The 115,343-nt window shown below is 56.8% G+C and carries 77 protein-coding genes and 1 tRNA gene (2 of these 78 cut by a window edge); 37 read left to right on the forward strand and 41 right to left on the reverse strand.

What is annotated here, in order from left to right; all coding sequences use genetic code 11:
• The 3 genes from KQI65_07720 to KQI65_07730 form a co-directional block, all read right to left on the reverse strand.
• Positions 1–369: the 5' end (the start) of a tetratricopeptide repeat protein gene (locus KQI65_07720; GenBank protein ID MCB2204621.1), read on the reverse strand. Its footprint begins 1,920 nt before the window's first position; only the first 369 of its 2,289 coding nucleotides appear in the window; the start codon lies at positions 367–369; its stop codon lies off the left edge, out of view.
• Positions 366–1,682 (reverse strand): hypothetical protein, encoded by a 1,317-nt coding sequence (locus KQI65_07725; GenBank protein MCB2204622.1) that lies wholly within the window; start codon positions 1,680–1,682, stop codon positions 366–368. The genes KQI65_07720 and KQI65_07725 overlap by 4 nt, the downstream gene beginning before the upstream one ends.
• Before the next feature lie 132 nt (positions 1,683–1,814).
• Positions 1,815–2,462 (reverse strand): response regulator transcription factor, encoded by a 648-nt coding sequence (locus KQI65_07730; GenBank protein MCB2204623.1) that lies wholly within the window; start codon positions 2,460–2,462, stop codon positions 1,815–1,817.
• Between the two features lie 295 nt (positions 2,463–2,757).
• On the opposite strand from KQI65_07730, the gene KQI65_07735 reads away from it, so the two are divergent.
• From KQI65_07735 to KQI65_07745, 3 genes are all read left to right on the forward strand, one after another.
• Positions 2,758–3,108: a response regulator gene (locus KQI65_07735; protein MCB2204624.1), complete on the forward strand. Its 351-nt coding sequence runs from the start codon at positions 2,758–2,760 to the stop codon at positions 3,106–3,108.
• A gap of 175 nt (positions 3,109–3,283) precedes the next feature.
• On the forward strand, positions 3,284–9,364 hold the full coding sequence (locus KQI65_07740) for a fibronectin type III domain-containing protein (GenBank protein MCB2204625.1): 6,081 nt from the start codon (positions 3,284–3,286) through the stop codon (positions 9,362–9,364).
• 348 nt (positions 9,365–9,712) lie between these two features.
• Complete coding sequence (locus KQI65_07745; GenBank protein ID MCB2204626.1) at positions 9,713–11,833, forward strand: T9SS type A sorting domain-containing protein; 2,121 nt, start codon at positions 9,713–9,715, stop codon at positions 11,831–11,833.
• 243 nt (positions 11,834–12,076) lie between these two features.
• Here KQI65_07745 and KQI65_07750 read toward each other — a convergent pair whose 3' ends face one another.
• The 3 genes from KQI65_07750 to KQI65_07760 all read right to left on the reverse strand — a co-directional run bounded on the left by KQI65_07750 (position 12,077) and on the right by KQI65_07760 (position 16,401).
• Complete coding sequence (locus KQI65_07750) at positions 12,077–13,036, reverse strand: glycosidase (protein MCB2204627.1); 960 nt, start codon at positions 13,034–13,036, stop codon at positions 12,077–12,079.
• Positions 13,033–15,315 carry a glycosyltransferase family 4 protein gene (locus KQI65_07755; GenBank protein MCB2204628.1) on the reverse strand — a complete coding sequence of 761 codons (2,283 nt, stop codon included), beginning with the start codon at positions 15,313–15,315 and terminating at the stop codon, positions 13,033–13,035. Before KQI65_07755 ends, KQI65_07750 begins: the two co-directional genes overlap by 4 nt.
• Before the next feature lie 441 nt (positions 15,316–15,756).
• On the reverse strand, positions 15,757–16,401 hold the full coding sequence (locus tag KQI65_07760; GenBank protein ID MCB2204629.1) for a DUF2959 family protein: 645 nt from the start codon (positions 16,399–16,401) through the stop codon (positions 15,757–15,759).
• A 409-nt stretch (positions 16,402–16,810) separates the two neighbouring features.
• On the opposite strand from KQI65_07760, the gene KQI65_07765 reads away from it, so the two are divergent.
• The 3 genes from KQI65_07765 (at position 16,811) to KQI65_07775 (ending at position 19,986) form a co-directional block, all read left to right on the forward strand.
• Positions 16,811–17,371, forward strand: coding sequence for an AraC family transcriptional regulator (locus KQI65_07765; GenBank protein MCB2204630.1), 561 nt, complete (start codon positions 16,811–16,813; stop codon positions 17,369–17,371).
• A gap of 355 nt (positions 17,372–17,726) precedes the next feature.
• Positions 17,727–18,026 carry a cupin domain-containing protein gene (locus tag KQI65_07770; GenBank protein MCB2204631.1) on the forward strand — a complete coding sequence of 100 codons (300 nt, stop codon included), beginning with the start codon at positions 17,727–17,729 and terminating at the stop codon, positions 18,024–18,026.
• A gap of 64 nt (positions 18,027–18,090) precedes the next feature.
• Complete coding sequence (locus KQI65_07775) at positions 18,091–19,986, forward strand: OmpA family protein (protein MCB2204632.1); 1,896 nt, start codon at positions 18,091–18,093, stop codon at positions 19,984–19,986.
• A 528-nt stretch (positions 19,987–20,514) separates the two neighbouring features.
• Here the strand turns inward: KQI65_07775 and KQI65_07780 are convergent.
• Positions 20,515–20,754 (reverse strand): GIY-YIG nuclease family protein, encoded by a 240-nt coding sequence (locus tag KQI65_07780; GenBank protein ID MCB2204633.1) that lies wholly within the window; start codon positions 20,752–20,754, stop codon positions 20,515–20,517.
• A 56-nt stretch (positions 20,755–20,810) separates the two neighbouring features.
• Positions 20,811–20,884 (reverse strand) — tRNA-Asp (locus KQI65_07785).
• A 610-nt stretch (positions 20,885–21,494) separates the two neighbouring features.
• On the opposite strand from KQI65_07785, the gene KQI65_07790 reads away from it, so the two are divergent.
• Positions 21,495–22,982: a DEAD/DEAH box helicase gene (locus tag KQI65_07790; protein MCB2204634.1), complete on the forward strand. Its 1,488-nt coding sequence runs from the start codon at positions 21,495–21,497 to the stop codon at positions 22,980–22,982.
• Positions 22,983–23,061: 79 nt separating this feature from the next.
• On the opposite strand, the gene prmC is transcribed toward KQI65_07790, so the two are convergent.
• The 4 genes from prmC to KQI65_07810 form a co-directional block, all read right to left on the reverse strand.
• Entirely contained in the window at positions 23,062–23,934 is an 873-nt protein-coding gene (prmC, locus tag KQI65_07795) for a peptide chain release factor N(5)-glutamine methyltransferase (protein ID MCB2204635.1), read from the reverse strand.
• 6 nt (positions 23,935–23,940) lie between these two features.
• Complete coding sequence (gene lon, locus KQI65_07800) at positions 23,941–26,337, reverse strand: endopeptidase La (protein ID MCB2204636.1); 2,397 nt, start codon at positions 26,335–26,337, stop codon at positions 23,941–23,943.
• Positions 26,338–26,495: 158 nt separating this feature from the next.
• On the reverse strand, positions 26,496–27,035 hold the full coding sequence (locus tag KQI65_07805; protein MCB2204637.1) for a HEAT repeat domain-containing protein: 540 nt from the start codon (positions 27,033–27,035) through the stop codon (positions 26,496–26,498).
• Between the two features lie 10 nt (positions 27,036–27,045).
• Entirely contained in the window at positions 27,046–29,625 is a 2,580-nt protein-coding gene (locus KQI65_07810) for a plasma-membrane proton-efflux P-type ATPase (protein MCB2204638.1), read from the reverse strand.
• A 424-nt stretch (positions 29,626–30,049) separates the two neighbouring features.
• On the opposite strand from KQI65_07810, the gene KQI65_07815 reads away from it, so the two are divergent.
• Complete coding sequence (locus tag KQI65_07815) at positions 30,050–30,409, forward strand: DsrE family protein (protein MCB2204639.1); 360 nt, start codon at positions 30,050–30,052, stop codon at positions 30,407–30,409.
• A gap of 78 nt (positions 30,410–30,487) precedes the next feature.
• On the opposite strand, the gene KQI65_07820 is transcribed toward KQI65_07815, so the two are convergent.
• The gene (locus KQI65_07820) at positions 30,488–33,403 is read right to left on the reverse strand and encodes a choice-of-anchor D domain-containing protein (protein ID MCB2204640.1); all 2,916 of its coding nucleotides are present in this window, start codon (positions 33,401–33,403) and stop codon (positions 30,488–30,490) included.
• Positions 33,404–33,743: 340 nt separating this feature from the next.
• Positions 33,744–36,656: a choice-of-anchor D domain-containing protein gene (locus KQI65_07825; GenBank protein ID MCB2204641.1), complete on the reverse strand. Its 2,913-nt coding sequence runs from the start codon at positions 36,654–36,656 to the stop codon at positions 33,744–33,746.
• Positions 36,657–37,087: 431 nt separating this feature from the next.
• Here KQI65_07825 and KQI65_07830 point away from each other — a divergent pair, with 431 nt between their 5' ends.
• A complete protein-coding gene (locus KQI65_07830) occupies positions 37,088–41,455 on the forward strand; it encodes a right-handed parallel beta-helix repeat-containing protein (GenBank protein ID MCB2204642.1) in 4,368 nt (1,455 codons plus the stop codon).
• Positions 41,456–41,572: 117 nt separating this feature from the next.
• On the opposite strand, the gene KQI65_07835 is transcribed toward KQI65_07830, so the two are convergent.
• From KQI65_07835 to KQI65_07875, 9 genes are all read right to left on the reverse strand, one after another.
• Positions 41,573–42,031, reverse strand: a complete 459-nt coding sequence (locus KQI65_07835) for a hypothetical protein (GenBank protein MCB2204643.1) — start codon at positions 42,029–42,031, stop codon at positions 41,573–41,575.
• A gap of 99 nt (positions 42,032–42,130) precedes the next feature.
• Positions 42,131–42,925, reverse strand: coding sequence for a T9SS type A sorting domain-containing protein (locus tag KQI65_07840; protein ID MCB2204644.1), 795 nt, complete (start codon positions 42,923–42,925; stop codon positions 42,131–42,133).
• Between the two features lie 60 nt (positions 42,926–42,985).
• The gene (locus tag KQI65_07845; protein ID MCB2204645.1) at positions 42,986–44,260 is read right to left on the reverse strand and encodes a hypothetical protein; all 1,275 of its coding nucleotides are present in this window, start codon (positions 44,258–44,260) and stop codon (positions 42,986–42,988) included.
• A 417-nt stretch (positions 44,261–44,677) separates the two neighbouring features.
• Positions 44,678–46,048, reverse strand: a complete 1,371-nt coding sequence (gene glnA, locus KQI65_07850) for a type I glutamate--ammonia ligase (protein ID MCB2204646.1) — start codon at positions 46,046–46,048, stop codon at positions 44,678–44,680.
• A gap of 225 nt (positions 46,049–46,273) precedes the next feature.
• Entirely contained in the window at positions 46,274–47,422 is a 1,149-nt protein-coding gene (locus KQI65_07855; GenBank protein ID MCB2204647.1) for a hypothetical protein, read from the reverse strand.
• Positions 47,423–47,630: 208 nt separating this feature from the next.
• Positions 47,631–51,116 (reverse strand): hypothetical protein, encoded by a 3,486-nt coding sequence (locus tag KQI65_07860; protein ID MCB2204648.1) that lies wholly within the window; start codon positions 51,114–51,116, stop codon positions 47,631–47,633.
• A 129-nt stretch (positions 51,117–51,245) separates the two neighbouring features.
• A complete protein-coding gene (locus KQI65_07865) occupies positions 51,246–52,007 on the reverse strand; it encodes a 1-acyl-sn-glycerol-3-phosphate acyltransferase (protein MCB2204649.1) in 762 nt (253 codons plus the stop codon).
• A gap of 270 nt (positions 52,008–52,277) precedes the next feature.
• The gene (locus tag KQI65_07870; GenBank protein ID MCB2204650.1) at positions 52,278–53,429 is read right to left on the reverse strand and encodes an acyl-CoA dehydrogenase family protein; all 1,152 of its coding nucleotides are present in this window, start codon (positions 53,427–53,429) and stop codon (positions 52,278–52,280) included.
• Between the two features lie 42 nt (positions 53,430–53,471).
• Positions 53,472–54,353 carry an SDR family oxidoreductase gene (locus KQI65_07875; protein MCB2204651.1) on the reverse strand — a complete coding sequence of 294 codons (882 nt, stop codon included), beginning with the start codon at positions 54,351–54,353 and terminating at the stop codon, positions 53,472–53,474.
• Between the two features lie 345 nt (positions 54,354–54,698).
• Here KQI65_07875 and KQI65_07880 point away from each other — a divergent pair, with 345 nt between their 5' ends.
• The 6 genes from KQI65_07880 (at position 54,699) to KQI65_07905 (ending at position 59,578) form a co-directional block, all read left to right on the forward strand.
• The gene (locus tag KQI65_07880) at positions 54,699–55,865 is read left to right on the forward strand and encodes a glycosyltransferase family 9 protein (protein ID MCB2204652.1); all 1,167 of its coding nucleotides are present in this window, start codon (positions 54,699–54,701) and stop codon (positions 55,863–55,865) included.
• Positions 55,862–56,281: a hypothetical protein gene (locus KQI65_07885; protein ID MCB2204653.1), complete on the forward strand. Its 420-nt coding sequence runs from the start codon at positions 55,862–55,864 to the stop codon at positions 56,279–56,281. Before KQI65_07880 ends, KQI65_07885 begins: the two co-directional genes overlap by 4 nt.
• Positions 56,278–56,949 carry a ribulose-phosphate 3-epimerase gene (locus KQI65_07890; GenBank protein ID MCB2204654.1) on the forward strand — a complete coding sequence of 224 codons (672 nt, stop codon included), beginning with the start codon at positions 56,278–56,280 and terminating at the stop codon, positions 56,947–56,949. Before KQI65_07885 ends, KQI65_07890 begins: the two co-directional genes overlap by 4 nt.
• Positions 56,946–57,302 carry a hypothetical protein gene (locus KQI65_07895; GenBank protein MCB2204655.1) on the forward strand — a complete coding sequence of 119 codons (357 nt, stop codon included), beginning with the start codon at positions 56,946–56,948 and terminating at the stop codon, positions 57,300–57,302. Before KQI65_07890 ends, KQI65_07895 begins: the two co-directional genes overlap by 4 nt.
• A gap of 186 nt (positions 57,303–57,488) precedes the next feature.
• Positions 57,489–58,748, forward strand: a complete 1,260-nt coding sequence (locus KQI65_07900; protein ID MCB2204656.1) for a DUF2851 family protein — start codon at positions 57,489–57,491, stop codon at positions 58,746–58,748.
• 200 nt (positions 58,749–58,948) lie between these two features.
• A complete protein-coding gene (locus tag KQI65_07905) occupies positions 58,949–59,578 on the forward strand; it encodes a redox-sensing transcriptional repressor Rex (GenBank protein MCB2204657.1) in 630 nt (209 codons plus the stop codon).
• 175 nt (positions 59,579–59,753) lie between these two features.
• Here the strand turns inward: KQI65_07905 and rseP are convergent, their stop codons facing one another.
• Both rseP and KQI65_07915 read right to left on the reverse strand, forming a co-directional pair.
• Complete coding sequence (rseP, locus tag KQI65_07910) at positions 59,754–61,076, reverse strand: RIP metalloprotease RseP (GenBank protein ID MCB2204658.1); 1,323 nt, start codon at positions 61,074–61,076, stop codon at positions 59,754–59,756.
• 22 nt (positions 61,077–61,098) lie between these two features.
• The gene (locus tag KQI65_07915) at positions 61,099–62,274 is read right to left on the reverse strand and encodes a 1-deoxy-D-xylulose-5-phosphate reductoisomerase (GenBank protein MCB2204659.1); all 1,176 of its coding nucleotides are present in this window, start codon (positions 62,272–62,274) and stop codon (positions 61,099–61,101) included.
• 292 nt (positions 62,275–62,566) lie between these two features.
• Here KQI65_07915 and KQI65_07920 point away from each other — a divergent pair, with 292 nt between their 5' ends.
• From KQI65_07920 to KQI65_07935, 4 genes are all read left to right on the forward strand, one after another.
• Positions 62,567–64,426, forward strand: a complete 1,860-nt coding sequence (locus tag KQI65_07920) for a tetratricopeptide repeat protein (GenBank protein ID MCB2204660.1) — start codon at positions 62,567–62,569, stop codon at positions 64,424–64,426.
• Positions 64,426–65,688 carry an asparagine synthetase B gene (locus tag KQI65_07925; protein ID MCB2204661.1) on the forward strand — a complete coding sequence of 421 codons (1,263 nt, stop codon included), beginning with the start codon at positions 64,426–64,428 and terminating at the stop codon, positions 65,686–65,688. Before KQI65_07920 ends, KQI65_07925 begins: the two co-directional genes overlap by 1 nt.
• A gap of 5 nt (positions 65,689–65,693) precedes the next feature.
• Positions 65,694–66,269 carry a tRNA-(ms[2]io[6]A)-hydroxylase gene (locus tag KQI65_07930; GenBank protein MCB2204662.1) on the forward strand — a complete coding sequence of 192 codons (576 nt, stop codon included), beginning with the start codon at positions 65,694–65,696 and terminating at the stop codon, positions 66,267–66,269.
• An 81-nt stretch (positions 66,270–66,350) separates the two neighbouring features.
• Positions 66,351–66,965: a hypothetical protein gene (locus tag KQI65_07935; GenBank protein ID MCB2204663.1), complete on the forward strand. Its 615-nt coding sequence runs from the start codon at positions 66,351–66,353 to the stop codon at positions 66,963–66,965.
• Between the two features lie 29 nt (positions 66,966–66,994).
• Here KQI65_07935 and KQI65_07940 read toward each other — a convergent pair whose 3' ends face one another.
• Positions 66,995–67,447 carry an iron-sulfur cluster assembly scaffold protein gene (locus KQI65_07940; GenBank protein ID MCB2204664.1) on the reverse strand — a complete coding sequence of 151 codons (453 nt, stop codon included), beginning with the start codon at positions 67,445–67,447 and terminating at the stop codon, positions 66,995–66,997.
• Between the two features lie 161 nt (positions 67,448–67,608).
• Here KQI65_07940 and sucD point away from each other — a divergent pair, with 161 nt between their 5' ends.
• Complete coding sequence (gene sucD, locus KQI65_07945; protein ID MCB2204665.1) at positions 67,609–68,541, forward strand: succinate--CoA ligase subunit alpha; 933 nt, start codon at positions 67,609–67,611, stop codon at positions 68,539–68,541.
• A gap of 224 nt (positions 68,542–68,765) precedes the next feature.
• On the opposite strand, the gene KQI65_07950 is transcribed toward sucD, so the two are convergent.
• The 7 genes from KQI65_07950 to KQI65_07980 all read right to left on the reverse strand — a co-directional run bounded on the left by KQI65_07950 (position 68,766) and on the right by KQI65_07980 (position 77,750).
• Positions 68,766–69,146: a CAP domain-containing protein gene (locus tag KQI65_07950; GenBank protein MCB2204666.1), complete on the reverse strand. Its 381-nt coding sequence runs from the start codon at positions 69,144–69,146 to the stop codon at positions 68,766–68,768.
• A 407-nt stretch (positions 69,147–69,553) separates the two neighbouring features.
• Positions 69,554–69,871: an acetyl-CoA carboxylase biotin carboxyl carrier protein subunit gene (locus KQI65_07955; protein ID MCB2204667.1), complete on the reverse strand. Its 318-nt coding sequence runs from the start codon at positions 69,869–69,871 to the stop codon at positions 69,554–69,556.
• A gap of 2 nt (positions 69,872–69,873) precedes the next feature.
• Positions 69,874–71,418: an acyl-CoA carboxylase subunit beta gene (locus tag KQI65_07960; protein MCB2204668.1), complete on the reverse strand. Its 1,545-nt coding sequence runs from the start codon at positions 71,416–71,418 to the stop codon at positions 69,874–69,876.
• Between the two features lie 191 nt (positions 71,419–71,609).
• Positions 71,610–73,115, reverse strand: a complete 1,506-nt coding sequence (locus tag KQI65_07965; GenBank protein MCB2204669.1) for a choice-of-anchor D domain-containing protein — start codon at positions 73,113–73,115, stop codon at positions 71,610–71,612.
• A 14-nt stretch (positions 73,116–73,129) separates the two neighbouring features.
• Positions 73,130–74,554 (reverse strand): pyruvate kinase, encoded by a 1,425-nt coding sequence (gene pyk, locus KQI65_07970; GenBank protein ID MCB2204670.1) that lies wholly within the window; start codon positions 74,552–74,554, stop codon positions 73,130–73,132.
• A gap of 11 nt (positions 74,555–74,565) precedes the next feature.
• A complete protein-coding gene (locus tag KQI65_07975) occupies positions 74,566–75,309 on the reverse strand; it encodes an NAD-dependent deacylase (GenBank protein MCB2204671.1) in 744 nt (247 codons plus the stop codon).
• Positions 75,306–77,750 carry a penicillin acylase family protein gene (locus KQI65_07980; GenBank protein ID MCB2204672.1) on the reverse strand — a complete coding sequence of 815 codons (2,445 nt, stop codon included), beginning with the start codon at positions 77,748–77,750 and terminating at the stop codon, positions 75,306–75,308. Before KQI65_07980 ends, KQI65_07975 begins: the two co-directional genes overlap by 4 nt.
• 164 nt (positions 77,751–77,914) lie before the next feature.
• On the opposite strand from KQI65_07980, the gene KQI65_07985 reads away from it, so the two are divergent.
• From KQI65_07985 to lpxK, 7 genes are all read left to right on the forward strand, one after another.
• Complete coding sequence (locus KQI65_07985; GenBank protein ID MCB2204673.1) at positions 77,915–79,441, forward strand: OmpA family protein; 1,527 nt, start codon at positions 77,915–77,917, stop codon at positions 79,439–79,441.
• 25 nt (positions 79,442–79,466) lie between these two features.
• Positions 79,467–79,808 (forward strand): DUF4234 domain-containing protein, encoded by a 342-nt coding sequence (locus tag KQI65_07990; protein MCB2204674.1) that lies wholly within the window; start codon positions 79,467–79,469, stop codon positions 79,806–79,808.
• 41 nt (positions 79,809–79,849) lie between these two features.
• Complete coding sequence (locus KQI65_07995) at positions 79,850–80,068, forward strand: hypothetical protein (GenBank protein ID MCB2204675.1); 219 nt, start codon at positions 79,850–79,852, stop codon at positions 80,066–80,068.
• Positions 80,065–80,328 carry a hypothetical protein gene (locus tag KQI65_08000; protein ID MCB2204676.1) on the forward strand — a complete coding sequence of 88 codons (264 nt, stop codon included), beginning with the start codon at positions 80,065–80,067 and terminating at the stop codon, positions 80,326–80,328. Before KQI65_07995 ends, KQI65_08000 begins: the two co-directional genes overlap by 4 nt.
• Before the next feature lie 108 nt (positions 80,329–80,436).
• On the forward strand, positions 80,437–81,240 hold the full coding sequence (locus tag KQI65_08005; GenBank protein MCB2204677.1) for a hypothetical protein: 804 nt from the start codon (positions 80,437–80,439) through the stop codon (positions 81,238–81,240).
• Positions 81,241–81,243: 3 nt separating this feature from the next.
• On the forward strand, positions 81,244–81,867 hold the full coding sequence (locus tag KQI65_08010) for a lysophospholipid acyltransferase family protein (protein ID MCB2204678.1): 624 nt from the start codon (positions 81,244–81,246) through the stop codon (positions 81,865–81,867).
• Positions 81,868–81,882: 15 nt separating this feature from the next.
• Complete coding sequence (gene lpxK / locus KQI65_08015; protein MCB2204679.1) at positions 81,883–82,914, forward strand: tetraacyldisaccharide 4'-kinase; 1,032 nt, start codon at positions 81,883–81,885, stop codon at positions 82,912–82,914.
• A gap of 3 nt (positions 82,915–82,917) precedes the next feature.
• Here lpxK and KQI65_08020 read toward each other — a convergent pair whose 3' ends face one another.
• The 4 genes from KQI65_08020 to KQI65_08035 all read right to left on the reverse strand — a co-directional run bounded on the left by KQI65_08020 (position 82,918) and on the right by KQI65_08035 (position 89,062).
• Positions 82,918–83,214, reverse strand: coding sequence for a hypothetical protein (locus tag KQI65_08020; protein ID MCB2204680.1), 297 nt, complete (start codon positions 83,212–83,214; stop codon positions 82,918–82,920).
• Positions 83,215–83,362: 148 nt separating this feature from the next.
• Positions 83,363–85,234: a tRNA uridine-5-carboxymethylaminomethyl(34) synthesis enzyme MnmG gene (gene mnmG / locus KQI65_08025; GenBank protein ID MCB2204681.1), complete on the reverse strand. Its 1,872-nt coding sequence runs from the start codon at positions 85,232–85,234 to the stop codon at positions 83,363–83,365.
• 323 nt (positions 85,235–85,557) lie between these two features.
• A complete protein-coding gene (locus KQI65_08030) occupies positions 85,558–86,955 on the reverse strand; it encodes an MBL fold metallo-hydrolase (GenBank protein MCB2204682.1) in 1,398 nt (465 codons plus the stop codon).
• Between the two features lie 34 nt (positions 86,956–86,989).
• Positions 86,990–89,062, reverse strand: a complete 2,073-nt coding sequence (locus tag KQI65_08035; protein ID MCB2204683.1) for a 2-oxoisovalerate dehydrogenase — start codon at positions 89,060–89,062, stop codon at positions 86,990–86,992.
• A 310-nt stretch (positions 89,063–89,372) separates the two neighbouring features.
• On the opposite strand from KQI65_08035, the gene KQI65_08040 reads away from it, so the two are divergent.
• Both KQI65_08040 and KQI65_08045 read left to right on the forward strand, forming a co-directional pair.
• Positions 89,373–89,672: an HU family DNA-binding protein gene (locus KQI65_08040; protein MCB2204684.1), complete on the forward strand. Its 300-nt coding sequence runs from the start codon at positions 89,373–89,375 to the stop codon at positions 89,670–89,672.
• 129 nt (positions 89,673–89,801) lie between these two features.
• Positions 89,802–91,340 carry a YifB family Mg chelatase-like AAA ATPase gene (locus tag KQI65_08045; protein MCB2204685.1) on the forward strand — a complete coding sequence of 513 codons (1,539 nt, stop codon included), beginning with the start codon at positions 89,802–89,804 and terminating at the stop codon, positions 91,338–91,340.
• On the opposite strand, the gene KQI65_08050 is transcribed toward KQI65_08045, so the two are convergent.
• The 4 genes from KQI65_08050 to KQI65_08065 all read right to left on the reverse strand — a co-directional run bounded on the left by KQI65_08050 (position 91,335) and on the right by KQI65_08065 (position 94,646).
• Positions 91,335–92,093, reverse strand: a complete 759-nt coding sequence (locus tag KQI65_08050; GenBank protein MCB2204686.1) for a WecB/TagA/CpsF family glycosyltransferase — start codon at positions 92,091–92,093, stop codon at positions 91,335–91,337. The genes KQI65_08045 and KQI65_08050 overlap by 6 nt on opposite strands.
• 93 nt (positions 92,094–92,186) lie before the next feature.
• Positions 92,187–92,732 carry a hypothetical protein gene (locus KQI65_08055; GenBank protein ID MCB2204687.1) on the reverse strand — a complete coding sequence of 182 codons (546 nt, stop codon included), beginning with the start codon at positions 92,730–92,732 and terminating at the stop codon, positions 92,187–92,189.
• Positions 92,733–92,809: 77 nt separating this feature from the next.
• A complete protein-coding gene (locus KQI65_08060; protein ID MCB2204688.1) occupies positions 92,810–94,216 on the reverse strand; it encodes a HAMP domain-containing histidine kinase in 1,407 nt (468 codons plus the stop codon).
• 40 nt (positions 94,217–94,256) lie between these two features.
• Positions 94,257–94,646, reverse strand: a complete 390-nt coding sequence (locus KQI65_08065) for a response regulator (protein MCB2204689.1) — start codon at positions 94,644–94,646, stop codon at positions 94,257–94,259.
• Positions 94,647–94,887: 241 nt separating this feature from the next.
• Here KQI65_08065 and KQI65_08070 point away from each other — a divergent pair, with 241 nt between their 5' ends.
• From KQI65_08070 to KQI65_08105, 8 genes are all read left to right on the forward strand, one after another.
• The gene (locus KQI65_08070; protein MCB2204690.1) at positions 94,888–96,954 is read left to right on the forward strand and encodes a histidine kinase; all 2,067 of its coding nucleotides are present in this window, start codon (positions 94,888–94,890) and stop codon (positions 96,952–96,954) included.
• 1 nt (position 96,955) lies between these two features.
• Positions 96,956–98,449 carry a response regulator gene (locus KQI65_08075; protein ID MCB2204691.1) on the forward strand — a complete coding sequence of 498 codons (1,494 nt, stop codon included), beginning with the start codon at positions 96,956–96,958 and terminating at the stop codon, positions 98,447–98,449.
• 211 nt (positions 98,450–98,660) lie between these two features.
• Positions 98,661–101,300 carry a T9SS type A sorting domain-containing protein gene (locus KQI65_08080; GenBank protein ID MCB2204692.1) on the forward strand — a complete coding sequence of 880 codons (2,640 nt, stop codon included), beginning with the start codon at positions 98,661–98,663 and terminating at the stop codon, positions 101,298–101,300.
• A 125-nt stretch (positions 101,301–101,425) separates the two neighbouring features.
• Positions 101,426–103,762, forward strand: coding sequence for an IgGFc-binding protein (locus KQI65_08085; protein MCB2204693.1), 2,337 nt, complete (start codon positions 101,426–101,428; stop codon positions 103,760–103,762).
• Between the two features lie 189 nt (positions 103,763–103,951).
• Positions 103,952–107,230 carry a SpoIIE family protein phosphatase gene (locus KQI65_08090; protein ID MCB2204694.1) on the forward strand — a complete coding sequence of 1,093 codons (3,279 nt, stop codon included), beginning with the start codon at positions 103,952–103,954 and terminating at the stop codon, positions 107,228–107,230.
• Positions 107,231–107,433: 203 nt separating this feature from the next.
• Positions 107,434–109,065: a hypothetical protein gene (locus KQI65_08095; GenBank protein MCB2204695.1), complete on the forward strand. Its 1,632-nt coding sequence runs from the start codon at positions 107,434–107,436 to the stop codon at positions 109,063–109,065.
• The gene (locus KQI65_08100; protein MCB2204696.1) at positions 109,049–115,039 is read left to right on the forward strand and encodes a hypothetical protein; all 5,991 of its coding nucleotides are present in this window, start codon (positions 109,049–109,051) and stop codon (positions 115,037–115,039) included. Before KQI65_08095 ends, KQI65_08100 begins: the two co-directional genes overlap by 17 nt.
• A gap of 72 nt (positions 115,040–115,111) precedes the next feature.
• On the forward strand, positions 115,112–115,343 hold the 5' portion of the coding sequence (locus KQI65_08105) for a hypothetical protein (protein MCB2204697.1). 1,835 nt of this gene lie beyond the right edge of the window; the window shows 232 of its 2,067 coding nt (coding positions 1–232); the start codon lies at positions 115,112–115,114; its stop codon lies off the right edge, out of view.

Raw genomic sequence — 115,343 nt, forward strand, 5'->3', positions numbered from 1 at the left:
GTTGATCTCCTCATAGAGGCGCAGACTGCGGTCGTAATGCTCCATCGCCCGGATGCGGTTGTCCATCAGCATCCACCATTGTCCTCCGAGTACGCGCATGGTGTGCGCTGCTTTTTTCTTCTGCCCGGATGCAAGTTCGAATTCCGCACGGCGCTCGTTCCAGGAGATGGTTTCCATGTTCCTGTGATCCGCCTGGTATGCCTGCGAAATGAGGCTGCACAGTGCGGCGCGGGTGCTGTCGGTTTCAGCCTCGGCGAATTTCTGCTTAAGACTGTCGATGAGGGACTGGGCATTGACGGGCAAAGTCCCGCCAAGAAACAGCGCCAGAATGACCGGAAGGAGGATTCTCTGTGTCGTGCGCCGCCTCACGTCGCATCTCCCGCAGGAATGGACTTCAGGGGAAATTCCCCGTGCAATGTCGTGCCCGCGCTCGGCGCACTCTCCGTGCGCAGCGCGCCGCCCAGCATGTAGGCGCGCTCCTGCATGCCGTGCAGGCCGAGTCCCACGCCTGCACGTTTCTTCGGATCAAAGCCGGCACCGTCGTCGCGGATCAGCAGTCGCAGCAGATCATCGTCTTTCTGTAGCCGCACCTCCACGCGCTGCGCCCCTGCGTGCTTGAGTATGTTGTTTATCGCTTCCTGCACGATGCGGTACAGCCCGATTTCCTCATCTGGGGAGAACAGTCCGTCCACAGCGGCAATCTCGGACTCGACGTGCAGGGCCGTACTATCGCGAACTTTGTCGAGCATTGCTTGGAGTGTTGACGTGAGTCCGACGCGCTCAATCTGCGCGGGACGCAGATCGCGCGACATGCGGCGGACTTCCTCGATGCTTTCAGTAGCGGCGTCGGCAATCTCTTCGAGATGTTCCTGAGCGTTGTCGTCGTCCTCCTGCGCCATCGCGGCACGGAACTTCATGATGATGAGATCCTGCGATACCCCGTCGTGCAGGGCCCCGGCAATGCGTTTTCTTTCCTCTTCCTGCATTACGATGAAGCCCGCGGTGAATTCCTGTTGCGCCGCTTTCTGCCGCTGTTCCGCTGCGGCCGCGTCTGCGAAAGCCTGTGCCTCTATCTTGTTGGCTCGGCTCGCAGCTGCCTCTTCACGTAGATGCGCTGCTGTACGACGGTTGCGGAAATTCCAGTATCCGCCGCCCAGAAAAAGCAGTACCGCGAATATTCCCGCTCCCGTGATTCCGCGCAGTATTGACTCGCGTTCGATGCGCAACTCCTGCATGCGCAGTGTGTCCTGTTGCCTGAGGCGTTCTTCACTCTGGCGCAGCATTAACACCTGCTGTCGGCGAAGTTCCGCTTCGTTTTTTTCCAGTTCGAGCTTTCGGATGTCTTTCTCTCGTGCGAGAAGGAGCAGATTGCGCTCCTGTTCCTCCCGTTGCAGGTTTTGGCGCTTCAACTCTTCGTTCTGTTGTGCCAGTTGAAGTTCCCGCTGACGCTTTTCCTGTTCGAGCAGCGTGATCATCTGCTCCTTGCGTTCCGCTTCATAGCGTTCGGTCAGCTCCCTGACCTGTTCGCGATTCAGTGCCGAGAGCAGGGAGTCTTTTCTCCCGAATTCCTGCACCAACCTTTGGTATTCCTGCGCCAGGGTGTCCCTGGCGCTGTCTGTTTGCGCTGCACATGGCAACGCAATCAGCATGAAGAACAGCATGGAGGGCACAAGCTTCATCATTCTCAGGGTCCGTGGGTAAGAAGAAAACCGCACTGCGGCCTGGCTGAAACGGCTATATATAATCTATTATTACGGTGAGTTTCTCTCAATCACGGGAACCGTGAATTCGTCCTGTGAAATCCGTGAGAGACCTCAGATCTGCGTTAGCCCCATGCGAATAGCGTGTTTTGTCAAATCGGCGACGGAGTGGGTTTCAAGCTTGCCCATGAGATGCCGGCGGTGGGTTTCCACTGTGCCTACGGAGACGGACAGGATATCGGCAATCTCTTTGGTCGAATATCCCTCCGAGATAAGCTGTAGCACCTGGCGTTCCTTCGCCGTGAGACTGTCGCCCGGGGTCTGCGTGTCGGAGGCGAGATGCCGCACATAGTCGTCAATGACCACATTGGTGATCTCTCTGCTGACATATCGACGGCCGGTGACGACCGTCCTGATCGCGCTTTCCAGTTCCTCGAGGGCCGCATGTTTGATGACGTACCCGTGAGCTCCCTCGCGGAACATCTTCCCTATGTAGCTGCTGTCGTTGGACATCGAAAGGGCGATGATGTGCGTGTCAGGCGAGGTAGCCGCGATTTCACGTGTTGCGTCGATGCCGTTCAGTACGGGCATGTGCACGTCCATCACCACAACGTCCGGTGCCAGCTGCCCGGTCATGTCCACCGCCTCACGTCCGTTTCCCGCTAGACCGACGACCTGGATGTACGGTTTCTTCTCGAGCACGCTTTGCAGCGCCTCGCGCATCAAGCGATGATCGTCAGCAAGCAGTACACGTATACTCATGCGCTCTCCTGAGCAAGCGGCTGATATCCCGTACCTTCCTTTAGCATCAACCGACCCATGCCGGATGACGGAAGAGCAGGACAAATGGATAGGGGAGAGAATACTCCTATGATGATATGATGAATAGTACATTCCCCCCGGGACAGAAGCAAGGACTCACAGCCATCGCGATACGTCGATATTCCACGCGAATATCCGGTCCTTCAAAATAGGTAGGTCTACTGATGTGCTTCTCTAAAAAATTGCTGTTGTTGTATTCAGGCTGTATTTCACAGTATGCACGAATGAGTCCGTCATGCGCCTGCTCTTTGTTGACGATAATGCCCGAATGCGTCGTTTCCTGATGTCGCTGGTTGGGAACCTGCTGACTGACGCCCGGGAGGCGGCAAACGGTCTGGAGGCGGTGGAAGAGTACAAGAGTTTTCATCCCGATGCGGTACTTATGGACATCCGCATGCCGCTGCTCGACGGCTTCGAAGCGACGACACGCATCATGCACGAAAATCCAGATGCGCGGATTCTCATTGTCACGGACTTCGACACGCCGGAATACCGCCTACTGGCGAAACGGGCCGGAGCATCCGGGTACATCGTGAAAGACCATCTCTTTGACCTGCCTTCCGCGTTGAAGGCGCTGGCATCGTAGATTTTTTTACGTCCCGGATTTTGAGGTATTGGTTTTCATTCCTGTGGTGACTAATGATTATCAGATATTTAGTTCGTACACTCTTGATACACGATTCCCATGTCGCTGATCACCCGAGCTTGACGTCTCATCCCGATTGCTTATTCCATGAAGTTCCGTTCTGGAGGAGAATCCCATGCTATCCAACCCTTCTACCCGTGACATCAGCTGTACCACAATCACGACCTGTCTCGTTTTTATCGGAATGTTCTGTCTGTTGCCCCTGACCGCTGTTCAGGCCGGATCCCCGCTGCCCGATGGTCCTGATGAAACATCGTCTCTCACGGACCGGCATGCTGACCGCTTACCGGTCTGTTTTACTGAAAACCGCGGACAGATCGTGGATACCGATGGAAGGCTCCGCCCCGAAATTCTGTACAGCGCTGATGCGGGCACGGCTCGATTGTATTTCACGTCCGCAGGTGTGAGTTACGTGTTTCAGGAATCGGCAACGGAAGCTGAAGGGCAGTTCGGACCTGTCGTTAACGCCGTGTCCGCTCTGAATCGACCCACTGTACCGCATGCGCCCGAACTCTCCGCTTACCGTATGGACATGAAGCTCGTCGGGAGCAACCCCCTTGTGCGTATTCGTGCGGAACAGGCGCTTCCCGCGTATAGCAATTACTATTATCCTCATTGTCCGCAGGGCATCACGCATGTGCGCAGTTTCGCGCGCATTGTGTACGAAAACGTGTATGACAATATCGACATGGTGTTCGCTGCGGCGCAGGGAAAGACGAAGTATGAATTCATTGTTCGGCCCGGGGGCGATCCCGCACAGATCCGTCTCCGCTACGATGGTGCTGTGTCGATGCGTCATGCCGAGAACGGCCGGCTTTCCATCGCCACCCCGGTCGGCGAGATCGACGAGCAGTCCCCGTATTCCTATCAGCTCACGGGAAAGGACGTCCCCACGGCATTCGTTCTCCGCGGGGAAGAGGTGACGTTCGACGTTGGAGCATATGACGCCTCGAAGACCCTGGTCATCGATCCGTGGGCGACGTATTACGGGGGACATGGCACAGACCAAGCAAGCGGCGTCGCTATCGATGCGTCCGGGAACGTCATCGTGTGCGGCACTACCGCCAGTACGGATTTCCCGGTTATCGGAGCTGCCCAGGGCACACACGCCGGATCAAACGATATCGCCATCGTGAAATTCAGCGATGCGGGGACGCCCGTCTGGGCGACATATTACGGGGGGACCCAGGACGACTGGGGACTCGATGTCGCCGTGGATGCGAGCGGAAATATCGCCGTCACCGGATCGGTAACGAGCTGGGATTTTCCCGTGAAGAATGCGATGCAGCAGACGATCGGCTCACAGGGCACCGACGACGCTTTTGTCCTCTTACTCGACGGTGGCGGTTCCTGCCAGTGGGCGACGTATCACGGTGGGGCACTCAGCGATTACAGCCAAGGCATCGCATTCGACGGAAGCGGGAATGTCGTGCTTACCGGCACCACGGAGAGCGACAATTTCCCCGTGCAGAACGCGTGGCAGTCGACAAAACAGCAGATGGAAGAGGCCTTCCTCTCCAAGCTCAGCTTCAATGGTACGCTGCTCTGGTCCACTTTCGTCGGCGGGGAACGGGACGACAGGGGGAGGGATGTGACCGTCGATGCCTCCGGGAATATCTATCTCGTCGGCGCGACCGGGAGCCAGTATTTCCCTGTCCTCAATCCGTTCCAGTCTGCCATAGGCGGCGTGGGAGCGGACGACGCATTCATCGCCAGATTCAGCGGGGCGGGAGTTCCGGACTGGTTGACGTATTACGGCGGCACCAGCGGGGACGGAGCTTTCACGGTGACCTCGGACGGAAGCGGAAACGTGATCGTGGCCGGCCTGACCACCAGCTCCGATTTCCCTGTGAGCGGTGCCGAGCAGCCGTATATCAGCGGGGGAGGGGATGTGTTCATTCTGAAACTCACGTCGGGAGGCAGCAGGACGTGGGCGACGTACTTTGGCGGCAGCGGTGCCGAAGGCATCGGCGGCATCGCAACGGATGGGAACGACAACATCCTTTTCACGGGCTTTACACTCAGCGGGAATCTACCGGTTGCCAATCCGTGGCAGTCCAACTACGGCGGCTCTGGCGACGGATTCGTCGTCAAGTTCGATGCGCTCGGGCGGAAGCAGTGGGCGACGTATCTCGGGGGGGACCGCTACGACATGGGCAAGAGCATCGACACTGACGGAAGCGGGAACGTCATCCTCTGCGGTCAGACAGCAAGCCTGGATTTCCCCGTGTACAAGGCGCATCAGCCGGCGCTGAGTGCCGTGCAGTCGGGCGACGACTGGACGGGCTACGACATGTTCATCGCCTCGATGTCGCCGGACGGCATCATCATCCCGCTATACAAACCCGCGACACCGACGAGTCTGACGGCCTCCACCCTGTCGCCGACGAAAGTCATGCTGCGCTGGACGGACAATGCCGACAACGAATCGGAGTACATCATCGAACGGCAGAAGGACGCGAGTCCCTGGGAGGAAGCCGCGGCCGACACGATGAACGCCACACAGCACACACTCATCGGGCTGCAGCCGGAGGCGCTGTACACGTTCCGGGTCAAGGCGGTCAACTGGGTGTTTGAATCCGACTATTCCGATGAGGTACAGATCACGATGCCGGAATTCAAGGCCCCCACGGAACTGAAAGTGGCGGATATCTCTTCCAGCGAAATCGGCCTTGTATGGGTGGATCACGCCGACAACGAAACCGATTATGTCGTGGAATTGAAAAACGGAGGAGACTGGCGTCCTGTGGACACCCTGCGGGAAAATACCACGGCAGCGACGGTGACAGAGCTGACACCGCAAACTCCGTATTCCTTCCGGGTGCTGGCGATGGACGGCGCGATCGCATCAGCGTACTCGAACGAGGTGCAGGCGACAACGCTTCGCTTCCTTGATGCTCCGGCGGCACTCACCGCCTCGCTCCTGACCGAGAATTCCGCTCATCTCGAGTGGACGGATCATTCCACCGAAGAAACAGGCTATGAAGTTGAACAGCGCATCAAATATGGTAGCTGGACTCTCATAACCACCACCGCAGCGGACGTAACGACGTTTGACGTAGTGGGGTTGATCGCGGACACGACATACGCGTTTCGTGTCAGGGCCGTTGGCCAGGACGCCACATCATCCTATTCAAACGAGGTGTCCATTTTCACCAGCCTTGCGCCCGCTACGCCCATTAATCTCATCGCGGATGCACGGGACCTCTTCACCGTGCAGGTGACCTGGGAGCGTGCTTCGACGAACGAAGACTACTTTGAAATTGAACGCAGCGAGGACGGCGCGACGTGGACACCCGTTCATACGACCACCGCCGGCATTACCGTGCTGAACGACGAGCACTTGGAGCCGAGTACAGTGTACTGGTACCGCGTTCGCGCAGTAAATGCTACCGGAGTATCGGGCTGGTCCGCTGCCGACAGCGCCCGAACGTACGCGCGTCCCGCTCCCGGCCGACCGTTTTTCCCTGCCGCCACAACGCTGGATGCGCACGCCATCGAAATCACCTGGGTACTGCCGCATCCCTCGTACGAGGACGGGTGCGAGATCCAGGAATCGACCACTGGCGATGACGCGGATTTTACGACCATCGAACCGGCGATCGCACCTGGCAAGCGCAGTTACGAGCGCACGGGGTTGAATCCGCTGACGACGTATTATTACCGCATCCGTGCTTACAACGGCAGCGGGACATCCGAGTGGTCGGATGTCGTCAGTGCGATGACGCTCGAGGAGAATCTTGATCTTCCTCCGGTCCCAACGAATGTGCATGCACGTACCCTGGGCACGAGCGAGATCCGGATTACCTGGGAGATGCCGTCACCATCGAACGAGGACAGCTTCGAGATCGAGCGTTCAGAGACCGCGGACGTCGCTGACTTCCATTTGCTTACATCGAATCTCGCGGCAGGCGACAGCAGTTATACCGACAGCGGTCTTCCGTCGGAGAGCGAGTACTGGTATCGCGTTCGCGCGCGCAACGTTGACGGGACATCCCGCTGGTCCACCGTCGTGAGCGCAAAAACCGATCGTGCGCCGATGGGGCAGGAACTGAGGGATGCCATTGCCGCCAAGGAGGCGATGTTCCCCGCTTGCGAAGAACTTATCTCGAACGGGAGTCCAGAACTGGCGATCCTGCGGCAGGTGTTCACGGACTATCAGCGAGGATACGATGAGGCCGCGGCGCGCAGCCTGATTGCGAAATGGCAGACCGGTTATCCCGCGGACCAGAGTGCTGCGGCAGAAGCGTTTACGCGGTTTGCCTTCCTCGAGCGTGTGCTGTCTGGCGGCTTTGAGGATCTGAGTTATTCGCCCCCCATCGAAGGGGCGGTGGCGACGGCGAAACAGGCGGCAACGCCGATCGGGATGATGCTGAAGAACGTCTGCGCACTCGGTTTTGCATGGCAGGATCAGCGCACCTACCTCGGCGCCGAAGACCAGGTTGTGGATGCCGTTCTTGTCGACATGATCAACCCCGTTTACGACGGCGCCTTTCTGATGATGCAGCTCATGGGTATGACCCCCGACGCCGCAGTGCCGGAGTTCTACACAACACTGCTTCGGGAGCGCGGAGAAATCCCGGATCTCACGAAGCCGGCGCTGACGTCGATGGTGGATTACTGGGGGGAATGCATACTCGGGTCGTGCTATCTCCCTGTTACACAGCCATTCATCCCGCTGTTCGCGGACAGAACGGAGCAGCTGGATTTTACCGGAAACACGCAGTCGGCCATTGCGAAACGCGACATCGCTTTGCAGTCCGTTCGCACTGAGACGGAGTCGCTGCAAACAGATTTCACATCCTACGGCAGTGTCTGTACCGGAATGGATGCCGCATACGCACTCGGTCAGGCGTCCGGGACACCCCTCGAGGCATTCTTCCTCAAGCTGCGGGATCTGCGTCCCCGGATGGTGGACAGGCTGTATGATGCGATCGCGGCAGCCGCCACGCCCGTGGCGCGCATGTTGTATCTCGCTTCCACGGAGAAGGTCCCAGGGCTGGGTTCCCTTCCTTCACTAATACGCGAGGCAGGGAACGCAATTTTCGATCCTGTGAACAACAGCGTTCAAAGCGCGAACGGATCCGTCCCAGGCGGAAGGAGCAGGAATGATGTCGGCTTCCCGCTGTCTGCTCACGGCATCTCCAAGACAGGCAGGTTGTTGATGAGCGGGGCAGTCTCGTCGGACCGTGCTTCGCTCAGCGAATTACGCGGCAGGGTGGCGGACGAAGACACGGCGTTCATCAACGAGCATTTCGATGCCCTGCGGCACAGCGGGATGGACATGATAGCGGAGACATCGTTGCTGCAGCGGCCGCTGCTCGGAATCGCTCCCGCGGATCTGTACGTCCAGCAAGATCTCCGTGACGATTATTACGTCGTCCTTGCACGCATGCAGCTGCTCGCGATGCGGCGCGCCGTCCTGTCGGTTTCCCTGATGGATTATTTTCATTCTCCCACTGCGGATCGGAAGGCCAATCTTCTTGCGGAAATCGATTCCATTCTCATTCCGCTCGAGGGCTCCGTGGATGCGATCACTGATTTGACCACCGATGTCGGGAGTCTGATCACATTGCCCGCGCTCGGGGTGGTGGAAACGGAGATCGTTCGCGCGCCGTCGAGCGGTGAGAACAGCTGTAATCTCCGTCTCACAACGGAGAACATGGGTGGGGCGGCTGCTCAGGATGTCGCGGCAACTGTCGCGATTCTCAGCAGCGGTGTCACCATGAAGACAGGGAACATCCTTCCACTTGGGTTGCTACCGCCTGACGGCTCCGCTCAGGGCAGCCTGGAAATCGATGTTCTTCCTACGACGAAGCATGTGACCATTTTTGTTGTCCTCGAGGCGGGGAAGCGACGATTCATCGACCGGCGTACACTGCCGGTACCAGCGTCCACCACGGCAGTGGAGGAACCTGCTGCAATGCCAACTTCGCACCAGCTGCATCAGAACTACCCAAATCCATTCAATCCGACAACTACGATCAGCTACACGTTGTCGCGTCCGGTGGAAGTGTCGCTGATCGTGACGGATGCGCTTGGACGGGAGGTTACGCGATTGATTGATGAGGAAAAACGGCGGAGCGGATTGCATACCACGCGATTTAACGCACGGGATCTTCCGTCAGGGGTGTATTTCTACCGTCTCGAGACGCCTGATGGGGTGTTTGTCCGGAAAATGCAGTTTGTGAGATGACGATAGGAACGTGGAACACGAATGAAGGGCGAGTTGATCTCGCCCTTTTGATTTTCACAAAGTCAATTATCTCAGCCAACAACAAAGCCCCTCATCTGAGCGGCTTTGTTTTGCGGGACTTCATAGCCTCATTCCGCAACTTGTGTTTCGATCCGCCTGCGGAGATGCGGCAGATTTTCAATGAGCTGGAGCAGCTTCGGTTGCTTCTGCTCGCGGGTTGATATTCAACCAACGAATTCTCGACTCTCAGGGGGACTTGATTTTGGTACTGATCTCGTTAGTTTGGTGCAATTGATGCAAGACAAGATTATCCTTTACCTCGCCACGTTTTGAAGACGCGGAGGAGTGATGAAATTCCCGTACCTGATTCTGTTTCTCGTTACTGCGTGCCTGCCTCTGGTCGTACGCGGGCAGTCTGCGACGTTTGAACTGGTGGCACAGAATGACGATTTCGGCTTTGCCGAAGCGATCGCAGAGCTGCCGGATTCGTCCATCTGTCTCGCCACAGACAGAGGTCTTCATATCTATGCGCTCACGGACAGCGGCTTTGTTCTGCGTCACCTCCAGAGGAGTGGGAGCGCGTACGGCCTTGCGGTTACACTGGATGGGATGGTGTTTGCTGCTCGGGGCGGGGATGGTTTATATGCGTATAGCTACGATGGGAGCACCCTTCAACCGGCAGACTCTTTACAGAGCGGAAACAACTACGTGAATGTGGCGGTCGCCGGGTCAGATACGCTCGTTGCGACAGGGACAAGAGCCCTGTACGCGCTTCACTGGGACGGGAATTCCATCGCCGTACTCGACAGTGTCTCATTTCCACGACCCATCGACGGATTGGCGATCGCACCGGGAGGCGATGTCATCCTGGCGGGCGCATATCTCGATACAGTACGCGCTTTCCGTGTGCTCGCTGGCCTCTTGATTGAAACGGCATCTCTGTATCTCGGGAAAGGTGTTGTCGCTGTCACAGCCGATGCAGCGGGGAATGTCTATTTCGGGGACAGGACGGAAGGTTTCCGTGTTTGTCGCTATGACGGTGCTTCCTTCATCCCCGGAAAGCAGGTATCGCATGGATTCATACGTTGCCTGGCCGCGAAGGACAGCCTGCTGTTTGTTGGTGGCGACGGTAGGCTTGGTGCGTATCGCGTTCGTGGTGATACCTGCGAAGCGGTCGCGTCCGCGCTGCAATTCAGTGGACGCGGACCGGGCCGAATATTTGTTGGCTCAGGAAATCGGGTGTATACCTCCTGGTATCATAGTGGCATGGAGGCGCACGGTATTTCACATGACAGCCTGGTCTTCGTGGACCGTGTCAACGATGGTGGATATGCTTCGGCGGTCGTCGAAGGGGAAGGAGGGGTGTTCTTTCTGGCGAACGGCGGTGGCGGACTGCGCGCATATAGGCGAAATGGCAGCAAACTCACATCTGTCGCACACATCAATGACGGCGGCAGCGGGAACGACCTCGCGGTCGGCGATGACGGGACCCTGTATCTCGCAAATGACCGGGATGGCATCCGCGCCTATACGTTTGACGCGAACGGTTTCTCCTGCACAGGGCATTATCGTGATTCGATCGGTTCATGCGACCATATCCTGTGGGAGCCGGGTGGGACAATATTCACATGCGATGCCATGCAGGGGTTTCGCGCGTTCGCACGTGCTGGGGAGCAGTTTATTCAACGTGCCGCTGCCCATTCACTGGATATAGGAGTAGAAGACATGGCAGTATCGGGAGGCGGTACCATTTTTCTCGCGGACGGTGGGCGCGGTTTGCTAGCGTATGACTTCGAAGGCGACAGCCTGGTCAACCAGGCAACTGAGGCGGTCCAGTATGCGATGGGCGTGGCAGTAGGTCTTGAGAACACCTCGTATGCGGATGTGACTGTGTTCGCAGCAGACCGGATGGGCCTTTCCGCATATGATTACGACGGGAAGGGATTCACCCTTCTGGCGCATGACGAAGACATCCACGCGTCCAAGGTGCGCGTCGACACGCAGGGAACTGTGTTCGTCTCTGCAGACGGACAGGTGCGTGCATACGGTTTTGATGGAAATACCTTTCGCCTGCTTGCCGCGTACGATTTGCCGTGCTGGAATATCGCACTGGGCGATTCCGGCATCGTGTACGCGATGCATACGCAGTTGACCGTTCTCAGGTACCGCCAATCTACGACTGGTACCTATAACGCGATTCCTGAACGTGCATATCTGCTGAAGAATTATCCCAATCCGTTCAGTACATCGACGAGCATCAGCTTTACTCTTGCGAAAGCGCAGCGTGTCACACTCGTGGTAAACGACCTTTACGGTCGTGAAGTCCGGCGTCTGCTGGATGGCTGCGTTCAGGAAGCAGGCCATCATCAGGTTCCGTTCCGTGCAATGGACTTACCCGCAGGATTCTATTTCTACAGACTGACAAGCGAAGGGCGGGATTACCTGGGCAGAATGGTACTACTGAGGTAGAAGCAAAATGGAAAATCCCCTCAGATGAGGGGCTTTGGAAAGCCTGGCCCGCCTTCGTTTCGCTTCGCTCAACTTCGGCGTGGCGCAAAAAGAGAGTCCCGCATTGCGGGACTCTCTTTTTGCGGGGCTTCATAGCCTCATTCCGCAACTTGTGCTTCGATCCGCCTATCGACATGATTATCATCTTCAATGAACTGGTTCAGCTGAAAAGACTGGTGGCGGCTGTTTGAAAGCGTAGTACTCTCACCGATCATCGTTTTGCTGTTGATGCTGCTCCAGCCACTGCAAAATAGCCTGGATACTGCCGGTGGCGAGGGCGATACTCGTATCCGCAGCGCCATAATAGAGGTTGATCGTATCGCCGTCTGGAGCGACCGTATAGCCGCATGGAAACACTACGTTTTCTACATCGCCGAATTGTTCATAGGATTCATCCGGACCGAACACCCACTCGTCGCTGCGCTGCATACAAAGCTCAGGCGATTGGAGATCAAACAGTGCCAGACCGAGTCGATATATCGCACCGCTCGCCGTTTGCCGCACGCCGTGGTAAATCACAAGCCAGCCGTCAGGAGTCTCGATCGGCGGTGCCGTAAGGCCGATTTTATTGGCATCCCACCAACTGCCTCTTCGGGCCGCCAGCATCAGCTTGTGGCTTCCCCAGTGCCGCAGGTCGGGGGAGTACGACATCCACATATGTGCACCGGTCGCGCTGACAGGGCGGTGAATCATCGCCCAGTGTCCGCCGATTCTGTGGGGAAAAAGCGCTGCGTCTTTATCCTCCGGGGGCATGATCATTCCCAGGCGCTCGAAGGCATGGAAATCCTCCGTCAGCGCCAGCGCCACCCCGGGACCGCTGCTGGAAAAAGCGGTGTACACGACCGCATATTTTTGCAGTTCGGGAACATAGGTGATGCGGGGATCTTCAATTCCCCAGAGCTCTTCAGGGAAATTCTCCGGATCGGCAGGGAGAGTAGGTTGGGGATCAATGTTCCACCCATCCACACCATTTACAGAGCGAGCCACAGTGAGATGGGAGTGTCCACGCCGATCTTCTACGCGGCATAACAGCAGTGTCGTGCCGTCACGCAGTATTGTTGCGCCCGGATTGAACACGGTGTGCACCGGATATGGCCAGTCGGTGCCAGTGAGGATGGGGTTGTGTCGATGTCGGAGAAATAACTGAGGATGCTGATTGTTCATTGCTTTCGATCTTCGATGGAGAGGGGGGTGTTTTCTGCCAGTCGCAGTTCCAGCAGGGCCTGGAGGAATGCTAGTGTTGATTCAGCTCCCTGGTTTTCATTCGGGCGGTCCGGGTGGAGGCCGTCGCGACAACCGCCGGTCGTCGGATCGTAAACAGGCATATTCAGGTCGTTGCGTCCCAGGAACCAGTCGAAGGCGCGACGGGCTTCCTTGGGCCAGCGCTTTTCGTGCGTGATGCGGTACGCTTCCAGGCAGGCAGAGACTGTCACCTGCGCTTCGACCGGCTGCTGATCGAACCGTGCCCGCTCACCACCTTGCCGATAGAATCCATTGGATCCTATGGGAACGAAATGCCCCGCGTCGCTGCGCTGCATTTGCGTCAGCCATGTGAGGGATTCCAGTCCGGCGTCAGTCATCTTGGCATTTGAGATCGCTGCACCGCAGAGCAGCAGGGCATGCGGCAGCGCGGCGTTGCAGTAGGTCAGACGGTTTTCGAACCAGCGCCAATCATCAGAACGATGGGTTTGATACAGTGTCAGCAGTCTTTCAGACAATTCCTCGCGGACCTGATTGGCCCGGCGGTCACCACCGAATCGTTGCAGGTATTCCTGAATACCCATGATAGAGAAGGCCCAGGCGCGGGGGCTGGTTGTATCGAGGATTGCGGGAAGCGCCTGCTCGAACACCCATCCTGCCATACTGTGTATCGCCGATGTGTGTGAGCGGCCCAAAACGGTGCCCAGCGCCCTCAGCGTGCGGCCGTGGCTGTCGTCGGAGCCGCTTTCTTCCATCCAGCGGCGTTGATAATCCATGAAGTTTCGAAAACGCCCGGTTTCAGTGTTAAAGGCATACCAGATAAAGGCAAGATACCGTGAGCCAAGTTCCATGGCGCGCTCGTTGCCGAGGGCTTCCAGGAGAGCACTTACCATGAGCGCGCGGGCATTGTCGTCGACGCAATAGCCCTCGTTATAGTTGGGTACGGTGAAAATGGCATGCTGCAGCATGCCGGTCTCATCCGTCATGGTTTTCAGGTGGTCCAGTTTGAGAGGAGGTAATTCTCCCGGACGTCGGTCCAGGGGTTTCACCGCGAACTCTGCGTGAGCAAAATGGCGATGTTCCGACCGCGCGCTGAGGAAACTTTCCATATAGCGGTCGGCCACGCGGGGCCAGGTCATTTCTCTACCGAAGATATAGGCTTTCTTGCGCATGGCATGACGCTCGGAATCCTTTTCCAGGAGGTGATTCACTTGCTCCGCAATCGCTGCCGGATCCCGGAACGGAACCAGCACGCCGCGTCCCTGGGCGAGCATCTCTTCCGCATACCAGTACGGGGTCGAAATCACTGCCTTGCCAGCGCCGAGCGTATATGCAAGCGTACCGGAAGTGATTTGTGCTTCATTCAGATATGGTGTGATGTAAATGTCGGCCACACTGATGAACTCGACGAGCTCTTCCAGGCTTACGAAGCGGTTGTAGAAAATCACCTGACCTTCCACGCCGTGTTCCTGCGCAAGCCACTGCAGGGATATCCGGTACGCTTCGCCTTCATGTTTCATGACATGCGGGTGGGTGGCACCGAGCACGATATACACTACGTTCGGGTGCCGGGCGAGAATTGCGGGGAGGGCGGAGATGACATTCTCGATGCCCTTGCTGGCTGAAAGCAGGCCAAAGCTGAGCAGTACTATTTTCCCTTCGACGCCAAACACATCTTTGTTGAAACTCGGATCCACAAACGATACGTCCGGGATGCCGTGGGGGATCAGATCGATCTTTTCCGGTGATACGCCATAGATTTCCCGCAGGAAGTCCACGCCGCGTGTGCTCATGACAACGAGTCGGTCGGAGAGGGCGGCGATTTCTTCCAGTACGCGTTTCTGGTCGGGATTCGGATCGCGTAAAATGGTGTGGAGTGTTGTGACAACGGGCATCCTCAGTTCGCGCAATAGCGTCAGAATATGGCTCCCCGCGCGTCCGCCGAAAATGCCGTACTCGTGCTGCAGCGATACGAGGTCGACGTTGTTGATATTCAGAAAGTCCGCAGCGCGGCGATACGATTCAATATCCTTTTCTGCGAGTTCAAATCGCACGCGTGAAGGATACGGGTAACCGATCTCGACGTCGTTGACAGGTAGCGCGATACACGTGGTCTCGCGATACCTGTCAGCAACAGCTTCACACAGATCGGTCATGAAGGTGGCGATACCGCAGAGACGCGGCAGGTAATTTCCGATAAAGGCCAGACGGTTGACTGATGGATCGATGGGGGGCTGGTTCATGTTTATGACCTTGGCGACGGTGTAATCGGAAACTGCGTGCATGCATACGTGGATCGGGAGCCATGCGGCGTATCAGGGCCCTGTGTTGCCGGACCGTTTTTCGATCTGCGCGTTGATTTTCTTGTCTCTTTTGGATGCCTTCTTCTCTTTCATCGTCTTTGCTGCTTCCTTCTTCACCTTTTTTTTCGAACTCTGACTTTTACTCATGGCGATACCTCGCAATTAGTTGTGTTGCTAGCCTCTGCGCATATTTTCCGGATTTCCACGGAGGCCTTCTACCCACACGGTCAGTCGATGACCGGGTGGTACAGATTACAGAACAGGGTGTGGTGCTAAACTTGCACGATGTCGCGGGTGCATCTTTGCACGCATGGTCCCCTCCACTCATGGCAGGATGCATACCTCTACTTCTTCCCCGGCGGGAGATGATCGTCCTGTGATTCAACGCTTCTGTGCCATTTCATTTTTTGCTGTTTCGATCGCTGACTGGACAGTTTTGATTGCACTCTTGAGCTCGGAACCGTCGCGAACGACCGCTCTGGAGACCTCTGCGATTGCGTCGATGCCTTTCGACGTCAGATCAGTTGAGAGGTACGTGCGGATCTCCTGTACGTCGGAGACGTAAGTTTTAAACGCTTTCTTCACGCCGATGCTGTTGTGAGCGATGTGTCCATACACCGTACCGAGTTCGCTGCGACGCTGGTCACTCAGCGCCTGTATTTCAGGATTGCTGTAGGTCTGGCCTTCCTTCTTCCACTCCGCGAAATAGTCCTTGCCCCGTGCCTTCATCTCGTCCGCGTGTGCAGAGAACGAATTCTCCATTTTTTCGATTTTCTCGACATTGACGGTAAACGCGTCAAACGCCTTTTTGACATCTGATTGTCCGGGGGCGATCAGGTCGTCGAGCGATATTCCAGTAGCGTCGAGTTGCGCGGCAATATGCTGAATGTCGTTTTCAACGGTTTGCATGGTCGTCGTTGCTTCATCGGAGCGTTCCATGCCGGTGGAAGTGCAACCTGCCAGGATGACGAACATCGTCAGAAGTAAAACAGAACTCCGTACGTTCCATCTTGTAATCGGTTTCATGATCAATCCTATCTATTTGTTTATGTAAAGGGGGGCTTTCGCCACAGTAGCAATATCGCCGTTTGACAGTGCGTACGCATTACAGAATACCGGGAATTTGTTACATCATTCACGTTTTCCCGCGTACTTCCGTTGAGGGGTATTGTGGCTTTTTCGGGGATATTCTGAATTCGGGTCCAGGTACCTTCGGCTGCGGGGCCTGCGAATTTCCATGTTTCGGGCGCTGGATGAGGTATACCCCGAAGCTGCGAAGACGAGGAAACGGTGGATTTTCATTCGTGCGCCGAGGATTTGCATATCCGTTTCTTTCACCTATATTCGTGAAGAATCACTACTCCACAGGGCATTAAGAGGTGCATACGGACAGTAGATCCCGATAATCTCGGGTCGTTCTGTCAAAAAGGGAACGATGAAGCTTTACATCAAATATATGGTAAGTCTCCGCTGTAAGATGGTGGTGAAGGCGGAACTCGATAAGCTTGGGCTCCACTACGGTGTGGTGGATCTCGGAGAAGTGAACATCAGGGGAAACATCACTGCGGCACAGCGCGACCAATTGAAAATCGAGCTGGCGAAATCCGGACTCGAGCTGATGGAGGACAGGAAGGCGATGCTGATTGAAAAAATCAAAAATGTCATCATCGAAATGGTGCACTATCGCGAAGAACTTCCAAGGATTAAAAACTCCGAGTACATCAGCAGCAAACTTGACTACGACTACACCTATCTCGCCAACATGTTCTCGGAGGCTACAGGGACGACGATCGAGCACTTCATCATCGCTCATAAAATTGAACGTGTCAAGGAACTGCTCCTGTACGATGAACTCAATCTGACGGAGATTTCGTACAAATTGAATTACAGCAGCGTCGCGCATTTGTCGACCCAGTTCAAGAGGGTCACGGGTTTGACACCGACGTTCTACAAACAACTCAAACACAAACGACGGCGGCCGCTGGAAGATCTTTGAGGGAGCCATCGACGGCGTGACAATAGTGGAGACGGGGAATGGGGATTCCAGGGATGTCAGCGCTGCACCGCACACAACAACCGAAGATCGACGAAGGGAGTCCGCGTTGAGGGATGCGTAACGTGACTCCGGGAGATGTGTGAATACTGCAACGTAATCTCAATGTTATGTAATGCTATTCCCCTTCCGATTCGCCACCTTGCTATCGTCAATAATCCCATGTCGACTTCACCGCTGATCAGACCGTGATCCGCGAACGTGATGTGCCATCAGAAACGATCTTCTCAATGCACATAGCTGTACGGAGGTACGCGTTGTGAGTACCAGTGAAATAGACAAAGCAAAGCCCGTCATTATGGTGGAAATAATTGAATATGAGCCGCATGCAGTGGTGAGCAAAACCATTATCAACAAGAACACCGGACACGTGAGCGTCATGTCCTTCGATCACGGTGAGGCGCTGGTCGAGAAGACCGTGCCGTTCGAATCGTTCGCACAGATCATCGACGGTCGGGCGGAAATCGTCATCGACGGCATCTCGCACCTGCTCGAAACGGGACAGTCCATCATCATCCCGGCGCACGCGTCGAACATCGTACGAGCGAACGAGAGGTTCAAAATGGTTCTCACCGTCATCAAAAGCGGGTATGAATAGCAGAGCCGCATACGAGCAGTACATACAAACCATCCGCTGTTACAGATATCAACAAGGTGCTATTATGACATTACGTTCGTTACTCTTTTTTCTTCTGCTGTGTCTTTCCGTCCCATTCACGCAGGCGCACGCCCAGTCGACAGGAAATCAGCTTTCCTTCGGCTTCGACGCGGGCGGTGTGAAATACTGGGGGGAATTCACGGATAATCAGTTCTGGCTCGCAGGCGACGCCTTCGCGCGATACAATATCATTCCGTATGTGTCCATCCATGCGATGGTGTCCTTCGGACAGGCACGATACAAAGTCGACCAAATGATCATCGATAATTTCCCGGAGTACTTCGGAGCAGACAGCCGTATCGGTGATTTTTATCCGGGATCGGGAACACGGATCGAGGAAAAAAACGCGGTGCGATTCTCCGCGTACGACCTGGTGGTCTCGGTGAATTTCTTCCCGGATCAACGCGTCGTCCCCTTCCTGTTTGCCGGTGTGGGACTCCTGGAATGGAATCCCGCAGTACTCACGAAAAATGAAGCGCTGCCCAACAAGGGAAAGAACGTGTACGATGGAACCCAGGTGACCGTCCCGTTCGGCCTGGGATTTGAATCGTACATCACCTCGAACCTTGTCATCAACGGCAGAGCGACCATGCGCGTCGCGGGAACAGATTACTTCGACGACCTGAAAGTGGAAGGGAGCGGCGATGACGCGCTGCTGACATTCGGACTCGGGCTCTCCTACTATCTCTTCGGTGCACGCGATACCGACGGCGATGGCCTTACCGACGACGAGGAGGAGGAGCAATTCAAGACCGACCCGAAGAATCCGGACACGGACGGCGACGGCCTGAATGATTATGAAGAAGTCCGCGTATACTCGACGGATCCGCTGGAATCCGATTCGGACGGCGACAACCTCACGGATTATGATGAAATATTCAAGCACGGAACCGCCCCGAATAAAACGGACACCGACAGCGACGGATTGGATGACGGGAAGGAAATTGCCCGGAGCACGAATCCGATGGTCCCCGATACGGACGGCGACGGCTTGATAGACGGAGACGAAGTCACGCAATTCAAAACCGATCCCGGCAAGGCGGATACCGATGCAGACGGTCTCAGCGATGGCGAGGAAATCCAGAAGTACACAACCGACCCGTTGGCCAACGACACGGATGCCGACGGCCTGCTCGACGGAGATGAGCTCAATACGTACAAGACGAAACCGACGGTCGCGGATTCCGACGATGACGGCCTTACCGATGGTGATGAGGTGCATCGATATAAAACGAATCCGCTCAAAAGCGATACGGACGACGATCGACTCAATGACGGCGAGGAAGTGCAGAAGCATAACACCAACCCGCTCATCGCAGATACGGACAGTGACCTTCTGATGGACGGTGAGGAAATCAGCGACCGCTACCGGACAGACCCGCTCGATCCGGACACGGACAGCGACACGATTATCGACGGCAAGGACGATTGTCCGCTGCTGCCGGGTGTCGCAAGCGCAGTCAAAGGACGCAACGGCTGCCCGGAGGCACCGAAAGTCGGTACCCGTCTGGATTTCCCTGATATCTTTTTCGTCGTGAACACCGATCGCTTCAACTACGAATTCCCGCAAACCCTGTCGAATCTCGATACCCTGCTCGCCTTCGTCAAGCAATGCGAGGGACTGCGGATTCGCATCGAGGGACACGCCTCGAAGGAAGGCTCTGACGAACGAAACCAGGAGCTCTCCGAAATGCGGGCCAAGCGCGTGAAGGACTGGCTGATCGAACGCGGCGTCTCCCGGGAAAAAATCGAGAGTACGCAGGGCTACGGTTCACGACAGCAAAAGGTCGCCGAACCCACGGGTCGTGCGCTCAAGAAGATGTCCGCCAGCCAGCTCGAGTCCATTCGAAGACTCAATCGACGCATCACCATCGAAGTCACACACACCTGCGACCAGTGATGAACAGTGAATCGTAACACACTTGCATGACTGCTTGGGCGATGGCAGGGTAAGAAACAGAGGAAAAACACATCTCATGTGAGATGTGTTTTTTTTTGTTCTTGACCCGAAGATGGGTGGAATGGTCCCGAGGAAACGGACACGTGGTTAACCAAAACAATCGTCACGCGACCTCCGCCTGATCAGCAGGACATCCGTCGCAAGATAGAGCGGCATGAGGCTGCCGATCGCAATTACATGCTCGAAAGCATCCAACTCCTCGAACTTCTGCAAAACGTTGTGAATGCTTACGTTAGGGCGGATATGCACACGGAATGTCGCATCCTCGATTTCGTGACATCGAACTCGATCCGGAAAGACGGATAGATTTATCCGAATTACCGGGAACCCCTTTGACATCATTGCACTTATGCGGGTGGAGGCGAAAACGAAACAAGCTGTTTCCGGTGAAGAAAACGGCTTGCGACTCGTTGGGCGGAGCGGACGAGACTCGAACTCGCGACCTTCCCGCTGTGCGGGACAGGCATTCTAGTCGCGAAGGGAGGAGATGTACGAGCGCGATTTGTGCCTCTTGATCTCGTATTCTCGGCGCAACGCGTCTCCACGCGATAGAAATTCCTCTTGATGAACCAGCCTCCAGGGCCGGTATGCTTTTGTTGCAACTGAGTGCCCGGCATTGTGCTTGCGGAGACGATGTTCAATATCCTTCGTCGAACCGATATAATATCGGCCTGTAGGCACACTCTCCAGGATGTAGACATAGTACATCACGATTCTCCCTATTGTGATGAAATGTAAAAGCCCCTCTTTTGAGGGGCTTTTTGCGGAGCGGACGAGACTCGAACTCGCGACCTCCTGCGTGACAGGCAGGCATTCTAACCAACTGAACTACCGCTCCGTATATTTTCTTCTTTTGGGGCCTCGGCTGGCTTCGCGACCTTCCCGCTGTGCGGGACAGGCATTCTAACCAACTGAACTACCGCTCCGTATATTTTCTTCTTTTGGGGCCTCGGCTGGCTTCGCGACCTTCCCGCTGTGCGGGACAGGCATTCTAACCAACTGAACTACCGCTCCGTATATTTTCTTCTTTTGGGGCCTCGGCTGGCTTCGCGACCTTCCCGCTGTGCGGGACAGGCATTCTAACCAACTGAATTACCGCTCCAATAGATCGCCTTCATTTGAGGCGTTAACAAATCTACAATGGATCGGGGATGAATGCAAGAGGTTGCGAAATATTTTTTGATTTTTTTATAGGAATTGGGAAAATATGGGTGTAGATTAGAATCTGCTGCAAGTAGCAGCGCCCGCCTCTGATTCACCCCATGTTTTCGGAAGCGGACCATATAAGAGATTCGCTCTCCGATGTTCGGCACTTCCGGGGGAACACTAAACACCACATGCCGACCCTGTGCGCCCTTCTGCGGCGGCAGCTCCGATCGTTGAGACGCAGCGCGTCTTGAACTTACCAGATAAGGATACATAACTGTATGCAATTCAATAAATTAGGATTGTCTCAACCTCTCCTCCGCGCAATTGAAGCCGTAGGATACGAGACACCTACTGAAATTCAGGCACGTGCCATTCCTCCCGCACTCGCTGGCGATGATCTCATCGGTCGAGCGAAAACAGGATCGGGAAAAACCGCTGCCTTTATCCTCCCTACGCTCGACCGTATCGTAAATGGCAAGCGTCCGGGACGCGGCGTCGTGCGCGCACTGGTGCTGACACCGACGCGTGAACTCGCACAGCAGGTCGCTGACTCTGCAAAACTTTACGGCCGTTACACCAAACTGAGCAGCGACGCCATGTACGGCGGCGTCTCCATCGAACCACAGCTCAAACGTATGCATCGCGGAATTGATGTTCTCGCAGCGACGCCCGGTCGACTTCTCGACCACATCGAGCGCGGCAGCGTAGACCTCTCGCAATGCGAGGTGCTCATCGTCGATGAGGCTGATCGCATGTTCGATATGGGCTTCATCAAGGATGTCAAGCGCATTATCGCGAAAATTCCGAAGAACAGGCAGACACTGCTGTTCTCTGCCACGATGTCAAAGGAAGTGCGCCAGCTTTCGACGCAGATCATGCGTGATCCTGTCAGCCTCGAGGTCGGCGTGGAAGACAAACCGGCAGAATCCGTCCGGCAGTCTTTCTACGCTGTCGAGAAGCCGAGCAAACTCGGACTTCTTCATCATCTGATAACCTCGCACAAGATGGAAAGCGTGCTCGTGTTTTCGAGAACAAAACACGGTGCGAATAAAATCGCACGTAAACTGGAGCGCAGTGGTATCGAAACCGGAGTGATTCATTCGAACCGTTCGCAATCCCAACGCCTCAGCGCACTCTCCGCCTTCAAGGACGGGCGGCATCGCGTCCTGGTCGCAACCGACATTGCTGCGCGTGGAATCGACGTGGTCGGTATTTCGCACGTAATCAACTACGATACCCCGACGTTTGCGGAAGATTATATCCACCGCATCGGCAGAACCGGACGCGCCGACGCCAAGGGCGATGCCATCACATTCGTTTCTCGTGACGAACGCGACAGTCTTCGTAAGATTGAGCGTTTCGTGGGGAAGGAGTATGAAGTCAGTCCCGCACCGAAAACAGGTGAGGTCCCTGATGTCGCCCCCGAGCGCATGGCTCCGGACGCAGGGAACAAGGCTCCTTCGCGGACGAAGTCAGGATCTCGTGCGAAGTCCCAGAAGCGCAGCAGTTCACGTGGAGACTTCAGGAAAGCGGGGAAGAAGCCGCACCAGGATCATGCCAGACCTGGAAAGCCAGGGAAGAAACGCCCGGTCGGCAATGCGCGGCGTGGTGGGGACAAGCGCCAGGAGTACCCGGACTTTGTTTTTCCCGCCGAAATGAGCACAGATCGAAAATCACGACCTGCCGGCAAGAAACGCGAGTCGGGAAACCCCGGAAGTTCATCGAAAAAGCGCAACACGGCCGCCAGTCCTGCAAAGAACCGGCGACGTGATCCCCGTTTCATGTAACAGAAATTATGCACTTTCTGCATAAAAAAACGTCCCTCATCGTGGGGGACGTTCTTTTTTTTGCAAAATTGACCGTTTTTCAGCCTTTCCAGGCGCTGACGACGCGTTCTATGCCCCCGTAGTCTTCGCGAATATGCACTTTCTGCATATTTGCATCCGTCAGCATGGCGGCTACGGTTTGCGCCTGACCGGCACCGACCTCGAGCAGGAGGAGTCCGCCGGTTTTCAGAAAACCCGGTGCGATCTTTACTATGCGCCGGTAAAAACGAAGGCCGTCTCCACCATCGGTGGCGGCGATCATGGGTTCAAAATCGCGGACTTCAGGCTGGAGGGTGGCGATATCGGCTTCGGGGATGTACGGGGGATTGGAGGCGACGATATCGAACTGTTCTCCACCACCGGGTAAGTTGTCCGTGAAGATATCATGTTCTACGAAGTCAATGCGATCGGCGACCTTGTTGCGTTCGGCATTGGCGGACGCGATGGCCAGCGCAGCTGCGCTGATGTCCGTGGCAACGACACGGATGGAGGGTAACTGCGCTGCGAGCGCGATGGCAATGGCGCCGCTGCCGGTACCGATATCCAGAATCTGCATATCGTCCGCGAGCTGCCCCGCCTTGTGGAAATCCAGAACGGTGTCGATCAGGTGCTCGGTGTCGGGACGCGGAATGAGTACGTCGGGTGTCACCTTGAACTCGAGTCCGTAAAACTCCGTGCTGCCTACGATGTACTGCACGGGCTCATGTTTGAGCCTCCGACGAACGAGTTCACGGAAAACGGTCAGCTCTTCCTCTTTCACCGGTTGATCGAAACGCAGATACATCTGCAGACGTTTTTGTCCAAGCACGTGCGCCAGCAGATGCTCGGCTGAAAGCTTGGCCTCGTCAATGCCTTTCTCGGCGAAAAATGTAGTCGACTTCTGTATAAGGGAAAGAACGGTTTCCTGCGGCATCGCGAGTTATTTGCGTTTTCCGAAAATGTGCGGGATAGCCTGGTCGATGGTGGACACAGGGATGATTTTCAGTCCCCGGCGAATCTTGATGGGGACTTCGGGAAGATCCTTCTTGTTGTCCTGCGGTATGAGCACGCGCTTGATGCCGTACCTGCGTGCGGCAAGCAGTTTCTCATTGAGCCCGCCAATGGCAAGCACATCACCATGCAGGGTGATTTCTCCTGTCATGGCGATATCCGGTTCCGGTTCCTTGCCAAGCAGCAACGACAGCATCGCGAGTGTCATGGTGATACCCGCCGAGGGACCATCTTTCGGAATCGCGCCCTCAGGGAGATGGATATGGATTTCCTTCTTCTCGAATGCATCGGTTGCGATGCCGAGCCGTTCTGCATTGGAACGCAGGTAGCTGAGTGCGGCCTGAGCGGATTCTTTCATCACGTCACCGAGCTGTCCGGTAAGCGTGAGCTTTTCCTGACCTTTCATCATGCTCACGTCCACATGGAGGATATCTCCACCGACGCTGGTCCATGCGAGCCCGATCATCGATCCAACTTTGCCTTTCCGGGCCAGCTCTTTCGCGCGATGCTTCGGCACTCCCAGGAATTTTTCCACACGTTTTTCGTCGACTACGAATGCCCTGGGGTCTTTTTTCGCGGCAGTGGCTTTACCCGCAAATTTGAAGACGATCTCTCGCGCGAGTTTGCGGCACAGGGTCGCGATGTTACGCTCGAGGTTGCGCACACCGGCTTCCTGTGTGTATTCCCGGATGATCTTCATCAATGCGTCGTCTTCGAACTTCACACCGAAATCGGCGAGCCCGTGCTCCTGAACCTGCTTGGCGATGAGGTGGCGCTTCGCGATTTCGAGTTTCTCATGCTCAAGGTAGCCCGGCAATTCAATGATTTCCATACGATCCTGCAGAGGCAGGGGAATCTGGTACTGCACATTGGCCGTTGTGATGAACATGACTTTCGAGAGGTCGTACTCGACGTCGAGGTAGTGGTCGTTGAACGTATTGTTCTGTTCGGGATCAAGCACTTCGAGCATGGCCGAGGTCGGATCGCCGTGGAAATCATGGCTCATCTTGTCAATTTCATCGAGCAGGATGACAGGGTTGGATGTCCCCGCCTTGCGTATGGCCTGAATGATTTTTCCCGGCATGGATCCGATGTATGTCCTGCGATGTCCACGAATCTCGGCCTCATCGTGTACACCGCCGAGTGAGATGCGTGCGAATTCACGATTCAGTGCGCGGGAAATGGATTTACCGAGAGAAGTCTTTCCGACACCCGGGGGACCCACGAAACACAGAATCTGTCCTTTCATTTCCTTGACGAGATTCAGTACTGCGATGTGTTCGACGATACGGTCTTTGGGTTTTTCGAGACCGTAATGGTCCTTGTTCAGCACACGGCGGGCATTACGGACGCTCAGGTTATCGTCTGAGAATGTTTCCCAGGGCATGGCCAGCAGCCAGTCGATATAATTGCGGCTGACCGTCGCTTCGGGCGACATCATCGGCGTTTTTTTCAGCTTGTCGAGTTCCTCGATTGCTTTGGCCATCACCTCCTCGGGCATACCCGATTCCATGATGCGCTCCTGCAATTCTTCAAACTCGCCTGACTCTACCTCGTCATCGTCGCCAAGCTCACGCTGCAGAATGCGGATCTGCTCCTGGATGAAGAACTTTCGCTGTGAACGCTGGATGTTGTCGTTCACTTTTTCGTCGATCTCATGTTCGACCTTCAGGATAGCGAGTTCATCATGAATGATGCGCATGATATGGTAGTACTGCTTCACCACATCCTGGATTTCCAGGATGGACTGCCGGGTTTCAATATCCACGAGCAGGTTGGCACTGACATAGTAGAGCTTTCGCAGCGGCTCGTCGATGTTTTCATAGCCGAAGAGTGATTCGTTCGGGATATCGCGATGCGTGCGTACGTAGTCTTCAAATGCAGTGTCGAGCTGGCGCATCAGCGCTTTCAGTTCCGTGTTCAGGCGTACCGGGGGGGTGATGACCTCAATGTCGGCACGGTAAAATCCTTCTTTCGCCTTGTCGATCTTATCGGCGCGGGCCTGAAAGAGCCCGTCAACAAGCACCTTCATCAATCCGTTCGGGAGTTTGAGTACCTGGAGGATACGCGCTACGGTTCCATTCGGATGCAATCCATTCACATCGGGCTCCTCTTCCTCCGGATCACGCTGCGCGCAGACGAAAAGGAATTTATCCTTCTCGATGGATTCCGTGACGGCGGCGATTGATGAATCGCGTCCCACAAGTACGGGAAATATCATGAAAGGAAAGATGACCACGTCCCTGAGCGGGATCAGGGGGAGTGTGGAAGGAATCTGATCCGGTGTGGGATCCTGTTCCAGATCTTGCTGTTTTTCGTCCTGCATATCAGCCTGTTGTTGTACGAAATAAAGGTCCGGGACCGCAGCTGCAGCGCGGGGAAGCTCCCTTCGTCCACGGACAATACAGCAAAATAGACCCGCCTGCGCCGAATGTCAATGCAATTGATGTTCTCGATGCAGGCGGGTCATTTCGAGTGGAGAGATCAGGTTGCTGACAGTTCCTGTATGCGATTGAGGAAATCGAAGGCACGGTTGCTGATGTTGCCGGCGGACTCTTTATGCCAGAGGGCGGAAATCAATTCATCGAGTTCTTCCTTCGCTTTGGACCTCCGCCGCAGGGCCTTGAGAACGTGATGCGCACCGTTGCGGACGACCTCTTTCTTGACGTTTGCCATGAGGTATTCCACAACTGGTATGACAGACTTTTGTCCGAGTTTGATCAATCCTTCGGCGGCAAGCCAGCGTACATCGAAATCTTCATCTTCGAGCGCGAGAAGAAAAAGTTCGAGCGCGTCAGGATCGGCGATCTGCACCAGTGCCTTGACGCATTCCCACCGGTATACATGTTTGGGGTGTTCAATCAGTTCGGCCAGGAAATCCACTGCCGGTGCTCCTATATCGGCAAGTGCCAGACGTGCCTGTTGCCGTTTGAGTCCTTCCCGGCTCCCCAGCTGTTCTATCAATGCAGGAATATGTGCGTATTCATCCTGCTTCAGCTTCTGTTCTTTATTTACGGTAGGCATGACGTACTCCTTAATGTGTGGATGGATGTCTGGCGAAGAGCCATGAACCGGAATGTTCGAATATACGGTAGGCGATGATCTTGATACGATCATTTACGAAGAACCACGCCAGCGCGTATCCCCAGATGAGGAGAGAGAGCTGCCAGCCGATCGGGGTCATGAAGAAGCCGTAGACTGCCGCTAGTGTAGCGAGGATTTTCGTGATGACGGCGGACCAGAACAGAACGGGGGAAGGCTTGCTCGACCAGAATGCCCCGCGCGTACGCGTTACGAAAATGGTCAGATGTCCCGCCACGGCCAGCTTCAGGAACATGAAGGTCTGAATGACGCTGGGATCGAGATGCATGACACGCTCGGCGATGAAGAAGAGTCCAAAGGAGGCAATGACGCCCGCAGTACCGAGGACGCTTGAGATGGACAGCACGAGGGGCAGATTCCACCGCTCCGGTTTCTCGCCTCCTCGCACATTGTCATAGGCGATCGCGAGTATGGGACCGTCATTGAGCAGCGCGAGGAATACGATCATGATCGCGGTGACGGGGTAGAAATTGAAAACGAGGATGGAAAGCGTCATGAACAGCAGCACACGCAGCGTTTCGGCGATGCGGTAAATCGCGTAGCTATTCATGCGCTGGAAGATTTTACGGCTTTCCCTGATGGCGTCAATGATGACGGAGAGTCCGGGAGTGACGAGCACGATGTCTGCGGCGGTCCGCGCCGCATCCGTAGCGCCGGATACTGCGATCCCGGCATCCGCCCGTTTCAGCGCCGGAGCATCGTTGACGCCGTCGCCGGTCATCGCCACCAGGTGCCCACGTTTCTGCAGCGATTCAATGATGTGATATTTGTGCTCGGGGAAGACCTGGGCGAAGCCGTCGATCGCTTCAATCCGTTTTTCCATTTCCCCGGATTCATGCGATTTCGTTTCCTCGAGAACACGTGCATCCATGATGTTCTTTTTCATGCCGAGCTGTCCGGCAATCTCTTTGGCGATAGCTACCTGATCACCGGTGACCATTTTCACATCGATGCCCATTGATGCCGCAGTGGCTACAGTATCGCGTGAATCATCGCGTGGAGGATCGTAAAGGGGAAGGACGGCGAGATAGTGAAACTTATCGTTGCCGTCGGTTCGCGCTACGCCAAGCGAGCGGTATCCACGGGACGCGAAATCATCAACAATGCCCTCGACTTCCTCGCGGATGTCGTCTGCCTCAGCAACAAGTTCAAGAATCATCTGCGGGGCACCCTTGCTGACACGAAAACGGTTCCCGTCAGCGTCTTCCACTTCAGCTTCGGTGCGCTTGTGCACAGGATCAAACGGGGTAAAGTGCAGCACCTTGTACGTGCTGAGTTTCTTTTCATCTTTCACTGCGCCGATCACCGCCGTGTCGATGGCATCCTGATTCTCCTCACGTGATGCGAGCGCACCTGCCAGCACGGCTTCCTCAACCGTTGCATCGCCAAGACATGCCGGATCTCCAAGCGTGAGTTCGTTTTTCGTCAGTGTGCCTGTTTTGTCGGAGCAGAGGACGTCGGTTCCCGCCAGTTCTTCAATAGAAGAGAGACGGCTCACCAGGGCATCCTTGTGCGAGAGCAGGCGCGCACCCACAGCCATGGTGACGGACATCACCGCCGGCAGTGCGACCGGTACGGCCGCAATGGTCAGGATGAGCGCAAACTGAAGCGTATCGAGAATGGATTCGCCGCGAAACAGGGCGACGGCAAAAATCAGCACAACCAGGGCAATCGCGATGACGATGAGATAATCACCGATTTTCAGCACCGCCTTCTGGAAATGACTCTGCGTATGCGTCTCCTCGACCAGGCTGGCGGTTTTTCCGAAGAACGTGTGTGCGCCGATCGCGCTGACGACAGCCTGCGCCTCACCACTGCGGATGATGGAACCGGAATACACGGTTTCTCCCAGTTCATGCGTGACGGGGAGTGATTCACCGGTGAGCGCCGACTGGTCGACTTCGATCTCATCTCCATCAATCACGACGGCATCCGCGGGAATAATATCACCGAGGCGCAGTTTTATTACATCACCGCGGACAAGCTCACGTGATGGAATGCTGCTCCATTTCCCTCCACGCCGAACGCGCGCATGAAGCGCAAGTTTGGCCTTCAGGGCGTCGATGGCATTTCCTGCCTGGAATTCCTCCCAGAAACCAACGATACCATTCATGAACAGCAGTACGAGAATGATGACGAAATCCGCCCAGTGTCCCACTACCGCCGAAAGCACCGTCGCGATTTCGATCATCCAGGGAATGGGGCCCCAGAAATACCGCAGGAAGACGAGTATGGGATTCTGCTTCTCTTCATGCAGTTCGTTGTAGCCATCCGCCTCCAGACGGTGTCCGGCTTCTTCTTCCGTCAGTCCCTCGCGGCTGCTGTTCAATTCCTTCAGCACCGCATCGGGATTCTTCTTCTCGTCTCGTGGTGTAGGTGATCCCTCATCGTCATCCCCGGAACCCCTGTCGCCGTTTCCTGAATCCGCTGATGAACGCGACGGTTCTTCAGGTTCATCCGTGTCTTCGTTGATGAGTGTGGACTCGTCCACAGAGTGCGTTGATTTATTCATTGTAATCTCCCGTGACGTGTAACTGGGATGCGAAGTGGGCCATCCGTGCAGCATCCGGGCCGCGCCGGAACTACCGATGCGGGGTGGACCAGAATCTGCTCCGCGTTTGATTTAATACTATGATCTGAGAGGGAATGACGTTTTTCGGGGAATCGGCATGTCATGCCGATGGGGAAGGAGGAATCGAAGGCCGTGTGTTGAATGCGTTGTGCCATGTTTTTGACTCGGGATGTTGCGCGCTCGTTGCAGAGCAGCATGGACAGACCCGACATCATCAGAACAGTTGACATTCCGGCTTCGTTCCGAATCGGATATATTGTAACCAGATTCAGCTTCCGACCGGAAGCATGTCCATCGATGAGCCGGTGACGAACCAGCTCAACATTCTGAAATCGGCATATTCATCATCGAATCCGGAGAATACATGCAGAGAATTCTGATCATCATCAATGATGCCCCATACGGCACGGAGAAGGCATACAATGCGCTGCGCATGGCCATGACCCTGCAGAAAGAACATGGCGACGCTGTCGAGGTGCGCGTTTTTCTGCTCGCCGATGCTGTGTTTTGCGGACTCCCAGGTCAAAACACGCCGGAAGGATACTACAACATCGAACGGATGCTTGCATCCGTCCTTCGCAAAGGCGGTGAAGTGAAGAGCTGCGGCGGATGCTCGCAGGCCCGCGGCATCGCAAACATGTCCTTCATCGACGGTGTGCAGCTGAGTAATATGAAGGAATTTGCACAATGGACTGTCGAGTGTGAGAAGGTGCTCACGTTTTAGTGTAACCCATATACAAGGGGCGCATCCAATTACGTCTTGGATGCGCCCCTGGTCAGGTTCAGGATTTACGGAATGATGTTACCGCGTCAGGATCATCCGGCCGTACGCCTGTCTCGAGCCGACACGAAGGACGTAGAAATACAGTCCCGGCGTGTTGCCCGCAGGCGTCCACTGCACAGAGTGCATGCCCGGACGCTGTGCTTCGTCGACCAGCGTGGCAGCGACTTCGCCAAGCGTGTTGTACACGGTGACGCGTACCGGCGCCGAGGTCTTCAGGTCGTACCGGATGGTGGTCGAGGGATTAAAGGGGTTGGGGTAATTCTGGTACAGCGTGAAGGCGCCGGGGAAGGCCTGCAGTTCCTGCACAGCTGACGCCTCGGTGCCTGTTCCATCAAGAAGCACGGTGTCGGGTGAGGAAATGGCATTGCTCTCGATAATGAGCATACCACTTATCATACCCATACTTGCCGGTGTGAAGCGGATGGAGTCTGTGTAGGATGCGCCCCCCTGCACGTCGAACTGCGTTTCGTCTACGGTGAAATCCGCGCTGGTTGATGTGACGGATGTGATCATCAATGTGAGTGAACCGGGATTGCTGATCGTCAGGGCGAGACTTTTTTCCGAGCCCATCTCCACGCTGCCGAAGGAAAGTTGTGCCGGAGCGAAGGTGATGGCCGGATCGATGGTGCCGTTGCCGTCGACGGCAATGGTGTTCGGGGAGGATGCAGCATTGCTCTCGATGGTGAATTCCCCGCTGACCTGTCCCTCTGCCATCGGCGTAAAGCGCAGGGTGAGTGTGGCCGTTCCTGCCGGAGGAATGTCAGCCGTTGCGCTTTCGAGGGTGAAGCTCGCATCGTCGGCCGTGAACGAGGAAATCGTGAGCGTTTCGTTCCCGTTGTTGGTGAGGACAACCGTCGTGTCCTTGTACGAGCCCATGGGGACATCGCCGAAGGAGATGGCGGCGGGATCGATACCAAGGCTGACCTCAGTGACGCCCGTTCCGGAGAGCGGGAGGTTGGTCGGAGAAGTGGGAGCATTGCTTGTAATCGTCAGCTGTCCGGAGAACGATCCCTTGGTGGCCGGGGTGAAGCGAACGGAATCGACGAGGTCTTCGCCCGGGGGAAGAATGGCGGAGGCGACGTCAACCACGAAGTCGTTTGATGACGATTTGATTTCCGTGATCGTGAGCGTATCCGTGCCAGGATTGGAGATGGTGAGTCCGATGACTTTGGTTGTACCGACGCTCACACTGCCAAACGCGATGGCAGGACGATCAGTTTCAATTGCAGGGAAGGCGATGCCAGTACCGGAAACCGTGACGACGTCGGGACTGGTGACGGAACTGCTTTCCACAGTGATCTCCGCGTTGAAGCTGCCTTTCATGGTTGGTGTGAAGGCGACTTCGGCGCTGATCTGTTCGTTGGGGTCGATGGTGTTCTTTTCTGCCATCAGGCTGAACTGTGGATCATTGGAGGTGACCGAAGAGATGGTCACCGTTTCACCGCCGATGTTCGTCAGCGTGATGGTTTTTTTCGATGTCTTGTTCAGGACCACATTCCCGAAGGAAGCGGATTTCTCCGAGAAGCTCAGGATCGGCGGCTCCGTCGGGAAACTGCCGTCCGCGAGAATTCTCGACGCATAGATTTCCGCGTTGGAGAATGATGGACGATAATCTTCCCAGGTAACGAGTGCACCATTCGCTCCGTCGGGTATCATCTGCGGGAACTGCTTGCCATTATCAGCGGTGCATACCGGGGCCCCGGCATCGGTCCACTGCACATCGCCCGCTGCCGAAACCCGCTGCGCGTAAATATCGCTGTTGAGCGTTCCGCGCGTTTTGTCTTCCCAGGATACAATGATACCGCCGTTCTCATCGGGAATGACAAAGGTTGCGACCTGCTCGCCGGAGCGATTGGAGAGACGTACGCCATCCGCCGACCAGGATTTCGTGCCGTTGATATCAAAGATCTGCGCATACGCAGCTCCCTTGCCGCCACGCGTATCCGACCAGGCAAGCGCGAACATTCCATTGCCGAGTGCGGCGGGATGCTGATATGATTGTCCACCTGTGGTCGAAACAACCTTCTGCGAACTTCTGGAACCGCTGGTGTCGAGCGTCACGGCGTACAGGATGGGAGTCGAACCGGAGCCCCAGTCCGTATAGGCCAGCAGCGCATTTCCGTCAGCATCGGATGCGAGGAATGGAGTGTCCTGGCTCCCGCTGCCATTTGCGATCGCCAGTCCATTACTCGCCCAGAGTACCGTGCCGTTTCCATTAATATGCTGTGCATACACATCGTACTCGGGACGAGGGAAATACGCGTAGGCGATATAGGCACCGCCGTGACCATCGCTCGCAATGCTCGGGGCATTGGAAAAACGCAGCTTTCCGGAGATGAGGGATGCAGTACCCCAGACAAATGCACCATCCTTGTCGAGACGCTGTGCATATATCTTGCTGGTCGGAGGCCACCCGCCTGTTGCGCCGTTCCAGGTGACGATCATGCCGCCCATGCCATCCGTCGTCACCTTGGGATCGGACTGATTCGTCGTGTCGAACGTGATCTGAACACCATCCTTATCCCACAGCACATTGCCGGAGGAATCGATGCGCTGTGCGTAAATGTCGTTGTTGCCGTTACGTGTATCCGTCCAAGCGATCAGCGCGCCATTTTCGCCATCGGATACCATATCCGGTTTGGACTGTGAAAGCCAGGACTTATTGACAACGTTACCGTTGACTGTCCAGCGCACATATCCGTCCTTGTCAATACGCTGCGCATAGATGTCGAAATCGCTGCCAGTACGCTGGTCATGCCAGCAGATGATGGCGCCGCCGCGTCCGTCGCTGATGATACGAGGAGCATTCTGATTGCTTCCTTCCTGGCAGATCACATTGTTCAGCGATGGATCCGATTTCCACTGCGCCTGCGCAAACATGAAAGGAAGGAGTAAGAGGAGGGGAACAACATGTCGCAACTTCAGTGATATCATGGCTTCTCCAGTGAGTTCAACTGTCGTGGATGGAATCCCTCGCGTGAACAACCGTGCGGCGTGCCTGACCAGTTATCACTGCCGGGCCCGGGTGCGTGCCGCCCGGAACCGGTGTTATGGTTGATACTGAATCTTATCGAACCATCTGATCTTGACGGAGAAGCTACGGAACTAGCACAACAGAGTCAAGCATCCGAAAAGATCATTGCATGATCGGAATTGAGCATGCCAGGCGGAAGATCCAATCATACCATATCGGAAGCAAGTCCCATAAAACTGGGAAGATAGACAGTGGGACGATGGCTCTCTCCTGCGTTCCATTTTCCTCAGAGTTCTCGCGTTATTTCATCAGCAGCATTCTGCCGAACGCTTCATGACTGCCGACACGCAGGACGTAGAAATAGACGCCGGGCTTGCTGCCGCTGGTGGTCCATCGTACGGTGTGCAGGCCACGCTGCTGCGGGGCGTCGACCAGCGTGACGACCGCCTGTCCGATGACATTGTATATAGTTAGGCGCACAGGTGCCGAAGCTTCGAGGTTGTAACGTATCGTCGTCGATGGACTGAAGGGGTTCGGGTAGTTCTGATACAGCGTGAAGACGCCGGGGAAGGCACGCAATTCATTTACGGCTGAAGCTTCCGTGCCGGTACCGTCGATCAGGATGGTATCAGGCGAGGTGATGGCATTGCTCTCGACAATGAGGAAGCCGCTGACTGGACCAATTGCACTTGGTGCGAAACGAATGGAATCGGTGTACGATGCGCCACTCGGAACTTCAAACTGTTCTTCGTCGGCAGTAAATTCGCCGCTGGTCGAGGTGACGGAGACCACCATCAGGGTCTGCGCGCCGGGATTGCTGATGGTCAGCGCGAGACTTTTTTCCACACCCACTTCCACACTTCCGAAAGAAAGCTGTGCTGGGACGAAGGTGATCTCGGCTCCCATCACACCGTTGCCATCGACAGGGATCGCGTCGGGCGATGACGAAGCGTTGCTCTCGATACTGAATGCAGCACTCACCGGTCCTTCCGCCATCGGAGAAAAGCGCAGTATGAAATCGGCGGATCCCGCCGGCGGGATGTCGCTGATCTGACTTTCCAGAGTGAAGCTCGGATCGCCGGCGGTGAAGGAGGTAATGGTCAGCGTCTCATTCCCGTTGTTCGTGAGTGTTACCGTTGTATCCCTGTATGAACCCACGGGGACGTTGCCGAACGAAATTGCCGCGAGATCGATGCCCAGGCCGCCGGCCGAGACGCCGGTGCCTGAAAGTGGGAGCGTCGTGGGCGAAGTCGGTGCGTTACTCGTAATGGTCAGCTGCCCGGAGAAGGAGCCTTCATTCGGAGGACTGAAGCGCACCGAGTCGACGAAGGACGCACCCGGCGGCAGTATCTGCGAAGCGATGTCCACCGTGAAATCGCTCGAGGAAGGTGAAATGTCGGTAATGCTGAGCGTATCGGAGCCGGGGTTGGAGATGGTCAGTGCAATTACCTTTGTGCTGCCCACGTTCACCTGGCCGAAAGCGAGCGCTGGATGATCCGTTTCGATTCCGGGGAAAGCCAGCGCCTCGCCTGTGAGGGTGATGACATCGGGACTGGTGACGGAATTGCTTTCAATGGTAATCCGTGCGTTGAAGCTCCCCTTGGCCGTCGGTTCAAAGCGGAGTTCGGCAGAGACATCCGCGCCCGGAGCAATGGTGCTGCTGGCTGCTGCCATGCTGAACTGCGGGTCGTCGGAGGTGACGGACGCAATGCTTACATCTTCTCCGCCGATGTTCGACAGGGTGATGGTTTTCGTCGCGGACTTGTTTACCACGACACTTCCAAAACTGATGGTATTGTCTGAGAGACGGAGTATGGGCGGTTCTTCCGGGAACGAGCCATCTGCCAGGATACGCGAGGCATAGATTTCCGAATTCGAGAAGGAGGGACGGTAATCCTCCCACGCTGCGATCGCGCCGTTCGCACCATCGCTGATCATTTGCGGGAACTGCTTCCCGTTGTCTGCGATGCAGACGGGCGCACCCGCATCCTCCCACTGCTGCAGGCCGTCGGGCGACAGGCGCTGTGCGTAGATGTCGCTGTTCAGCGCACCGCGGGTTTTGTCTTCCCACGCGACAATCATGCCTCCGTCCCCATCCGGGATGACGAACGGGGTCACCTGGGCGCCGGAGCGACCGGAGAGTCGCACGCCGTCCGCAGTCCAGATTTTGTTGCCATCCCTGTCGATCATCTGTGCATACACTGCTTCCGTGGCGCCTCTCCCGTCTGACCAAGTGAGACCGAACATATCGTCTCCGAGCGCCGCTGCGTGCTGGTACGATTGTCCGCCCGACGTCGATACGACGCGCTGAGAGCTGGTCGGTCCATTGGCATCGAGGGTGACAGCGTAGAGGACGGGTGTGGAACCACCTCCCCAGTCCGTATACGCCAGCAGGGCGTTCCCGTCGGCATCAGAGGTGAGAAAAGGAGAATCCTGATTCCCGCTTCCGTTCGCGATGGCTTCGCCGTTGCCGGCCCAGAGCAGTGCGCCGTTTTCGTCCACATGCTGCGCGTACACGTCATATTCGGGACGCGGGAAATACGCCCAGGCGACATACGCGCCGCCATTGCCGTCGCTCGCGATGCATGGAGCGTTGGAGAAACGTAGGCTGCCGGACAGCAGGGCATCAGAGTTCCAGAGGATGTTGCCATCGGCATCAAGTCGCTGCGCATAAATCCTGCTCGTCGGAGGCCAGCCACCGGTCGCGCCGTTCCATGTGATGATAATTCCGCCACTGCCGTCGGAGGCGATTTTCGGGTCGGATTGATTTGTCGTGTCGAAGGTGATCCGCACGCCGTCTTTCGTCCACAGCATATTCCCGGAGGAATCGACGCGCTGGGCATAAATGTCGTTATCCCCATTACGGGTGTCGGTCCATGCGATAATCGCACCACCCTCACCGTCCGACACCATATCCGGTTTCGACTGGGAATGCAATGCCGTACTGACACCATTCCCGTTCACGGTCCATCGCACGTAGCCGTCCGCATCAATGCGCTGGGCGTAAATATCGAACTCGCTGCCTGAGCGCTGATCATGCCAGCAGATGATGGCACCATTGCGTCCGTCGGAAATGATGCGCGGAGCATTCTGATTACTCCCTTCCTGGCAGATCACGTTGTTCAGCGAAGGATCGGATTTCCACTGTGCCTGCGTGGACATGAAAGGGAGGAGCAGGAGGAGGAACAGCAGTTGTGACTTCCTGGATATCATGGCATCTCCTGAGAATGGGACTATCGTGGATGGAACTCCTCGTATGACGGCCAATGCGGCGTGCCCGGCCATGTGACGTTTATCGGATCAGGGTGATCAGACCCGATGCCGTACTCATAGCCGTGATCAGTCTGAGAGAATCTTGATGTTCAGGCAGGAAAACTACGGAAGAACGACACAAGAGTCAAACATCCGAATACTTTGGGAAATTGCCAGCCACCTCCTGGCTGCAGAATCGCCAAAATCCAATTTGCAGTTGCATTATTCCGTAAAGTGTGTATACTGTACAATATTACATTAATTCTGAGCATAAAATGTGGACAAACAGCTCCAGTTTGTCCATTACAGTCTGTCCGTACGCACAGTTGACATAACGTCAACTTTTCGGATATATCAAATACTCATCTACCACTCATCCACGAGGTGGCAATATGATCAGAATTCCTACCGGGGCAAGAGGACTGTCAGCAGCTGTCTTTCTGACAGCGGCACTCCTGTTCACGCTCTTATTCACCCCGCAGATAGCACGGGCACAGGGAACGTATTCTCTGTCTACCGTCAGCAGCAACAATGGACAGCAGATGATCTCTTTCGAGGTCACGGCGTACAAATCGGTGCGGTTGTACCGCTTCTGGTGCGAGTTCGACGTCGGCACCGGTACCGCGGAAATATGGGCGCATCCCAACGGTGTGTCTACCACCAACACAGGATGGATTTACCTCGGAGCCGGGAACTACACGTCGACGAATGCGACCAGTCCGACGGAAATTCCGGTCACCCTGGATTTCCCCATGAATGCGAATGAAACCTGGGGCTTCCTGATTTTCCGCCAGGGAAGCACAGGCATCAACTATCGCAGTGGTGCCACGCCCTACGTCTTCAGCAACTCGGATATCTCCATCGATACGGAGTTCTACGGCGGATCCGGAACGACGAATCCAACAGCGGGAACGACGAATCTGAGTTTCAGCTTCTATCCCCGGCAGTACTGCGGAACGGTGTATTATGACCTCGCTTCGTCGGTTCCGTACGATGCGGGTATTACCGCGGTGCTTTCGCCCAGCAGTTTCTGCGGGGGCGTGGAGCCGGTACGGTTCGAACTGTCGAACTTCGGTACCCAGCAGCTCACTTCGGCGACGATAAACTGGACGGTGAACAACGTTCCGCAGACACCGTTCAGCTGGACGGGACTGCTTGATACGGCTGGCGGTGCTGGTGCGACCTCAGCAGCCGTCACTGTTGGGACATACAATTTCGCGGCAAACACCCCGTACACGATCCGGGCCTGGCCGACAAGCCCCAATTCCCAACCAGACACGATCAACTATAATGACACCACCGAGGTGACAGTGCAGTCCGGCATGTCCGGCACCTATACCATCGGTGGTGCGTCACCCGACTTCGCAACGTTTACCGATGCCGTCGACGCTCTGAAGACAGCCGGACTCTGTGGAGCAGTCGTCTTCAACGTTGCGGCAGGGACATACACGGAGGAAATAGAGATACCTGAAATTGCGGGGGCAAGCCCGACATGGACGGTGACGTTCGACGGAGGGACCGGGAACGCGTCCACCAGGATCATAGAATACTCTCATACCGCGGACGGTGCTGTCATCATGCTCAACGGGGCGGATTATCTTCGCTTCAAAAACCTGACAATGAAAGCCACCGGGTCACAGGATGGGACGGCGCTGTGGTTCACCGATGACGCCGATTACAACATCGTCGAAGATTGTATTCTCGAGGCATCGACGAGCGCGACCTCAAGCGACGCCATACCCCTGGTAGGCAGCGGCTCAACGACCTCCAGTACATCGAGCGGAAATACCGGCAGCTTCAATCTCATTCAGAACAACCAGATCCGCGGCGGCTACTATGGTATCTACTGGCGCGGGTCCGGCAGCACAGACACGACGGACAACAAGGCAAACGTTTTCCTCAACAACGTTGTCAGCGACTGGTATTACTACGGCTTCTACAACTACTACTCGAGCTATCTCGATGTAGAGGGCAATGAGTTCTGGCACCGCTCCGGCGGGACGACCAGCGCCTACGGCATGTATGTGTACTATGCGAACATGGGTCCCCGCATCATCGGAAACCAGGTGCAGGGCATGGCCTATGGCTTCCGGCTGTATTACTGTAATTATGCGCACGGGACCTACTCCCTGACGGAGCCGAGAGCGAAGGTGTACAACAACATGTTCATCCAGGGGGATCAGGGTTCGAGCACACGCTACGGCGCGTACATCTACAACCCGCGCTATCTCGATTTCTGGCACAACAATATCATGCTCAACAGTACCAGCTCGAGTACGCGGGGCATTTATCTCAGTACCTCGACGTCGTATCCCGATGTCGACATTCGCAACAACATGATCGCTTCTGCGAATGCGTCCTCTTCGGCGTATATGCTGTATATCACCGAGATGGGCGTGATTACGGGGTTGGACTACAACCTGTACTATTCGCCCGCAGGCGAGACGTCGACGATGTTCTACCTGGACGGATCTACCTACGACTGGAACACGCTTCCCAAAACCACGTGGGACGCGCATTCAGTCTGGGGCAACCCGTATTTCGAAGACGACCTGACGAACCTGCACAGCCGTTCCCCGTCAGGGTATCTCAAGGGTATTGGCATTCCTGAGGTCGGCATTGATTACGACGGGGATGCTCGCAATCTCGCAACCCCCTGCATCGGCGCAGACGAGTACCAGCAGCCACCGGACGAGTACGACGCGGCGGTGCTGAAAACGTGGGTTTCGTATGCCCCGAACGTATGGACGCGCCACGAGGGCAGTGCGACGCATACGATCAGTGCATTGATCGAGAACGTCGGACTGGTGGATGATCCCGCCACAATACAGATCGGCATTTCCGACGCGCCGATGAACAACATCGGCGATGCGCAGCTCGTGGAGACCTTCTCGCCGAACTGGGATGCGACCCACCGCGCGGTGGTGCAGTTCAGTAATCCGCTTACCGGACTGACGGCCACGCCGAACGGTATGCTCTATACAAGGATTTTCCTCCCGAACGAGCAGAATCCCTCAAACGACCAGTACCTCGAACAGCATCCCGTGCACACGACAAAGGTCTACGGGTATGAGGACTTCTATGGTTTCGAGGACGGCACGAAGTTCACCCTGGCGGACGGTTACCTTGACATTCCGGGATGGACGACGGTAGACAACAATGGCGGCGATGCGCCCGAGTTCATGAGCGAAATGTACATGATGACGGGCAGTAGCAATGCTGCGGACGAGTGGCTGATTACACCGGGAGCGCCGATACTCGGTGCGTACAGTTACCGTGTCGGTTTCAGTTTCGACAACTACACGAACGTACCGGTGACAATCGAAGTAGCCTATGGCATGTCGCCGTCGCCCAATGCAATGACGACATTCGCCACGTTCTCAAATGTCGGAATGGGCAGCTTCACCGCGAAGCAGCTCTGGCAGATGACCGGACAGGCTGGCGACCCGTACTTCAACACGCAGGCAGGTCAGGATGGCGTGTACTACATCGGTATCCACGTCATGACGTCCGCGACCGGCTATCAGTGGTCCCTCGACAACATCAAGTTCGACGACAATCCGACGCCGCCGCCCAGGATCGCCTACGGTCTGCCCGGCGACCCGATACTCGACTTCATCGATACCGAGGATCCGCCGATCGAGATCATGGCGAACTACAAGCAGCCGGGTCTGATCAACCGCATCTACCAGGTGGCTTCGAGCACGAACATTTACGGCCCGAACGGAGACTTCCTCTGGGCGGTGGAAACGAAAGACCCGTGGATGACCGTGACGACGGAGCAGCCGGATCCGACCCTGCAGGGTTATAACTTCCTGCCACCCCGGCCGCGTCAGTTCCAGAACTTCACGCTGACCATCGATCCATCAGGACTCGCGCCGGGGGTCCACAAGGGAACGCTCGTGTTCTACGGCATCCTGTTCAATGACGACTTCCCGCCGCCGAGCCAGGGACTCGTTGCGCTCAACGAGCCACTGCGGGTACCTGTGGAGCTGCGGATCATAGACACGGGAACAAAGGGCACGAAGTCGGTGCTGTCTCAGACGGTCTGTCCGATGAGTGTTGCCGGCAGTCCCTACAGGTTCCGCGATCCCCAGACCAACGATCCCATCGCGACTGTCTGGGTCCGCAGCGGCAGCCTGAAATGCATGACGATACGTGCCTACCCGGCGCAGCTCCCGCAGAACCTCGAGCGGAAGCGTTACGTACGCCGGTACTGGCAGGTGGATTATGACGGCACGGGCTGGAAGGTGGACATCGACTTCCCGTATGCGGATTCCGAAGCCTGGATGATTCTCGACCGCAATCAGCTGCGCGGCATACGTCAGCCCGCACCGCTGAGCGCGTGGGAGGATCCGATCTTCGGCACCACGTCCGTATCGGATCCAATGCTGGCAACGGTTCGGGTCCACGGCCTGACAGAGCTGAACATCGGAGGAAACCTCGCATTGGCACATCCCTACGTGCTGGACCGTTCGTCCGAAGGACCTCTCCCCACGGCCTTCGGTCTGCTGGAGAACTACCCGAATCCATTCAATCCCTCGACACGCATCACGTATGCGATGAAAGAGGATCGTCACGTGCGCATCACGGTGTACAACCAGCTCGGTATCGAAGTGGCACAGCTGGTGGACGGCGTCATGCCCGCGGGTCGTCATGAAGTGGACTTCGACGCCTCCGGCCTGGCCACCGGCACATACATCTGCCGCATGATCACCGGCGACTTCGTTCAGACGATGCGAATGACGCTGACAAAGTAATCGCGATCACACATATTCAATCCTGACATTCAAAAACGCCCCGTTCACATACCGTGAGCGGGGCGTTTTGATAATACCTTCGTCCGCCCTTCATCGACTTCAAAACCATGAAAAATCCTAGAGCTTACTGCCTTTGACCAGGAATGTCCCAACAGCATTGTTCTCCTGATCACGCTGGATGTACTCATCTGAATGAAATGAGGTACGGGATGAATTAAAGTGGAACATGGTCGCGTTTGTCCGATCCGACCCGAATGCTTTCTGAACAAGTTGGATAGTGCCTGAGAATAGGGTGTCATTTACGGCGTCACCAGTGATGACCATCTCAAAATACACGTTGTGATCGCTGACCACCCAGGTCGTATCTGTTTGAATGATGAATGAGGACTGCTGAAATATTGCATTACCTGTGCTGGTCGCTGCCCATGACGTTGGAGACGTTCCGATTTGTACGAAGGTAATCGACCAGGCTCCGCTAAGATCTGGAGATATGGGATCGTCATCTTTGTCGCAGCCGATCCCCAGTACCAGCAAGGCAACGAATGTAAAAAACAGTTGGTGTGAGTAAATCGTCACTGGTTTTCCTGCTCCTGATGAGACCCAACATCGCATTGACGCATAACATCAGATACAAAGTGACACTTTTAATGGGAGAATCTCCGTATTGCGTTCAGCTTAAAAGCTGTTCGGATTGTTTATCACCAGCATCTTCCTTGTCTCAACACCAGTAGTCGTCCTGAGTACAGAGAAGTATATCCCAGTTCTCAGTCCAGCAGCATTGAATGGAACCGATTGCAACCCGGTTGCCCGGATGCCATCCACCAGCACAGCAACCTCACGTCCCAACACGTCACAGACGCTCAGCCGAACGTGATCATTCCGTGACAACGTGAAAGGGATGGTCGTGCTTGCGGTCACGGGATTGGGGTAGTTCTGGGCGAGGTGGAAGAGGGTGGGGGAGGTGTGTGTGTCCTCGATCCATGTCACACCGCCGGTTGTTGTTCTGAGGATTGTGCCGTTTTCACCAACCACAGTTCCGGTAAAATCGTTTGAAAAGATGACTCTGTTGAGTGTGTGCGAAGTCCAACTTCTCTGTTTTTCCCATGTGGAACCACCGTCTGTTGTCCGCACTATGGTGCCGTGCGTTCCGACCGCTGTTGCGGAGTGGTCGTTCGAATACGCAATGTCCAATAACGATTCTGACGTTCCGCTTGATCGCTCCTCCCAATGATACCCTCCATCGGTCGTCAGCAGTACCATACCATCCGTCCCAGTAATAATTCCAGTGGTTGGGTTGAAGAAATCGACACCCGCAAGCGAGGATGTCGTAGGGCTTTCAAGCTTTTCCCATGTTACCCCAGCATCGGAGGTATGCATTATGAGACCATCGTGCCCAACCGCGATTCCATTTACGTTGTTGCTGAAGTCCACGTCAACCAGTGAGACATTGTAGCCATCATGTGCGAGCACCCAATTCACCCCTCCGTCTGTCGTTCGCAGTATCTGTCCGGGATAAGCTTTTGCGATTACTCATGTTGAGGAATCGAGAAAAGCTACTCGGTCATAAAATCCCGTTTCCACACCACACTCGCGACGTGCCCAGTTCTTTCCACCGTCACTCGTTTGCAGGATTGTACCTCCAGTTCCCACGATGATTGCATAGCTGGAGCTGAAAGCACACACATTCCCAAGTAAATACCCAGTACCGCTCGTGCCTGTTTGCCAGACTTGTCCACCGTTGCTGGTGTACAGCGAGGTCCCATGAGAGCCCACGGCGATGCCATGTTGAGGATCCCAGAAGTCCACATCATAGAGTGTGTTTGTCGTCCCTCCGGCATGCGCTGTCCATGTTTTCCCGCCATCATCTGTGCGATGCGTGGCACCGCCTGCGCCTACCAAGATTCCAATTGAATCCGAGATGGTCGCAATATTGAGCAGGGAAGCACCAGTTTGCAGTTGCTGAGGAGACCAGTTCCTACCTGCGTCTGTCGTCATTGCTACAATGCCTCCAGTGCCGATAGCCGTTCCCATGTTATTGTTGAAATATTGCACGTCGAGCAAATAGCATGACGAAGGGAGATCATTGTCGACAGACACCCAACTCGTTCCTCCATCGGTCGAACGATAAATATTGCGAAAGGCACCAACAATAGTTCCCGTGTCGGCATCTGCAAAATCGATTCCGTAGAATGGAACACTGGGCGAAGCTTCCGATTCAATTCTTTGCCAGTCGCCTCCACCATTCGTCGTCCTGAGGATAGTACCTCCGAATCCCACGGCTACACCAATTTTTGGGTCGATGAAGCAGACATCCGTGAGGCGAGCATCTGTGCCACTGTCCTGCTCCCGCCAGTTAACTCCGCCGTCAGTCGTCGAAAAAATCACACCGCTGTCCCCGACGGCAGTACCGACCATCTGGTTGACGAAGTAAATGGATCGGAGTGTGTTCTGGATACCAATGTTCTGGTAATTCCACGAATTCCCACCGTCCGAAGAGTGGAAGATTGTTCCCTTCTCGCCGACGATCATAGCATGATTATTATCAACGGTGCAGATGTCGTTAAGTTGGAGTGAGCTACCACTTGACAAGAATTCCCAATGCTCACCACCATCGGTCGTTCTTAAAATTGATCCACTTTCGCCAACCGCAAACACGTAGTCCTCGTTGACAAACGAAACCGCATGGAGTGTATTTCCCTGTGGAAGCGGATTCTGCCAGAACCAACCCGACTGAGCTTGGCAGAGAATGGGGGAGAGGAGTAGAAGCAGAAACGGAAGTGCGGTTCGAAGTGCGTGTGTTCTCAAGATGTTGCCTCCTCCTTCAGGTGCGCTGGTGATCTGCAGAATCTGTTCCATCTCCATCAACAAGAACACCGCATCTTACGAATGGTTACGACCACGTTCAAGTGATCAAACATCCATCTCGATCATGTCCAGCCAATCCGTGGCGGCGTAGAGTCCCGTCAAGTTGATGTCCGGATGCCGGAGGGTGGACTGAAGCTCAGAGAGGGGGAGAGTGCGCTTCAGAGCAGTGCAGGGGAGAGTGCCTCCAGAAACGAACGAGACCAGACGTTTCCATCTGGTCTCGTGATAATCTTTACTCAGAAAACGGTAGAAAAACGGTAAACTAAAGGCTGTTTCTGAGATTCTGTTGATTTTTTGAATGCCTGTAAGTGACAGTAGATGTTTGTGTTACAGCATATCAAGTGCGCCTTTTAGACCTTACCGATGAAAATACATTTTGTACTCGAACGGGTGCGGCATGGTTGAGATGGCGTGGACTTCCTCGCGCTTGGTTTTGAGCCACTGGCTGATGAGGGAGGCGGGGAAGACGCCGTCGCGCTGCAGGAAGTCGTTGTCGGCTTCGAGGGCGTCGAGGGCTTCGGCCAGGTTGCGGGGGAGGAAGTGCAGGTCTTTGGCGTCAAAGACGTTTTCGTCGTAGGGACCGAAGCCTTCCTTGCGGGGATCGATTTTGTTGACGATGCCGTCGATGCCGGCCATGAGCATGGCGGCCAGCATGAGGTAAGGGTTGGCGGTGGCGTCGGAGGGACGGTATTCCAGCCGCGTTTCCTGCTCGTCATAAACATATCGCGGGATTCGCACGCAGCTCGAGCGGTTCGCCTGGCTGTAGGTCAGCGCGACAGGGGCTTCGAAACCCGGCACGAGGCGCTTGAAGCTGTTGGTGCTCGGATTGGTGAAGGCTGCGAGTGCAGGGGCATGTTTGAGCAGTCCGCCGATGTAGTACAATCCCAGCTCGCCGAAGTTGGCGTACTGACCTTTCTCAAAGAAGATGTTCTGTCCACCCTTCGTCAGGTACTGGTGCACATGCAGTCCGCTGCCCGCCTGCTGATACATGGGCTTGGGCATGAAGGTGACTTCGAGTCCCTGCTCGTCAGCCTGGCTGAAGAGTATGTACTTCGCCAGCATGATGCTGTCTGCAGTTTGCAGCAGCGGCTGGAACAGCATCTCGATTTCCTGCTGTCCGCGCTCGCCGACTTCATGATGATGATACTTGATGGGAATGCCAGCCTGCTCGAGCAGTCGGCAGCTCTCGTCACGATAGTCGTCGTAGAGGTCGAAGGGACTGCACGCGTGATAGGCGTTCTGGAAAAACTCTTCCTCATGATCGACCTTGTAGTAGGAGGCCGAAGTACGCGTGTCGAATTCGACGTTGGAAAAGATGTAGTACTCGAGTTCGGGACCCCAGTGCGTTTCGTCGGCGATGTCCAGCTTTCGCAGCAGCTCCTCAGCCTGACGCGCAACCCAGCGCACGTCCTGCGGGAAACGCGAGCGCTGCTCGTCGGTCAGGTATACGTTGGTGAAGCAGGTGAGGGTGGGACGATCCCTGAACAGGTCGATCTGCACGGTGCTCAGATCGGGTTTCTGCACCATGTCGCTGCTTTCGACTTTCGCGAAGCCGAAGCTGGAGCCGTCGAAGCCGACTCCCTGCGTCATCAGCTTGTCAATGGTATTCTCACGCACCGGAAGGGTGATGTGATGCAGGCGGCCTACAAGATCAAGGGTCTTGAGGTCGATGAATTCAATGTGATGCTCTTTGATGAGATCCTGTACGCGTTTGATGTCTTCAGTCATGCACGCTCCGCTCTTCATATTGCAAAACAGCGTTCGGCCCGTTGCGGCCAAAGGGATATTAAACTACGCAATAGAAGGTTGATTCCCAAGCCCGGGAGGGGAAATGCGAACGCCCGTCGCGAGGGACGGGCGTCGGCGAAAGGAGTTATCGGGACTGTGAGAAATGCGTGAGTACCTGCGAGAGCTGCGTGAGTGCCTGGGAGAGCTGCGTGAGTGCTTGGGCGGTTACACGACCCATGCACCGTCACGCATGATGACTTCCTCGCGTCCGTCAGGATAGTACAGACGCACCTCGCGGGCAACGATATCCGGCTGCAGGGAATCGACGTACACGCGGTCGATGTGCACGACTTTCTTCGGGTCGTTGAAGGATTTCGGGGAAATGATACCGCCGAAATGCTCGCTGCGTCCAAACGCCACGTGCATGCCCAGCTTCTCGTCCATCAGCAGACTACCCACGGCCGTGCAACCGAAATCCGCCAGAACGCCATGCCCGAGTTCCGCGATGTTGCCGTATGCCGGCTCGTCCGCGAGATAGGCTTTTTCCTTTTCGCTGGCTTCGCCTTCGGTGAGAATCTCGATGGCGCGGTTTTCCACAACTTTGTACACGACGATTTCATCGCCGAACTGCACGGGGATTTCTCCGTTCGTACCGCTCTTATCTCCGTCGATTTCACCCTCGTACGGTACGATATAGGTTTCGCCGGAGGGAAGGTTGCCGACGATCTTGTCGTCGTGGAACATGCCCGAACTGGGGGTCGCCGTACGGTGCCGGAGGTCACAGTCCAGCACATATTCCTTCCCGCGTGCATCGAAGGTGATCGTTTCGCGCACGGCCTCGTCGAGCCGATTCTTGATGCTCATGATGCGCTCATGCACCTTCCCGTAATCGAGACTGAGTGCCGGCAGCATTTCAAGGATGAAGCCCGGCATCGTAGTGCCACGGAAGTCATACTGCTTCGCCAGCATCTTGCACGGAGCGGTAGCGGAAAATTCCGTCGGCGCGATAATGAGATCCGTTTCCGTCATCACATCCGCCAGGGGTACCGCCATCCCGTCTTTCGTGAGCTCGGCAGCAGTCAGATCGCCCGGATTGCCACCCCAGTGGTACAGCGTGTCCGGCAGATCGTTGTTGTTGCTCCCCACATTGGGATAGTAGTAAATCTCGAGGCGTTCGAGTCCGAGGTCATGCTTGAATGCGATCGAACGCATCCACCAGTTGTACGCCATCACGCGGCGATCACGCCACTGCGTATGATCCGGCACGTCGTCGTCCGGCACATCCACGATAATCGTCATCACCTTGTCGCTCTCGCGCGGTTTGAACACGGTGAGGAATAGCTGTTTCAGTTCTTCAGTGGAAAGCTCTTTCATGACGCTGCCATAATCAGTTGTGGAACATGCTCCAGAAACAGAAAGATGCGAGAATAAGCGCAAATCTCAAAAGAATATCGATTGAGCTCCACCGCGTCGAGGGCGGGACACGCGCGCCGCAGGCGCACTCGCGCGCCGCAGGTGCTCCCGCGTCACTCCGCGAAGCGGAGGGACGCCCGCCTCCAGCACTGCCGGACTCAGTCGCTTGCTAGAAAAACGCCTTCACCTCCGCTCGTGCTATGTGAATCGTATCGCGATCTCCCTCGGCGCGGCCGAGATAGGAGAGGGTGGCCTGCATGAACTCGGTGAGACGGTAGTCGAAGTTGATGCGCCATATCCAGCTCTGTCCCTCCACACGTCCATCAGTCAGTTCGAAAGGTACACGATCGACTTCAGTGTCGAAGGTGACGGTGCTGCGTTCGAGTTCTGCACGCAGGCGTCCCGGACCCTCGAAGCTTGCGATTGACCGGAGGGTGAGGGACGTGATATCGGCCTGCACCGGGGTATCGGGATAGCTGTCCGTCGCCGTCTTGCTGTCGAGCACGAAGCCGATTTCAAGCGCGTTCCAGGGACGATAGGAAAGATCAACCACGATGTTCGAGGAAACGATATCCCGCGCCCTGCTGCTGTATGCCGTCGCCAGCACTTCATCATCGAGGAAAATGACATCCGTCTGCAGTCCGATTTCCCGCACGAGCTGCGTCTTGACTCGCAGCGACCGCTCCCGCTTGTAGCTGCGTTCGCTCGCAAGTGCATATTGACTGAAGCCCAGACGCTCGTCAAAACGCAGGCGCACCGAGAAATCCTGCTCTCTCTCGAACAGGAAAAAATCCTGACGAAAGTTCTGGAAGCCCCTGATTGTGGTCGAATCGCTGAGAAAGCGGGAAAGACGGAGAAGGTAGATGTCGGAGGTATTGCTCGACTCACTTTTCTCATCAATGCGCACGAAGGATTCCGTGGAAAGTGACTTCAGCACATTTTTCCACCATGCCGGGGACCCGCCCCGCAGCATGCGCTCGGGACGCAGTCGCAGACGCAGACTGCTGCGCAGATCGATAACGGGGAACAGTTCATCCGTCGGCAGCGTGAGTAATACGTAGTCTCCTTCATACCGCGTGAGTTCGAACTCTTCTTCATCCTGCACGCCGTTTTCGTTCAGATCTCCGAGATACTCATAGTTGCCATGACCGTAAGGGACGTTCAGGAAGACGCGCTGCAGACGGGATGTGCGTTCTGTGGAGACTTCATACAACAGATCGGTCTGCACGCCGCCGTTGAAGGGAGACCAGCGGGTCTGCGATCGCGTAAGAATCGTCTGCAGGTCGGTGTTGCCGCGGGACTGAAAGGCTTCGCTGTACTGCCGGTCGCGAATCGTCACGCTGATCTCGGAACTGAGGCTGTGCCAGGGACGCAGCTGCCAGCCATACTGCTGCAGGATATCGGTGGATTGCTGCTGCAGCTGACCCGCGAGAGGAACTTCCTCAATGCGCACACCGATGTCTGCGGAAAATGTCATAATCCAGATGGAAGGGAAGACGATGCCGGGACGCACATCGACAAAGCTCAGGCTCTCGAGCCGCAGGGTATCGTTCGCGCCACCACGGGAATCGCGGTATTCCTGTTCGACACGCAATCGGGGAGTGAATAAACCTGCCTCGTAATATGCTGTTCCGAGCTGTCGCAGCCAGCTGCCGCGGATATCTGATTGTCCGTCATCACTGTCGATGTATTCAATCGTATAGTCAAGCGTCGGGAGTGCACTGTCTCCCTCCGCAGGTGTCACGGCGATGCCGCCGTCGAGGCGAAGGCTGGAGAAATCGCCGCGATTGATACCGCCCGCTCCTGCCGCGACACGCGTATGCTTCCATGGGTGCCAGGCCGCGCGTCCCTCGGTGATGCGCTCGCGTGCGACCGTGGGACTACTGATATCCCATTTCCGGTTGAACTCGATGTCGTTGATGCGGTCGATCGGCTGGAAACGCGCGTCCACATCCCGGTAATGCAGCGAGAGGTCGAACTCTCCGAAACGCCGGGTCTTTGGTTTCCATCCCGCCATGAGGTTGAATGCGGCACCGCTGTTGTCTTCGTCGTCGAGATCGGAAATGCGGTTGCGATCGAGGGAGCTGATTCCCACTTCGCCCTCAAGCTGAAGGTTGTCGGTGGGACGTGCGGCGAGTCGGAGATCCAGCAGCTGATGCAGCCGTGGGAGTGGAAGAAGGCGGCGGGGCGCGTAATCCCCGTTTCCAATCCCGGCGAAAACGAAGGTGCCGACCGTCTGCCTGCGGTAATCACCCTGTCCCTGTCCCACGAAAGAAAAAGACAGCGCATACGTCGCACTGTCCGTCCCGGGCGCATAGCGGTAGAACACATACGGAGCGCTGTTGATCGTGGTATCAATGCGCATATACACACCCGCACCTGTGCCACGCGAGGTGTCATATCCCACATACACCACACCGCTGCGGGAAGCCGACTGCGCATCGTCCCCGGCACCGGCGATGATGGCGCGATCCTCATCAGTGAAGTCCAGATCGATCGGAGCGTTCTCATCATCGGCCTCGCGGATGTAGCGTGCCCCCACAATCAGCCTGTCGTCGAGCAGTCCCGCTTCAACATCAGCGGTGAGCATGCTGCGAACGTATTCACGTTCCGCATATTCATAGTCCACCGTGATGCGCGAATAGCTGGTGACCAGACGATTGGGCGTAAACGTGATTTCCCCGTTGGCATACTCAATCACATAGTCGTTGCGTTCGCCGCGCGTCATGAGCACGCCGTCGATGTATACATGTTCCGTTCCCGCGAGCACGAGTATGGGCTGTTCCCCGTTGCGTCCCGTCAGCCGATACGGCCCCTGCACACCGTCCACACCGTTGAACTGCATGCTGTGATAGGTGCCGTTGAGCGAAGCGTAGGAAACAGCCGCGCGCGTGCTTCCGGAGGAGGCTTCACCGAGAACGCCCGAGAGTTTGCGGCTGTAGCGTCCGAACTCCGTGTTGGAATAGGTGAGAGGGAAATCGCCGAGCGTGGCGGACATCCCCTTGCCCGCGATGTTGATGTAGACGCGGTCGAGTTCCTGTATCGTACGTGTGTTGCCTTCGGGTTGAATAGGGGTGTTCTCATCCGTCAGCGCACCCGTCACGGTGATATCCTCCGTCAGTTTCCCTGCGAGCTGCAGGCGGAAGCCGCTGTTGATGCTCAGATCGCGATTGCTTCCCACCGTGAATCCCCTGCCAATGTAACCGCTTTTCTGCAGCTCGGAGCCGAAAATACTTTCCATGTTCAGGGGCTGGGATGGAGCAGCCACCTGTATTGATCCCTTACTGGTGCTGTCGTAGCGCCGGGTGAGGGTGCGCAGGCGGTACTCGAGTGGCATCTGGAGGGGAAGGGCATTATACCGCGCTGCAAAACGCAGCTCGGTACTGTCAGGAAACCCAAGGGAAGGGAGAATGATGCGTCCCGCGGGACCATCAATCTCTGCAATGTCACTGAGGTCCCTGAAAGACGGAGAAAGCAGCTGGAGCGAGAAATCCCGCTTCTGCACGAAGCCATGAGGAAGCTGCAGGGTGTCGCCTTCGAAAATGGCGAGTGTATCGCGATGCACGATCCATGCGGGATTCGCGTCCTGCGCATGCAGTGTAATCCCGGTGAGGGAAAATAGAATCGCGATGAGAGCTGTGAAGCGGACTGTCACAGGGGACGTCTGGCCTGACTGTGGAAACAGGGCAAAATAGACGCGAGAGGAGGGAAAAGCAATGAAATCAGGAGTGCCGTATTCTCCGCTTCCTTACAGCACGCCTGCATACGGCTCTGCTGTGCGGGGTCAGGCTTCTTCTCTGCGCCAGCGATCGAGATGCTCGGTGATGAAGGCGACGATGGCTTCATGCTGTTCGCGTCCATTCCCCGTTATTTCCATCGGTGCGCCGAAGGTGAAATGAATGGTTTTGGATGGATCAATCGGACCGAATTCCTTCAACCTCTTGCCGTTGGCCCAGGCATCAGTTTTCAGCGCGACGGGCACAACGGGTACGCCCGCTTTCTTCGCGAGTTTTACGCCGAGCGTGTTGAACTGCGAAGGATCGAAGTTGACGGTGCGCGTGGTTTGAGGAAACAGCACAATGGAAATTCCCTCGGCAATTCTCTTTGCCCCTTCCTCGAGAACGGTAACGAGGTCCTGGCGTGGGTTGTCACGGCTGACCACGATGGGATTGCGGCTGCGCATGACATGGCGGAAGACCGGGTATTCCATCAGGCTGGGTTTGATCACGAAGGTGCAGGGACGCACCGGATTGATCAGTCCGGGAAGAATCACCGTCTCCAGGGTACTCATGTGATTCCCGGCGAACACCACGGGTCCATCGAGCGCGCTGACATGCTCCATCCCCGTGATCTCGAAACGGCAACCACCACGCTCGAGTCCGTTAAAAATATCCAGGCTACTATTCCCCCAGCGGCGGGCATCGTACTTCCCGCGCTTCGCATAATGCGCACTGCTGAACACTACTCTGACAACATTTAAATACACCGCCAGCGTACTCGGCAGCACCGACGTCTTCGTATCCGCCGGTGTAGAGTAGCTGGGCATTTCCGCAATTTTCGTATCGGGCGCTATCATGGGAGGAAAATACCATTCTCGGTGGTTTGTACGCAATGTCCGTTGGCTTCCATCCCGGACGTTTGTTCTCTGCGTGAATCCCGCTACGTCCCCGATTGCATCGGGTCCTGCGCGGGATGCGGGAGTCCCCGATTGCATCGGGGACGCAGGAGCCTCCGCCTGCAGCGGAGTCGCGTGAATAAAACGGCCCTCCCTGCAAAGGGAGGGCCTCAAGCGGCGAAGCCTCAAGCGGCGAAGCCTCTACAGTACCGCCCAGAGTCCGTTGCGTTTGAGGACGTCGTGGGAGATGACGAGCTTCTGGATTTCGTTGGTGCCTTCGAAGATGCGGTTGATGCGGCTGTCGCGGTACATGCGCTCGACGGGCAGTTCACGCGAGTAGCCCATACCGCCGTGGATCTGCACGGCCATGTCGACCACCTTGTCGAGTCCTTCACTGCAGAGCAGTTTGACGGCTGCCGACTGCGTGGAGATTTTCTTTCCGGCGTCGTAATCGGCTGCGGTGCGGTACACAATGCTCTCCATCGCATAAGTGTAGGCCCACATTTCGGCCAGCATGAACTGCACGGCTTCGAAGTTGGCGATGGGGGAATCGAACTGCTTGCGTTCTTTCGCATAGCGGGCGGAAAGTTCAATCAGCTCTTTTGCGGCACCGACGCAGCAGGCACCGAGTCCGAGGCGTCCCGCATCCAGTGTTTTCATCGCGATCAGGAAGCCGCGGCCGTCGGAACCGATCAGATTCTTTCCAGGCACGCGCACATTGTTGAAGGTGATGGCATTCGTGGCGCTGCCGCGGATACCCATTTTCTTTTCCTTGGGACCGGCCTGATACCCTTCCCAGGCGGTTTCCACCGCGAATGCGGTGACACCGCGCTCGGTACGTGCGAACACGGAAACGACATCGGCGGTACCGCCATTGGTGATCCAGAGCTTCTCGCCGTTGAGAATCCAGTCGTCACCATCTTTCGTCGCGCGGGTGCGGACGTTGAAGGAATCGGAACCGGCTGTCGCTTCCGTCAGTCCGAACGCGCCGAGATATTCGCCGGAGCAGAGTTTGGGCAGATATTTCTGCTTCAGCTCTTCGGTGCCGCCGAGGAAGATGGCATTGGTACCGATGGACATATGTGCACCAATCATGGTCGCAGTGGAGAGGCAGCCGCGCGCCATTTCTTCCTGCGCGATGCAGTATCCGACTTCGCCGAAGCCGCCGCCGCCATACTCTTCCGGAAACACGGTTCCCATCAGTCCCACTTCGCCGATCTTCTTGACGAGATCCTTTGGAATCTCTTCGTTCTCGTCAATGTCTCCGGCTATGGGTTTCACTTCCTCGTTGACAAACTCGCGCACCATGTCGCGGAGCATGTTCTGTTCTTCGGTGAATTGGAAAAGGTTCATATGGTTGAGCAGTTAGTGGTGGGATAGTGTATATGGTTTGCGTCACGAGACGTCAGTGGGATCCCAGGAACTTTCATTGAGCAGGTTGAGGTCGGCGTACTGATACGGCGACTTCTGACCGACATAACTGATTTTACTTTCTCCGCCGTCCACGCCGATGGTGTTGCCGTTGATGAACTCCGTGCCGTTCTGCAGCAGGGCGATCATGGCTTTTCCCACATCCTCAGGCACGGTTGCGCGGGCAAAGGGATTCTTGGCGACGGCGGCGTACAGCATATTCCGTGCACCGGGAATCTTGCTCAGCGCGGGCGTGTCGGTGACACCGGCGAGCAGCGCGTTGACGGTGATGCCCCGCGGACCGAGTTCGATGGCCAGCTGACGCACATACGATTCCAGTGCTGCTTTCGCGGCAGAGACGGCTCCGTAGAACGGGAGATTGAGGTTGGCCCCATCGCTGGTCATCGCAAAAATGCGGGCACCGTGCCCCAGCAGTCCCCTCCGCACCGTATCCTGCGTCCAGTACACGAGCGAATTGGCCATGACGTCGAGCGTCATCTCGAGCTGCGCCTTCTTCATCATCTCGGCTTCGTTGCGTCCCACGAGCGGACGCAGTGTGCCAAAGGCGAGCGAGTGCATCAGCACCTTGATCTCCGCGCGTCCATCGTGATGATACGTCTCGATGAAATTGTCGAGCATCGCATGCCGTTTGTGCTCATCCGCCGCGTTCATGTTGTGGAATACCGCCTTCTGTCCGCAACTCTCGATATCCGAGATCAGTTGCTTCACCGCGGGCATGGTTGCCTGCCGATCGAGATGCACGCCAAGGATATGATATCCGTGACGCGCCAGTTCCCGTGCGGCCGCTGCTCCGAAACCGGAACTCACTCCCAGTATCAGGGCCCATTGTGTCGTTTTTCTCGTCATGATTCTATGCGCATGGATTTCTTTGACATATCACAATCTTTAAATATAAGAAGAAATTCAGGTAATTGCTCCCCTCCGCTTGCGCGGAGGGGAGCGTTCTTTTCCCCACGCTGTCGCGCGGGGAAGGATTTTCTCCGCTTCGCGGAGAGGTGTTTGCTCCCCGCGGAGCGGGGACCAGGTATTTCTCCCTGTCGGGAGAGCAAAGAACTCCACCGCGCCAGCGGTGGAGAATCCTCTCCCCGCGCAGCGGGGAGAAACGCCTCTCCGCGCCAGCGGAGAAACGACGTTCTATAAAAGCCGCGAGGGTTGTACATTAGTACATGAGATCACAAATCAGCTGAGAGCATGCGGATAGACAAAAGCGGCGTCGATTGTAAACATTTTAACGGGTACAAACCCTGCTTCCAGGGCGTGGATTGCAGTGAGGAGTGCCAGAAACGCGATCCGATCGGGATGCGCGTGCTGATCGTGAATCTGGATGCCATGGGCGATGTGGTGATGAGCACGGCACAGCTGGCGGGGATCAAGCGCACCTGGCCGGAGAGCCAGGTATTCTGGATTACACGTGGCAACGCCGTACGGTTGCTCGATGACAATCAGCTCATCGACCGGGTGTTCGTATGGGACGATGTCAGTCGCATGATCCTGCAGCAGCAGCATTTCGACCTCGTACTCAACGCCGATAAAAGCCTGGATGCATGCGCATTCACCGCTTCGCTCGATGCCGGGGAACTGCGTGGTTTTACGATATCGGAAAAGGGACAGATCGTACCGGCGAATCCGGAGGCGGAGTACAATTTCCGCATGGGAATTGACGATGAACTGAAATTCCGTAAAAATCGGCGTACTGGACAGGATATTCTCGCAGAGAGCTGGGGGCTGCCGTACGAAGGTGATGAGTATATCCTCACGCTGAGTGAGGAGGAAAAAGCCTTCTGCCAGAAACAGCGGGAGGCCTTGAAGCTTGAGGGACGCGTGGTGGTCGGCTTCAACACCGGTTGTTCGGAGCTTTTTCCCAACAAAAAAATGACCGTCGGGCAGCATGTGGCACTCATCCGGAAGCTTTCGGAGGACGAGCGGCTGACCTTCCTGCTGCTCGGGGGACCACAGGATACCGGCAGGAATGCAGAAATCGCCGCACAGCTGTCCCATCTGCGCGACGAGGGACGCCTCGTGTCTACTCCCACGGAAGAGGGATTGCGCCGGGGCATCTGTTACGAAAACCTGGCCGATGTCGTGGTTACGGGCGACAGTTTCGGCATGCACCTGGCGATCGCCCTCCGCAAGCATGTGCTGGTCTGGTTTGGTCTGTCCTGCTGGGAGGAAATCGATCTTTACGGGAGAGGAGAGAAGTTTATTCCTGAAGGACTCTTCTGCGCACCCTGCTGGAAGCGCAGTTGTCCCTACAATCTCGAATGCATCGACATGATTGACCTCGACGGTATCGCAGGCGCGGTCACTGCATTTGCCGATGCGCATCCTCCCAAAGCCGTCAAGGAGATAGCGTCATGACGCACACACGCATTTTCGCTGCAGCAGCACTGCTGCTCTCGCTCTGTATTCTCCCGGCGTGCGGGGGACCCTCGGTGGAAGATTCGCTGAGGGGAAATTGGAAAAACGGCGATGGGAATCTGCTGCGCTTTGCGGAGGAGGACAAGGCCTTCATTGGACAGGAAGGACTCTCGGGCGAGGGCGAATGCCGCTTTGAAGTCAATGGCGACAGCGTGCGTGTACGCACGCTGCCGGGAGATGGAGGCAGTGTAAATACATACATGCTGCATCTGGCCGGAGATACACTGTATCTCGATGCCATCAGTCTCGAACGGCCCGGGCAGAAACAGACCATCCGCAGCGAGGAATTCGCTGAGCGGTCGGGCAAACCCGCGTACAAACTGCATTTCACACGCATCGCAGAGGAGAAGCAATGAGATATATCCCTGATGAAAAACCCCTGATTGCTCCGTCCCTCCTTTCCTGCGACTTCGCGCGCATCGCCGAAGAAGTGCATGCCATCGAGGAAGCGGGAGCGGACCTCCTGCATGTGGATGTGATGGACGGCCATTTCGTGCCGAATATTACCATTGGTCCCCTCATCGTCGACGCCATTCATCGCCATGCGAAGAAACCGCTTGACGTCCACCTCATGATCACCGATCCCGACCGCTACCTCGAGTCCTTCCGCAAGGCAGGTGCAGACATCCTCACCGTGCACTGGGAAGCCTGTCCCCACCTCCATCGCACCGTCCAGGCCATCCACGCGCTGGATGCCGATGCCGGTGTGAGCATCAATCCCGCCACACCCGTCGCGCTGCTCAAGGATATTCTCGACGACATCGAACTCGTGCTCATCATGAGTGTGAATCCCGGTTTCGGGGGACAGCAGTTCATTCCGCAGGCACTCGAGAAAATCAATGAACTGCGCCTCATGGCCAACGAACGTGGACTCACGGACCTCCGCATCGAAGTCGACGGCGGTGTCACCCGCGACAACACCCAGGCACTTCAGCAGTCCGGCGCGGATATCCTGGTGTCCGGCTCAGCCGTGTTCAAGTCGGGGGATTACTCCGAGTATATAGCCGCTTTGCGCGGCGCTTGAGTGGCTTCGCCACGCGTGAGCTCGTCCCGCTTCGCGTGGACTCGCGCTTGAGTGGCTTCGCCACGCGTGAGCTCGTCCCACTTCGCGTGGACTCGCGCTTGAGTGGCTTCGCCACGCGTGAGCTCGTCCCGCTTCGCGTGGACTCGCGCCTGAGTGGCTTCGCCACGCGTGAGCTCGTCCCGCTTCGCGTGGACTCGCGCTTGAGTGGCTTCGCCACGCTTGAGTTCCGCTTCGCGGAACGCGTGAGCGCCTGTCGGCGCGCTGGAGTGGCTTCGCCACGCTGGAGTTCCGCTTCGCGGAACGCTGGAGCTCATCCCCAATTGCATCGGGGATTCGCGTGCCGAACGAAGTGAAGGCACTGCCGCTGTCAGCGAAACGCTGACATTTAGCAGGAACCGGTCTGATAGTCTTGACGTTGTATTTCCACAGACAAAAGCGTAGGGAGCGCTCAGATGTTGGATTATTCTGCGTTTATGATGTCCCTGAGACGGGGTGAACTGCGTTTTATGCACATTCTGCATAAAAATGGCGGTGTTTTTATGCAGTTTCTGCATAATTCGGAGCGCGGCGTGGTGCGGGAGAGGCAGCCGCATGTTCCGGAGGAGCAGGTGATTGCACTGTGGCTGCGGGAGCTGCAGCCGGAAAGGCGCTTTCGGTTGCGGGACGGAAGGACGCTGCGCGTCATCGATGCGGGGAAGCGGAACCGGTATGACGGACCCGACTTTCTCGATGCAACAGTCGTTATTGACGACAGGCTCATCAGGGGCGCGATCGAGGTGCACACGCGGGAAGGGGACTGGAAGCGGCACGGACACACGGATGACATCCGCTACCGGCAGGTGGTGCTGCATGTGTGCATGTATGCGGAAACACCCGGACAGCGCGCGAGTGGAATGCCGCCGCTGCTGATTCTGGCCAGGGAAATGGGAGAGCCCCTCAGATCGGCCTGGTCCGACCTACGAAGGCGAATGCATCCGTTCCCCTGCGCCGCATCCACACATACACCGCATCCTTCGCTTGCGGCGGCGATGCTCACGCTCACGGCAGCGGAGCGTTTCGCGCGCAAATGTCTCCGTCTCGAGGAGCGCCTGCTCGAACTCGCAGACGAAGCGCAGCAGGTGGACGAAGCTGAAGGGAAACGGGTGTGGCGTCAACTGCTCTATGAAGCCGTGGCGCGGGCGACCGGGTATGGTGGGAATGAGGAAGAGACGGCGATGCTTGCACACAGGCTGCCGCTTGAGGAAGCGGTGCTGCTCGGGGACGACGAACGCTTCAACCGCTTTGCACAGATCGCAGGGTTGCAGGAAGGGGAAGTGGATGCCATGATCGCCCCGCACATCTGGCGCAATTCACGTGTGCGTCCCAACAACCGTATCCACAGCCGCCTGCGCTGGTTCTCCGCATGGTGCGTTCAGGTCGATCAACGCGACTGGTGGCGCCGCTGCCTGACGCTGCTGAAGGAAAGGAAACTGCGGTCCTTTGAATGGCAGCCGCTGTTCACCGTGCAAGCCACAGGCGAGCGTCCCGGTCGCGACCGCTGCTTTGAGCATATGGTTAATGTTCTTGCTCCAATACTGCACCTGTATGGACGGTGGATGGGGGATGAAGAAATGGAGCACCGAGCAATGGAACTCTATTTTAACGCCGCACCCGCAGCGCCGAACCGCCATACCCTCGCGCTTGAAAAGGCGTTTGATCGCCGGTGCGCAGACGCCACGGATCAGCAGGGCATGATTGAACTGCATACGCAGTACTGCCTCAAATGCGCATGCGCATCCTGCCTGTGCGCGAGCGAATGACCACCGTGGGATGTGAGGGAATTCCACGTTTGCGGCATGGAAAACTTGTATTCCATCCGGCTACGGACTATTTTTTTCGTGAAATTGTTGTCATATGCAATTCGCTCTGGGATGATAAGTCACCGTCTGCGCCCGGTATGAGACGCGACAGCTGATTGGTCGTCTGAATTTCTTTTCCCCATCGAATTACAGGTGCCGGTATGGATAGCATTTCCAAAGCCGCCTTTCGCCGACTGCCCCGATACCACCAGATACTGTCTGCGTATGAGGGACTCGGCAGAGAATACATCTCCTCCCGCGAACTCAGTGAGATTCTCGAGATCAACGAAACCCTTGTCCGCAAGGATATGGCGGATCTGCAGATTCGTGGAAAACAGAATCAGGGATACAGCATCTCGGCGCTGCGCCTGCGGATTGAGGAATTCCTCGGACTGCAGGAGGTCACCGAAGCCCTCGTCGTTGGAGCGGGACATCTCGGAACCGCACTCGCGACCTACGTGGGATTTGAACAGTATGGACTCAAAATTGTCGGTGTGCTCGACAACGATCCCGATCGCATCGGTTCGATGATCGGCTCCCATGAGGTCGTTTCGATTTTCCGTCTCGCTTCAATGATTCAGAAACACAAAATCAAGCTGGTCATTCTCACCGTGCCCAAGACGGCGGCGCAGGAGCTGACGGATATCGCCGTCAAGGCCGGGGTGATTGCCATCTGGAACTTCACGCCGCAGGAACTCAACGTGCCCGACGGTGTGCGGGTGCGCAATGAGCAGATTGTGGGCGGATTCATGGCCCTGTCGCATTACCTGAAAAATTACGGAGAGAAGTAGCGCTTCCGCTGAATGGCGCTTCTGCTGCGTAGAGCTTCTGCTGCGTAGCCGCACATAGTGCGTACACTTCCATCTCGTACGCTCCCACCACAAGGGCTCCCACCATACGGAAAATGGCCGCACAAGGCGGCCATTTTCATTTCCTCTGCAAAGCGGAAATCGAGTTGTTCCCGACTCAGAAAATGTCGTTGTAGATCACGAACACCATCAGCGCCAGCAGCAGCACCATTCCCGCCTGCTGCAGCGCGATCTTGATCTTGTTCGGTACTTCGCGGCGGAAGAGTCCTTCAAAAATCAGGAAGATGAGGTGCCCGCCGTCCAGTGCCGGGATAGGGAAGATGTTGATGATCGCGAGACTGATACTCAGCAGTGCCATCAGACTGAGGAAGCTGTAAATGCCTGCCTCGGCCGACTGCGCGGCCATCTCGGCAATCTTGACGGGACCTCCGATGCTCTGCTTGAAGCTCGCCTCGCCGATAATGATGTGCCAGATGTTGGTGAGGAAAATGTCCGTCACCCGTACCAGTCCCTTCACACCAACCGCAAGCGCTTCAAACACCCCGTAGCGCACTGTTTCCACTTCACCGGGAATACGCGCGACGGGCATGATGCCGATCTTGCCGTTCTCGGTGGGAGTGACCATGGCCTGCATGCGTTTGCCGTCACGCAGCCAGACGACACGAATGGCCTCCTCGGGACTCGCACTGACCATGCGGATCACGTCGTTCGGGGTGTGGATGGGGACGTCATTGATGGAGGCGAAGATGTCGCCTTCCTGCAATCCCTCACGCGAGGCAGGGAGTCCGGGTTCGACGGCGCCGATGAATGTCTCTGCACCTTCGGGACTGAAACCGAAATCACCGCTGCCCACACCTTCAAGTTTTTTCTTTGGGATGAACAGGTCGATGGTCTGCGGTCCGCGCTGCACCGTGATGGTGAGATCGCCGGACAGCTGCGAATACAGCACGCCCTCACGAATGGCTTCCCAGGTCTCGACGTCCTCGCCGTTGATGCGCAGGATGTGATCTTCGGGCTGCAGTCCGTATTCCGCCGCCACGCTGCCTTCCTGCACGTAGCCGACTGTGGTCACGAGATGATGCTGCACGCCCTGCGCGAGGTTCAATCCCCAGAAAATGGCGATGGCGAGCAGGATGTTCATGATCACACCTGCGGTGATGACGATGATGCGCTGCCACACGGGTTTCGCACGGAATTCCCAGGGTTCGGGTGGCTGGTCGAGATGTTCGGTGTCCATGCTCTCGTCGATCATCCCGGAAATCTTGACGTAGCCGCCAATGGGCAGCCACGACACGCAGTAGTCGGTTTCACCGATCTGCTTGCCGAACGCACGCGGGGGAAAGCCGATGGAGAAGCGCTCGACGCGCATCCCGAAGGCCTTGGCCGCGAGAAAGTGACCGAGTTCGTGAATCAGCACCAGCACGCCGATGATGATGATGAAGTAAAAAATCTGGCTGAAAATGCTACCGAGTGCGTCCATGTAACGTTGCTGTCCGGATCGTTTATGTCAGGCTTTCAGAGAGAGTGAGCAATTGCTGCGCCACACGGCGCGTCTCGCGGTCGACTTCGACGACGGTTTCGACGTCACGCACCGCGCGTGTTTCCACCTGCTGGAGGCTTTCCTCGATCACCCGGGCGATGCCCGGGAACGAAAGCTCTTCACGCAGGAAGGCCGCGACGGCCACTTCGTTTGCGGCGTTCAGGCAGGCCGGGGCCGTGCCACCTTCGCGCAATGCGGCGTAAGCGAGGCGCAGACAGGAGAAGGTCTCCAGGTCCGGCTCCTCAAAGGTCAGTGTTCCGACCTGCGTGATATCGAGGCGCTCGTAATCGGCAGCCAGTCGATCAGGCCAGGTCAGGGCATAGTGAATGGGGATTTTCATGTCTGGGACGCCAAGCTGTGCCTTGACCGATCCGTCGCTGAATTCCACCATCGAATGAATAATGCTCTGCGGATGTACGACGACATCAATGTGCTCGGGATCCACGCCGAACAGCCAGTGCGCCTCGATGACTTCCAATCCTTTATTCATCATCGTGGCGGAGTCAATGGTGATCTTGCTGCCCATGCTCCAGTTCGGATGCTTCAGCGCGGCAGCGGGAGTGACGTCCGCAAGTTCTTCAAGACGCTTGCCCCGGAAGGGTCCCCCACTGGCCGTGAGCAGGATGCGTGCGACGCCATGTGCGGGCTCACCGGTGATGCACTGCAGGATGGCGCTGTGCTCGCTGTCGATGGGGAGCAGTGCGACGTCATGCTGCTTTTGCAGCGATGTAATCAGTTCGCCGGCAACCACCAGCGTTTCCTTGTTCGCCAGCGCAATGTTCTTCCCGCTGCGCATGGCCGCCACGGTGGGGAGCAGTCCGGCAAACCCCACCAGGCTGCTTACCATGGTGTCGTAGTCATCACGCGCAGCAAGCTCCGTCAGGGCGTTCTCTCCACCGAGGACTTCAGTGATGTCTCCGACCTGCTGGCGAACGAGCGCTTCCGCTGCCGGATCCGTGACTACCACGGCAGAGGGACGAAATTCTTTCACCTGGGCGATGAGCAGTTCCGCGTTACTGTTGGCCGTAAGGTAACGCAACTGGAAGTGGTCGGGATGACGACGCAGCACCTCGAGCGTATTACACCCGATGGAGCCCGTGGACCCGAATACTGCCAGTATGTTTTTTCCGTTACGCATATACAAACCAACAAGTTAAGCACTGCCTGCACCCTGCGCAACAGCGTTGCGCGTGCCCTGGCTTCCCTATGGAACACCGCGGAGGGGTCCGGGGTGCCGCGAAAGGTGTAAAAAATGCGTTTTTCCGCTGTGAATGGAATGGACTGACTGACCGGATACCTGACAGCGTGTACAGGAAACAGGATGGAAGCGAAAACAAGTCAGGTGAATTCGAGAGTACTCATTGTGTCGACTCTGCTTTTCTTCCTATAATTAACAGATACGTTGACGTATACGAGAGCATGGCCATACCATGATGAAATACATAGTTCTTTTCCTTTTCCTCTGTCCCCTCGCACAGCAGGTCGCGCATGCGCAGGCAGCTGATGAGCGCAACACGCTGCGGCTAGCGCAGACCTATGAGCAGGCGGGACGCTACGAGGACGCCCTTCGATATTACCAGGACCTTTCGCGGAGCAACCCGCAGAACAGCACGTATTTTGAAGGACTCCGCCGCACCCTCACCGCACTCAAGCGCCTTGAGGACGTGCGGCAGCTCCTCACCGAGCGCATGCAGCTGCAGCCGAAGGAATTCCAGCTCTGGGTATACCGGGGCGGCATTTTCATGCAGCGCGGTGAAAGCGACAGCGCGGAAGCCGACTGGGAATACGCTATCAGTCTGAATACGAAGAACGGACAGGTGTATTCGCTGGTCGCTGACCAGTGTCTGAACGCGCGGGAGTACGAGAAGGGTATCAGTTATCTGAAGCGCGGCAGGGAAGCCCTGGGATCACCGCAGCTGTTCGCCTTTGAAATCGCCCGCGCCAGTGCGATGGCGATGGACTTCGACGGTGCGATGGATGAGTACCTCGGCTATCTGCGCGCAGTGCCACAGTCGCTTTTCCAGATTCAGCAGCAGCTCTCGATGTACTCCGAAATCCCGGAAGCACTGGACGCTGCCGTGCGACGCGCGCGCGAGCAAGCCGATGAATATCCTTCAAGCGAGTCGCTCCGCTATCTCCTCGCCTGGCTGTACATGGAACGCAAAGACTACGCTTCGGCCTATCAGGTGTATCGTGATCTTGACCGCATCAAGCACGCGGGAGGAATGGAGATTCTGAAATTCGCGTCGCGTGCTTTTAACGACAAGGCTTATCGTGAAGCCGCGCGCGCATTCAAGGACGTTGTCAACGAACATCCCGATGCAACCTATCTGCCGCAGGCGGAATTTCAGCACGCACGGAGCATTGAGGAATTGTACGCAACAGAGGGAATGCCGGACGCCCTCACTCCTTCAACAACAAATTATCCGAGCACCGAATCGGTGTCTTCATATCAGGGTGCCATCACGCTATATGAGGATGTCGCGGAGAAGTATCCCGGACAGCCTATGGCGAGCGAAGCGTTGTATCGTATCGGACTGATCAAGTTCGAGCGCTTTGGCGATACCGACGGTGCACTCGAAATACTCAAGGATATCTCGGAATCCCGCCGTAATCATTTCGGGAAGGCCGATGCGGATATTCTGATCGGAGACATCCAACTGGCACGCGGTGACATCGACGCGGCACTCGAACAGTACAACGCCGTGCTGCCTTCCCGTCAGATAGAAGAAGCTACGCGGCGGAAATTGCAGTACAAGATTGCCGAAGCGTATTTCTTCGCGGGGCGCTTCGACACGGTGACCGTGCTGCTTGGTCCGTTAATGGAAGAAGTCGACACCGACATTGCGAATGATGCGCTCGATCTCACCGCGCTCATCGCGCAGTACAGCGATCCAGGCGAATTGCCGCTGCAGCGTTACGCACGCGTTCTTTTCCTCGAACGGCAGAAAAAGTATTCCGAAGCCGCTGCGCAGGCCGCTGACCTGATTGCAGAGTTTCCGACACATGACATTGTGGACTTGGCCTGGCTCAAAAAAGCCGAACTGGAAGAAAGGACGGGTGATACCGCAGGTGCCGCGGAGAGTTATGGGAATTTCCTCGCGACACGAACGGAGAGCTTTCTGCGTGACCGTGGTATCATCGGTCTTGCGCGTCTCAATGAGGAGAAACTCGGCAACAACGCCCGTGCTCTCGAGTTATATGAACAATTGCTCAATGACTATCCTTACTCGCAGTTTGTCCCGCAGGCGCGGGAACGCATTCTAGAATTACGGAAGGTACAATCCTGATGAAACGACTGGTTCTGATCCTTCTCTTCGCTGCCGCTGCCGCTTCGCCATTGCGCGCACAGCAGAATATTCTCATCGAGATGGATCTGCATCAAACCGATCACCTGAAAGCGTATGGCATCGTCTACTGGGTCCTCACGCGCGGCGTGGAAGTAGACTGGCTGCTCAACTATAAAAGCGGCAGTTTCCTGATGCCGTACTACCCCTTCATCGAATCGGAATGCCGCATTCGCGGGGTGTCGTTCAAAACCATCAGCGGCAGCACCGCTTCTTCGATAATCGCGGAAGTGGAGAGTCCCGATGCCAACATGGAAGTGATGCGCCTCGAAAAGGCACCGAAAATTGCGGTGTACGTGCCGCCCAATTTCCAGCCATGGGATGACGCCGTGACGCTCGCGCTCGAATATGCAGAGGTGCCGTATGACAAGCTATGGGATGAAGAAGTCATCGCCGGCAAGCTGGATGAGTACGACTGGCTGCATCTACATCATGAAGATTTCTCGGGACAGTACGGAAAGTTCTATGGCCAGTTCAGCACCTATCCATGGTACATCCAGCAGGTGGCGATCAACGAGGCCATGGCCAAACGTCTCGGGTTCAAGAAGGTGTCAGAACTGAAGAAAGCCGTTGCCCGTACGATCAAGAAGTACGTGGGCGGCGGGGGATTCATGTTCGCGATGTGCTCGGCGACGGACACCTTTGATATTGCCCTGGCGGCGGAACATACGGACATCTGTGACGTCATGTTCGACGGCGATGCTCCCGATCCAGACTGCCAGGAAAAACTGGAGTTCGACCGCACCTTCGCATTTGAGAATTTTACGCTGGTGAAAAACCCGTACGAGTACGAGTACAGCGACATCGATATGACGCCTGCGTTCGGGGGACGTCCCGACAACGATTATTTCACCCTCTTCGATTTCTCTGCGAAATACGATCCCGTGCCCACCATGCTGACGCAGGACCATGTGAACGTGATCGCGGGTTTCCTCGGACAAACGACGGCCTTCAACAAGAAGCTGATCAAGAAGTCCATCACCATCCTCGCCCAGAAAGATGGGACCAACGAAGTGAAATACCTGCACGGCAATTACGGACGTGGTACGTTTACCTGGTACGGGGGACATGACCCGGAGGATTACCAGCATCGCGTGGGTGATCCGCCGACAGACCTGAAGCTGCATAAGAATTCGCCGGGCTACCGGTTGATCCTCAATAACATTCTCTTTCCCGCCGCCAAGAAAAAACAGCTGAAGACCTGATTGCCATGCTGAACCTGCGCTGCGAAAGTAATGATGCCTGGGCCCCTGCGGCCGTCGCCGACCTCACCACGCTGCTCAGCGATCATGTGCATTGCGAAAAGAAAGCTGCCGTGACCGCGCTGAGTTTCGTCAACCGCTATCCCGACCGCACGGAAATGGTCGATCACATGATAGCCCATGCGCAGGAAGAACTCGAGCACTTCGCACAGGTGATGGAGCTGGTCAAGGCGCGCGGGGAAATCCTGCAGCGCGACACTCCCGATCCCTACGTAAATGCGCTGCTCGCACACGCGCGAGGTGAGGAACCAGCCCGTCTGCTCGACGCCCTCATCGTTGCCGCACTCATTGAAGCACGATCCTGCGAACGATTCCAATTGTTGATAGATGCCCTTCCCGAGGGTAATGTGCGTACCCTGTTCGAGGAGCTGATGCCCTCGGAAGCACGCCACTACGCCATGTTCATGAACCTCGCCCGTGAATATTTCTCTCCTGATGAAGTGGATGCGCGTTTCGACGCCTTCCTCGACCATGAGGCGGAAATCATCCGCGGACTCCCCAACGAGGCACGCATGCATGGCTGAGTGCCGTTTCGTATGTATCGCATTCCCGAGGCGCGGATAGCGTCTGTCTTCACAAACCACATGTTCACAGCGAGTGTGCCGATGCGCGTAGGTTACGTTTTTCCGCTGCTGTTCCTGTTTCTGATGCATCCCATGGCGGCACAGTACCGCCTGACTCCAAACCCTGGATCCATTCCCGGCGCCAGTCTGAAGACGCCAACCGAGCATGGCGATGCTGCCACCGACAGTCTCACCGCGCAGCTTCAACCCACGGCAGGGGAGAAGCTCCTGTACCTCGCCGGTGCGGCTCTCGGCATGGGCCTGTTCGACTACGTGGGATTCAACCTTGTACGTGACAACGACGTGACCACACCGATTTACAGGGTGGTTCAGGGACTGACACAGATCGGGGTGAGCTGGCTGTTGTACGAGAAGGTCGGGCTCCCTACTGCCATCGCATTCAATCTCGTGTGGTGGACCTGGGGACTCGATGCCCTGTTCTACGGCTATACGGAACTCTTCAATGTCGGGGGAAGCTGGCGAACCCGCGGTACTTTCAATCGCGAGGTGAATGCCAATCATGTCAAGTGGGCGAGCTGGACACCCGTGGGCATCGCGCAGGGCATGGATCCCGACAAAGCGATTGCCGGGGATGCGCTGATCGCACAGGTTCTCGTCGGTGCCGCACTCGCCGTGACTATCACCATCAGTTTGTAACGAAAACCATCAGTTCGTAACGGTTGGCCTCAGTTTGCCGCCGCCGGCTGTTCCGCTGGAGACCCCGGCTGTCCCGCCGGAGATCCTTGCTGTGTCCGCCAGAGGTCCAGCGCCTTGTGCAGGGTGATGCTTGCGGATTCGGCGCACTCGTACTTGTTTTCCGGAATCCCTTCGAGCCATTCGACGATATCCTGCATCTGCAGGTGCTCGATCTCGCTGACAGGTCTGCCGATAATCATTTCCGTCAGTCCCGAAGCCGATGCCTGCAGGCCTGAACACCCCACGAAACGAAATGCCGCATCGCGAATACGGTCTTCCTCGATTTCCAGATCGAGGAAAAGGATGTCGCCGCAGCCCGCCTGATGTTTGACATGAACTGTTGGATTCTTCAGCTCACCGTAATGCAATTCCTCGTCGAGCATCCGAATCGCCTTGTTGGAATACCCGAGGGCAGCCAGTAATTCCTTCCGCATGTCGTCCATATCTTGCTCCAGCACTCGCGTGAACATTACCGTCAGGTGAAACATACACAATACTCCGGAATCTTCCGCTGTTTGTTTCATCTGCCTGAAATCACTAGCTTTGTAAATCTTGCAGATTAGCAGAAAATCGTTCCCTTTATCTGAGTGCGTGGAGAAAGAGCATGAGTGTTTTGATTGACAAGAAAAGCCGCGTTATCGTTCAGGGTCTGACGGGCTCGGAAGGCAGTTTTCATGCCCAGCAGATGATTGATTACGGTACGAAGGTTGTGGGCGGCGTGACTCCCGGGAAGGGTGGCACCGAACATCTGGGCGTGCCCGTATTCAACACTGTCAAGGACGCGGTGGCGAAAACAAAGGCAGACGTCTCGGTGATCTTCGTCCCGCCGTTCGCTGCAGCAGATGCCATTATGGAAGCTGCGGATGCCGGTGTGGCACTGATTGTCTGTATTACCGAGGGCATTCCGACCCGCGACATGGTGCAGGCTTATGACTTCGTCCAGCAGCGCGGTGTGCGTCTTGTCGGTCCGAACTGTCCTGGTGTCATCTCACCGGGAAAGGCCAAAGTCGGTATCATGCCTGGTTTCATTCACAAGAAAGGGCATGTCGGCGTGATTTCCCGCAGTGGTACACTCACCTACGAGGCGGTCAATCAGCTGACCATGCTCGGAATCGGACAGTCGACCTGTATCGGCATCGGGGGCGATCCGGTGATCGGCACGCAGTTCGTCGACGCGCTTGCATTGTTCAATGAGGATCCCGACACCGACGCCGTGGTCATGATCGGCGAAATCGGTGGCACCGCTGAAGAAGAAGCCGCCGCATGGGTCAAGAAGAATATGACAAAGCCCGTCGTCGGCTTTATTGCGGGACGCACAGCTCCTCCGGGCCGTCGCATGGGACACGCAGGCGCCATCATCGCCGGTGGCAAGGGTACGGCCGCCGATAAAATGAAGGCGATGAAAAAAGCCGGCATCCACGTTGTGGAAAACCCCGCCGTCATCGGCATCACGGTAGCCAAGGCACTCGGCCTCGAAAACCAGGGCCAGAAGCGTCCGACAGCAAAGACAACGTCAGCAGCCAAGGCGAAAAAGTAATTTCGCAACTGCTCGTTGCACGTGCCGCACGCTCATACGGATGACGAAGCAGCGAGCGGCTACGTGATGACCAGATAAGATCACAGCAACGCCGGGATAAGAACACAGCTACGGATGTTGCTGCGCAGAAATGACTGAGCCGTCATGATTTGCCTCCGCAGAAGCGGGGCGCAGGCATGACGGCTCTTTTTTTTACTTCGTCCCGTGAAGGGACGGTTGGGAGATCAGCGGCTTTTGGCGAACATCTGCGTCAGGTAGTACGCTCCGCTGGATGACTGCGAAACGCCTATCCCTGTCAGATCGTAATCTCCTTCAATATTCGTTCTGTGTCCATCGCTCTTGATCCAGCCGTCGAATGAGATCTTGGCAGGATCGCTGTACCCGGAGTTCATTGCCACGTTCTCAGCCGCAGAGCTGATGTTGATTTGCGCCTTGATTGCGGTGACGCGTGCATCGAACCCGTCGTGACTGAACGGCACCGTGCCGTCGGCCATGTCGCGGCTGTGGTTGCGCGCCTGTGTGGTGAGGACGTTGTGCAGCGTCAGTGGACTGAGCCCCTTCTCCTGCCGGTATTCGTTGATCAACGTATGCACACGCTGCTCGATTTCGGGGATGCCGGGAGGCGTGACGATCGGATCCACACCATCATCATCGGAACAGGCCGCGAGTACGAGAAGTGCGGCGATGAGCAGATGACGGGTATGCAAGCGGCGGAAAAATGAAGAGAACAATTGATACATGGAAGATGGACGAGATTGAACAGGTGAACTGCCAGTAAAATTGCAGAAAGTGATGAAAAAAGCAACATATCTTTCTCTGTATGTCCCCTGCGTATCATTATTGCACAGCAGAGAACCGAGGTGGGCGGAATCGTGTAAGTTGTTGCCATGAAATGGTATAGAAGTATTTCTCTTGTGCTTTGACGTTTTTTCACAGGGAGGAGCAAAAAAAATGGGCCGCCCGCGAAAAATGCGGACAGCCCATGGGGGGAGGGAGGGAGATCAAATATACATCATTCGAACTCGATTAGCAACTGATTTTTCATCACACGGTCGCCTTTTTTTACGTGTACGCTTTTCACGATGGCGTCCTCCGCGGCAGTGACATCATTTCTCATCTTCATCGCCTCGAGCACGAGCAGGCTGTCGCCCCAGCGCACTTGTTGTCCCACACGTACCTGGATGTCGACAATGGTGCCGGGAATGAAAGCGAGTACAAGCCGGGGATTGGCCGGCTGCCAGGGTTTACGCTGCTCGAATTTCCGCGTAAAGCGGGTTTCGTAGGGCGTGTCGTCGATGACGAGACGCTGTGTTTTTTTCTCTTCGCTCATGGCTAAAACGGCGGAATGCCGTGCTTTCGTTCTGGACGAATTTCCGTCTTCGACCGGGAAATTTCAATCGCGTGGATCAGGAATTCGCGTGTCTCTTCCGGTCCGATGACGGCATCCACGTGTCCGTTGGCGGCCGCGATATACGGATTTGCGAATTTCTCGGTGTATTCGAGCACTTTCTGCTGCCGCATGGCGTCGGGATCGTCAGCCTTGGCGATTTCATTGCGGAAAATGATGTTCGCCGCGCCTTCGGGACCCATGACCGCAATTTCAGCGCTCGGCCAGGCGAAGACGAAATCCGCGCCCAGATGACGTGAACACATGGCGATGTATCCGCCGCCATACGCCTTGCGAAGGATGACGGTGACCTTGGGCACGGTGGCTTCGCTGTAGGCGTACAGGATCTTCGCTCCGTGCCGGATGACGCCGGCATGCTCCTGGTCAGCGCCGGGCAGATATCCCGGGAGATCGACGAAGGTAATGAGCGGGATGTTGAACGCATCGCAGAAGCGGATGAAGCGTGCGGCCTTGTCGGAGGAATCCACATCCAGCACGCCGGCCAGCACCAGTGGCTGATTGCCGACAATACCGACGGTTTCGCCATTCAAACGCGCGAAACCGATCACGATGTTTGCTGCCCAGTGCTCCTGGATTTCAAAGAAATCGGAGTCGTCACAGGCGGCGCGAATAATGTCACGCACATCGTAGGGCTGGCGGGGATTGACCGGGATGATGTTCGTGATGTCGAATTCCGCTTTCGGCGGTTTCGGCGGGAAGGTATCCGGACGTTTGCGGTTGTTCCAGGGAATGAAGGTGACGAGCTTTTTGATCTGCTCGAAACACTCTTCCTCGGTGCGTGCAAAGAAGTGCGCGTTACCGGAAACTTCCGTCTGTACGCGGGCGCCACCGAGATCTTCCATGGAAATCTCTTCACCGAGAACGGTCTTGATGACTTCCGGACCGGTGATGAACATCTTGGAAATATTGTCGACGACGAAGACGAAATCGGTGAGTGCCGGACTGTAGACCGCACCACCGGCGCAGGGGCCGAGGATGACAGAAATCTGTGGGATGACGCCGGAGGCCTGCGTGTTGCGGAAGAAAATTTCGCCGTATCCGGCCAGCGAGTTGACGCCTTCCTGGATGCGGGCGCCGCCACTGTCATTGATGCCGATCAGCGGCAGTCCCAGCTTCATCGCGTGGTCCATGATTTTGGTGATTTTCCGCGCGTGCATCAGGCCCAGGGAGCCTCCTGCCACGGTAAAATCCTGCGCATATACGCAGATCGGGAAGCCGGAAATCTTCCCTGTGCCGGTGATCACACCATCGGCGGGAAGCTGCTTCTTGTCCATGTTGAAATCGTTGCACTTGTGCTCGACGAAAAGATCGTATTCATGGAAAGACGTGTCGTCAAGCAGGGTAGTGATGCGGTCGCGGGCGGTCAGTTTCCCCAGGGCGACCTGCTTCTCAATGGCTTTCTCCCCGCCGCCGAGAACGGCCTTCGACTTCCGCCGAAAGTACTCGAGCATTTGGGATGCAATTGACATGAGTCAGGGATCTCCGTTGTGGAATGATTAGCTGGTGTGCGTGTGAACCTGTTTCGGTTCTGCCGAACTGCTTCGGTTTTGCCGAATTTCCGGCTACGCCGAAGTCAGACACAAAGATACGAATATCCCGAACATATAGCGACAAATTTCACGTACTGTGAAATCATTTGAAAACTAAGCTTTAGTGCCTGTCAGCGCAGCAAAAGCATTCGGTGAATGCGCGTCGCCGATGCAGTGGTCATGCGCACGAAATAGCTTCCTGACGGCAGATCGCGGGCATGGAAGGTCGACGTGTGTTCTCCTTGCGACTGCATGCCACTGACGAGGAGGGCGACTTCGCGGCCCATGGCGTCATGGACGCTCAGGCGCACATGCTGGGCAGAAGGAAGGGACCACGCGATGGAGGTGGAAGGGTTGAAAGGGTTTGGTGTGTTGCTGCTGATCTGCGGCGTCCCGATGGCATGCACACTCTTCAGGTACTGATTGCAGAGACTGTCGATCTCCACCTGTCCATCCACGATGCGTGATCGGGGATTCCCGGCATTGAAAACAAGGTTCTCGATGTCGAGCGGACTCACGGGGGGTTCGCTCCAGACCCCGAAAATACGAAGATTGAAGAGCGTGCCCGTGCCGCGCAACGTATCGCCGCCCGTGGCCGTGATGCGCAGGTGTCCGGGCTGCACGACAGTCATGTCGACCTGCCAGCCTGCGCTCAGCGTGCCGGCAGTCTCGATACGATCGGGAATGAACAGCCTCCGGTCATACATCAGATCGAACGCGTATGACGTGGTACGCGAGCCTTCCCGATTGGCGAAGAGCGTGACGGGGATGAGGCTGTAGCGCTGCGATGGTGCGGTGAGCGTACTCATGCAGCCGGCTTCCAGCGTGGTAACACCGATACCGAGGAGGGGAATGGTCACCACCGGTGAATCATAATCGTTGGTGTTGAACATCAGGAAGCCGCTTTTCGGGAAAACGCTGCCCGGGTGGAAGCTGACGACGACGGAATCGCGTTCGCCCGGTTGAAGCGTGTAGCGGTCGGCGCCCGTGTAGGAGAACTCCGCGGCGTCCGTGCCCCCGATCAGGAAATCGTTGATGACGAGGGGACCGTACCCTTCGTTCTCGAATACGATGACAGTGTCACGGCGGTCGCCGAGTTCGACTTCCCCGAAATCGATGGCGGACGAATCGACCACGATCTCAGGCGATACGTTGTAAATGCGTACGCGAATGGCACCTGAATTGTCGGAATGCCTGTCGATGGAGAAAGGCGGATGATCCTCGATGAACAGCTCCGCTCCGCGACCCTGTCCCGTGTACGGCAGGGTGTAGGTGTAGGTGGGACTCGTACCCGAAGGCACAATGCGCGGGGCGATGGGGTTGCGGTCGACCAGGAAGCCGTTCGTGCCGGAAGTCGCGAGTCCCGGGAAACCGAATTCTCCGGGCGGGATATCACGATAATACGCCGCGTCAACGAGTCCGATGCTATCTCCCTGGAGGGTGGTCCAGAAACTGTAGGTGCCCGAACAATCCATGCGGTACGATTTCCCGAGCTGCAGAACCTGCGAAACCTGCGGAACGGTATCGATCGCGAAAATGACGCGTTCCTCGAGAAAGAGCTGCGCCTTGAGCGGCAGGGTGCTCAGGAGAAGGAATGTGGCGAGGGCTGTCGTGCGGAGAAAATTGCTTGACTTCATATGGCGTACTTTCATCATGACAGGCGATGTACCTCTAACATATTCGTCGAGCCCCTTTTCTGCAAGGGACTTCCGGCACTGTATACGACATACTCACCACGCTTCGCGAGACCGGACTCCAGTACCTGCGATTTGAGGGCGGACAACTGGTAATCGATTTCACTCAGCGGCGGGATGCGCACGGGGGTGACGCCCCAGGTGAACGCGAGCTGGCGATGCGTATCCGCATTGTCGGTCAGGGCGAGAATAGGCACTCTGGGACGGTATTTCGCAATAACCCGGGCCGTGCCGCCTGAAGTCGTCAGTGTCACGATCGCGGCGGCATTGATCTGGCCGGCGATCACGCAGCTGGCGCGGCCGATGGCATCGGACACGTTCAGCTGCATGTCCTCTGGAATCTCTTTCTGCGCCGGCGGGGAGGGAGGTTGCTCTTTCTCAATGGCGCGGACGATACGGTCCATGTATGATACCGCCTCGACAGGGTAGTCCCCGATACTGGTTTCCGCGCTGAGCATGACGCAGTCGGTGCCGTCGAGCACCGCATTCGCCACATCACTGGCTTCAGCGCGTGTGGGACGAGGATGCTGTATCATGGATTCGAGCATTTGCGTCGCGGTGATGACTGGTTTCCCGTAAAAGTTGCAGCGCTGGATGATGTGCTTCTGCAGCACGGGCACTTCCTCCGCGGGCATTTCCACACCCATGTCGCCGCGTGCCACCATGATACCGTCAGCTTCGTTGACGATATCCTCAATATCGTCGATGCCTTCGTAACGTTCGATTTTCGCAATGATCGGAACGCAACGGCCAAACACCTTCATGGTGCTGCGGAGTTCAATGACGTCGCGTTCGGAGCGGACGAAGGACAGGGCAACGGCATCGACCCCGGCTTCCAGGCCGAATCGCAGATCGTCGACGTCTTTCTCACTCAGGGGAGGAGCACTGATCGATGCGCCAGGGACGATGATGCCCTTGTTGCTCCGCAGCGTTCCGCCTTTGACGACGCGGGTGTGCACGTCGCTGCCATCGATGCGCTCGACTTCGAGCGACAGGTAGCCGTCGTCGAGCAGGATACGGTGTCCTTCCTCGACATCGTCAGGGAGTCCGGCATACGTCGTGCTGACACGCGCGGCGCTGCCTTCCTCGATTTCGTTCGTCGTGATAATGAACTCCGCACCGTCCTTCAGCTCAACGCCACCTTCGGGTACCCTGCCGGTGCGGATCTTCGGTCCCTGCAAATCCTGCAGAATGGCGACGGACGTCCCGGTACTCTCGGAGACCTCGCGAATGCGGCGAATGGTTTCCGCATGTTCTTCATGTGAGGCATGCGAGAAATTAAGCCGCGCGATATCCATGCCGGCTTCGATCAGTTTCCGAAGGACTTCGATTTCACGCGATGCCGGTCCGATGGTGCAGATGATTTTTGCGCGTCGTTGCATACGGCGTCTCCTCAGGCGCTGCCACGCAGGCGGCGCAGGGTTTCAAGAATGATGGGAAGAACGGTGCCCGAGCTGCCCTGCAGGCATTCGTGCATGTCATGGGCCAGGGCGGAAGGTGCGGTGTTGATTTCCACGACGTAGGCGCCCGACTGTTTTGCAATCCCCGGCAGCATGGCCGCGGGATAGACAACTGCCGAAGTACCCACACAGAGGAAAAGATCGCTGTCGCTCGCTGCATCCTGTGCCGCGTACAGTGCATCGGAGGGGAGGGACTCCCCGAACCAGACGACTCCGGGACGAATGGCCCCGCCGCAACTGCAGTACTGCACCTCCTCGGTCGGTGGCGCCTTGTCGCCATGATACGGGGCGTCGCAGACGCTGCAGCGGCAATGCTCGATGTTGCCGTGCAGTTCAAGCACTCCGCGGCTGCCTGCACGCTCATGCAGGTTGTCGACGTTCTGTGTCACGAGCGTGAAGCGGGGAAAAAGCGTCGCCATCTCCGCGAGGGCATAGTGTCCCGCATTGGGCTGTACGCTGCGCACGGTGTTGCGGCGCCACGAATACCAGCTCCATACCAGCTGCGCATCGGCTGCAAAGGCTTCCGGGGTCGCAAGCTGCTGCGGGTCATGATTGCGCCAGTGTCCCCCCGGCGCACGAAATGTTGGTACGCCACTTTCGGCAGACACGCCCGCGCCGGTGAGCACGGTGCAGTGCCGGGCCTCAGCGAGCAGCTGTTCGAGTCGCGTGCTTATCATGGCAGTTTCTCCCCGGGTTGGAGAATGAGGCATTTCCATGGAGACCGCCGGACGGTGGCGGCGTCCAGCACCAGCCGGTGCATGGCGCCGCTTTGCCAGAGCACTGCCTGGTCTGCGTAGTGATCACTGAACGGCTGTCCCGACTGTCCCGAGGTGATAATGATATAGCTGGAATCGGGGGCGTGCATATCGGTGACGAAACGCATGGAGGGACCCACAACGGCATTGTACGGATGCGCGAAGCTGTATTCTCCATTGTTCACCGTGGTATTATTGCCGCCGACGGACATCGGTCCGATATTGAAAATCCTGTCGAGCGGGGCGACTTCCCCGAGGGGATGCCTGAGCGTTACCGTGTGCATTTCGCCCCATCGCCAGCTGTCCATTCGTGGACCGAAGCGCTGCCGCAGTGCGGTCACCGCCTCGGTGACACTGCGAATCAGCATATGCTGCCGCGTCTCGCGCCTCGGCGTCCGCATGTCGTCGAATACCGTTGTCGCTGTGTCATGCAGAAGCCGCGGGAGCACCCGTGTCGGAATATTGCTCAGGAACACGTAGTTGTCGAACAGTGTGCTGTCGAGGTCATCATCGAGCGTATTATGCAGAAGCCGCATATACGTGCTGTTGAAAATGGAAGCCTCGATAGAGGAGGTGTGCATGCGGCAATCCCAGGCTGCGAGCCGGTTCATGACGCGTGTCAGCAGCACGGGACGCGTATCCCACTGCTGCAGCGCCTCGACCATTGCGTCGCGCAGGGTATCAGCCGCAACGGATTGCACGTCCATCTGCATCAGCATGAAGTCTTCGGTGCTGAACTGTTTTTGCTGTGAGAGCAATTGCCGAATGCGGGTGACACGCGCGTCGCTTTCCCACAGTCGTGAAATGTACCAGGGGAAATCATCAACGATTTTGTTGTTGGCCGTGGCGAACATCCCGCCTTCGGGATTGTATGCCCGGGGCAGCCGGTCGTAAGGGACATAGCCCGTCCACGGATCCATGTGGGCCGTACCGTCATTCGGCAGCTGCGGCGAAACGTCGTCACGCCGTATCGGGATGCGTCCCGTGGCCGTATAGCCGATATTGCCTTCACGGTCACCGTACACCAGGTTCTGTCCCGGCACGGCAAAGGTGGTGAGCGATTGCAGCACCTCCTCCCACGACCCCGCATGATTGAGGCGATAAAACGCCAGCACCTCGTCACTCATTTCCTGTCCCGCCCAGCGCATGCTCACGGCGGGAAGCTCCGCGAAACGGGAGGGACGGCGAATGACGCCCTTTTGGGGATACACGTCGCTGATGATGGGACCATGAATGGTCGTGGCTACCTGCAGAACGACAGGCAGACTGTCACGCACGATGATGGAATCGGTGCGCACATGCAGTGGCAGCTGTTTCCCTTCGACGACGTAGGTGGAATCCCGCATGTTCACGTTTTCGACGAAGAAATCCACATCGTCGGTCATCATGTTGGTCAGTCCCCAGGCAATGTCGTCGTTGCGTCCGATTACCACCGCGGGAACACCGGGCAGTGTCACGCCGGCAACATTGAGTCCGGGCGCGCTGAGATGCATGACATACCAGCGTGCTGGCTGCATGTACATCAGATGCGGATCGTTGGCAAGCAGGACGCCGCCGGTGCTGCTGTGGCTGCCGTTCACCACCCAGCTGTTGCTGCCGATCGCCGAGCCTTCGAGGCCGAACAGTCGCTGAGCCTCCCTGCGCGCGTCCCTGAGACTGCCCGCCTGCGCGATGGCGGCGGGGAAGTCGGGCGGCAGAATGCGCGCGGCATCGTCGGGGTAGGTAGGGAACAGCTCCTGGGCACGTTCCTCCCCGAGCCGGTCACGCAATTCACCCATGGTGAGGTCCACCCACCAGGACAGGGCCAGTTCCCATCCCATCAGTCTTGCGAGGAGGAGGGAATGGCGTGGCGTCCATCGCTCCGGTGTGTACTGCAGCAGATCAAATTCTATCGGGTAACTGCCGTCGTTTTCTTCTATATATGCGTTGACACCGCGTGCATAGGCTTCGAGGATGCGCATGGTCTGCGGGGAGACATGCGCTGCGAGGCTATCTGCGAGCAGATGGATACCTACCGTTCTCATGAGGCGGTCGACCGGCACGAGGCGCGGACCAAGGACTTCAGCCAGGCGTCCCTCTCCATAGCGCCGGAGCAGATCCATCTGCCAGAGACGGTCCTGCGCGTGCACATATCCCGCCGTGAAATACGCATCGTATTCCGACGAGGCGAGAATATGCGGCACGCCGAGTTCATCTCGCCAGACTTCGACCTCGCCGGCAAGCCCGGCCACTTCCTGTGTCCCCTCCGTTTCCGGCAGGGACTTGGTGATGAGAAAGCCGAGGAGGACGGCGCCGATAATCAGCAGGCTGAGCACTGTCCCCGCGAGGCCAAACAGCAATATGCGTTTCCGTGAAGGCTCCATGGCAGCATCAAACTAGCAACGGCATGATCCAAATCCAATGCTGCTTCGGGGAGTTACATTTCATCAAAAAAATGTGTAACATTCAGCAATTCACAATGAATACGACGGTTGAGATGCAGTTCCGATCCAGAGGAAGATTCCCGGAATTCACATTGGAGGGTGCGATGAGGCGAGCACTGCTTCACGTATTGCTGATTGTAGCGGTTTTTCCGCTGTCACTGTTGGCGCAGCAGGACTATCCGGAACGAGAGAATCTCGGTCCGATGATCAATTCGGAATACGATGAGGTGCTGCCCGTTATCGCTCCTGATGCAAAAACCCTGTATTTCGTGAGAAAAGGACATCCCGAGAACGCCGGTCCCGAACATCTTGACGATATCTGGTACAGCGAACTGCAGGCGGACGGCAGCTGGGGTCCCGCACGCAACATCGGTGCGCCGCTGAATACGGAAGGCTACAACTTCGTCTGTTCCGTCATGCCCGACAACAACGCGCTGATGCTCGGCAATCAGTATCTGCCGGATGGGGGACAGGATGAAGGGGTTTCGATGACCTATCGTGACAGCAGCGGCTGGTCGGCCCCGCGCAATCTGAAAATCCTCAACCTCGGCAATACCTCGGAATGGTCGGAGTACACACTCTCGCCCGATGGACAGGTGCTGATCATGTCCATCAAACGCGCCGACAGTCTCGGGGGACGCGATCTGTACATCAGTTTTCTGCAGGAAGACAACACGTGGACGGAACCGAAGAACCTCGGCGAGGGCGTCAACTCGGTGGAGCAGGATATCACGCCGTTCCTCGCGGCCGATGGTGTGACGCTGTATTTCTCCAGTAATCGTCCGGGTGGCTATGGAAACAACGACGTGTACGTCACGCGACGTCAGGACGAAAGCTGGCTGAACTGGTCCAAACCCAAGAATCTCGGATATCCCATCAATACACCGGGCTGGGATGCGTACTATACGGTCCCGGCGAACGGGGAATACGCGTATTTCGTCTCCACGAGCAAAGGATACGGCAAAAGCGACATTTTCCGCATCGTGCTGCCTGAAGATGCGCGTCCTATTCCCGTCATGCTGGTCAGTGGCAAGGTCACCGATCTCGATGGGAATATCGTGCCTGCCACGATCTCGTATGAACGCCTCTCTGACGGAGAAGAGATAGGAAAGGCGACGGTGGACCCGGAAACCGGCCGCTATAAAATCGCACTTCCCATGGGATACGACTATGGTTTCCACGCAGACGCCGACGGCTATTATCCCCTCAGCGAACATCTCGATCTGACCGACATGGGTGGATACGACGAAGTGCAGCGCGATCTCGTGCTGGCGCCGCTGCTGCATGGAACGTCCATTCGCCTCAATAACATATTCTTCGACTTCGACATGGACGTCCTGCGTCCCGAATCGTTTGCTGAGCTCGACCGCCTGGTCAAGCTGCTGAAGAAGTATCCCAGCATGATGATTCAGATCGACGGCCACACCGATGATTACGGTGGATACGATTACAACATGAAGCTCTCCCGCCGCCGTGCTGCCGCCGTCGTGAACTATCTAATTTCCAAGGGAATTTCTTCGATCCGGTTGATCTCACGCGGATTCGGCAAAACACGTCCCGTCGCCACCAATGACACCGACGAGGGCAGGCAGCTGAACCGGCGTGTCGAATACACCATTCTGCAGAACTGATCACCATCCGAACCGAGGACGTTGTATGCCTTCGATGATGCCGCGGATCAAATTCCGTTCACTTCCCATTCAAATCCTTCTCTGTATCGTAACCTTCGGGATTTATGCGCTCTACTGGTTCTATGTGACCGCCGTGGAGATGCATGACGCCGTGGGTGACGGGGAGGGCTCGCCCGGTCTCTGGCTGGTGCTGATGTTTATTCCTTTCGGCTCACTGTTCGCAACGTATTTTTATTCCACCCTGTACGAAAAATGGAGCGAAGAGTCATTTAATCGTTGGCTCCTTTGGGTAATTTGGATTATTTTTTCGCCTGCGGTGTGGTTTATCGTTCAGAGTGAACTCAATAAGCGCTCGACATACCACTGACCGGCCCATTCTCAACCACACGACCGACGAAGGCGACTTCAATGAGCAAATTCGAAACTTCGCTGTCGGATAATTCCGGCTGCCACATTACGCTGTTTCATGACCCCGAAGATCCCCTGAGCTGGGTGATCCGAAAATGGAAAAAATCTTTCTTCGGCAAGAAGGTTGAACTGTCGCGCTGGTTCAACAGCCGCGAACAGGCCGAAGCCTTTGCCGAATCCCTTCTCGAAGAGCATCGGCGCGCGGGGAGGACGAATTGAGCGAATCCGGTGATACCAGCCTGTACTGCTACGCTGTCGAGAATATCCTGCGCCAGGTGGACGGCCGCGAAGCTGACCTCGGACGGTATACGGTGCGATTCTACGTCAGGGATGGCCGTCCTTCCCGCGAAGCGACGGACGACATCGAGGAATTTTTCTACTATCCATCCGGTGGCACCATACGGGATGGTGACCTGAACATTCTGTTCTACGAACCCAAGCTCGACACCTATCACCCTTCAAACCGCGAACGCAAATAACACGTATCGCGCAAACATCCCGTTTCGCGCAGACATCCCGTTTCGCGCAGTCAACACTTGTTGCGCAACGAACCCGCACAGCGAACCAAAGCAACGGCGCCCATTACCATGATATTTTCCGCCCTCCAGTTCTGTCCCGCATTTCTCGATGTCAATGCAAATCGAACCCGGCTGACGGCCTACCTGCGTACCTGTGACGCCGATGTGGCCGTGCTTCCGGAGCTTTGCACTACCGGTTACTTCTTCCATGACGGCGCCCAGCTCGATGCCGTAGCGGAAGACGCCGGAGGTCCCACCGTTCAGTGGCTGCGCGAGATGGCGGCGGAACGGGACATGGTGATTGTGGCAGGCTTCGCGGAGCGGGATGGCGAGGATATCTATAACTCCGCCGCGACCGTGTTCCCTGATGGCAGTACGCGCATCTATCGCAAAGTGCACCTGTTCGCGGAAGAGAAGAAGCACTTCACTCCGGGAGACAAAGGATTCGAGGTGTATACGTGGGACCGCGAACTGCGTTTCGGTGTCATGATCTGTTATGACTGGCGTTTCCCCGAAGCCGCGCGCAGCCTGGCCCTGCAGGGCGCGCAGGTGATTCTGCATCCTTCCAACCTCGTGGCTCCGCCGCGGCTCTGGAAGCCCGTCATGCGTACGCGGAGTTTCGAGAACAAGGTCTATACGGTGACCGCGAACAGAAACGGGGAAGAGCGTCGGGGTGAGATGGGACTGGTGTTCCATGGCTGCAGTCAGATTATCGCGCCGAACGGCAGCACACTCGGAGAAGTGGATGAGCTGTACGAGGGCTGGCTCACGGCGGACTTCGATCCTACACGTGCCGATGAAAAAGCGTTTTCTTCCTGGAATAATATTTTTACTGACAGGCGGCCCGAACTTTACGGGCCCGGGACGTCCTGATCCATGCAACACTGGCTGCTTCGCACGCTGATTGAACTGCTCATGCGCACGGTGACCTTCACCGTGGAAAATGAGGAGGCCATGCTCGCGCTTCTCGACGAAGGGAAACCGTTTGTCCTCGTGTTCTGGCACGGCTCGATGACGTATCCCTGGTGGCACATGCGCTTCAAAAAAGCGGCTGCCCTGGTCAGTCACAGTAAGGACGGACAAATCCTTGCAAACCTGCTTTCCAGCTGGGGGTATCACGTGCTGCGCGGCAGCAGCAGCCGCGGAAGCAAGGAAGCCATGCAGACCATGCGCGCCGCCGTGCGTGAAGGACATGTGCTCTGCGTGACACCCGATGGTCCCCGCGGACCGTATCATGAGATGAAAATGGGTGCCGTGCGTGTGGCGCAGACTACCGGGGTCCCTCTCATCTCGGTGAGTGTCGGCTACCGCCGCTACCGCCGTCTCAAGAGCTGGGACCGCTTTGAAATTCCCTTCCCCTTCACACGGGCACGTGTGGTGTACAGTGACCCTGTGATGATCGACCCGTCCATCACCGGCGAACCGCTCGACGAGCTGCGGCACGATCTCGAAAAAGCCATGCTCGCCCAGTATCGCACCGCCGTTCTCGAAGTGTCCTGACACCGGCGGCCTCCCATGCTTTCTTCTCTTTACGGACTCGGAATGCAACTGCGGAATACGGCGTATGACCGCGGCTGGCTTCGTTCGCATTCCTGCGCAGTGCCCGTGATATCGGTAGGAAATCTCACCGCGGGTGGTACGGGCAAGACGCCGGTGGTCGAAGCCCTGCTGCGCGCCATGCTCCCCGATTGGCGTGTCGCCATGGTTACCCGCGGCTATCGTCGGAAGAGCAGCGGACTGCTTGTCGTCTCCGACGGGGCAGGGAAACGCAGCGGTGTGGAAGAAAGCGGCGATGAGGCTGCACAGGTGGCGGCAAAATTTCCGTCGGCCGTGGTGATCGCTGACGAACAGCGAGTGCGCGGCGCCCGCTACGCGGCAGACAACTTCGGGGTGCAGCGTATCGTCCTCGATGACGCCTACCAGCATCGCGCCCTGGCGAGGGACTGCAACATCCTCGTGCTCGATGCACGCTATCCACTCGCGTCGCTGCGACTGCTCCCCGCGGGACGACTGCGTGAGCCTCTCCGCGGCATCGACCGGGCGGATATCGTGCTGCTCAGTCGCTGCGAGGACGCCATGCAGGTGGAAGCCTTGCGGCAAGAGGTCTCACGTCGCACATCGGTACCCGTATTCGCAACCCGCTTCACTCCTGTAGCACTGTACCCCGTCGTTCCAGGCCGCACCGATGCGGCGTCGCATCCAGTTGATGCGCTTGCGGGGAAGCGCGTGCTGGCTTTTTGTGGTATCGCCTCGCCCGCATCATTCACACAGACGCTCGAGGGAATGGGAATGGAGGTCGCCGATACCATGCAGTTCCCGGATCATCACTGGTATAACAGTGACGATATGCAGAAACTGCATAATCGCGCGGAAGCACTGGGAACGGAACTCCTCGTGACAACGGAGAAAGATGCCGTACGTCTGCAGAAGCATGCCGGCGCGCTGTCCATGTTTGAAGTGCGCTACCCGCAGCTTGAACTGGAGTTCATTGATGGGGATGATGCGAAGTTCTTTGAAGAGGTGGAGCGGCTGCTCGCGCAGCACTGACGCTCAGGAGTGTCGCTGCTGAAGGCGTGTGCGAAGCGTGCGGGAACAGGGTTCACAGAAATGGGAGGTGGGATCGCCGCGCAGCACGTCAGTGGGAATATCCTCCTTGCAGAAAATGCAGCGCCCGTAGTCCCCACGCCGGATGCGTTCGAGCGCGAGCCGCAGCTCGTTCAGATGCGGATCGCCCTTGAAGGCGAGGCAGGCCGTAAGATATTCCTCCGACAGCTCCTGCAATGTTTCGTCGTATCTGTCCTGCAGGATCGATGCGATACGATGGAGGATAATTTCGCGTATTTCCATAGTCTGCGTGTCCAGAGACCGCTACCTCCTTTCAGGCAAAAGGGAGTAAAACTGTCTTAGAGGCGAGGGAAAACAATACCCTATATTTATCGGATTTCCGCTGAATGTCAAGGGGGATTTTTTTACAGTGGTACCCTGCGTACGCGGATTACCTGCCGAGATATACCATCAGGATGGAAATATCGGAACTGCTGACGCCGGAAATGCGTGAGGCCTGTCCGACCGAGGCGGGACGCACACGCATGAGTTTTTCCCGTCCTTCGCTCGAGAGGGAGTGCACCCGCGAATAATCAAAATTGTCTGGAATACGAAATTCTTCAGCGCGACGGAATTTTTCGATCTCGCGTCCCTGCCGCTCGATATAGCCCAAGTATTTCGTCTCGATTTCCACCTGCTCGATGACGCGGTCATCGCCGAGTCCCTGCCGTACGGAAGCTTCGGAAGAGAGTCCGTCAAGCCGCAGGGCATCGGCGGCGCGGACTTCCTCGCGGCGGATGATTTTTCCAACGAACTCGTGCTGGGTGACAGGAGGCGATTGCCGATCGGTGAGGAAGGGATTGAGCGTCTCCGGGGGAAGTGTACGCGATTCCACGATGTCGCGCAGCGAGACGATGAGATGCTCCCGTTGCTGCATGGCGGCATGCACCTCGTCGGGTATGAGTCCGAAACGGTGTCCGTAGCGCATCAGGCGGCGGTCGGCATTGTCCTGTCTGAGCAGCAGCCGGTACTCCGCCCGCGAGGTGAACATGCGATAGGGCTCGAGTGTACTCTTGTTCACCAGGTCATCGATGAGCACGCCAACGTAGGCTTCATCCCTGCGAAGGACGAATTCCTTTTCCCCTCGCAACTTGAGTACCGCGTTAATGCCGGCCATGAGTCCCTGCGCCGCAGCCTCCTCGTACCCGGACGTTCCGTTCACCTGTCCGGCAAGAAAGAGCCCGCTGATCGCTTTCGTCTCCAGGCTGAGTTTGAGCTGATGGGGCGGAAAAAAGTCGTATTCGACGGCGTATCCGGGACGCAGCATTTCGACATGTTCGAGTCCGGGCACCGTCCGCAGCGCGCGCAGCTGAATGTCTTCAGGCAGACTGGAGGAAAAGCCGTTGACGTACACCACGTCCGTATCGCGTCCCTCGGGTTCGAGGAAGAGATGGTGGCTGTCCTTGTCGGCGAAGCGCACGATTTTGTCTTCGATGCTGGGACAGTAGCGGGGCCCCGCGGCCTGGATACGCCCGGTGAACATGGGCGACTGCTCGAAGCCCTCACGCATGACATCGTGCGTCCCTTCATGCGTCCGGGTGACATAGCAGGGCACCTGTTCGAAGTCCGGGATGGGGGATTGGTAGGAAAACGGCTGCGGATTCTCATCTCCCGGCGCAAGGCTGGTCTGATCGAGGTCGATGCTTGTAAGGGATACCCGGGGGGGCGTCCCGGTTTTGAGCCTTCCGGTTTCAAAGCCATAGCGCAGCAGTGTTTCAGTGATGCCCGTCGCGGGCTGTTCCCCAAAACGTCCGCCGATACTTTTCTGCAATCCTGTATACATCGCACCGTTGAGGAAGGTGCCAGCGCAGACAATCAGCGCTGTGCAGCTGATTTCCTGTCCGTCGGATGTGGTGACGCCTCGCACGGTGTCGTTTTCCACATGCAGCAGCTCGACCGAGCCCTCGATGACATCGAGTCCCTCAGTGCTTTCGATCACCGACCGCGCCACGGCGCTGTACAGCTCACGATCGTTCTGGCTGCGGGGGGACCACACGGCGGGACCCTTCGAGCGGTTCAGCATTTTGTACTGAATCGCTGAAGCGTCGGCGATCTGTCCCATGACACCGCCGAGCGCATCGATTTCACGCACCAGGTGTCCCTTGGCCGTACCGCCGATGGCGGGATTGCACGACATGCGTCCCGTTGCTGCGGGATCCATGGTCACCAGCGCCGAACGTGCACCCATACGCGCCGCTGCTGATGCCGCTTCGATGCCGGCGTGTCCGCCGCCAACAACCACTATGTCGTATCGTGTCGCCATATCCTTTAAAACTACGAAAGCCGCGATTGAATTCCAGTGCAGTTCGGAATCAGCCGTACGAGTTTCACACGGGTTGCATACGAATGGGGAAAAATTTATCCCCATGTCCGAAGTGCAACCTTTTTGTACACCCCCCGTATTGACCGTAGGCTAAAGACTAGGGACACCAAATCCTACCTCATCACACCCTCCGTCAATCAGTAGTGGCAGGTTTGCGAGATCACCTGCCATTTTTTTTTGTAGCAGAAGAAGACCGCCCGTCCCTCACAGCGAGAGACGGGCGGTATTATTTGCATCGGTTGGACGGTCCGGCTGCAGGAAGATCAGAGCGTGAAACTGTCTCCCGGAGAGGGGATATGGACGTTATCAAGCCCGAGTTCGTCTTCCATCGAGAGGCCGAGCTTCTGCGCCTGATCGAGGTCACCGTGCACCAGGAAGCTCATGGCGAGACGTTTCGGATCGAACCGGCGGTGATATGCCAGAAGTTCGTTGCGGTCGGCATGTGCACTCAGGCTGTTGAGCACGAATACTTCGGCATTGAGTTTGAATTCCTCGCCGAAGATGCGCACGACGGGCTCTTTCTCGACGATTCTCTTTCCCAGCGTGTGCTCGGCGTTATATCCGGTCACGAGGATGGTGTTGCGCTCGTCTTCAATATTATTACGCAGGTGGTGCAGAATGCGTCCCCCCTCGCACATGCCCGAGCTTGAAATGATCATCATCGGTTCCTGCCTGCCATTGAGCGCCTTGCTCTCATTGACATGCATGATGTAGCGGAGGTTCTCGAAACTGAAGGGATTCTGATGTGTCAGGATGGCCTTGCGCGCTTCCGCATCCATGCATTCCGGGTGCAGGCGGAAAATCTGTGTGGCGTTGACGCTGAGGGGACTGTCCACGAATATCGGGATTTCCGGCAGGCGCCCGGTCTCACGCAGTTCGTGAAGATGATAGACCAACTCCTGCGTCCGGCCAACGGAAAATGCGGGCACGATCACCTTTCCGCCGCGCGACACGGTGCGTTTGATAATGTCTTCGAGGCGGTCGAGGATGATTTCGCTGCCGAGATGCTCACGTCCGCCATACGTACTCTCGCTGATCAGGTAATCCACATCGCCGACATGCTCGGGGTCACGAAGAATCGGACGATCAGAGCGCCCCAAGTCACCCGTGTAGCACAGGGAGACATCCCGCTTCCCGTCCTTGATTTCGACGAGAGTGATGGCCGAACCGAGGATGTGTCCCGCATCGTAAAACGTGATGCTCACTTCGGGGGTGATGGCGGTTTTGCGGTGGTAGCCGACGGTGGTGAAATAACCAAGGACGTCGACAACGTCTTCAGTGTCGTACAGTGCGTGAATCGGCGGCAGTCCCTTTTTCTTGTGCAGTTTGTTGACGAACTCCGCGTCTTTCTCCTGCAGGAACGCGCTGTCGAGCAGCATGATATTGGCCAGGTCGCGGGTGGCTGCCGTGCAGTAAATCGGACCGCGGAAGCCGTGGCGGTAGAGCATCGGTATTTTCCCGCTGTGATCGACATGTGCATGCGAGAGCACGAGCACGTCGATTTCTTTCGGATCGAAGGGAAACTTGCTGTTCTGTTCCCACGCTTCCGAGCGGCGTCCCTGGAAGAGTCCGCTGTCGAATAGAATTTTTTTCCCGTTGACTTCGAGCAGATGACTGGAGCCGGTGACATTGCGCGCGGCTCCGTGAAAGGTCAGGCGAATCATACGCGTCCTTGCTATGGTCGTGGTTGTTGAATCAATACTGTGCCAGTGCCCGTGCGGCAGTGATAATGTCGTCGCGTCCCACGAGTACGGCATCCTCCAGCGGCTTCGCGAAACCGACCGGGGCGTCGAGCGAGGCCAGGCGTCGCACAGGTGCATCGAGATGTTCGAAGCAGTGCTCCCCGATCCAGGCCGCGAGTTCACCACCGAATCCACCGGTGAGTCCGGCTTCGTGAAGCACGAGCGCGCGACCGGTTTTCAGTACGGTAGCACGCACGGCCTCCTGGTCAAAGGGCAGGATGCTGCGGAGATCGAGAATCTCACAGTGGACGCCTTCCTGCGCCAGTGTTTCGGCCGCCTGCAGTGCCAGGTGCACGGTGTTGCCGTAGGTGACGATGCTGAGCTGCGAGCCCGGCCGCCGCACACGTGCGCGTCCGATCGGGACGCAGAGTTCCTGCGTGGGATACCCCGTCTTTGCCGCGGGGTGATTGTAGAGGTACTTCGGTTCGAGATAAATCGTGATGCCACGGGTGCGGAAGGAGCAGCGGAGCAATCCCGCCGCATCTTCGGCGAATGCCGGCATGACGATGCGCAGTCCGGGAATGTTCGCCAGCACGCCTTCGATACTCTGTGAGTGATAGAGTCCCCCCTGAATGTACCCGCCTGAAGCCAGGCGTACGATAATGTTGGGGGCAAACTGTCCGTTGCTGCGCCAGTGCTCATGCGCGGTGTTGACGAGCTGCTCCATCGCGGGCCAGAAATAATCGGCGAATTCAGCGCCTTCGACCACCACCCAGATATCGTCGCGGTAGCGGCAGAAGCCGTTGGCCGTTCCGAGAATGAAATCCTCGGCGATCGGAGCATTGAACACGCGTCCCGCGCCGAACTCCTGCTGCATGCCCTTGGTGATGTTGAACACGCCGCCTTTTTCGCGCGAGGCCACATCCTGTCCCCAGAGAAAGGTGTGCGGGTTGCGACGGAATTCCTCCTTCAGCGCGCGGTTGATGGCGTCGCGCAGGGAGACGGGTTCCTCCTCGCCGGCATGCTTGTCCATCTGCCGCCGGAAATCCTCGTTCGAAAGGGGACAGACATGCGTGTCGTCGGCGAACACGCCTTTAAGCACCGTTGAGGGATCGGGCGCAGGCGCTTCTTCTGCGCGGGCGGATTCTGCATCCATATGCTCGAGGTTTTCGCGCTCGATGGCGCCGAGTTCCTCCTCCGTGAAGCGCTCGGTCGCCAGCAGCCAGGCCCGGAAGCGCAGCAGGGGATCGCGTCGCCGCGCTTCAACCAGTTCGTCCTCACTGCGGTACAGTTCATGCCGGTCGGAATTGCTGTGCGCGCCCATGCGCACGCAGTCGGCATGCACCATGGCGGGACCCGCACCGCTGCGCACATACTCCACCGCCTGCTGCATGACCTGCATCGAATCCAGCACATTGGTACCGTCGCAGTTCAGCACTTCGAGATTGCGGAAGCCGTGGAAGTTGTCGGCGATGTTGGTGTTCGCGCTCTGCTCGTGCACAGGGACGCTGATGCCGTAGCCGTTGTTCTGCAGCACGAAAATCACCGGAAGTTTTTCCCGGCAGGCGCCGCTGAGCGCCTCGTAGAAATAGCCTTCCGAGGTCGTGGCTTCGCCGCTGCTGTAGTAGGAAATTTCATCGCCGTCGTAGCGACGGATGGCACGTGCCACACCCACCGCGTGCAGACTGTGACTGCCGACGCAGGAGGACACGTTCTGTATGCCGATGGCGGGTTTGGCGAAGTGATTGCTCATGTGCCTGCCACCGCTGGCCGGATCCGTTGCGCGCGAGAGTCCGTTGAGCACGATTTCTTCGACTGTCATTCCCGCCGCGAGCACTGTCATCAGGTCGCGGTAATACGGGAAGAGGAAGTCCTTCCCCGGGCGGAACGACGCACCCATCGCCAGCTGTATCCCCTCATGTCCCGCACAGGGCGCATGGTACGACCAGCCCTTCGACATCTTCAGGTAGCGCGCGGCCTTCTCATCAAGGCTGCGCCCGAGGTGCATCAGGCGGTACCAGTCGCGCAGGGTATCATTGTCGGTTGAAGGAATGGGCCCCTCGATGGGGTGCAGGCCTGTGATCATCGTGTTCTGCTCCGGCAGGTGGTGGTTGCCTTCCAGTGCGGGAAGGAAGATTCGGTAAAAAATACTCCATCACCTCCCCTCAAACAACCGCGCGGGCCCCCTCGCGATACACCTGAAACGGGAAAGCGGGATTTGCATTCGGCGCGTTGCAGTGCCAGCAGGGGGGGAACGGTGCCCGACCTGCGTTTCACCCCTGTATTTATTGACGAAAAAAGTGATGCGCAGTCGAAAAAGTATTTGACAGGCGCGATTTTTTCATTATGTTGGATCGAGCTTTCACACACATTCTCACTAACCCAAGGAGGCATCCATGGCAAAAGCAGCGGCAGCGAAGCCGATGACCAAGAAAGAGATCATTGACGCTCTCGCAGAGAAACTCGACCAGCCCAAGAAGGTTGCAGAGCAGTTCCTGAACGAGTACAATGATCTCGTGTACAAGCAGACCAAGAAGACCAAGGAATTTACCATGCCTGGTCTCGGCAAGTGGGTCGTCGGACGCAGCAAAGCGCGCAAGGGCCGCAACCCGGCCACGGGCGAAACGATCAAGATCCCTGCCAAGAAGGTCCTGAAATTCCGCGTTGCCAAGGCAGCGAAGGACGCAACCCTGTAAACCGGGTTCTACCGATTTTGCAAGGCGCCTTCATGGCGCCTTTTTTTTGTCCTGCATCCAACCGCGCGACGCTGTACATTCCCTTACCGTCAGGGAGACGGAACGACAACACACATAGCAGGGGGAGCAATGATTTCAACGGTGTACAGCGCATCGACGCATGGCATCAGTGCCAGCATCATAACGGTTGAAACGCATATTGAAAGTCAGATGCCGGGCTTCGTGGTCGTGGGACTGCCCGACAACGCGGTGCGGGAGAGCAGGGAGCGGGTGACAGCGGCCATCAAGAATTCGGATTACGCCTTCCCGGTCCGGCGCATCGTGGTCAACCTGGCGCCGGCGGATATTCGCAAGGAAGGCTCGGCGTTCGACCTGCCGCTCGCCATGGGCATTCTCTGCGCGACAGGTGAACTCCCCGAGGCGGCGGCGGATCACACGCTGTTTCTCGGTGAGCTGGCACTGGATGGCACGCTGCGTCCCATACACGGCGCACTGTCCATCGCCCTCGAAGCACTGCGGAAAAAATACCGACGCATCATCCTGCCCGCAGCCAACGCGCGGGAAGCGGCGATGGTGAAGGATATTGATGTCTATCCCTGCGCCTCGCTGCGCGAAGCGGTGGCGTGTGCGGACGGCAGGCATCCCCATGGCAAGCCGTATCGCATCAATACAGAGGATGTTTTCAGGGAGAAACGGCTGCACAGCGCGCTGGATTTTTCGGATGTGAAGGGACAGGAGAATGTGAAGCGCGCGCTGGAAGTGGCAGCGGCGGGGGGACACAATATCATCCTCATCGGTCCCCCGGGTTCTGGAAAAACCATGCTCGCCAAACGCCTGCCGGGCATACTGCCCCCGCTCACGTTTGACGAAGCGCTGGAGACGACGAAGATTCATTCGGTGGCGGGACTCCTTCCCCCCGGCGAAGCCATTGTTGCGGGACGCCCATTCCGCGCGCCGCATCACACGATCAGTGACGCCGCTATGGTGGGTGGCGGCGTGGGCTGGGCGCGTCCGGGTGAGATCAGCCTCACGCACAACGGCGTGCTGTTTCTCGATGAGTTGCCGGAGTTCGCACGAAATGTACTCGAGGTACTGCGTCAGCCGCTGGAGGAAGGCACGGTCACGATATCCCGCTCGCGCAGCACCATCGAGTACCCGGCCGCCTTCATGCTCGTAGCCGCCATGAATCCCTGTCCCTGCGGCAACCACGGCAATCCCCACCAGTCCTGCAGCTGCACCGAAATGCAGATTCAGAAATACATGAGCCGCATCTCGGGTCCCCTGCTCGACCGCATTGATATCCATGTGGAATGTCCCCAGGTCAAGTACCAGGAACTGGCCAGCGAGCGGCGGGGAGAGTCGTCCGAGATCGTGCGCCGGCGTGTGATCGCCGCCCGTGAACTGCAGGCCGGGCGCTTCCGGCAAAGGGCGGACCTGCACTGCAATGCGGGGATGAGCGGACGCGATGTCTCCCGCTTCTGTACGGTGGATGACGGCTGCAGGGAACTGCTGCGTAAGGCGGCGCAGGCGCTGGGTTTCAGTGCGCGCGCTTACGACCGTATCCTCAAGGTCGCACGCACCATCGCGGATCTCGCCGCGAGCGAGCACATCCGCAGTGAGCATATTTCCGAGGCGATACAGTACAGGGATCTCGATCGTGTGCTATGATGCGCGGCGCAGACGCTGCCGGAGGATGTGGAAGAGAAAGGAGGGGAAACCGAGGAGGTAGCGTTGCCAGAGGCGTCCGGGCTCGTGCACGAGGCGATGCAGCCACTCGAGTCCCAGCGCCCGCATCCACCGCGGGGCGCGTGGACGCCGTCCCGCGAGGAATTCCACGAATCCCCCGGTGGCAACGACGACGGGAATATCGAGCGCGTCGCGGTGCATGCGCAGCCATTCGAACTGCAGCGTCGTCCCCAGGCTGACCAGCAGAACTTCCGGCGCAAAACCGCGGATGTCCTCTAGCACGGCGCTGTCACCGGCGTCGATCATCCCGTGATGGCAGCGCAATGCCGCGCCGGGGTAGCGCTTCGTAGTGTGTTCCATCAAGGTATCGCTAGTGAGAAGACTGCCACCGAGGACGTAGATGCGCGTGCCGTCGCGGAAATGGCGATCGAGCCAGGGCAGCATGGTATCGGTGCCGGTGAGTCTGTCAGGTTTGCGGCCCGTGAGCAGGCGCACACCCAGCCAGGCGGCGATGCCGTCGAGATGATTGTATGTGCAGTGGTTGAGATAGTCGCGCAGCCGTGTGGATCGCGCGGCGTCGAGGAGGATGTGGAAATGTGGTGCGGTGACGGTGATGCGATCGCGCGAGTGAATGGCATCATCCCACAGCGCATGAAACAGTGCCGCAGGAGCCAGGTGCATGCGCACACCCAGCACATCCACTTCTTCGGGTTTCCGTTGCGGCTCTTGCGTCATATTGCGGGATCCCTCTGCGTGCGTGCCTGTAAAAAGCCTGCGTGCCTGTAAAAACGGCGGCCCGTGGCCGCCGTCAATAGCTGCGATGCGTGTTTACTTCTCGGTCGACTCCTCGTCTGCGTCCTCCGCTTCATCACCGTCCACCGCTTCTTCTTCCTCATCGCTGCCGAACCAGCCGAGAAGGAGGGACATGAGCATGACGCCGTTCATGTCGGCATCGGGGAGGAAATTGCCGTCAAACTGCAGGTCGGCGTGCTCTTTCTGCAGCGGCAGCCAGTTGGCGTTACCGTCTTCGTCGATGGCCACGGTGCCCGGCTCGTAACCGAGTTCGCTGAGTTTCGCGGAGACCTTCTCGCGCAGTTCCTTTTCCTCATCGAACCAGTAGCTGAGAATGCGGCTGGCGAGTTCCTGCGAGAGATTCGCTTCCTCGCTGATGATGGGGAGCAGCATGGAAATCGGAGCGCGACCGATATTGCGGAAGCCGCGCACCTGGTGCTTGCCGGTGGTCAGCTGCGCCAGTGCGGTTTTGTCGGCTTCGAGAGCGGGACGCACGACGGAAAAGCGAAATTTCCTGTCGTCCATCAGCGCGAACACTGCGTTCGCGGGGTGGCTCTGCTTCTCTGGTGTGTTTTCTGCCATAATCCTGTATAGGTAGTGAGACAATGCAATGCCAGCGGGAAAAGTAGCGCTTTCCCGCGATTTCTCCGAACGGCTTTTCAGACGTCGATTTCTTCAAGGTCCGCCGAGGGCGGGGAGTATTTCTTCGGAAGGGTGATGAAAAACGCGGTGCCCGGGTGATCGGCACCGTCCGCCAGCTGGGAAGGGGACTCCAGATGAATGCGCCCGTTGAACTGCCGGATGATATGCAGCACCACACTCATGCCGAGTCCGGTGCCCTCGATGCCTTTTTTCTTTGAGAGACTCGAGCGGTAGAAATCCTGGAACACCTTCTGCTGCTCGTCCTTCGGAATACCGATGCCTGAGTCGGCGATCTCGATGATGACATTGTCCTCATCGTCGCTGATGTGAATCTCGACGCGTCCACCCTTCTCGGTGTACTTGTGCGTGTTGGAGATGAGATTCGACAGTCCCAGCTTGAGCAGCTTCTGCTCGGCCTCCACGTAAATATCTTCTTCGCTGCTGATCCAGGTGGAAAAACGGATTTTCTTCGCAACGAAGAGAATGCGCATTTCCTGGTAAATCTCGTTGATCAGTTCGGTGAGATTGACACGGGCAATTTCAGGTTTTTCGGCGAGCTTGAGCTGCGTGAGCTGCAGGATGTCGTTGACCACGGAGATCGCCCCGTTCAGACGGATGCGCGAGCGTTCGAGGGGACGCTCCAGCGCCTCGGGTATGCGTCCCAGCGACCCGTCGAGTATCATGTTCAGATACGTGGTCGCAGCGGCAATGGGGGTTTTCAGGTCGTGGACGACAGACATCACATAGCGCGATTTGGCCTCTTCGGCATCCTCCAGCCGTTTGTAGGCCACGGTCAGCGACCGCTCGCGCAGGTACAGCTCCTTGGAAATCGAGTTTGCCAGGTAATTGCTCACGAAGAGAATGCCTGCGAGGAGGATGATATGCACGATGACATAGGTCTCGTTCGTGTACGAGTTGCCGTCGAGAAAGCCTTCGAGCGCGAAATGCGGGATGATGCCGTGCAGTTCGAGCAGCGACCCGAGCGTGATCGCTGTGATGGCAATGCCGATCAGCAGGTTGATGACATGCCGGGGAAGAATGAGGCTGCCGATGATCACATGAAAGATGAAGAAATAGAAGAAGGGGGATTCCACACCGCCGCTCAGGTATACGAGCACGAGCAGGGCCATGAAATCCGCGAACATCTGCAGGAACGCGAAATGCAGTCCATGAAACGCCGCATATCCGTCAGGCAGCTTCCCGTGCGTGCGGTGAAAGATGGTGTTATAGAGAAGGATGATGAGCGCGAGAATGCCGATGGCCAGTTCGTCCATCCGCAACCCGTCGACCAGAAGTCCGATGAGTATCAGTCCGAGCAGCATGATCACCGCCACATAGCGCAGCGTAATCAGCCACAGGTTCCGGCGCTTGAGTGTGTGCCAGAACTCGTCGTACATGATCCATTTCGGGGCCAGTTCAATCATCGGTCACCACGGATGGTCACAGGCAGTCCCTTCTGTCTATTTACGGCATCGCGCGGGCGTGCCGTTTCTGCAGCTGGGTGTGAATGGCTTCGAGCAATACCCCTGGCGGGATGGGTTTCTCGAGATAATCCTCTATGGGAACGGTTGCGCTCTCCCCGAGATGCATCCCGACGGCGCGGGAAAGGGAAGTGAGCATGATGATGGGAAAATCGTGTCCGCTGCGCCGAAACCGGTTCGCGAGGTAAAATCCGTCATCCGGCTGCTGCATCATCACATCGAGCAGCACGAGATCGGGATGATGCTCATGCACGAGGTCAATCGCCTCGTCCACTGTCCCGGCGGAAACCACGTAATACCCGTTGGCTTCCAGCAGCATGCGGTTTGCTTCTACAATGTCAGGATCGTCGTCAATTAATGCGATCGTGGGCATACGTCACTCCTGCGTTCGCAGTTTGGCGGATTCTCCGCCTTCCGGAAGCAAAATACGCAGGAGGGCTGCAACTCGCAACGACTTCAGGACATAATTATCCGCTTTGCGCAGATCACGTACATGTCATGCAATAAATGTGAAAAAAATCACTTTTATTGCCTCATTTCATTGTTTCGGACCCGATAGTTTGCGAATTTTGTAATGGAGGTCGGAGCGAGGAGAAAGGCAGGCGGATTGAACGATGAATTGTGTTGTTTCCACCATACCGGAACGCTGTAAACGCTGTTATTGCTGTGTGCGCGAGTGTCCGGCGAATGCGATACAGATACAGAACGGACAGGCGGTGGTGCTGTCCACGCGCTGCGTGGGCTGCGGAAACTGCCTGAAAGTGTGCACGCAGAACGCAAAGTCCGTGCGCGATGCCGCCGCGGTGATCAGTGAAGCATTTGCCGGTGACGCGAAGACAGAACGCGTGGCCTGCCTGGCGCCGTCCTTCCCGGCCGCGTTTCCCGGTGTTTCGCCCCTGAAAGTGATCGGGGCACTGCATGCGCTCGGCTTCACGCGGGTGGTGGAAGTGGCCTTCGGGGCGGATCTCGTCAGCCGCGCTTATCGCACGCATGTGGAGGAAAGTGACGACCCGGTGATCACCACACCGTGTCCCGCCATCGTCGAATACATCGAAAAGTACTACCCGCAGCTCATCCCCAACCTCGCCCCCATTGTCTCGCCCATGATCGCGGCGGGCAAGGTGATACGCCAGCGGTATGGGGACGATTCCCTCATCGCGTTTATCGGTCCCTGCATCGCCAAAAAGCTGGAAGTGCTCGACGACAACGTGGCCGGCGTGATCGACGAGGCGATGACCTTTGATGAAATGATACGTCTGTTGGAGGAAGCCGGGATCGATCCGGCGTCCTGTGAGGAGCGGGATTTCGATCCGCCGCATGCGGATCTGGGACAGATTTACCCGGTGTCGGGGGGACTCCTGAAGAGCGCGGGCATCAGCGATGATGTGATGGATACGGAAACCATCGTGGTCGAGGGACGGCAGCGCTGCCTGAACATGATCACGGAAATCGCGCAGGGCAAGGTCAACAGCAAACTCATTGATATCCTCTTCTGCGAAGGCTGCATCTGCGGACCGGGAATGACCTCGCCGCTCAACCATTTCGAAAAACGGGAATGCATCATCGGCTGGGTGAAATCCCGCCGCAGGGAAATGGACTTCGCGGCGTGGGAACGCGACATGGCGGAATTCACAGCGATGGATCTGCGCCGCGGCTTTACGCCGCATCCCGTCCAGGAACGTATGCCTGAAGAGGAGGAAATCGTACCCATCCTCATGTCCATGGGCAAGGGCGAAACCCGAAATCAGCTCAACTGCGGCGCCTGCGGCTATGAGAGCTGCCGCGCACTGGCGGCGGCCGTCGCCCAGGGCATCGCGGAAAAGGAAATGTGCCTGCAGTACACTATCGACAATCTCGAGCGTTCGCATCGCGAACTCGCCGAGGCACAGGCGCAGCTTATTCACAGCGAGAAGCTGGCGAGTGTGGGACAACTGGCGGCGGGCGTGGCGCATGAGATCAACAATCCCCTCGGGACCATCGTCCTTTACTCGCATCTCCTCCTCAAACAGCTGCAGGAAATCGATCCCGCGAAAGAGGACATACAGTTCATCATTGCCGAAGCGGAGCGCTGCCGCAACATCGTCGGCAGTCTGCTGAATTTCGCGCGGCAGGGGAAGCTGGAAGTCGCCGCGTGTTCGGTCGACGATCTGCTCGAGACTGTCGTGTCCAGCGTGGAAAAACGCGAGGAATTCCGCGGCGTCATGGTGGAGCTGCAGCACAGCGACGCGCTTCCCACGCTGCATGTCGATGCAAATCAGCTGCGGCAGGTGCTGCTCAATCTTGTGATGAACGCCTGCGAAGCCATGCCCGATGGGGGAACCCTGCGCATTGCATGTTCGCAGGGGGACTCCCCGCGCGAACTGCGCATTCGCATCAGCGATACCGGTATTGGCATTCCCGAAGAAAACATTTCCCGCCTGTTTACGCCGTTTTTTACGACGAAGCAGATCGGGAAGGGGACGGGACTCGGACTCCCTATCGCCTACGGCATCGTGAAGCTGCATCATGGACGCATCGATGTGGAGAGCACGCCGGGTGAGGGAACCGTATTCACCATCACCATTCCGACGGACTTGCGTGACTATCCCTCGGCGGGACAAATGACGCCGCGTGAACTGGCGTCTGCGCTTTCCGCATCATCCGCACCCTCGACACCATCCTCGCTGCATCTCGCGAAATGACATGGAAGAACAGAAACCACAGCTGCTCGTAGTTGATGACGAACTCGGGATGCGCGAAGGCATCCGGCGCATTTTCAGTATGGAGGGATATGACGTCACCGTGGCCGAAAACGGCACCGACGGCATCGCCCGCGGCAGCGAACGCGAGTTCGACGTCGCCCTCATTGATCTCAAGATGCCGGACATGGATGGCGTGAGCGTCCTGCGCCGCCTGCGCGAAATCTATCCCGACACCGAGTACATGATCATCACCGCGTTTGCGGGCATCGATACCGCCGTGGAAGCAACCCGCCACGGGGCGTACACCTATATCCCGAAGCCCTTCACGCCCGATCAGATCGTTTTCGAAGTCAACCGTGCGCTCGGCAAGCGTCGGCTCACGCTCGAAACCCGCGAGCTGCGCGCAGAGCAGGAACGCCGCCTGCTGGAAATCAGCCAGGAAAAGAGCCGTCTGCGCACCATCATCAATGCCATCGACGACGCAGTCTTCGTCACCAATCTCGAAGATGAAATCGTGCTGGCCAATCCGCAAACCCGTGCGCTGTTCGATTTCCCGGCATCCATTCGGGCGGGTGACAAGATTACCGACATCCTGCCCGCCGAGGTCATCGACCTCATCCATGAGGCGCAGGAGAAAGTGCGGCAGGATATCGAACTCGTCTCGCATGAATGGGAAATGCGTCCCAACCTCGAACTCGTCGTGCAGATGAAAACCGCACCGGTGAAAGACGGCGGCGGAGACATCCTCGGTTTCGTGACCACGATACAGGACGTCACGCAGCTCAAGCGGCTCGACATGCAGAAATCCCAGTTCGTGTCCATGGTCGCCCATGAGCTCAAAGCCCCCGTTGCCGCGGTGAGCGGCTACCTTGAAAACATGAACGAACGTCTGCTGGGCGACGATATCGCGGCGTACGGCAAGATGATCGGCCGTTCGCGCGAGCGCCTGCAGGCACTCATTGACCTGGTCAACGACCTGCTCAATATCAGCCGCCGCGATCTCGGCACCGTCCGCCGTGAAGTGGTAGCCGTGGATATCCGCGAAGTGTCCGCCCGCGTACACGAGCTGCTGCAGGGAGAAATGCAGCAGCGCACCCTGCGTTTCGTGACCGCGTTCGAAGACGATCTCCCCACCGTCGACGTCGACCGTGAGGAGATTACCCGCGTCCTTACCAACCTCATCAGCAACGCCATCAAGTACAACCGCGAAGGCGGCAGCATCACCGTGCGCGCACGCGCCGAAGACAGCGCACTGCGCATCGAAGTCGCCGACAGCGGCATCGGCATGACCGAGGAAGAGCGCGGCATGCTTTTCCGGCAGTTTTACCGCGTCAAGAACGACGACACCCGCAGTATCCCGGGTACGGGACTCGGACTCTCCATCGTCAAGCAGGTGGTCGACTCCTACCACGGCAGCATTCACGTTGAAAGCCACCGCGGCGAAGGCAGCACCTTCATCCTGCGCCTCCCCCTCCACGCCGTCGAGGCGGAATAAACCGCTCAAGCTCACGGGAATATGCAGTTTCTGCATATTTCCGTCCTCCCGGCCGTTGTGAATATGCACTTTCTGCATATGGTTCGACCCGGATCACAAGAAATTACCCGGCACCTTTGCAAATGCGATATTGACATCTCGTACGGAATGTATTATGTTCTTCCACAAGAGCAGTGTTCTTATGGACTGATGTACACCTGGGGGACGAAAAATGAACGCGCCATTGCAACACCATTCATGGTACGGAAATTGCTCTCTCTCTCATGGGAGTGACAGAGCCAAACGTCGCGGCAACCAATCCTCAGAGAAAAACGACTTCAGCGAACTACACGAGTTGACGCGCAGCAGGAAATATGGGAGCCTCTGCCTGCTCACTTCAATCCTTTTCCTCTCGCTGCTCATCACAACAACTACCTTTGCCCAGCTCAACTTCGATCGTGGAAATGCGGAAGTCATCGTTCGGAATTCCACAGTTGACGTGCAGTCATTCTTCATAGTTCCGGTGAACCTGATATTCGATGATGAACTGGCGATAACACACCGATATAAAGGTGTGCATGATGGCTTCATTGTTCCCGGGTACGATTGGGGATTTGACGGTCCCTGGTCAGGCGACCCGGCTGCGGGAGATGTCGAGGATCAGAGAGATACCCTCGGGTGCAGTGATTATCAATTCTCAATCGGGTACTATTCATTTACGCTCAACCTGATCGATGCCAAATGGGGCGCGGGAACGGATGCCACAGTGTATACGATTCTTATCGATATTGAGTCTGCAAGTGCATGTACGATTTACCTCCGTTCTCCCGGGGCGCAGGGGAGTTGGAGCAGCGGGAAGAACATTTCCGATGGGGACTCTCTTACCTACTGGGACCTGGTCAAGGAACTGCATAACAGCAGCTACGTGCGTGAACGCACATCGTACAATGGTGAGACCTTTCATGTCGACGGGGATGACAATCTACTGCCGCTGCCGTCCATCTTCGTCGATGAAGCCTTTCTGGATGTGAATCTGGCAGTGCATACGGATATCGCCGTTCCCGAGCGGAAGGTCCTTCTCATAGAAGGATTTGACGAAGGGTTGTCGGGCAATTCAGACACAGAGCTCACCTTCGATGCTTCGACAGGGATGGATGTGTACGGTTCACTCCGCACGGGACAAACCACGTACCGCAATAGCTACATCTACTGTACCTCTGCGGAATCCACTCCCGCGCCAGGAGACTGGCGTGGTATTCACTGCGATGGGGCGACACAACTCTGGTTAAATCGCCTGTCCGTGGGCTACGCCTCGACCGGTCTCTATCTCGATGAATGCGAGGATGTCGAAACGTACAGTTCCGTGTTTTTCCAGAATTCATTTGCAGGTCTGAGGATGGGTGGGGGCTCCGGTATCCATCAGGCATTGCGTTGTACGGGCAACGGCTCGCACGGAATACTCCTTGAGGATACCGATGCAGAAATTCATGATGCATTGATCATTGGAACAAGCGGTGGATCAGGCATCGCCGTGGGTGCGGGAGCGACAGCAAGGCTCTACCAGTGTGAGAGCTTGTACAATGGCGCGAACGGCATTTCCGTCGCGGGCGGTTCGTCGGTAATCGTCGATTCCTCTGCGTTGGATTACAATGTTCAAATCGCAGGGGGACCCTATGCAGGCGTATATGGATTCTACAATGATACATGGATCACTCTTCGACACAGTACTGTGGTGGGGCAGTATATGGGTGTCTGCCTCCTGTACGCACGGCTGAAAGGATATGAGTCCGACGACACACTGGCAAGGAACTGTATAGGAGAGAATGATTACAATCTCTACGGGTATTATGGGACCTGGGAATTCGCCCGCGATCACCCCATATCTGGCGTCCCGCACTACTATGGCGGTGAAAACTCGATCTACGACCCGGTGACACTGCAGGGGTGGTTTCAATACTCCACGGCCTATTTGCAGCGTAACTACTGGGATGGAAATACGATTTTTGACGTGGACAATTCCAACGTCGTTACCGTCGATGCATTGACGGCCGATTCGGTGGGTTGCATTTACGAGAGAGGACCTGCGTCTCCATCCAAGGAATGGAATATGGGCCCCGCGGCCACATACGCTTCATGGGAAGCACTGACCGTAGATTCCCTGCGCAGCCTGTTGAGCAGCAGTATCGCTGCGCTCACTCCCCAGGATATCGCGGTGGGCTTCGGCCTTGTCAGGCGGAAATCCTCTCCCACGGTCGCGGAAGCGTTCTACAAACAGGCGATTGCGTCAAGCACGCGCCCTGAAGTCAGGCAGCAGGCCTGGCGTTTCCTGGCCAGCCTCGGCATGGATGCTGATGACTGGAGTGGCGCTTCTCAGTCGTTGCAGGCAATGGCGCTGCAGTGCAACTGGGGTGATGAAGGCTACCGTTCTTCCCAGGCGATGGCGGCCCTGACGATGCACTGGGGCGGGGCGACAGCCGCGGCGCTTGCCAGTCTTGATACCCTCCTCAGGAGCTTCCCGGGTGATCGTGACCTCGTGATGGTGGAAAACTGGATCGGCGGGAACGCGATGAGTGCCTCTCCGAAGCAGGGCGGCATGCTGCCGACGGAAGAGGGATATGAACTGCACATCCCGCATCCGAATCCGTTCACCACGACGACGACGGTCGGCTTTTCGCTGCCAGAATCACGGCACGTGAGAGTGAGCGTGTACGACATGAGTGGACGCGAAGTGCAGTGTCTTGCAGATGGAATGTATCCGGCCGGGACGACGCAACTGCAGTTCAAGCGCGGTGACCTGCCAAGCGGAATGTACCTTGTGCGTTTGACCGCGGGCAATGTTGCGCGGACGCGCATGATGCATCTCCTGAAGTAATCAACCCTGATCCAGCGATACTGGTCGCCGTCACCTCGCACGACGGAAGTCGGACAACGGGTGACGGCGGCCGCAAAATATGCAGGAAGCTTCGAATTTTTCGTCATCGGTTTCGGAGAAATAGCATGAGACATTGCGTCGTTGTTCTGCCCCTGATGCTCATCCTGGCGGTGGGCTCCGTACCCGGGGAAGTGTTTGCACAGCATGGCATCATGACGATGACAAGAGGACGCGTGACGGCGGTACTCGACACTTACAGTGGACGTTTCTCTGCGCGTACCTCGGACGGACGCTCCCTGCTGTTCGCCGCCGAAATGGGCCTGACCTCGCATATCAGCGTCGTTATTGGGGACAGCATTTACACGAATTACACCAAATCACAGATGAAGGTGCCGGCCCCGCAGGTCAATCTTGGCCGCGGGATTGCAGAGCAGGGATCGGATCGCTTACGTTACGTCTGGGAGCTGAAAAGGGGGACCGGTTCCGTGCGTATCATCCAGGAACTCGAACCGGTTTCCGACAGCAGCTACCAGGAAGTACGAGTGCATCTCATCGTGGAAAACGCAACAGGCGCAACGCTGCAGGTGGGTATGACGGTTATGGAGGACCTCGACGCGGATGGAGACGATAATGTTCCGCTCCGTGATATGATGACGGTGGTCGACCGTGAGCGCGCATTCACCGAGCAGAATATCCCGGAACGGCTTGTGATGCATTCACAGGCTTTTCTGCCGGACTCGGCCGGTTGCCGTATTCTGGGTCCGGCTCTGACAAGGCCCGATATCGTGACAGCGGGCCGTTGGATGTATGATAGTTGGCTGGGCACTGCCGTGTACGGCTACAGGGCAACGGATCGGCCGTTGCTCGATGTCGCCGTCCTTCTGCAATGGAACAGCGGGCTGCTTCGTCCGGGTGAGAAACGACACGAGACCACGGCCGTCGGCCTGCTTGTGCCGCCAGTCCCGGGACCGGGTCCGACGACATTTGCGAAGGAATTTGTGGTCCCATTTATTCCCAGCGAGGCCGTGCTCAGTATTGTGACGGATTCCTCAACAATTGTGCGTGTTTCCATGCCGTACAACGACGCCTGGTATGAAGCTGACAAAGCGCAGGGTGGGCGCTGGGATACTACGGTGACCGTGACACCCGGTCATGCGGTCTCCGTCTATCTGCATCCATATATGGTTGGCGATCATAAAAAGGTGAAGGACTCCGTTTCATACTACCGGATGGGGTTTGCCACCGTGAGAGCGGAAAAGGAAGTCGGAGCGTTCATCCGTCATGTCGGTGTGCGTTCATTCGACGGGGCTCTTGTCTGGCCTGTCACCTGGTGGGATTCGCTGTATCTCAATCATGGATTTATGCGGCATGGACAAGCAATTGTTCACGGAAATGACTCCGAAATGACGGTGCAGCTTGATGCGACGATTGTGTACGGGATATATTTCTATCGACAATGGTATGAATGGCCAACCTGGGGGGTTCCGCCAGGAAGTTCGAGTTTGATCGCATTGCCCCCAGGAGGATCACTGAATTACTATGCTAGTAGCGGTGGGGTGTTCGATCACTGGGACCGGTCCTATCTACCCGATGGAGATTTGACTGTTGGTGGTGCGGGAGATGTGATTGTCACCGACACGCCAGCGTGGATACCTGCAAGAATCTGGGCAAGCATTATTCCCGGGCATAATCCTTCAGGTACTCCTTCACTCGCGATGTCCTATCTGGATCACCCTTCCCGCAGACAGCTCGGGACGGAATACGTCTTTGTGCCCTTCCGGAAGAAAACCGCCCGCGTTCAGGATGACCTGCTGCGCATCATCGCCTACGAGGATGATACGGAGTTGACGTTGTTTGATGGCACGGCCTCAGTGCACCTGGACCGGTCCGAGTATCTTGATACCCTGATTTCCGTGCCAACCGTGCTGCGCTCGAACAAACCGGTGGCGGCGTATCAGCATCATCTCGATTGGTCATATCTCGGAAATGATACGATGTTTTTCGGAGGCGCTCTCACCCTGCTGCCACCGCATCTCTGGGGAAGGCGGTACTACGTGGTTACGAACGACGCGTATCAACCCAATGTCGCGCCGTTGCTGGATGAAAGCTGGCGCAGGTATCCGCCCGTATTCAAAAACCTCTATCTCATCATCGTGACCAGGAAGGAGCACAGACAGGGTATTGTTGTAGGCGATCTGCCGCTCGATCCTGCTTCCTTCACCGTATTCGGCGACTATGCCTTTACCTGCGTCGACATTCAACCGGGCTACACTGTTGTCTACGGTGCTGCTCCGCTGCTCACTGTGGCGTGTGGTGGTGGAGTCGGTCACCCAGCGACACCAGTGTATGGTCCCCGGTTTTTCAACATGTCTCATATTCCACCGTTCAACAGCAAGAGCGGACCACCGGTCATACCTCACGGGGAATCCGACAACTGGGAGCCCCGTGATGCGAAGGAGTGAATCCCCTCACGGAGTTTCTCACCGCAGAAATATGCACGTTGTGCATATTTTCCAGGTTCCGTTGACTGTCTGACGCATCGAATCGGTGTCGCTGAGCCGTTTGCAGGCTGATTTTATGCAGTTTCTGCATAAAATTTGCATCCCATCGTTCCCCGGATATATTTTGCGATATCTATCAATTGTGGATACATGATCGCATTTATCCGGAAATATGTGTGGATAATTGCCGTTCTGCTTTTGCTGCCCGCGTTCGCTTCTGGACAGACGCGGGAGTATCAGTCCATGCGGCTCGAACGGCTGGATATCACGGACGGACTGTCCCAGGGCATGGTATTCTGCATGTTCCAGGACAGCCGCGGCTTCATGTGGTTCGGGACGAAGGAGGGGCTCAATCGCTATGACGGACATGAGTTCGTAGTCTACAAGAAAGTGCCGGGCGACAGTACGAGTCTGCCCGACAATTACGTGTTCGGCATTACCGAGGACACGCACGGCCGACTCTGGCTGGCGACGGTGGGGGCGGGTGTTGTGCTCTTCGAACCGAAAACCGAACGCTTTACGGAAGTGCCCCTGCAAAATCCGCGCACCGGACGTGCCCTGCAGACGGTTGACGATGTCGACATTGACGGGAAGGGACGCGTGTGGGTTTCCGCACATATGGTGCGGCTGTTCTGCCTGGATGCGACGCGGAAGACGGTCGAGGAAATCCGCGCCAGCGTCAAGTATCTCGGTCCCTTTCGCCAGGAGGAGACGCAGGAAGTCAATCGGCTGCAGCGGGATGCTTCCGGCCGACTGCTGCTGCTGAGCGATGAAGGACTTTTCATGCTTGATGAAAAGCAGGACCGCTGGCAGTTGCTGGTGGACTGGGCTCGCTACTTCGGATACAGCGTCAAGGTCGGCCGTTTCAATAATGCGGTCGTATGTGATGACGGCAGTATCTGGGTGTGTTCGACCGAAGGACCCGCTTCCCACATCCTGCATTTCAGTCCCGATGGCAAAACGCTGCTGCGGCGCATGCAACTCGAGATCGACGGTCACCCCATTCTCGTGCGCGATATCGCCGAGGGCAGTGACGGAGCGATGTACTTCCTCGACTTCGGCTACTTCATCCGCTACGACAGGGAGTCTGACACCTATATCGCGGGCGCGGCCAACAGGAATGCGCATGGCGGCTATACCGGTTTCGGGAATCACCTGTTCACCGACAGGAGCGGAATTCTCTGGGTGAGCACCAGTGGGTATGGACTCAACACCTTCGATCCGCTCACCCTCGCTTTCGAGTCACACACCGGGGATATCAATTTCGCACTGTTCGGAAAAGAACTGAGGGCATTCGACCGCGAGATCCGCAAGCGCACCAGCGGGGCGATGCGCATCGTCAACGATGTGTTCCCGCTACGTACCGCCGACGGCAGTGTGTGGTGTGGGACGCTGGATCATGGACTCTGGTATTACGATGCGGCTACGGGACAGACCCGGCAGTACGGCATGCGCAGCGGGGATCCCTACAGCTTTCTGATGATACGTCATTTTCGTCCTTTCGTCGACAGCCGAAAGCAACTGTGGCTCGGCAACAAGCATGGCATCACTAAACTGAATGCGGACACGGGGGAATGGACGTATTTCTGGTTCGACGGTGAGGAGCCGGATCTCACGCAGGCCGATGACTATATCACGGCGTATTTCGAGGCGAAAGACGGCAGCCTGTGGTTGGGGTGCAAGCTGCGGGGATTGACACATTTCATTCCTGAAACTGGCAGCTTTCGTCATTTTCTCTACGACGCGCATGATGCCGCATCAATCAGTCATAATCATGTGCTCACGATCGAGCCCGATCCGTATCAGCCCGAGCGTTATCTCTGGATCGGGACCGACGGTGGTGGACTCTGCCGCTTTGACATGGAACGAGAGTCCTTCGAACGCTACGGCACCGAAAGCGGACTCCCGAACCCCGTCGTCTATGGCATCCTCAGCGATGCTGACGGCGCGCTGTGGATGTCCACCAACGCAGGCATCAGCCGCTTCGATCCGCGCAGCGGCACCTTCCAGAATTACGACGAGCGTGATGGACTACAGGGCGCGGAGTTCAATCGGCAGCAGTACTACCGCGTTGGAAACAGGCTTGCATTCGGAGGGGTGAACGGCTACAATATCTTCGATCCGCGCAGAATCCACAACAACACCACGGTTCCGCCAGTGGTGATCACCGGTTTCCGCCTGTTCAATGATCGCGTGCATGTGCGAGATAGAAAAGCGCTACTGGAAACAGCGATGCCTTACGCGCGGACGATCAATCTGTCCCACACTCAGAACATGATCACGCTCGAATTTGCGGCACTGGATTTTCATGCGCCCGACCACAACAGGTATCGCTATCGGCTCGAGGGGCTCACTGACGGATGGATCGACGCAGGCACCGAACGCGTCGCCACGTTCACCAACCTGGATCCAGGGGAATACACCTTCCATGTTATCGGATCAAACAATCATGGCGTGTGGAATTCAACAGGAGCATCCATACGCATCGTGATCGAGCCCCCATGGTACATGACCAGCTGGGCATTCCTTCTTTATGCCGTCCTGATTATTGGCGCTCTTGTGAGTATCGACCGTCTGCAGAAACGCCGTGTCATCGCGCGTGAACGCGCGGAGTCCCGTGTCCGTGAAGCGCGACTGCGCGCGGAGGCAGCGGAACTCGAAGCGCGTGCCGTCCGAGCGGAGAATGAGCGCAAGCAGAAGGAGATGCAGGTGGCCTCGGTCATACAGCAGCGCGTGCTCCCGCAGCAACTGCCGAAAGTGCCGGGATATGACATCGCCGCGATCAACCTGCCCGCCGAAGAGATCGGAGGGGACTACTATGATTGTATTGTTCTGCCAGATGGACGCGTTCTCCTCGTCATCGCCGATGTCACCGGAAAGGGCGTTCCTGCCTCCTTGCTCGTCAACAGTCTGCACGCCGCACTGCACATGCATCTCGATCATGCGCTGAATATGTCGTCATTGGTGCAGCGACTCAACACCTTCCTCTACGAGTCTACGCCTCCGAATGCCTTCGTCACCTTCCAGATTGCCGTCCTTCATCCCGGCAGCGGGGAAGTGGAAGTCGTCAATGCCGGACACAATCCCGCCCTGCATCACCTCAACGGCAGCGTCGTCGAAACCGGTCATGGACGCCATCTCCCGCTGGGCTGCGTAGCGGCAACGAAGGGATACAGCAGCGAGCGGTATATGCTGCAACCCGGCGAGGGCATGATGCTGTTCACCGACGGCATTACCGAAGCGATGAACGCCAAACAAATACCATGGGGACAGGAGCATCTCGTCACGCTGCTCGACGGACACCGGGATCACAGCGCTGCCATGCTGCTGGGACTCGTCGTCGCTGAACTGCAGCAGTATGCCGAAGGTGCCGAACAGAGCGACGATATCACCGCCGTCTACTTCCGCAGGCGCAAGATTATTCCCTGACAGAAAAATGACTTGACCGCTTGTTTTTACATTCTGGTCGGGTTAAATTAGGATATACAAAATCCTATTTACATTGTTTGATCGTTCTGCCGAAGCCTGATAGTCGAAGCAGTACGCCATTAATGATACATGATTAACATCCAAGGTATCCGGTGACGCACCGGAAACGGATAGGTGTTTGCGCACCAGGAGGGGTCCTGCTGATGATGTGGCTCCTGACGGCAACCGGACAGGCACAGAACCTGTCGAATATCGGCGAGAACGATCCTTTCCGTCTCGGCGGTTCGGTATCCGCGCGCGGTGTACTGTACGAAGCGCAGAATATCGATCGCCGCCGGCAGCCCTTTTCCTGGGTGCTGAACGGTACGCTGAATCTCAACATCTATGACATGGATTTGCCCTTCAGTTTCACGTTCAGCGAGCAGGAGCGTGAATTCGCGCAGCCTTTCAATCAGTTCGGGGCGAGTCCGACCTACAAGTGGGTCAAAGGGCACGTCGGCTATCGTTCGATGACCTTTTCGCCGTACACGCTGGCGGGACATCAGTTTCTCGGCGCCGGAGTGGAGATGAATCCCGGTCTGCTGCGGCTTGGACTCATGTACGGACGTTTTCAGCGCGCTGTGGAGGAAGACACATCCTCGAACCGTTTCGTGCAGCCGGCCTATTCGCGCAGCGGATACAGTGCGAAACTGGGTGTGGGCAACAGCTCGAATTATTTCGATGTCATCATGCTCAAGGCAAAGGATGATGAGGCTTCCCTCCGGCGTGCGCCAACGGGAAGCCTGGTCCTTCCCGGCGAAAACCTCGTACTCGGTATCGCGGGTACCACCGAACTGTTCGATGGATTCCGGCTCATGCTGGATGCTGCGGCCAGCGACTATACGCGTGATGTGCGTGCGTCAGCAATAGACGATCCGGACAATACGCATATCGAGGCGTTTGATGCGCTGAATAACAACCGGTCGTCAACGCAGTTTTACACCGCGGTGAAAGCCGGGGCGACATACAGTTATCAGCGCTTCAGTCTCGCGGCGAATTATACGCGCATCGACCCGGACTACCAGTCCATGGGCGCCTATCACATCACGAACGACCTGCAGAGCTTCGCGATCGCACCGCGTTTCGTGTTGCTGGAAGGACGTCTGCGCGTGAGTACCAACCTGACCTTCAGGCATGACAACCTGCAGAACAAAAAGCCCTACACGACCAGCCGTTTTATTCCCGTCGTCGCCATCAGTCTGCAGCCCGGCAGCAGCTTCGGTGTGGACCTGAATTACACCGATGTGTTCAGTACACAGTCGGACGGCTATCGTGCGGTCAACGACAGCCTGCGCCTTGATCAGCAAAACCCGATGATCATGCTGTCGCCGCGCTACAGTATCATCGGTGGTTCCGCATCACACACGTTTCTGCTTGGCGTGATGTATCAGACGCTGGTTGACAACAACGCGTTTACTTCCCGCTGGTCCGAATACAGCACGACGAATCTGAACCTGACCTACACGCTTGCGCTGACGAAAGCGCAGTTCTCCATGTCCGCCTCGGCAAACACCACACGCCTCGAAAACGCGGGCGGGACATACCGCAACAGCGGCGTCTCCGTCAACGCGAGTAAAGGATTGCTCGAACAGGCGCTGCGGCTGACTGCCGGAAGCGGTGTTTCCTTCCATGCGACAGGTGAGACCGTCACCGGAACACTGGGCGCGCGCTACGCACTGCAGAAGCGGCATTCGTTTACCGCCACGTTGAACATCGTCAACTCGTCCGCCGGCTACTATGCACAAGAGAGATTTTCCGAATACACACTGGTTCTTGGCTATGCGTATACATTCTAGACTTCTTCGCTCCTTGACGGGACTCCTGCTCCTGCCGCTGTTTGTGGCGATCGTGCTGCTGTTCCCCGCCGGTTCGCTGCATGCGCAGACGGACATCAACGTCACCACGCAGGTGCTGCCTCCTTACTCGCCGTATCTGTCGGACTATGTGACGATAGAAAACAAGGTGGTGATAACGCTGGTGAACACAACGCCCGCGCCGAAAAACGTGCGCCTGATCGGCCGCATCGAAGGCGGGAACAATATCACCATCACCATCCCGCAGAATTACATTCCCCCCCAGGGCATTCAACTCGGTCCCAACGAGGCCCGCGCGCTCATGGGTGCGGAACTGGCGGATTATCTCAATCCCGACATCCTGCAGTTCCAGGGGATCAGCAAGGCGGAGGTTGTGCAGGGCAACGGATTGCCGGAAGGGGATTACAGTTTCTGCGTGCAGGCGGTGGATTATCAGAACGGCACGCCGCTGTCGCTTCCCGCTCCCTCGGGGTGCGCGTATTTCAGTATTACGCACTTTGAGCCGCCTGAAATTCTGCAGCCCACATGCAATCAGGCCACGATGGCCTCGAGTCCGCAAAACCTCGTGATGAGCTGGACCATTCCCGCGGGCGCGCCGCCGCAGAACATCGAGTACGTCCTCACCATGACGGAAATGTTTCCGCAGGATATCGATCCGAACCAGGCCGTGCTTGCGGCGACGGATCCCCCTTTCTTCCAGGTCGTTGTGCAGAGCAACAGCTTTCTCTACGGTCCCAACGCTCCGCAGCTCGAGTCCGGCAAGCGCTATGCCTGGCGCGTCACCGCGCGCGAACGTCTCGGCTCCCCGAAAATGCTGTTCAAGAACAACGGACACAGCGGCGCCTGCTACTTCCTCTGGCAGGAGGGACAGCTGGTCGAAAACCAGGGTGAGGAAGAAGATGAAGAGGATGTCGACATCGACGAGCAATACGCCGAGGATTGCGATGTGCTCAACTGCGCACCGCAGCCGCTGGCCACGGGACCCGCTTCCAACAAAACCTACAAGGTTGGCGACGAAGTGCAGATCGGCTATTTCGTCATGACGATCACCAGCCTGTCGAATCCCTCCGCATCCGGACTGAGCGGCGAGGGCACCATCGATGCTCCGATTTTCCATACGCAGCTGAAGACGACATTCCAGGGATTGCAGGTGAACGCCGAGAACAAGGTGTTCAACGGCAACGTCAACGGTGCGTATGATCCCGGTTCGCAGGTGAACCAGGCGATGAAGGATTTCTCAAACAATATGGACCAGATCACGGGCGAAGCGGTGAAGTCCGTCTCCGATTTCGTGAAAGGGGGACAGAAGTACGTCGAGAATTTCGTGGATATGAATGTGCAGGGACTGCCGTTCGCATGGAGCAAGATGCTCTCGGGCGACGTGCAGCTCGTCAATATCGTCGCCGTGGAATTTGCGCCCGACGGCGCGCGGCTCAATGCCGTATTCGACATGCCCATCCCGGAAGCCAACAACAAAATTCTCGCCTTTGCGCAGAAGAACGTGTGTTTTCATCCGACGGGACTGAGTGTGGAGGGACTGCAGAAGCTCACCATGCTCGGCAACGACTACACCTTTGACTGGGGTCCCAGTGCCCAGTGCACAATCGAAGCAGCCGGTGGAAACAACGGCGGCACCTATGTCGCCTGGAATTGCGATGGCTTCCAGGAACTGCAGATCGAGGGGAATTTCGTATTCGACAATTCCATGATCGAGAAAGCCGAGGGCGGGGGACAGGTGACGGCCTCCTTCGTCTTCAACGGCTCGGCATGGGGCGACCTGCTCGGCGAAATCGACATGGATCCTTTCGTCATCGCCGGCATGCAGGGCATGGAAATGGATATCGATGAGGTCGTCCTCGATCTCTCCGACATCCGTAACCCACAGAACATTTCCTACCCCGAAGGCTACAACGGTACGCAGGGAATGGATTGGCGCGGCTTTTATTTTAAAAACATTACGCTCACTCTGCCCGACTATCTGAAGAAGGGGAATGAACCGGTGCAGATTTCACTGAGTAATGCGCTCATCAATAAGACAGGCTTCACCGGTGCCGTGACAGTGCAGCCGGTGTTCGAGACCGACGAAGGGAACCTTGGCGGCTGGGCGTTTTCCATCGACAAGTTTGAACTCGCCTTCGTCGACAACGCTCTCGTCAAGGGCGCATTCCAGGGTGAGCTGGAAATTCCCATTGCGAGTACCGGGCTCGGCTATTCCTGCTTGCTCAGCAACTCGAACCAGGGATTGCAGACAGAGTTCGAGGTCGAGAGCCTTGACGATATCGACGTGCCCATGTGGGGAGCGACGCTGACGCTGCAGGACGGCTCGGCGATCAGTGTGGAGACCGTACAGAATGACGTCACGGTGCAGGCCATACTCAGTGGTGAACTGACCATCGACAAGAGTTTCCCGGAGATGAAAAATGTCGCGGTGAAAATTCCCGACGTCGAATTCAAGGATCTGACCATACAGAACAAGAAGCCCTACGTGACTGCGGAGTATTTCAAATTCGCGAGTCCCGAGAAAAGCTTTGCCGGTTTCCCTGTCAGCATTGACGCGGGGGATGGCATCGGATTGCATTTCCAGGGTGATGACATGGTCGGACTCATGCTCGGTTTCCAGATCGGACTCGATGGCAACGGAGAGAGTGCGATCTCCGGTGGCACGAGCTTCACCATCTGGGGAAAAATGCAGATGGTCGACGGCAAGCAGAAATGGGTCATCGACAAGCCGCAGCTCAATTCCATCAACATCGAAGCCAGCGTTGCCGCCTGTGATATCATGGGCGAGATCAACCTGTACAGCGGCGACGAGAAATTCGGTGACGGCTTCCGCGGTGCGCTCAAGGTGACCTTCCGTCCCGTTGTCGAAGTCAGTGCCACTGTGCAGTTCGGCAGTACCACGTACAAAAACGGCGGCGAGCGCTACCGCTACTGGTATTTCGACGGGATGGCCCGTATTGGTACGGGTATTCCGATTTTCACAGGACTCGGTATTTACGGCATCGGCGGCGGCGCATGGTATCACATGAGCGCCACGAACGATGTGCCGGGCGCAGCTCAGCTGGAGGGAGACAAGGATAATGTCGATGGCTTCGACGTCGACAGTCCCGGCCAGACTTCTTCAGGTGTCGTGTACGAGCCCCGACCCGACATCGCCTTCGGTATGAAAGCGACAATTGTGCTGGGCACCATGCCCGAACCCAAGGCCTTCAATGGAGACATTACGCTGGAGATAGAATTCTTCGAAGGCGGGGGACTCAAGAAAGTCGGCTTCCACGGGAATGGGTATTTCGTGCAGGCGCTCGATCCGAAGAATCGTCCCGGCGAAGGCGCCGTGATCGTCGCAAGTGCGGATTTCGTATACGATAATGAATTCAAGCGCTTCGACGGACTCATATCCATCGCTTTCAATCTCAAGGCGGGTGACGCCGACCTGATAACCGGCGGCGGCGACGCGGCGTTTCACGTGAGCAAGGACAAATGGTTCATCAAATTCGGAACGCCTGATAGTCCGCTGCAGCTCAACGTGCTCGACCTGCTTGCGATCAAGACTTATCTCATGGCGGGTAAGAACAGCCTCGGACCGATGCCCGATCTGCCCACGAGTCCTGTCGACTATGCCTCTGAACTCCCGAGTTTCAACGAAGACAACCCGCGTGCTTCGGAGACGGAGAACGGTACCGGCTTCGCCATGGGACAGCAGCTGAGCATCGATACCGGGGAATTGAAATTCCTGATCTTCTATGCACAGCTGGTTATCGACTTCGGCTTCGACGTATCGATTCTCAAGACGAACGCTTACTGCGAGGAAGTCGGCGGCAAGATGGGATTCAATGGCTGGTATGCGACCGGACAGGTTTACACCGCCATCATTGCCGGGGTGGGAATCGACATCAATCTCTGGTTCGTGCAGAAGAAAATAGTCATCCTGGAGGTCGGGTTGATTGCCGCGCTCAAGGCGGGACTGCCGAAACCGACCTGGATGATGGGCGAGGTGAAGGGATATTACAATGTGTTTGACGGACTGCTCACCGGACATGTGAACTTCAAGTTCCGCACGGGGACGTACTGTAATCCGAACGAGGGTGATCCTTTTGAAGGACTCAAGGTGATCAGCGACGTTGTTCCAACAGGCACGGAGACCGATTGCTTTGCCTTCCCTGAAGCCGCGTTCAATCTCCCCGTCGGTACGGATAATGTCATTTCCGTCGAAATTATCGATGAGAACCAGGATCCCAAAACCGTGTCCTTCCGCTTTGAACTCAAGAAGTTCGAGATTCGCAAAGTGAACGGAAATCAGAAAGTCGCCGGCAGCTGGGCGAAGTACAACGACGATCTCACCGCGCAGTTTGAAGCAGAGGAAATGTTCGATGAACTCACGCAGTACCGCATCGACGTCGAAGTGTACGGCGACCGCAAGGTCAACGGGCAGTGGATACGCATCAAGGAATGCCAGGACTGTGAGAAGGATTACGTGGAAACCGAGACCGTGAATTTCACCACGGACAAAGCGCCTGAGAATTTCCGCAACGATCTGATCATCGAGACCGTGCCTGGACGCATGCAGCGCTACTTCCCAAAAGGCTCGACGGCGCAGGGCTTCATCAACTTCAAGCAGTATCCCTCGAACATCCCGCAGCTGCAGCCTGAGGATCCCGACTTCAAGTACAGCTATGTCGCCCGTTTCCAGGAAGTGAAATCCGGCAGCGAAGTGATTGGTACGACACCGATTCAGTGGGAGAACTCGGGAAGCTTCAAGGGTGTGAAATTCGGGCTCCCGTCACTCAAGCCCACGACACTGTACATCATCCAGATCGTGCGCAAGCGCGTGCCGAAAGGCGGTGGCGGCATGGTCAACAACATGAACATCAAGAGCAACGAACAGCAGAAGTCCGGCTCCAACTTTGAACAGAAGAAGTCGCCACAGTACCTCGGCAAGGGACAGTGGATGAAAGTGCGCCGATCGCGCTTCAACGCGATTCGTCTCGCGGACAACGAGTTCCTCGTCTACCAGCTTGCTTTCAAGACCAGCAAGTATCACACGTACGACAGCAAGCTGAAAGACTTCTACGACACGGTCGATAAGATGGAGCGTCGCTCGAGCAATCAGAACAGTCTCGCGTATAATTCCCTGGAAATCAGATTCAAGGGGGATGAGGCGTTCGATCCGTACGACATCAACGAGTACTCGTACAAGAAGGGCTCGATCACGCATTATGTGGAGCCTGCATTCAAGGCCGAGGCAAAGAATATCGAGGGCGGGAATCAGCCCTGGTGGGCATGGCTGCGGAACAAGTACTTCGAGTACAGCATGGACGATCAGTACATCAATTCCGTGTACATCAACTCGGATATGATGGGGCAGGGACTCAATCCCCGCACCCGCCGCGAGTATCCGAGCGCGGGCGCCTATCGGCCGGGAAGCCGCATCACGCATGACACCAGGCTGTCACAGGTGAAATTCCCGCTCTGGGCTACAGATCTCCGCTACACGGGCTCCGGTCCCAGCAACAAGCTCACCAACCAGGAAATCAACGCCGTGTACTGGAAGGATTATGTTCCACCCTCGCAGGGCAAGAGCATTGCCTCCAAGCTCAATTTCAAGACAGCAAAGGTGGTCAAGCTCAATCCCATGCTCAACATGGGCAACATGAACATCAAGCAGAACGAATTCCACTACCTGGTGCTGCGATATGACGTCCCTGCCGTGATCATGCGTGACCGCGATCTGATTGTGGACGAACTGATATACCGCTATAACACCAGCCTCATGCAGCATCCGCCATTCTGGAGCTTCATGAAGTACAACTGTCCCCCCGACATCGCAGACGATCTCGGCGTACAGAACCCGAATCACTGGTCGATGCGTTTCGGAAACGGGACGAAGATTCCCATAACGTTCCACGTGCGTGGCAAGAACTACGGAACCGACAGAACATATAATTTTAATCCTTGATCGATGATGGATATGCGAACACCATGCTGCGCAGGCAGCCTACGAAAAACATTCACCATTCTTTTTCTCGCCATGCTCGGTGTAGCTTCTCCGCTGCATGCACAGGCGCAGGACGCCGACAGTGCGGCCACCTTCACGATGAAGCTCATTGCGCAGGGGACCCCGGATTCCGTCGTCCTTCGCTGGGGCTTTGAAGACTATCCCGTCTGGAAGGCTGCGGGGCGTGCAGGATTCGTCATCGAGCGCGCGGAGATTCGCAGCGACCAGAAGAACCCGAAGGAATTCGTGTGGCAGCGCCTGACGC

This window comes from bacterium (assembly GCA_020444325.1).
GTDB lineage: Bacteria > Bacteroidota > Ignavibacteria > SZUA-365 > SZUA-365 > BM516.

What these genes read in the sequence shown, in the direction of transcription:
- KQI65_07725 (MCB2204622.1), bottom strand. Translation starts at nt 1,682, where the DNA reads ATGATGAAGCTTGTGCCCTCCATGCTGTTCTTCATGCTGATTGCGTTG.
- KQI65_07730 (MCB2204623.1), bottom strand. Translation starts at nt 2,462, where the DNA reads ATGAGTATACGTGTACTGCTTGCTGACGATCATCGCTTGATGCGCGAG.
- KQI65_07735 (MCB2204624.1), top strand. Translation starts at nt 2,758, where the DNA reads ATGCGCCTGCTCTTTGTTGACGATAATGCCCGAATGCGTCGTTTCCTG.
- KQI65_07740 (MCB2204625.1), top strand. Translation starts at nt 3,284, where the DNA reads ATGCTATCCAACCCTTCTACCCGTGACATCAGCTGTACCACAATCACG.
- KQI65_07745 (MCB2204626.1), top strand. Translation starts at nt 9,713, where the DNA reads ATGAAATTCCCGTACCTGATTCTGTTTCTCGTTACTGCGTGCCTGCCT.
- KQI65_07750 (MCB2204627.1), bottom strand. Translation starts at nt 13,036, where the DNA reads ATGAACAATCAGCATCCTCAGTTATTTCTCCGACATCGACACAACCCC.
- KQI65_07755 (MCB2204628.1), bottom strand. Translation starts at nt 15,315, where the DNA reads ATGAACCAGCCCCCCATCGATCCATCAGTCAACCGTCTGGCCTTTATC.
- KQI65_07760 (MCB2204629.1), bottom strand. Translation starts at nt 16,401, where the DNA reads ATGAAACCGATTACAAGATGGAACGTACGGAGTTCTGTTTTACTTCTG.
- KQI65_07765 (MCB2204630.1), top strand. Translation starts at nt 16,811, where the DNA reads ATGAAGCTTTACATCAAATATATGGTAAGTCTCCGCTGTAAGATGGTG.
- KQI65_07770 (MCB2204631.1), top strand. Translation starts at nt 17,727, where the DNA reads ATGGTGGAAATAATTGAATATGAGCCGCATGCAGTGGTGAGCAAAACC.
- KQI65_07775 (MCB2204632.1), top strand. Translation starts at nt 18,091, where the DNA reads ATGACATTACGTTCGTTACTCTTTTTTCTTCTGCTGTGTCTTTCCGTC.
- KQI65_07780 (MCB2204633.1), bottom strand. Translation starts at nt 20,754, where the DNA reads ATGTACTATGTCTACATCCTGGAGAGTGTGCCTACAGGCCGATATTAT.
- prmC (MCB2204635.1), bottom strand. Translation starts at nt 23,934, where the DNA reads ATGCCGCAGGAAACCGTTCTTTCCCTTATACAGAAGTCGACTACATTT.
- lon (MCB2204636.1), bottom strand. Translation starts at nt 26,337, where the DNA reads ATGCAGGACGAAAAACAGCAAGATCTGGAACAGGATCCCACACCGGAT.
- KQI65_07805 (MCB2204637.1), bottom strand. Translation starts at nt 27,035, where the DNA reads ATGCCTACCGTAAATAAAGAACAGAAGCTGAAGCAGGATGAATACGCA.
- KQI65_07810 (MCB2204638.1), bottom strand. Translation starts at nt 29,625, where the DNA reads ATGAATAAATCAACGCACTCTGTGGACGAGTCCACACTCATCAACGAA.
- KQI65_07815 (MCB2204639.1), top strand. Translation starts at nt 30,050, where the DNA reads ATGCAGAGAATTCTGATCATCATCAATGATGCCCCATACGGCACGGAG.
- KQI65_07820 (MCB2204640.1), bottom strand. Translation starts at nt 33,403, where the DNA reads ATGATATCACTGAAGTTGCGACATGTTGTTCCCCTCCTCTTACTCCTT.
- KQI65_07825 (MCB2204641.1), bottom strand. Translation starts at nt 36,656, where the DNA reads ATGATATCCAGGAAGTCACAACTGCTGTTCCTCCTCCTGCTCCTCCCT.
- KQI65_07830 (MCB2204642.1), top strand. Translation starts at nt 37,088, where the DNA reads ATGATCAGAATTCCTACCGGGGCAAGAGGACTGTCAGCAGCTGTCTTT.
- glnA (MCB2204646.1), bottom strand. Translation starts at nt 46,048, where the DNA reads ATGACTGAAGACATCAAACGCGTACAGGATCTCATCAAAGAGCATCAC.
- KQI65_07855 (MCB2204647.1), bottom strand. Translation starts at nt 47,422, where the DNA reads ATGAAAGAGCTTTCCACTGAAGAACTGAAACAGCTATTCCTCACCGTG.
- KQI65_07865 (MCB2204649.1), bottom strand. Translation starts at nt 52,007, where the DNA reads ATGCCCAGCTACTCTACACCGGCGGATACGAAGACGTCGGTGCTGCCG.
- KQI65_07870 (MCB2204650.1), bottom strand. Translation starts at nt 53,429, where the DNA reads ATGAACCTTTTCCAATTCACCGAAGAACAGAACATGCTCCGCGACATG.
- KQI65_07875 (MCB2204651.1), bottom strand. Translation starts at nt 54,353, where the DNA reads ATGACGAGAAAAACGACACAATGGGCCCTGATACTGGGAGTGAGTTCC.
- KQI65_07880 (MCB2204652.1), top strand. Translation starts at nt 54,699, where the DNA reads ATGCGGATAGACAAAAGCGGCGTCGATTGTAAACATTTTAACGGGTAC.
- KQI65_07885 (MCB2204653.1), top strand. Translation starts at nt 55,862, where the DNA reads ATGACGCACACACGCATTTTCGCTGCAGCAGCACTGCTGCTCTCGCTC.
- KQI65_07890 (MCB2204654.1), top strand. Translation starts at nt 56,278, where the DNA reads ATGAGATATATCCCTGATGAAAAACCCCTGATTGCTCCGTCCCTCCTT.
- KQI65_07900 (MCB2204656.1), top strand. Translation starts at nt 57,489, where the DNA reads ATGCAGTTTCTGCATAATTCGGAGCGCGGCGTGGTGCGGGAGAGGCAG.
- KQI65_07905 (MCB2204657.1), top strand. Translation starts at nt 58,949, where the DNA reads ATGGATAGCATTTCCAAAGCCGCCTTTCGCCGACTGCCCCGATACCAC.
- rseP (MCB2204658.1), bottom strand. Translation starts at nt 61,076, where the DNA reads ATGGACGCACTCGGTAGCATTTTCAGCCAGATTTTTTACTTCATCATC.
- KQI65_07915 (MCB2204659.1), bottom strand. Translation starts at nt 62,274, where the DNA reads ATGCGTAACGGAAAAAACATACTGGCAGTATTCGGGTCCACGGGCTCC.
- KQI65_07920 (MCB2204660.1), top strand. Translation starts at nt 62,567, where the DNA reads ATGATGAAATACATAGTTCTTTTCCTTTTCCTCTGTCCCCTCGCACAG.
- KQI65_07925 (MCB2204661.1), top strand. Translation starts at nt 64,426, where the DNA reads ATGAAACGACTGGTTCTGATCCTTCTCTTCGCTGCCGCTGCCGCTTCG.
- KQI65_07930 (MCB2204662.1), top strand. Translation starts at nt 65,694, where the DNA reads ATGCTGAACCTGCGCTGCGAAAGTAATGATGCCTGGGCCCCTGCGGCC.
- KQI65_07935 (MCB2204663.1), top strand. Translation starts at nt 66,351, where the DNA reads ATGCGCGTAGGTTACGTTTTTCCGCTGCTGTTCCTGTTTCTGATGCAT.
- KQI65_07940 (MCB2204664.1), bottom strand. Translation starts at nt 67,447, where the DNA reads ATGGACGACATGCGGAAGGAATTACTGGCTGCCCTCGGGTATTCCAAC.
- sucD (MCB2204665.1), top strand. Translation starts at nt 67,609, where the DNA reads ATGAGTGTTTTGATTGACAAGAAAAGCCGCGTTATCGTTCAGGGTCTG.
- KQI65_07955 (MCB2204667.1), bottom strand. Translation starts at nt 69,871, where the DNA reads ATGAGCGAAGAGAAAAAAACACAGCGTCTCGTCATCGACGACACGCCC.
- KQI65_07960 (MCB2204668.1), bottom strand. Translation starts at nt 71,418, where the DNA reads ATGTCAATTGCATCCCAAATGCTCGAGTACTTTCGGCGGAAGTCGAAG.
- KQI65_07965 (MCB2204669.1), bottom strand. Translation starts at nt 73,115, where the DNA reads ATGAAGTCAAGCAATTTTCTCCGCACGACAGCCCTCGCCACATTCCTT.
- pyk (MCB2204670.1), bottom strand. Translation starts at nt 74,554, where the DNA reads ATGCAACGACGCGCAAAAATCATCTGCACCATCGGACCGGCATCGCGT.
- KQI65_07975 (MCB2204671.1), bottom strand. Translation starts at nt 75,309, where the DNA reads ATGATAAGCACGCGACTCGAACAGCTGCTCGCTGAGGCCCGGCACTGC.
- KQI65_07980 (MCB2204672.1), bottom strand. Translation starts at nt 77,750, where the DNA reads ATGGAGCCTTCACGGAAACGCATATTGCTGTTTGGCCTCGCGGGGACA.
- KQI65_07985 (MCB2204673.1), top strand. Translation starts at nt 77,915, where the DNA reads ATGAGGCGAGCACTGCTTCACGTATTGCTGATTGTAGCGGTTTTTCCG.
- KQI65_07990 (MCB2204674.1), top strand. Translation starts at nt 79,467, where the DNA reads ATGCCTTCGATGATGCCGCGGATCAAATTCCGTTCACTTCCCATTCAA.
- KQI65_07995 (MCB2204675.1), top strand. Translation starts at nt 79,850, where the DNA reads ATGAGCAAATTCGAAACTTCGCTGTCGGATAATTCCGGCTGCCACATT.
- KQI65_08005 (MCB2204677.1), top strand. Translation starts at nt 80,437, where the DNA reads ATGATATTTTCCGCCCTCCAGTTCTGTCCCGCATTTCTCGATGTCAAT.
- KQI65_08010 (MCB2204678.1), top strand. Translation starts at nt 81,244, where the DNA reads ATGCAACACTGGCTGCTTCGCACGCTGATTGAACTGCTCATGCGCACG.
- lpxK (MCB2204679.1), top strand. Translation starts at nt 81,883, where the DNA reads ATGCTTTCTTCTCTTTACGGACTCGGAATGCAACTGCGGAATACGGCG.
- KQI65_08020 (MCB2204680.1), bottom strand. Translation starts at nt 83,214, where the DNA reads ATGGAAATACGCGAAATTATCCTCCATCGTATCGCATCGATCCTGCAG.
- mnmG (MCB2204681.1), bottom strand. Translation starts at nt 85,234, where the DNA reads ATGGCGACACGATACGACATAGTGGTTGTTGGCGGCGGACACGCCGGC.
- KQI65_08035 (MCB2204683.1), bottom strand. Translation starts at nt 89,062, where the DNA reads ATGATCACAGGCCTGCACCCCATCGAGGGGCCCATTCCTTCAACCGAC.
- KQI65_08040 (MCB2204684.1), top strand. Translation starts at nt 89,373, where the DNA reads ATGGCAAAAGCAGCGGCAGCGAAGCCGATGACCAAGAAAGAGATCATT.
- KQI65_08045 (MCB2204685.1), top strand. Translation starts at nt 89,802, where the DNA reads ATGATTTCAACGGTGTACAGCGCATCGACGCATGGCATCAGTGCCAGC.
- KQI65_08050 (MCB2204686.1), bottom strand. Translation starts at nt 92,093, where the DNA reads ATGACGCAAGAGCCGCAACGGAAACCCGAAGAAGTGGATGTGCTGGGT.
- KQI65_08055 (MCB2204687.1), bottom strand. Translation starts at nt 92,732, where the DNA reads ATGGCAGAAAACACACCAGAGAAGCAGAGCCACCCCGCGAACGCAGTG.
- KQI65_08060 (MCB2204688.1), bottom strand. Translation starts at nt 94,216, where the DNA reads ATGATTGAACTGGCCCCGAAATGGATCATGTACGACGAGTTCTGGCAC.
- KQI65_08065 (MCB2204689.1), bottom strand. Translation starts at nt 94,646, where the DNA reads ATGCCCACGATCGCATTAATTGACGACGATCCTGACATTGTAGAAGCA.
- KQI65_08070 (MCB2204690.1), top strand. Translation starts at nt 94,888, where the DNA reads ATGAATTGTGTTGTTTCCACCATACCGGAACGCTGTAAACGCTGTTAT.
- KQI65_08075 (MCB2204691.1), top strand. Translation starts at nt 96,956, where the DNA reads ATGGAAGAACAGAAACCACAGCTGCTCGTAGTTGATGACGAACTCGGG.
- KQI65_08080 (MCB2204692.1), top strand. Translation starts at nt 98,661, where the DNA reads ATGAACGCGCCATTGCAACACCATTCATGGTACGGAAATTGCTCTCTC.
- KQI65_08085 (MCB2204693.1), top strand. Translation starts at nt 101,426, where the DNA reads ATGAGACATTGCGTCGTTGTTCTGCCCCTGATGCTCATCCTGGCGGTG.
- KQI65_08090 (MCB2204694.1), top strand. Translation starts at nt 103,952, where the DNA reads ATGATCGCATTTATCCGGAAATATGTGTGGATAATTGCCGTTCTGCTT.
- KQI65_08095 (MCB2204695.1), top strand. Translation starts at nt 107,434, where the DNA reads ATGATGTGGCTCCTGACGGCAACCGGACAGGCACAGAACCTGTCGAAT.
- KQI65_08100 (MCB2204696.1), top strand. Translation starts at nt 109,049, where the DNA reads ATGCGTATACATTCTAGACTTCTTCGCTCCTTGACGGGACTCCTGCTC.